Origin of the sequence: Streptomyces sp. NPDC005266 (genome assembly GCF_040607655.1) — a bacterium.
GTDB lineage: Bacteria > Actinomycetota > Actinomycetes > Streptomycetales > Streptomycetaceae > Streptomyces.
In genome coordinates this window covers 149,956-265,298 of record NZ_JBEXHC010000001.1, presented here as the reverse complement: position 1 = coordinate 265,298, position 115,343 = coordinate 149,956, and the positions used below count along the sequence as shown (strand labels likewise).

Here is a 115,343-nt window from a genome sequence, read left to right as displayed (position 1 = left end):
GCCATGACCCGGTATGTGGCGCAGGGGCGCACGACCGCCTCCGGCGGCGGGGTCACCGAGAGCATGCGTGCCCGGGTCGACCGGCAGGTCAAGGAGGTGCGCGAAGAGGCCCCGACCACGGTCCGGCGGCTCCTCGACGGCCTCCCCGAACTGCGGCAGCAGGCCCTGACCGGCCGCGACTCGGCGCTCGACGTCTTCACGTCGTACACCAAGGCCGTCCAGGCGCTGAACGGCATCGCCGACACCCTCGCCCGCAAGCTCCCGGCCGAGGCCGACTCCGGCGCCACCGCCGCGCTGGCCCCGCTCGGCCGCGGCTCCGAGGAGGCGTCGGCCACCCGCGGGCTGCTGCTCGCCGCGCTCGCCGCCGGCGGCAGCCAGCCCAAGCTGGTCTCGGCCGCCCAGCGGACCAATGTGCGCGAGCAGTCCGCGCTCGCCGACTTCCGGGCGCTCGCCCCGGCCTCGGTGCGCGACCGCTACGACCGCACCGTCAATGGCACCGAGGTCACCACGGCCGAGCGCTATATCGCCCGGCTCACCGACCAGGACCGGCTGGCGGGCAATGACCTCTACCTCGACGACGGCCGAGTCGAGTCGAATCTGAACGCCCGCATCGACCGGATGCGCGGCGTCGAGGCCGCGCTCGCCTCCTCCGAGCGGGCCCACCTCGCCCAGCTGCGTGACGACGATGTCACCGACCTCGAACTGCGCATCGCCCTCGTCGGCGGCGCGCTGCTCCTCGCCCTCGGCATCAGCGTCCACAGCGCCCGGTCGATGACCCAGCCGCTGGCCGCGCTGCGCCTCGGCACCCGCCGGGTCGCGGCCGATCCGGCGGCCGAGGAGCCGGTCGTCTACAAGGGGCGCGACGACGAGTTCGCGGACGCCGTACGGGCCGTCAACGAGCTGCACGCCGCGGTGGTGCGCGCCCAGGAGCGCGCCGGCAAGCTGGAAGCCGAGCGCACCCTGCTCGTCGGCGAACGGCAGCGGCTGGCCCTGGTGGCGGACGGGCTGCGTTCGGAGCGGGATGCCGTCGCCACCCGTCTGGACGGCCTGCGGGCCCGGGTGCACGGGAGCTTCGTCAACCTCGCGCTGCGCACCCTGGGCCTGATCGAGCGGCAGCTGACGATCATCGAGTCCATGGAGGAGGCGGAGCAGGACCCGGACCGCCTGGAGACGCTCTTCCAACTCGACCACCTGGCCACCGGGATGCGCCGCTACGGCGAGAACCTGCTGATCATCGCGGGCTCCGAGAACAAGGCCACCCACTCCGGCCCGGTGCCGCTGCTGGATGTGCTGCGCGCCTCGATCAGTGAGGTCGAGCGGTACAACCGGGTGCAGATCCAGTCGCTGCCGCCGCATGCCCAGGTCGCCGGGTACGCCGCGGACAGCATCAGCCATCTGGTCGCCGAACTGCTGGAGAACGCGACATCGTTCTCGCCGCCGGACGCGCAGGTCCAGATCTCCGGCTGGCTGCTGGAGAGCGGCGAGGTCATGCTCTCCGTCCAGGACGAGGGCATCGGCATGACGCCCGAGCGGCTCATGGAGCTCAACAACCGGCTCGCCGACCCGGTCCCGGAGTACTGCCAGGGCCCCCAGCCGGAGGACCCGCTGGGGCTCGGTCTGTACGTGGTGACCCGGCTCGCCGCGCGCCACGGCGTAAGGGTGCAGCTGCGCGAGCAGGAGCCGGGCGGGGTGGCGGCCGTCATCGTCCTCCCGACCAAGATCCTCCCGGCCGGTCCGCCCGGCGCCGGGCTGCCGCCGGCCCCGTCGGTGAGCGTGGGCGCGCCGGTCGGCACCGGCCGTCAGCCCACCTTCCCGGGCTCGGAGGCCGAGGCGAACTCCAACGCCCTCGCTGCCCGCGGCCGTTCGGCGGCCGTCGGCGCGGGGCAGGAGCGGACACCGTCGCAGCCGCCCGCCCAGAGCGTGCCCGAGCCCGCCGCCCGGACCCGGGCCCAGACCCCGGCCGAGGCAGCGCCGGCCACGGGCGCTGGCGGCGCGTACCCGATGGAGCCGACGCCGCCGCGCGGCCATCCGCACCCGGGAAACGGCGGCGAGGCGCCCATCTTGCCCAAGCGCTCCCCGAAGGCGGCGCCCGCCTGGCACGGCGGCGGCGTCGGCGCCCCGGCCCCGAAGGCCGCACCGGCCCAACCGGCCGAGCCCGCCGCGTCGGCCGTGCCCGCCCAGCCCGCCGGGCCCGGTGCCCCGGCCGGCGAGCGGACGATGGACGTGGGCGTCCAACAGGACGAGCACGAGCAGCGGTTCGACAGCCCGGGCGTACCTCCGGCCGGTACGCCCGCCCCGGACCCGTACGCCATCGGCCCCGATCAGCACACGCGGGCCGATGAGCGGCCGCGCACCGACAAGGGGCTGCCCAAGCGGACGCCGAAGAACGTGGCGATCCCCGAGCCCAGCCCGCAGGAGCGGACGGGCTCGCTGAACGCTGAGGAACTGCGGCGCAGGCTCGGCGGTTTTCAGCGCGGGGCCCGCGACGGACGCCGTGACGTCGAGGCGGAGATCGCCACGAGCGAGCGGCACGCAGGACACGCAGGACACACAGGTCAAGCAGGACACACAGGTCAAGCAGGTCAAACGGGGGCGCAGGACGAGGGTGGCACTGTTGAGGAGGCACGCAGGTGAATGCGCCCAGTAGTACCTATGGGTTGAGTTCCGAGGCCCGTAATCTGCACTGGTTGCTGTCGAACCTGGTCGAGGAGGTGCCGGGCGTTCGCTCGGTAACCGTCGTGTCATCCGACGGGCTGATGCTGCTGTCCTCCGACGCGCGGCACGCCGCTGCCGCCGCGCAAGCCGGTCCGGTGGGCCAGGACGGCCCCAAGGGCTCCAGCGCGGACCTCGCCACGATCGTCTCGGGGCTCGGCAGCCTGACGCTCGGCGCGTCGAAGCTGATGGACGCGGGCGGTGTCAAGCAGACGATGGTGGCGATGGACGAGGGCAGCCTGTTCGTCATGTCGATCAGCGACGGCTCATTGCTGGGCGTGCACGCCACCCCGGACTGCGACATGACCGTCGTCGCCTATCACATGGCGCTGTTCGTGGGCCGGGCCGGCCATGTGCTCACCCCCGAACTCCGCAGTGAACTGCGCAAATCGATGGAGGCTGCACGGTGACGGGGCTCGCTCGCCGGACCGACCGCAAACCCGGCCGCGTCCGTCCGTACTCACTCACCGGCGGCCGCACCCGCTCCGGCCATGTGCTTCTGGTGGAGACCTTCGTGGCGTCGCTGGAGTCCCCGGACGGACGGCTCGAGCTGGCCACCAGCGGGCTGAACGCCCGGATGCTGCCGGAGATCAGGGCGATCGTCGACGTGTGCCGCCGGATGCGCTCGGTGGCGGAGGTGTCCGCACTGCTGAAGATGCCGCTCGGGGTGGTCCGCGTGCTCCTCAGTGACCTGGCCGATCAGGGAAAGATTCGCGTCTACGGCACCGGGCGCTCCGGACAGCCGGATCGCGCGTTGCTCGAAAGGGTGCTTGGTGGACTTCGCAGGCTCTGAGTCGATGACGACGATGACCGTGACAGGGCCGGAAGCGTCGAAGGCGTCCGGCGCCGGAATACCCGGCGCCGACGAGGCGCTTCAGGGGTGGCAGACGGACCGTTCGCGCGCGCCGATCTCCACCAAGATCGTGGTCGCGGGCGGCTTCGGCGTCGGCAAGACGACCTTCGTCGGCTCGGTCTCGGAGATCACGCCGCTGCAGACCGAAGCGCTGATGACGCAGGCCAGCGAGGACATCGACGATCTGGACGCCACGCCGGACAAGCTGACCACGACCGTCGCGATGGACTTCGGCCGGATCACGCTGGAATCCGATCTGGTGCTGTATCTCTTCGGCACCCCCGGCCAGCAGCGGTTCTGGTTCATGTGGGACGACCTGATGCGCGGGGCGATCGGCGCGGTGGTGCTGGCCGACACCCGGCGCCTGGAGGACAGTTTCCCGGCGCTCGACTACTTCGAGAGCCTCGGGCTGCCGTATGTGGTGGCGGTGAACCACTTCGAGGGGACGCCGCGGTACGAGCCCGAGGACGTACGGGACGCGCTCTCCGTGGCCGCGAACGTACCCGTAGTCATCATGGACGCACGTCAGCGGATCACCGTGGTGGATGCGCTGCTGGCATTGGTGGGGCACGCCGTTGACCTCTCACCTGAGTGACGTAACCTCAGCTCCGCTCGCGGAATGGACCGATCCATTCCTCTTTTTCACCTGAGCTTGAGGGAGAGTCGACAAGCATGCGGAAGATACTCATCGTCGGGGCGGGGCAATCCGGCCTCCAGCTCGCCCTCGGCCTGCAGTCCCAGGGGTACGAGGTCACCCTGATGTCCAACCGGACGGCCGATGAGATCCGCGGTGGGCGCGTCATGTCCACCCAGTGCATGTTCCACACCGCGCTCCAGCACGAGCGCGACCTGAAGATCAACTTCTGGGAGGGGCAGGCACCGCGGATCGAGGGTCTCGGCGTCTCCGTCGCCGGGCCGCCGGCCCCCGATGGGCACCACGCCCGGGTGATCGACTGGGTCGGCAGGCTCGACGGCTACGCCCAGTCCGTCGACCAGCGGGTCAAGATGGCCGGCTGGATGGAGGCATTCGAACAGCGCGGCGGCCAGGTGGTCATCCATGGCGCGGCCGTCTCCGACCTGGACGTCTTCGCCGCCAAGTACGACCTGGTGCTGGTGGCCGCCGGCAAGGGCGAACTCGTCTCGCTCTTCGGCCGCGACGCCTCCCGCTCCCCGTACACCACCCCGCAGCGTGCGCTCGCGGTCGCCTATGTGCACGGCCTCGGCCCGCGCCCCGAGCACCCCGAGTTCGACGCGGTGCGCTGCAACCTGGTCCCCGGTGTCGGCGAGCTCTTCGTCATGCCGACCTTCACCAACACCGGACGCGCCGACATCCTCTTCTGGGAGGGCGTGCCGGGCGGTCCGGCCGACGCCTTCCAGGGAATCACCGACCCCTCCGAGCACCTGGCGCGCACGCTGGAGCTGATGGAGCGGTACCTGCCCTGGGAGTACGCGCGCGCCACCCAGGTGGAGCTGACGGACGCCGCGGGCACGCTGGCCGGACGCTACGCCCCGACCGTGCGCAAGCCCATCGGACGGCTGCCGAGCGGCGGTCTGGTCCTCGGCGTCGCCGATGTCGTGGTCGCCAACGACCCGGTCACCGGCCAGGGCTCGAACTCCGCGTCCAAGTGCGCCGCCTCGTACCTGAAGAGCATCGTCGAGCACGGCGACCGGCCGTTCGACGCGCACTGGATGCAGTCCACCTTCGACCGCTACTGGGAGACCGCCCAGCACGTCACCAAGTGGACGAACGCGATGCTGGCGCCGCCGCCGGAGCACATCGTGAACCTCCTCGGCGCGGCCATGAGCCTCCCCGCCGTGGCGAACCGCTTCGCCAACGGCTTCGACGACCCCTCCGACTTCGAGAACTTCTTCTACGAGCCGGAGAAGACCGCGGCCTACCTGGCGGAGCTCGGCGCCGCCCCGTCCGCCGGCTGACCGCTCACGGCCGGGCGCGGTTACCTGGCCGTGACGGCCGACCCCGGCCGCACCGCGCCCTGCAGCGGGTTGGAGGCGAGCGGGGAGAGCTTCACCCGCTGGCCGGGGCGCGGCGCCTGCACCACCTGGCCGTTGCCCGCGTACAGCGCCACATGGCTCGCGCCCCTGTAGTAGATCACCAGATCACCGGCGCGCAGCCGGCCGAGCGGCACTCTGGGCAGCCGGCGCCACTGCTCCTGGCTGGTGCGCGGAATGATCCGCCCGGCGTGCGCCCACGCCTGGGAGGTCAGGCCCGAGCAGTCGAAGGCGTTCGGCCCCTCGGCGCCCCAGACGTACGGCTTGCCGATCTGGTTGAGCGCGTAGCGCAGCGCCCGCTGGCCGGCCGACGCCGAGGACGTGGGGGTGCGTGGCGGGGTGCCGGTCGTCGGCTTGCCCGGACGGCCGGTCCCGCCGGTCCGGCCGGTCCCGCCGCGGCGGCCGGTGCCCCCAGTCCCGCCGCGGCGGCCGGTGCCCCGGCCGGGGCCGGCGGCCGGCGTGCGCGGGGCGGGCGGATCGGCGGCGTCCTGGGGCGCGCCGTTGGCCGAGCCGAGGGCCCCGGAGGCGACCAGCTCGCGCTGTGCCGTCTCGGTCTCCTCGCGTTCGCGCTCCGCCACCCGGGTGATCTCGCGGGCGGTCAGCGAGGCGAGGGTCTTCTCGATGGCCGCGAGGCGTTTCTTCACCTTGTCGTGCTGTTTCTTCTTCTTCGCCGTGAGGGACATCTGCCGGTCCAGCGCGGCGCGGGCCTTGGTGGCGACGGCGTCGGCCCGCCGCTCGCCCCTCGTCAGCCGTTCGATGACGGCCGCCTCGCGGCCCGCCGCCCGGTCGAGCTCGCGCACCTCGTCGGCGGCGTCCTCCGGATGGGGGGCGAGCAGCGTCAGCAGAAAGGTGTAGCCGGCGAGCGGGGTGTGGCCCTGGTACTGCTCCCGGGCCAGCCGCCCCGCGTCCTGCCGGCTGTCGGCCAGCCGGGTACGGGTGCGGGCGAGGGCCTCCGTGAGCTCCCTGGTCCTCGCGCGCTGCTCGCGCAGCTTCTCCTCCGTCGCGTTGTACGCCTCGGTCGCCTCCTCGGCCTTCCGGTACAGGGTCTTGAGCTGTGTCAGCAGCTCGGAGACGGAGCGCTCCTCGGGGCGGGTGGGGGCGGCGGCCGCCGTGGCCGCCGCGAGGGGCGTCACGAGCGCGGCGGCGGCGGTGATCACCGCCGCACAGACCGAGCCAACGATGCGTCCTGACACGAGCTCACCTCCGGCTTCCAGCACCTCTGTCGGTGCCAGCTCAGCAGGATCGTGGCATGACGGTCGTATCTTCAGGAGAACTATGGGCGAGTCGGACTATTACGGTCACCCGTCCGGTGGCGGCATCGTCGTCCGTCGCGCCGTCAGCTCGACTTGGACCACGGCCACTTCAGTCCGGTACGCGGCCTGCCCTCCGGGTCGTACTCATAGGCCCAGCCCCGGACCAGACCCAGCCGCTTCGAGGCCCCTGCCGGAACCCGGCGGTAGACATACACCGTCGGCGGCCCGCCCGCCTCGTCCTCCACCGGGATCTCGTACGTCTTCGGGGGCGCTCCGGTGGCGCCGACCAGCACCGGAAGGACCCGGCCGTCCAGCGGCCCGCCCACAAAGGGCGTCTCCTCGCTTCTCACCGTGCCAGTCTCACACCAGCGCTCACAGCAGATGCGACGCCTCACCCAGCACCGGCACCACGCGGCGCGCGAACGCGCCGACCGGGCCCTGCGCCGGCTCCACCGCCAGCGCCGCCCGGATCACCCGCGCCGCCTGGGGATCGCTCGACGCGGTGGCGGCCAGCAGGGCGACGAAGTGATCCACGAGCCAGTCGCGCAGCTCCCCGGCCGGCGGCTGCTTCCCCTCGTCCAGCCAGATCAACGACGCCGCCTCGACTGCCGTGATCCAGGTGCGCACCATCATCCGCAGCCGCGCACCCGGCTCCTTGACCGCCAGATGGAGCAGAATCTGCTCGGCCGCCGCGCGCCGCACCTCATCCACGATCGCGGTCGTGCGCGACGTCTCGACGACACTGCCGCTCTGCAGCAACGCGCTGAAACCCGCGTCGTGCTCGTCGACAAAGGCGAGATAGCGGTCCAGCACCCGGCTCAGCCGGGTGCTGAGCGGACCGCTGCGGGGCTCCTCGAAGCACTGCTCCAGCTCATCGGCGGCGCTGCGCAGCGCCGCCTCGTACAACTGCTGCTTACCGCCGGGGAAGTAGCGGTAGACGAGCGGTCGGGACGCGTCTGCGGCCGAGGCGACATCGTCCAGCGACACGTCCTCGGGCGCGCGGCGGGCGAAGAGGTCGAGCGCCGCGCCGATCAGTTCGGCGCGGCGTGCCTCGACGCTGAGCCTGCGGTAGGCCCCGCGGCGTGGCGCCGCACCCGGGGGCGCCACTTGCGCGGGGGCCGCTGCCGGGGGCGCCGGGGTGGTGCCGCTGCCTGTCGTCATGCCTGGCAGCGTAACCGCCCCCGGTAACGACTAGGCCAGCAGCCCGGAGCTCTTCCACAGCCGCCGGCCCAACCCCCGCATCACACCGACGTCATCGAGGAACTCGGTCAGCTTCCGGGCGCCGTTCTGCATCACCTCGCGCCGGTGGGCGCTCGCCCGCACTTGGGCCACGGCCGCGCGCCGGTCGAGCCCGACGTCCGTATACACCTGCGGATTGACGAACGCCTGCGAGAAGATCCGGGCGAACTCCCCCGAACCGACCCGGGTCAGCTCCGCCTCCCAGCGGGGCGCGCGCAGCATCTGGCGGCGCAGCTCCTCGCGTGCGTACCGCACATGGCGCGCCTCCTCCACGACATGGATCCGGGTCACCCCGCGCACCAGCGGCTGCACCCGGTCATCGGGGAAGGTCAGCCGCTGCATCCAGTCCAGGACCTCTTCGCCGAGGAGGGTCGCGGTGAACGAACCGGGTGTGGTGGAGAACGTCTTGAAGAACCGGCCCATATTGTGGTGCAGCCGGGAGACCGGATAGGCGGGCGTGCCGCCCTTGGCGATCAGCCGCGCGAACATCTTGGAGTGGCGGCACTCGTCCTCGATCTCGGTGAGCGCGTACCGCACATGGTTGCTCGTCGCGGACTTGTCGTAGATGTGCCGGGTGAGCAGCTGGATCAAGATGATCTCAAACCATATGCCCAGCGAGGCCAGCGCCGCGGCCTCGTGCCGGGAGAGCAGGATGCGCTGCTCCTCCGACATCCGCCGCCACATCGGGGTGTCGTACAAGGACACCAGCTCCGGCGGCCAGAACCACTTGCCGGGCTCGTAGGGCGCGTCCCAGTCCAGCTCGGTGTCGGGGTCGAAGGAGTGCTTGGCGGAGGACTGGAGGAGCCGCTCCGCCACCCGCTCACGGTCCTTGATCAGCCCGAGCGCGTCCCGGAGCGCGGAGGGTTCGGTCGTGGTCGTCATCGCTGAGGGCACCTCGCTGATGGCTCGGACGTAACGCCGGATCGATCGGTTACCGGCGGACACACCTTATGAGACTGCGTGTCAGCAAGCGCGTCAATCCCTCCGGAGGTGTTGTTGACCATTCGGTAACGGGCGTGTGAGCCTGCCGAGTACGCATCCGTTCACGGGGGAGCGAGGCGAAGGAGGCGTCGGTGTCGACGCAAGAGCTCTACGCGATGGATCCCGGGGACCCCATGTGGCAGGTGCCGGCCGACGGTGCCGCCCGATTCAGCTGGGAGTACGACGACAACCGTGCCCGGCTGCTCGCCCTCTACCAAAAGGGCAAGGACAAGCAGTGGGACGCGACCAAGCGGATCGACTGGGAGCTGGACGTCGACCCGTACGATCCGCTGGGCCAGCCGGACGAGGCGCTCGCCCTCTTCGGCACCAAGTACTGGGACCGGATGAGCGACCGCGACAAGGGCGAACTGCGGCACCACGTCGCCTCCTGGCAGTTCAGCCAGTTCCTCCACGGCGAACAGGGCGCGATGGTGTGCGCGGCCCGTATCGTCGAATCCGTACCCGACCTCGACGCGAAGTTCTACTCCGCCACCCAGACCATGGACGAGGCGCGCCACGCCGAGCTCTACGGCCGCTTTCTGCACGAAAAGATCGGGATGATGTACCCGATCAACGACAATCTGCAGGCACTGCTGGCCGACACCCTCCGCGACTCCCGCTGGGACATGGCCTATCTGGGCATGCAGGTGCTCATCGAGGGCCTCGCGCTCGCCGCCTTCGGCCTCATCCGCGACACCACCGACAAGCCACTGCCGCAGCAGATCCTCTCCTACGTCATGCAGGACGAGGCCCGGCACGTGGCCTTCGGCCGGATGGCGCTGCGCGACTACTACCGGCAGCTGACCGACAAGGAGCTGCGGGAGCGCGAGGAATTCGTCATCGAGGGCTGCTACTTGATGCGCGACCGGCTGCGCGGTGTCGAGGTGCTGGAGAACCTGGGCATTCCGAAGGCCGAGGCCGAGGAGTTCAGCGAGCGGTCGCCGTATCTGCACATGTTCCGCAAGCTGCTCTTCAGCCGGATCGTGCCCTGCGTCAAGGACATCGGCCTGTGGGGCGAGCGGCTCCAGCGGGCGTACGTCGACATGGGCGTGCTGGAGCTCGGCGACAGCAACCTCGACCTGCTGATGGCCCAGGACGAGGAGCTGGCCCAGCGGCTGGACGAGCAGCGCTTCGCGGCGGAGGAGGCGGCGCGGACGGGGGAGGTCGAGGAGGCGATCGCGCAGGGCGCGGTGGAAGGCTGAGGGCGGGCGGTCCGTGTCAACGGGCCGCCGCCCTGCATCAACGGGCCGCCGCCGTGTCAACGGGCCGCCGCCTGCGTCAACGGGCCGCCGCCTGCGTCAACGGGCCGCCGCCCGTGTCAAGGGACCGCCGCCCTGTGTCAACGGGCCGCCGCCCGCGTCACCGGCCCAGGCGTGTCAGCACCTCCTCCGCGAGCTCGTGCGTCGGCCGCTCGCCGTCCAGGAAGACGGTGTCGCTGGGCATCCGATCCACCGCGGCCGTGCAGGCCGGGATCCGCTCCTTGCCCCAGCGCCGCGCGGCCTCGTCGCGCTCGGGGTCGCCGGGCGCGACCACGCGGGCGTCGAGCCGGCGCTCCAGGACCTCGGGGGAGACCTTGAGGAAGAAGTGGCGCACGGTCACGCCCGCGCCCGCGAGCGCCCCGAAGATCTCGCCGAGGTAGTCGGGGTCGGCCACCGTCATCGGGGCCAGCACCGGCCGCCCGTACTCCTCGACCAGTCCGATGGCCATGGCCGCCGCCTGCCGCCGCCACAGCGGCAGATCCTGGAAGTTCCCGGTCGGTACCGGCACGATGTTCCGCAGGACATAGCCGATCTGCTCGGGGTCGTACACCAGCGCCTCGGGCCACCGTCGGCTCAGCTCGGCGGCCAGGGTGGTCTTCCCGCTTCCGAACGCGCCGTTCAGCCAGACGATCACGCGCCGCTCCCCGCCCTCGGCCGCCACCACCGGGGCCACCACCCGCGCTGCGGCGCGTGGTGCGGACGTGACCCACCAACACCCGCCCGTGACAGGGCTCTTGCTACCTTCGTGATCAGTGCCCCCGGGAGCGCCGGGGGGCCTCGGGGTGACCTCGGCCCGGTGGCATCGGCAGTTCGGGAACGGCCAAAGGGTGCTCTCCACGGCGGTGGGGGGCACCTCTTCGCGCCGCGGCCGGAGGATGATGGTGCTCGTGCGGATTCGAACGAGCACCATTGAGGAACTCCCCGTCCTCCAGGAGATAGAGCGCGCCGCCGGGCTGTGCTTCCGGGACATCGGGATGGACGAAGTCGCCGACGACGAGCCCCTGAGCCTGGAGGAGCTGTGCCACTACCAGCGGGAGGGACGGGCCTGGGTCGCGGTGGACGACACCGACCGGGCGATGGCGTACCTGATCACCGAACCCGTCGACGGGAATGTGCATATCGAGCAGGTCTCGGTCCACCCCGACAGCGCCCGGCGCGGGGTGGGACGGGCGCTGATCGAGCACACCGCGGCCCGGGCCGCCGCCGAGGGCGTACCGGCGCTGACCCTGACCACGTTCGTCGACGTGGCATGGAACGCGCCGTACTACGCCGCGCGCTGCGGCTTCCGGACGCTGACGGAGGCCGAGCTGACCCCGGGACTGCGGGCGATCCGCCGTAGCGAGGCCGGCCACGGCCTGGACCGCTGGCCACGGGTCTGTATGCGCCGGGAGGTGCGCTAGCGGCCGGTGGGGGTCCGGGCCCGTCCGGACCCGAGCCCGTCCGGACCCGGGCCCGTCCGGACCCGGGCCCGTCCGGACCCGGGCCCGTCCGGACCCGGGCCCGTCCGGACCCGGGCCCGTCCGGACCCGGGCCCGTCCGGATCCGGGCCCGGTCCACGGCGGTGGCCCGGACCCGGGCCGCGCAGGTGCCGGACCCGGGCCGCGCAGGTGCCGGACCCGGGCCGCGTAGGCGCCGGACCCGGGCCGCGTAGGCGCCGGACCTGGACCGCGTAGGCGCCGGACCTGGACGGCGCAGGCGCCCGGACCCGGACCACGGCGGTGGCCCGGACCTGGACGGCGCAGGCGCCCGGACCTGCACCGCGTTACGCGCCCGGACCTGGACCGCGCAGGCGCCGGAGCCGGACCGCGCAGGCGCCCGGACCCGGACGGCGAGGGCGCCCGGACCCGGACGGCGAGGGCACCCGGACCCGGACCACGGCGGTGGCCCGGACCTGGACCGCGCAGGTGCCGGAGCCGGACCGCGCAGGCGCCCGGACCTCGACCGCGTAGGCGCCCGGATCCGGACGGCGAGGGCGCCCGGACCCGGACCACGGCAGTGGCCCGGACCCGGGCCGCGTAGGCGCCGGGCCCGGGCCGCGTAGGCGCCGGGCCCGGGCCGCGTAGGCGCCGGACCTGGACCGCGAAGGCACCCGGACCCGGACCACGGCGGTGGCCCGGACCACGGCGGTGGCCCGGACCTGGACCGCGCAGGCGCCGGAGCCGGACCGCGCAGGCGCTCGGACCCGGGCCGTGTTACGTGCCGTGGACGGACCGCGTTACGCGCCGTGGACGGACCGCAGCCGCTCCGCCACCGTCTTGACCACGACCGGCACTTGATCGTTGAGGAAGAAGTGCCCGCCGGGGAAGACCTGGAGCTCGAACGCGCCCGTGGTGTGCTCCTGCCACGCACGCGCCTCATCGATGGTCGTCTTCGGATCGGCGTCCCCGGTCAGCACGGTGATCGGGCAGCTGACCCGCTCGCCGGGGACGCAGCGGTACGTCTCGATGGCGCTGTAGTCGCCGCGTATCGCGGGAAGAGCCATCCGCAGCAGCTCCTCGTCCTGGAACACCGCCCCGTTCGTCCCGTCCAGCAGCCGCAGCTCGCGCACCAGTCCGTCGTCGTCCCGCAGTCGCACGTTCTCGTCGCGGTGGGTGGACGGGCCGCGCCGCCCGGAGGCGAAGAGCACGGCGGGCGTCACCCCGAGGCCCTTCTCCAGCCGCAGCGCCACCTCGTACGCCAGCGTGGCGCCCATGCTGTGGCCGAAGAGCGCGAGTGGCTTGTCGAATAATCCGTCGATCTCCCGCAGCGCCTGGACCACGGCGTCGGCGAGCGTGTGCAGATGCTCCACACACGGCTCGCGGTAGCGGTCCTGCCGGCCCGGGTACTGCACCGCCCGCACCTCTACCGACGGCGTCAGGGCCTTCGACAGCGGGAGGAAGTAGCTGGCCGACCCTCCTGCGTAGGGGAAGCAGAGCAGCTGTATCTCACTGTCCGGCGCCTCCTGGTAGCGCCTGATCCAGGCGTCGGCGCCACGGGCGATACTCGTCATGGTGGAGGTGGATCCTTCCGCTCGGGGCACGTGCCAATGATCACCGCCTCCCTACCAGGAATCCCCTACGGTCCGGCTTGAACGGCGAAAACATCAGGTCGTGTGCACCCGGCGCGCAGATGAGACCCTGAAACCAGGGGACTCGTCTTCGGGAGTGGGTCCGATGGCAGTGAGCATGCACGTGGTCTGGAGCAAGGCCGAGCCGGGGCGCGTCATCTATGAGACGCACTCGATCGAAACGATCACCGACGGCGAGGGCGTCCACGCGACGGTTGACAGCCACACCTATGAGATCTCCCTCCGCAGCCGTGCCCAGGCGGAGTCCATCGCGGACGAGGAGGGGTACGAGTTGTTCCGGAAGGGCGAGGCGTGGGAGAGCCTCCCCGAGGAAGAGGGCGAGGAAGAAGGGGCGGAATGAGCGGGAGCAGCGCCCGGGTGGGAGGCTGCTCGTGCCCGAGGTCAGGATTTAGCCGTGAGTCAGCAGAAAGTCGACATTCCGCGCTTCCGTGCCCTCCGCGCCGCCGACCGTGACCGGCCGGGTGGCCGGCGCATAGCCGCTCGCGACCACCGTGTACTGCTCCCCGGCGAGGCCCTCGAACCCGAACCCCCCGTCCTCGCCCGTGACGCACTGCCCCACGACATCCCCGGACGCGTCCAGCAGTGAGACCCGGGCGTCCTCCAGCGGACGCCCGCCCCGAGCCCGTACGGTGCCCCGGACCTGGGAGGCGGGCCGCAGCTCCACCTCCACGCGGACCGGCTCACCGGCGGTGATCTCCACCTGGGTGGCGTGCGGACGGTGTCCGGCGGCGCTGAGGGTCAGCGTGTACGGGCCGGGGGCCAGCTCCGCCAGCGCGAACGCACCCTTCTCGTCGGCCGTCGCCGACCCCGCCACCTGCCCGTCGGGACCGGTCGCCGTCGCGGTCGCACCGGCCAGCGGCTCGCCGCCGCGGGCCCGTACGGAGCCGGTCAGACCACCGCCGACGCCGTCACCGCCGGACATCCGCAGATCGCACTCGACGGACGGGTCCGAGACCAGCAGGGTGGCGGCCTGCGGCTGGTGACCGGTGGCCGAGCCGATGAGGACGAGGCTCCCGGTGACGGGGGTGGTCACGCGGTAGCGGCCGTCGTCCCCGGTGACGACGCGCCCGAGCTGGCGGCCGCCGGCGTCGATCAGGGTGACGGCGGCGTCGGCGAGGGGGCTGTCACCGGGGCCGAGGACCCGGCCGTGGATGACGCTGCCGACGCCGTCGGCGGGCTCGGCTACGGTCGCGGCGACGCCCGCGGGCGCCGGCTCGGCGACGGCCGCGGTGGCAGGCTCGGCAACCGCCACGGCCTCCGACTCGCCGACCGCCTCGACCTCGACCTCGACCTCGACCTCGACCTCGACCTCGACCTCGACCTCGACCTCGGCATCGGCCTCGGCACTCGGCTCGGAGATGGCCGCGGGGGCCGCCGCGCCGAGCGCGGCGGGGCGCCGGGCGGGCAGGAAGAAGGCGATCAGCAGACCGGCGACGGCGGCGGCGCACGCCACCGCGAACGACATCCGGAACCCGTCCGTGTTCGGCAGCGCCAAACCGCCGAAGTCCGTGGTCCGGTGTGCCAGGATCACGCCCACCACCGCGCTGGAGGTGGACATGCCGATGGACCGCATCAGGGTGTTGAGCCCGTTCGCCGCGCCCGTCTCGCCGGCCGGAACGGCGCTGATGATCAGGGTCGGCATGGCCGAGTACGCGATGCCGACACCCACGCCGAGCGCGGTGGACAGGACCACGACCTGCCAGACGTGGTCCATCATCACGATGCCCGCGCCGTACGTCCCGCCGATCACGATGAGCCCGAGGATCAGCGAGACCTTGGGGCCGCGCGCGGCGTTGATGCGCGCCGACAGCGGCGAGACCAGCATCATCGCGATGCCCATCGGGGCGACGTACACCCCGGCCATGACCATCGACTGGCCGAGCCCGTAGCCGGTGGCCTCCGGCAGCTCCAGCAGCTGGGGGAGGATGAGCGACATCGCGTAGAAGGAGAAGCCGACCATGATCGAGGCGAGGTTGGTCAGCAGCACCTGCCGCCGCGCGGTGGTGCGCAGATCGACCAGCGGGTGGGCGGTGCGCAGCTCGACGAGGCCCCACAGGATCAGGATCACGGCGGCCGCGGCGAACAGCCCAAGGGTTGTGCCGCTCGTCCAGCCCCAGTCGCCGCCCTTGGTGATGGGCAGCAGCAGACAGACCAGACCGGCCGAGAGGCCGACGGCGCCGACGAGGTCGAAGCGGCTGGGGGTCCGTACGGACGACTCGGGCACGACGAGCAGGACCAGCGCCATCGCGATCACGCCGAGGCCCGCGGCTCCGTAGAACAGCACATGCCAGTTGGTGTGCTGAGCGACGAACGCGGCGGCCGGCAGCCCGAGCGCGGCGCCGATGCCCAGCGAGGAGCTCATCAGCGCCATCGCGGAGCCCAGCTTCTGCGGCGGCAGCTCGTCCCGCATCACGCTGATGCCGAGCGGAATGGCGCCCATTGCCCCGCCCTGAATGGCCCGGCCGATCACCATGACCACCAGCTGGGAGGTGACGGCGCAGGTCAGCGAGCCGATGACCAGCAGCGCCAGAGCGACCAACAGGATCCGGCGCTTACCGAACATATCGCCGAGCCGCCCCATGACCGGGGTCGAGACGGCACCGGCGAGCAGGGTGGCGGTGATCACCCAGGACGCGTTCGAGCTCGTGGTGTGCAGCAGCTGGGGCAGCTCGGTCACCAGCGGGACGACCAGCGTCTGCATCACCGAGACGGCGATGCCGCAGAACGCGAGGACGGCCACGAAGCCGCCACCGACCTTACGCGGAAGCGGCGAGCCGGACGGCGGCGCGGCGCTCAGTGGCTCGTCGACGCGGGCGGGGGCTGACTGGGACATGCGGTTGCCGCCTCCAAGCGGGTTTCCAGCGTGCTCAATTGGGTGTCATAGGCATTGGGGGGAGATGTGCATCCTACACATGATGTGTATCGTGCACATGTCCATTGATGAGCACGGGGGCGGCGAGGAGGAAACGTGCTGGAGCGACTGGAACGCGAGCTGATGCTGGTCGCCCGATGCCATGTGCTGGCCCCGCGCGAGCGGAAGGGGCAGGGCGCCGACGACCAGGCCGGTGGGGGCGGGCAGTGCGGCCCGGAACGCCTGGACCGCTCGGCGTATCTGCTCCTCTCCCGCCTGGACGCCGAGGGCGCGATGTCCATCGGCCAACTCGCGGACGCCTTCCAGCTGGACGTCTCCACCGTCAACCGCCAGACCGCCACCCTGCTCCGCGGCGGTCTCCTGGAGCGCATCCCCGACCCCGACGGCGGCCTGGCCCGCAAGCTCCGCGTCACCCCGCTGGGCACCGACCGCATGGCCGCCGAACGCGAATGCCGCCAGAGAGGCCTGGCCCGGCTCCTCGCGTCGTGGACACCGGAGGACGTGGCCCGCTTCGAGGAGGTCCTGACCCGCTTCAACCGCGAGGTGGAAACCCAGGACGCCCGCCCGTGGCCACGCGAGTCCGACGCGTAGGAATCCCCACCCGGATCCATGCGTTGTCGCTGACAAGGACTTCGGAGAAGATCCGGAGAAGACCCGGAGAAGATCCGGAGAAGACCCGGAGAAGACCCGGAGCAGACCGGAGAAGCCCCGGAGTAGACCGGAGAAGTCCCGGAGAAGCGCCGAAGAAGCGCCGAAGAAGCCCCGGAGAAGCCCCGGAGCAGACGGGGGAGAACCCCGAAAGAGACCGGAGGAGATCGACATGTCGACCCGTACCCCCCACCCCCCGACCACCGGCACCGGCGGGCACCGCGTGGACGTGGAGCGCGGCTCCCAGCACGTCACGGTGGCGATCGACGGCCGCGTGGTCGCCGAGTCGAACCGCCCGCTGCTCGTTCACGAGACCGGGCTGCCGGTCCGCTACTACCTCCCGCCCGAGGACGTCGATCTGACCGTCTTCGAGCCCACGGACACCCACACCACCTGCCCCTTCAAGGGCCAGGCGGCCTATTGGACGTACCGCGGCGCGGCGGGCGAAGGAGCCGAGCCCCGGCCGGATGTGGTGTGGGCCTACCCGGAGCCGATCGAGACGGTGGCGCAGATCAAGGACCATCTGTCGTTCTACGACGAGGTAGCGAAGATCACGGTAACGGGGTAACGCGACCACGAAGCAAGCCCAAGACCGGCGCAACGGTGCGCCGCCCGCAGAATCCGCCGAGCCGCCGCCGAGCCGCCGCCGAGCCGCCGACACACCATCACCCCACCGGCGGCCTTAACCCAACACCCCGCCAGGGAACGCCTGACGCGTGCACATCCACGCGTACTCCTGGCTGGGCGAAAAGGAGCTGTTCGATCGCGAAGCCCTCCGCCGCCTCCCGGACCGCCCCCGCCCGCCGGTCACGCCGGAGGACGAGGAGTACTACCGCACGCTCATCGACGCCTTCCGCCGCTCCGAGCTGCCCCCGCTGGAAACGGCGAACTGGCTCCTCAAAACACCAGGGCTGATCCGGGCCACCTTCGACGAACCCAAGGACGCGGCAGCCTGGCTCGGCCGTGAACTCACCGAACACGCCCCCGGCTTCCTCTCCCACCAAGAAGCGGACACCGCCCGCCTGTCCCGCCTGGTCACCACAGCCGCGGAAAGGCTGGCCCATGGCGGGGACGTCTCCTTCGGCTTCTACCTGGGCCGCACCTCCTTCCTCTCCCTGGCCCTGGTCACCTGCTCTCCCAACCACTGGTCCCCCGACCTCCCCTGCCCCCTTCACCGCCCTCAGCCAAAGCCCGGCTGACGCGACTCGCCCCGCGAACCACTCGACCGCCGGCCTCGGACGGCGCCGCCGATCGCCGTGGCGAGGAGAGCCCCGGCGAGCGCGAGCCCCGCATACCCGGCCCGCTCCGTCCGCGCCACGGTGCACTGCTCGGGGTAGCGGGAGTACTCGCCCTCCACCCGCTCCGCATGGGCGGAGACCACCGACCCGCACTCCAGGGAGAGGCTCTTCTCCAGCCCGCTCGGACGCTGGATCGTCTCGTGAAAGCTGGTCGGCAGCAGCAGCATCAACGCCGCCACAACGGCCAACAGAACCGTCAGTCCCACCCACACCAGATGCTCTTTCCCCGCGGGTTCTTTACGCGTGAGGTCCGCCATCACTTCCGGCGGCAACCGATGCTCACTCCCAAAGGACATGCTGAACCGAACCCCCCCGCTTTCTGGCATGGTCATGTCTGACCTGGGGAGCGTACCGGCCTTGACGAGATCGGCCGCCTGTACAGCCACCACCCGCGACCGCGCGAGCGGAGAACGAAGAGCCGCCTCAGCCTTCAGCGGCCTCCAGATCCTGGCCGATCCTCGCACGCATCGCGGCCGCCCGACCGTCTTCGTACCAGCCGGGCGTCAGCGGCGGCATGCGTGGCGGCCAGGAGATTGCCGTGCTCCAACTCGTACCAGCGCACCGCCTCGTCGTAGTCCGCGAGGGCTGGCGGCGTGACGCCGTCGGGTGGTGAATCGATCGAAACGGGCGGCTCCGCCGGGCTGACGCACGTCCGTGCGGCCTCGGAAGCGTGCAGATACCATCTCAATACGCGCAGCCGGGCCGCCTCGCGGGCCTCGGCTTGCTCCTCGTGCTGAGCTTGGTCGGCGGCGTAGGCCCGCAGAAGATCGTGGAACTCGAAGCGGTCGGGCGCGGTCTGTGTCAGCAGATGGGCGCCGACCAGGACGTGGAGTAAGTGCTGCGCCCGGCGGACTTCTCCGCCTCGCCCATGTACTGCAGCAGCCCCTCGCGGCGTTGCTCGATGAGCCGCAACGCGCCTTCCCAATCACCTCGGTCGAAGGCTTTCCGGCTGTCGCTGCCGGGCTCTTGGAAATGCTGTTGCCTCTCCAGTTTCCATGAATCCCGCCCGTTGTTGTCCCACACCCGCTCTTGAAAGTCGACCCGGTAGACGTCCCGTGACAGCCGTTCGCCCTGGGAGACATCGAGGGCAGGGACCTTGAGGCTAAGCATCCGGAATCTCCGACTTCGCCGCGCTCAGTGTATTTCCCGGGATGACGACGAGTCGTTCATCCATGGCGATGCGGACATCAGCAGGAAGGCGTGACCTGTATGTATCGGTGAGGTCCCGCCCGATCACCGCAATATCACCGTTATCGAGCTGCCAGATATCAGGGCAGTCGTTGTGGTCACCCGTGTTGCCGAGTTCACTCGGCGACTTCCCTAACCGGCGCGCAAACGATGCGGCGGGATCCGCATCCCATGAACGGGCCACTATTTCCTCCGGTTGTTGACTTACCGCCAGGCACGATTAGTCATACCATGGTTGCCGACTGTAAGGGCGTGCAGAGGTCTGACGCAATGACTTGGCGTCATGTCAGTGTCACGTGGCCGAGATTGTTCTTGGCGGATCGCGGCTTCCGTCTCACTTGAAGCGGCCGCAGGCAGCCAGCACTTCTGCCACACGAAGAGCTGGATGAGAGCGGCCCCCCTTCACCGCGCTGGTGAGGATCAGCGCGCGGAACTCGGGCCGATGGGCCTGCCCGTAACGGTCGATACGGCCGTTGCGCTGCTTGATACGGATCAGTGACCACGGCACGTCGTAATGGACGAGCTGATGGCACTGGCGGTGCAGGTTGACGCCCTCGGACGCCACATCGCCGGTGAGTAGGACGCGCACGGCGGTGTCCGCGAGACCAAAGTCCTCCACGCACTGCATCTGCTGCTCATCGGACAGACCGCCGTGCATGAGGCGCACGGCCTCGCTCGCCGCCTTGCCCCGGAAGCCGAGGGCGGCCGGGAGGACGGTACGCAGCCATCCCAGGGTCTGGACCCGCTCGGAGAAGACCACGACCCGGGTATCCGATCTCGGATCGACGCCGATCGCCTTGAGCTGGTCGACCAGGGCCGTGAACCGCGCGGAGTCGTCCTCCGTCATCGCGTCGGCGAGCTCGCTCAGGCGTTGCAGGGCGGCGAGCTCTGCGGCGGTGCAACGGACCGTGCGTGTCGACGTGCTTGCGCAGGTCGGGGCCTTCCACGTATTCCGTAGCCAGCCAGGGCCGTTCGGCCTCCGCGTCGGCGTCCAGGAACGCGGCGATGCGCGGGCCCCAGATGGTCTTGAGTATCTCGACTTCCTGGGCGAAGCGCAGCCGTGTCTCGGTGTCGACTGCGGATGGCTTGATCACTTTCACGGCAGCAGATTCACCGCCCGGGGACTCACCCAAATACACCTGACCCATGCCGCCGTGACCGATAAAGCCGAGCAACTCGAAGCCGTTGAGTTCGGCCGGGTCCTCGGGGCTGAGGGGAGTCCTGTGCACCGGCGTCCTCGTTGGGGAGCTGATGGGTGGCGGGGATGTGCTCTGAACAACGGCAGTGGACCCGCGTAGAGAGCGTCGGGCGGTTCTTGGGTCGGCACCGGGCTCGGTGAGGGATACGGCGGTCGGGGGACTGCGCTCCAGAGGGGTACAGGGGCTGCCCGGGGAGCACCGAGTCAGCGGATGAGCAGTGTGATGATCACCGGGATGGCTCCGGTGAGAAGTGTCAGCGTCATGGTGGCGATCGTCTGGTTGTTGATCACGCCGGTCGGGCTTCCGCTGACGCGACTGAACAACTCGAAAAGTCGCATGCTTTCGTCATCGACCTGGCCGGACGCGCTGGGCGGCTGTTGCGGCAGGGCGCGTTTGAGGCGGCGCAGCGACGCGATTCTCTTCTCCGTGACGGTAGCGGACAGGCGCCAGTGCGAATAAAGCCCGAACAGGGCGACCGAGACCATGAGGGTAATCGCCAGGCCCCATTTGATAACGGCGAACACCCGTTCTCCCGGTACATACCGGGAGATGTAGACGGCCGGTGCGAAGGCGATCGTGCCTCCCAGAGCGGCCCAGGCCGTCACTATCCGGTACCAGCGTGACAGACATTCGATCCCGGGCGTATTGGCCGGGGACATCCACCACAGTCTGATGTGCCCCCGCCGGGTGATGAGCCTGGAGAGGCGTGCCGCTCTGAGGATCCAGTAGAGACAGTTGGCGCCTGCGGCACCCGTGAGCGCCACGGCGATGTAGGAGGCCGGGCCGATGTACAGGTGGTCGGTCAATCGCTGGATGGTGGACAAGCCGAAGAGGGCGATGACCGCGATGACTGAGCCCAGCAGCATGTAACGTACCTGCCGCCGTTGAGGGTTGCCCCGATCAAGCCACGCGTGCAACTCGATGCGGCCTCTAATGGTCAGCATCTCGTCGATGCTCTGGGTGATCGCGTTGAAGAGGCGACAGCCGCTCCACTGGCACAGCACAACGACGAAGTTGACCGCGCAGTAGTAGGCCAGCCAGCCGAAATAGGGAATCATGCGCGAGGCCTGGGCCGGATCCAGAATCTGCCCGATGGCTGCGAGCAGGAGCGGCGAGACGTTCACCACGATGAAGGGGACGGCCCGCTTGAGGGACCATGTGTTGCGGGGGCCCGCGGTGCGAATACCGAACAGCCGCAGCATCGTCATCTGGGAAATATCGGAAGGATATCTGTCGCGGAGATCTCCAAGGGCGGGCACTGCTCGCTCCTCAGGTGTCGAGTCGGTCGCTGCCGCGTTGGCCTCGGCTCGGCGCCGGTCGGCCCGAAGGTGCCGGTTGCGCCGATCATGTGCCGGAACGGAGGGCCGGAGATGACTCCCAATTCCGGAATGATCCCTTCCTTCCGTGACACGCCCCCTCGAAGCACCTTCCCCCTAAATGAGCCGAATGCAAACGCCTTTGGGCGACGCACCGCGATTCCCGTAGAAGTCGTTACATGCTTGGGACGGCACCGGCCGACGACCGACGCCTTACGCCCCATCAGATGAGCCCTAGTCGATCGAGTCCTGCGTGATCCGCTTGGCGATCCGGGCCGCCGGACCGCCGTCCCTCGCGCCACTCGCGCCCTGGTCCTCCACGACCACCGCGACGGCGACCCGTTTGCCTCCTCCGCCCCGCCGGGCGTACGAGGTGGACCAGTTGGCCTCCACGCCGCCCGCGCCTCCACGCCGCCCGCGCCTCCACGCCGCCCGCGCCTCCGCGCGCGGTGGGGGACTTGCCGCCGAGCTCCGCGCCATCGACCCGGGTGGCGCTGCCGGTGCCCTTCGCGACGACGTCCGCCATCGCCGTGCGCAGCTGGGCGGCCGTCTCCGCCCGCGTCGCCGAACAGCCGGGCCTTGCCCGCACTGACGACCCGGGTCGTGGTGGGCTTCGCGCCGTCGTCCAGGTTGGCGTCGCCGTCCTTCACCTGGGAGACCAGAGCGCCGGGGTGAACTCCCGTCCCGCGATCTGTTCCGGCGCCATGAAGCCGGGCGTGCCCAGCCGCACATCCGGCCCGGTCAGGGCCGTGGCGTCCATCGCCCGGGCGATTCCGAAGTCGATGACCCGCGGCCCGTCGGAGGCCAGCAGCACATCGGACGGCTTCAGATCGCGATGAATCAACCCCGCCCGGTGGATCGACTCCAACGCCTCGGCCACCCCGGCCACCAGCTGCAACACCGTCGTCGACGGCAGCGGCCCATGCTCGGCCACGGCCGTGCTGAGAGCGGGCCCGGCGACGTACGCACTGGCGAGCCACGGGCGCGTGTTCGGCGGTGTCGCTGTCCAGGACGGGCGCGGTGTACGGCCCCTGAACCCGCCGCGCCACCTCGACCTCCTGTGCGAAGCGGCGTCGGAACTCGGCGTCCCGGGCGTGCTCGCCCCGGATCACCTTGACGGCCACGGGCTGGCCACCGCGGGTGTAGGCGAGATAGACGGCGCCCATACCCCCGACGCCCAGCCCTGCCGCGTACCCGGTACCCGCCGATCTCGGTGGGGTCGTCCCCACCCAACGCGTCCAACGCCCTGTTCCCGCTCGGCTTTGGCCCCATGGCTATGGAGTGCCGTGACGGCGCCTCATGTTAGTGGGGCGGTTCGTCGCCGAGAGCTAAGAGGCGGACGCCGGCGGGGGGCTGCGATTGGGGGCTCGGGCTGGGCGGCGCCAGCAGAAGAAAGCGCCGCCCTACTCCGTCAGCTGAGCGTCCGCAGCGCCGCCGCATCGTATGCGGCCAGCTCTCCGAACCGCCCCTCGAGCACCTTCGCCGCCCACTGCGGATCCTGGAGCAGCGCACGGCCCACGGCCACCATGTCGAACTCCTCGCGCTCCAAGCGGTCAAGGAGGTTGTCGATGTCCTTGACCTGGGCACCCTCGCCCTGGAAGCTGCGGATGAACTCGCCGTCCAGGCCGACCGACCCGACCGAGATGACCGGCTTGCCGGTGAGCTTCTTCGTCCAGCCGGCGAGGTTGAGGTCGGAGCCGTCGAACTCCGGGAGCCAGTAGCGGCGCGTCGAGGCGTGGAAGGCGTCGACACCGGCCGTGGCCAGCGGGGTCAGGATGGCCTCCAGCTCCTCCGGGGTGGTCGCGATCCTGGCGTCGTACGCCCCCATCTTCCACTGCGAGTAGCGGAAGATCACCGGGAACGACGGCGAGACCGCCGCACGCACCGCGGCCACGAGCTCCGCGGCGAACTTCGTACGGGCCACCGGGTCACCGCCGTAGGCGTCCGTGCGCTGGTTGGTCTTCGACCACAGGAACTGGTCGATGAGGTAGCCGTGGGCGCCGTGCAGCTCCACCCCGTCGAAGCCGATGCGCTCCGCGGCGGCCGCGGCCTCGGCGAACGCCCCTATCACCTCGTCCATGTCCTGCTGAGACATCGACTTGCCGGCGCCCTCGGTGCCGTCGATGACGCGAATGCCGGACGGGCCGATCGCCGGGGCGTCCGGGAACGGGGGCTTGCCGGCGTCGCGCACCATGCCGACGTGCCACAACTGCGGCACGATCGTCCCGCCCGCCGCGTGCACGGCCTCGGCGACCTTCGCCCAGCCCGCCAGCTGCTCCTCGCCGTGGAAGCGCGGGACCCGATCGCTCTCCCCGGCCGACTCATGACCGACGTACGTGCCTTCGGTGACGATCAAGCCGACGCCGGCGGCGGCGCGGCGCGCGTAGTACGACGCCACGTCCTCGCCCGGGATTCCGCCCGGGGAGAACTGCCGGGTCATGGGCGCCATCGCGATCCGGTTCGGAACGGTCAGGCCGTTCAGAGAGACCGGCCGGGACAGGATCTGAGCCGCACGGTCGGCGGAAACTGGGAGAGTCACTGAGGCTCCTCGCGAAACAGTTAAACATGACAACTATGTAGGTGCTCCACAGACTCAACCGGCCCCCGCCCCACCCCATTCCGTCCCCCGACTGTGATCCCGATACGTCAGGGGCGCGGCACCCATGAGCAGCGGCCGCTCGGCCCGGCGGCGCCGTGCAGGTGCAGGGCGAGGGCTGGTTCCGGGTCCCAGGGGGCGTCAGGTCGGCGGTGGACATACGCCAGGTGTCGCACCCATTCCCGCGATCCCATGCGCGGTGATCCGCAGACCTTCGACCTTCGCCGTCGAAGTCGCGCCGTAGTAGAGCGAAGCGACGCCTGCGGCGGCGAGTTCGCCAAGCAGACAGGATGAACGCGCTCTTCGGCCAGCCCCCTGTCCGCCCGCCCCTGGTGTTCACGGAAGAGGTAGCCGGGGGCGAGAGGTGGGCCGGCGACAGGTACGTGGCCGTGCAAGCGGTCAGAGCGCGCGGCACCGGCCCGGTGCCGGTGACGCGCAGACCAGCGGGCAGGACGGTGGTGGACAGGGGTGCGGTCCTTCGCCGCGTCCAGCAGCCGCCATTCGCGCAGCTCTCAGCGCTCGATCAGGCCTTGAACGGCGAGCGCGTCGAACCACCCAGGCCGCGCAGCCGCCCCCACACCTCGTACCTGCCGGCGCGGGACGAGGCTCCGGCCATCAGAGCGGTTCCGCCGGAAGACCAGCTCATCGGCCATCGGGCGCTGGGGCGAGCGCGTCGACGAGCTCCCGGTCCCGGTCCTCCCCGGCCTGCCCGGGGGCGGCCGTCGGCCCGTCCGTGCGCGGCAGTACCGCGTACAGCCCCGCCGCGACGGCGATCGTGGCCACCCAGCCCAGACCGTTCTCGCCGATCCAGGTGTCCGACAGCGGCCCGGAGAACCAGGACACCGAGGTCAGGCACAGGCCGAAGGCCAGCGCCGCGGCCCAGGCGGTCACGGCCTGCCAGGCGAAGCCGCCTCGGTACCAGTAGGCGCTGGTGCGCGTGGTGTCCATCAGCGCCCGGGCGTCGTAGGCCCGGCCGCGCAGCATGTCGACGCCGAAGACGCCGATCCAGGCCGAGAAGGAGACCGCCAGCAGCGTCAGGAAGGCGATGAACGAGCTGATGAAGCTGGTCGCGACCAGCATCAGCAGCGCCCCGCCGACCAGGCTGATCACCGCGTTCACGCTCACCGCCCAGGCGCGCGGCACCTTGACGCCCAGCGTCTGCGCGGTGAAGCCGGCCGAGTACATCGACAGGCTGTTGATCAGCAACATCCCCACCAGCGCGACGATCAGGTACGGCACCGCCAGCCAGGCCGGCAGCAGCTCACCGATGAACGACACCGGGTCGGAGGCGGACGCCAGGTCCGGCGTGCCAATGGCCATGACCCCACCCAGGATCACCATCGGCACGACGACGATGCCGGCGCCGCCGACGGTGTGCGCCACGATCCGTCGCCCGGACGCCGAGCGCGGCAGATAGCGGGTGAAGTCGGCCCCTGACGGCGCCCAGCTGATGCCCCCGGCCGCGATGGTTCCGATACCGGCGATCAGCGTCGCCGTGCTGCCGGCCGGCCGTGCGAGGACCGCGTGCCAGTCGGTGCTGTTGATCAGGTAGGCGATGACGAGGACGCTGAAGCCGCCGAAGAGGTAGGCCGACCACCGGTTGCACAGCAGCAGTGCCTTGCGGCCCATGCCGCTGACCGCGAAGGTGGCCCCCACGAAGAGCACCAGCGCCACCACGATCAGGGCGGTGCCGCTCTTGATCCCGAAGAGCAGGTTCAGGATGGTCAGCAGCGCGTACGCGCCCGTCACCGCGTTGATCGTCTCCCAGCCCCAACGGGCGCTCCAGGTGACCGCGCCGGGCAGCAGATTGCCGCGCTGCCCGAACACCGCACGCGACAGCGTCATCCCCGGGGAGCCGCCGCGCTTGCCCGCGATCGACAGCACGCCCACGATGCCGTACGACACCAGGGGCGCGCAGACGGCCGCCACCAGGACCTGCCAGATGTTCAGCCCGCCGGAGACGACCAGCCCGGCGCCCATGGTGAGCAACAGCACACTGATGTTCGCCGCCACCCACGTGGGGAAGAGCTCGCGAACGCGCCCGTGGCGCTCACCGTCCGGAACCGGCTCGATACCGCGGGTCTCGACGGCACCCACGTCAATGTCCCTGTCGAGGGCGTCGGGCGTGCCGGTGGCTATGGCCGTGGGGGAATCGGGCATGGGAGTGGCTCCGTGGGGGGCATGGGGAGCGGGGGAACCTCCCTAGCATCGGCGCTTGACACGAAAAACGCCAAACGCGCCTTAGGTCAGCCTTAGGACGGCTATCTCCCTGACGCGGCCGCCCGGGGGCGGTGGCCGATACCGACGGTAATGGCGATCGCCGCCCTTGCTGGAGTCACCGCCTCTGGGGCCTGTGAGCACAGTTGTGGTCACCGGACGAGCGCGGGACCCATCGCCGACTCGCCGTATGCGGGTTCGGCGCCAAACGCCAAGGACCCGACTCAGTTGGACTGAGTCCGGCCCTCTGTGTTTGGCACACGTGCAGGTCTGCGGCTTGATCCGCTGCTTCTGCTGTATGCCCCCGGCGGGGGACGCGGCAAATGGGGACATACCGATCCATTGGTGAGCGATGAGCTGGTGATCCAGACGGCCTTCCCAGTGCCGGTGACTCGGGCGCGCACGTAATCGATTGGCGTTCTGCCCGCACCACACGGAGCCGCCTCCGGTGGCTCGGCCGTGGCAGAGCCGCCGGGTGGTGAGAAGAACCGCACTGCTTCCGCCGTGCGTGTTGGGCACGCCCGGCAGCGCGCGACGAGGGCGCCGTCAGATCTTGATGACGGTGACGTGTCCGCCGCACAGTGCCGTGATGTTCTCGGGGTCGGAGGTGAGCACTGTGGTGGGCCCGGGGGCGGCGAGAACGGTGGCGCTGAGCATGGCGTCGATGGCGTACTTGTGCCCGTGCAGGCCGGTGTCGGCCATGAGAGCGGCGGCGTGGCGGGCGACGGCGTCGGTGACGGGCTCGACGACGACGCGGGACAGCGTCCACTCCAACGCCGGCCGGTTGATCCGGGGGTGGACGACTTCCACGAGAGTGGCGGTGCTGGTGATTACCCGCAGGTCGTCGGCGCGGGCCAGGGCGAGCCAGCCGGTGACCGTGCGGTCCCGCAGTACGGCCTTGGCGAGTCCCTCGCTGTCGAGGACCAGGGTGCCGCCGGGTACGGCAGCGGGTGATCGCGTCACGCCGCGTTCGCTCCGTCGGGTGTCTGCTGCCTACGGGCCTGCTGGAGTTGGTCCCGGAGCGCTTGGACCTCCTCGTCGGTGATCGGTCCGTGTTCGGCCTCGGCGACCGTGATGAGCTCGTTGAGGTTGTCGCGCTCGATCTGGCGGGCCACGGCCGCGGCGACGTAAGCGGACAGGCCGGACGGCCCGCTGCGAGCGCGAGCGGCTTCGGCGATGTCCCGTGGCATCGTGATCGAGTACTTCTGCGTGGGCTCGGACATGCTCCTTATGCTGCTACGCATACTCCACGCGATCCCGTGAGTTGTCAGGGTGCGAGGTCGGTCAGGAGATCGTCGAGGACGGTTTCCTCCTCGATGCGTACGTCGAGTTCGCTGAGGGCGGCCCGCAGGTCGGGGTCCCAAGGAGCGGTGGCAGGTGTGCCCGTCAGGGGTGGTGCCAGGGGGCTTCTGCTAGCGGCGGCGCGGTAGTCGGCGGTGGTGTAGCGCCAGGGGCGCCAGGGCACGCGCCGGAGCAAGGCGGCGGCGATGCGTATGCCGCCCCAGTCGAAGTCGCCGTGGTAGAGCAGCTTTGCCCGGCTGGAGTGCAGGTGGCGCAGGAGGGTGAGGGCGGCGGCCGAGGGCTGGCCCTGGAGACAGATCAGGGGTGGGCAGGCAGGGCCGTAGGTGTCGGCCGCGGTGGCGAGCACGGTCGGGTTCTCACAGACGTGCACCACCGGGGGCGTCGCACGGGGAGGGGTGCGGGTGAGCTGGCGCAGGGTGAGCACGGCGGGTTCCCCGGTGCCGGTGGCCCAGTCGAGCGCGGGTGTGCCGGGTAGGCCCAGGGTCAGGACGGTGGAGGACAGGGCGTCCTTGAGGAGGCCCGCGGAGGCCCATGCTTCGCGGCGCCACTCGGCTCCGGTGCCGTCGGGGAAGCCGGTCAGGGCGCGGATGCCGGAGTGGACGAGGGTGGCGAGCGGGGTGCCGTCGTCGAGGGCGTGGGCATCGCCGAGGGTGCGGGCGGCGAAGGCCGGGAGGGAGACGGCCGGATCCGTGGGCAGGCTCCGCAGCGCCGTCGCGGTGGAGGTGAGCAGGGCCCGGGCGGTCTCCGGGCCGCGGGCGAGGCGGCGGACGAGGCCGCTCATGCGTATGTGCTCGCCCCAGTCGGTCAGTTCGGGCCGCTCGGAGCACAAACCGGTGAGCGGGGTGTACGCGTCGTGCCAGGCGTCCGCCTCCCGCCGGCGTGCGTCGCTGAGGAGGGTGACGGGTCCGGTGAGAGCGACGACGGCGGCGGCGAGGCCGTCGGGGCTGACGCCGGAGCGGCGCAGGATGGTCTCGACGGCGTCGAGCCGGATGCTCAGCGAGCGCCCGCCGCCGGGGGCTCGGCCCAGCAGGCGCTCGGCGGCGGCCCGCTCGCCGTCGGTGGGCGCGGCCAGGATGACCGGGCCGGTGAGTGGCTCGGCGCGTTCCATGCGGCGGCGTATCCGGTCCAGCAGCCAGGCACAGCCCGGATCGCCGAGGAGACGGGTGAGGCGGTCGTGGTCGACGCGCCCGATGGGGGTGCCGGGTGCGCTCATGTGAGGGTCTTCCCTTTCCTCTCCACGGGCGGTCCTGGGTCACTTCTCAGGCCCACAGGGCGTCCTGGCCGGGTGCGGGGTTCTCGGTGGGGGTGGGCTCGGGTTCCCCGGGGGAGTGTGCCGGTGCGGGGACCGTCGCCATGCGGCGGTCGGGTTCGGGGGCCGGTGCCCGCTCGGCGCCGTCCCACTGCCAGCGGGTCACCAGGACCGCGTCGATGTCGTCGACGCGGGAGAGCTGCGCGATGGCGATGCCGGGTACTTGCGGGTAGCAGGCCCATTCACGCTCGCTGGTCATCACCACGTCCAGGTCGAAGGCGTGGAGCAGGCCCAGGCACTTGGCGCGGGAGTCGTCGTCGACGCCGGCGAAGGCTTCGTCCAGGGTGACCAGGCGCGGGGCGTGTGGAGCGGCGGTGGCGTAGTGAGCGGAGGCGGCGGCGAACAGGGGTACGGAGACGGCCAGGACGCGTTCGCCGCCGGAGGCGGGCCCGGTGGCGGGCACCCAGGCGTTGTGCTGGTGGCGTTCGATGCCGAATTCGTGCCAGGCGCGGTAGTCGAGCGCGATGGTGAGCACTTCGAGCCAGCTGCCTGTGGCGTTTTCGGCCTGCGCGCGGGCGATCTGGGCTTGCAGGAACTCGCCGACCGCCGCCCGGTCCTCGGCCGCCCAGGCGTCGGCGGACTGGCGCAGCCGTGCCCGCGCCTGTGCCAGTCCGGCCGGTGCCTTGCGGGAGGGCCGCCACATCAGACGCAGCTTCATGCCGGTGGAGGTGGGTCGCTGCTCAAGTTCGGTGTTCATGGCGTGTACCTGGCGCTCGGCGGTGTCGATCAGCTCCTGAAGGGTGCCGGCGACCTCGGTCAGCAGGTGGGTTTCCAGGATTTCGCGTTCGTGCGCCGACAGTATGCGGGTCAGCTCCTGGACCTCGGTGGCCAGGGCCCCGGCCAGTTCGGGCACGGCCCGCCCGTGGCCCTGGTAGACGAGGTCGACGATCATCCCGTCCTCGGTCATGCGCGCCGTGGCGCTGTGGCCGCCCCGGGAGAGGACGTCCTGGAGCTTCTTGTACTCCTCGCTGAGCCGCTTCTGCACGCGTTCCCAGGCGCCCTCGGAGTCGTCCGTGCCGGACAGTGCCGACTCGATCGCCCGGGCGAGCGCGATCGCCGGGGTGGCGGCCCAGGATCCGCCGTCCAGCGGCGGTACGTGAGCCTCGGGCAGGGCGACGGTCAGCAGGCCGGTGGCCGCGAACCGCTGGAGCGCGGCGATGGCCTCGGCGCGCGTGGCCGCCGCTTCATGGACGTCCTTGTCCAGCTGCTCGATACGGCCCTCGGCGCGGCCGGCGCGGCGGTCCGCGGCGGAGTACTCGTGACGGGCCTGCTTCTGGTCCCGCTCGCACGTGGCGAGGGCACCCGCGGTTTCGGCCAGACGGCGCTCCAGCTCGGCGACGGCCGCGCCGACGGTCGAGCGGAGAGTGGTGTGGTGTTCGTCCGCGGCGGCGGCGAGCCGGGCCGCCTCGGCCATACGCTGGTCGAGTTCGGCCACCCGTTCCCCGGTCCGGCCGGTTTCCGCCTGCTCGTCGGCGACAGTGCGTCGCGCCTCGGCCCGGTCGCGCAGGGCCGGCCACAGGGCGGCGAGGGCGGCCGTGTGGTCGGCCAGGGCCTGGCGGACGGCCGTGAGGGCCGGTCGGTCGGCGGGCAGGTTCACGGCGTCGGCCGTCTCGGTGAGTGCGGTGGCCGCTTCGGCCTCGCGGCGGGCCGCCTCGGTGAGTTCGGCCGCGCGTTCCTCCTGGCGGGCGCGGGCCCGGTGGGCGGCGTCCGCCGCCGCGGCGGCCACCGCGTGGGCGTGTCGCAGGGGGGCGTCGTCGGGGACGGCGGCCAGTTCGGCGTCCAGGGTGCGCCGACGCGCGGCCACCGTGGCGCGTTCGGCTTCACGGCGTGCCGTGCTGGCGGCCAGGGCGTCCAGTTCGCCGCGCAGGGTGGTGATCCGGGCGCGGCGTGCTTCCTCGCGGGCGCCTTCGCCCACGTACACGGCCGCTTCCTTCGACCAGCCGCCGGTCAGCGCGCCGATGCGGAAGTGACCGTCCGCCGCCACCCACGTGCCCGGTGCACCGGTATCCCCGAGACCGATGGCCGCCAGGAGAGCGGACACGGCCGGTTCACCGACCTGCGTGGCCCGGGGATCGCCGTGGTCGACGGCGGGCCGCAGCGCGTCGGCGAGCACCGAGCCGGCCGGCGACGCGTGCGAAGGCGGCGACGCGTGCGAAGGCAGCGACGCATGCGAAGGCAGCGGGGACAGCAGCACGTCGTGGCCGCTCGCCTCCAGCATGGTGCCGTCCGGGCACACCCACGCGTCCAGGAGCCCGGACGCCTCCAGCGCGGCCTCCAGCCCCGCCCGTTCGTCCGGAGCGACGTGGTCGTGGAAGTCGACCAGCCTCCACAGAGGCGCTCCGGGAGTCCGGTCGCGCAGGCCCGGGGTACGGGTGCGGGGTGCCTCCGGTCCGTGCTGGCCACCGGCCTCCAGCTCCGCCAGCTCCCTCCTCGCCGCCGTGCGCCGCTCGGCCAGTTCGGCCAGCCGCTGGCCGAGTGCGGCGGCCCGGTCGGCCAGGTCCGCGGCCTGCCCGCGGTGGGCTGCCGCGGTCTGCTCCCGGGCGGGGCTGGGTCCGTGCAGATGCGTGCCCCAGTCGTGCAGAGCGTCCAGGAGCCCCGTCGGGTCGGGAAGGTCCAGTTCCGTGCACCGGTCGAGGTGGGCGCGTACGGCACCCACCAGGTCTTGGCCTGCCTGTGTGGCGGACGCCTCCGCCTGGGCCTGGCGTTCGGCGGTGTGGGCGGCCTCGGTCTGGGCCTCGTCCAGGCGGCGGGCGGCGGCCCGCCGTTCGCTGGCGGCCTGTTCGGCCCCCGCGGCCAGCTCCTCCACGTGGTCGAGGGTGCGCCTCCGGCGTGCCACCGACTCCTCGGCCGCGTGGCGCAGTTCGGCCTCCGGGACCGCGTCGTGGGGCCCCAGCACGTCGTCGAGCCGGGCCGCTCGGGCCGTCTCCCGTGTCTGGCTCAGCGTGCTCTCGACCCGCTGCTCGGCCGCTGCCAGCCGTCCTTCGGCGCCCGTCAGGCGGCCGAGGGCGCGGGAGTTCGCCTGGGCGGCCTGGCCCCGGTCCGCCTCCGCTCGGGCCCGCTCGCCGTCGGTGCGCCGCGCATCGGCCGCCGCCTGCTCCAGTTCCCGGGCGCTGCGCATCTCCGGACCCGCGCGCAGCGCGGCGTCCTGGGCCGTCAGCCGCACGGCCGTCTCCTCCAGCTGGGCGATCCGCTCCGCGGCCTCCGCCCGTTGCCGCTCGGCCTCCTCCCGCTCGGTCCGCGCCTGGGACAGGTCACGGTGCAGCTGTTCGTAGCGGGCGTGTTCGCTGCGCGGCAGCCGGGCCCGTCGGCGGGTGGCCACGCGGGCGTAGCGGCGGTAGTGGTCGAGGAAGGCGGAAGCGGCTCGTTCGGCCTCACCGGCCGCTCGCAGTTCCTCCTTCTCCTCGTCCAGGGAGCGGAACGCTTCGGCCACATCGGCGATCACCGCCTGGTCCATGGGCGGCAGCGCCTCGGTCAGCGCGCGGGACAGCGCCGTCTCATTGGGGCGCTTGGACAGCTGCGGCTGGCGCAGCTGGATGAGCAGGTCGACCAGGGCGGCGTAGCGCCGCTCGCCGAGCCCGAACAGCGCCTCGTCGACCGCCCTGCGGTACGCCTTCGCCTGGTCGTGGACCATGCCGCGGCCGGCGACGGCCTCGGCCAGGCGATCCCGCGACAGCGCGGTGCCGGTGGCGTCGAGCAGGGTCAGCTCCTCGCCGACGCGCTGGTCGGTCACCGCGTACCAGTGGCGGGCGATGCCGCGGCCCGTTACCGCTTTCAGCCCGCACAGCAGCGTGCGGAAATGTGCCTGGCCCGAGTCCTGGCCACGGCGGCCGAATTCGATCCAGGTGTAGCCGAGCCGCTCCGGGTGCGGGTGCCGGCCGCCGAGCAGCAGGTTCCACTCCATGCGCTTGCCCGGGTCGGCGTCGGGTTCCACCCGGCGGGCGGACAGGTCGCCGTCCAGGAGGAAGGGCAGGGTCAGGGCGAGCACCTTGGACTTGCCGGTGCCGTTGTTGCCGCGCAGCAGCAGGCGGCCGTCACGGAACCAGAACTCCTCCGTGTCGTAGTGGAAGAGGTCGACCAGGCCGATGCGCAGCGGCTGCCACCGGCCGGGTGTCGGGTCGGGCAGGGCGGTCACGACTGCGGTGCCTTTCGCTTGGGGGCGCTGGGTGTGCGAGGAGCACGGGGTGTGCGGGCGGAAGCCTGTCCCGGTTCCGTCACGACGGTCTCGCCGACCGCGTACCGCGCGAGCGCGGGCAGCGGGACGATGCCCTTCGGGGTGGTGGCGACCAGACCGAGCGCGGTGAGCCTCTCCAGCGCCTGGCCGACCAGCTCCGCCTCCGCGCCGGGCTGCTTGGCGCTCTTCGACCAGAACGCACCGTGTTCGGCGGCCAGCTCCTGAACCTTGCGTTCGAGGTCGGCGCGGCTCACCTCGCCGTCCCTGGCCGCCAGGTGTTCGGCGAGCAGCAGGGTGACGTGCCCGTGCGTGCCCTGCTCCGGCATCCGTACGTCGGTCAGATCGTCGTGCGGGTCGACCATGGCGATGCCCTCGGCCCGCACCTCGGGAACCAGGCCGGTCAGTTCCGTGATGCGGGCGGTGAGGAAGGCTCGCTGGCGGGTCAGGTAGACGAGTTCCTCGTCGGTCAGCTCCTCGTAGTAGAGCACCGGGTCGTCCAGCAGCCTCCGGGTCAGCCGCTGGCGGATCGCGCGGAAACGGAGCTCGTCGCTGTCCAGCGCGCTCTCGGCGGTCAGCTCGGCCAGCCGGTCCTCGAAGTCCTCGGTGATGATCGTCGACGGGCCCCGGCGGGCGGCCAGCAGCCCGGCCAGGACGCGCCGCTGCACGTCGTACAGCACGTCGCCGCTACCGCTGACGTATGCCTCCTCCTCGCCGGCCACCCGCCGCAGCACCCCATAGCGCAGCAGCAGCCGCACCACCGCCGCCAGATCCAGGCGTTCGTCGCGGCGCTCCATGGTGAACTCCACCCCGGCGGCGGCCAGGTGGGGATCGGCGGCGTCCAGCACCACCTGCTCGGCCAGGCGGCCCAGGGCGATCTGCGCCTCACCCCGCTCCAGCGCGGCCAGCGCCAGACACAGCAGCACATACCGGCGGCGCGTGAACGCGGCGCGGCCACGAGACGCCTCGCGCGCCGGATGGGTGGGATCGGCCAAGGTGCCGGGCGTCCGGGCCAGCCGGGCGGCCTCCGCGTCCACCCGCAGCGACCAGCCGGTGTTGCGGTCGAACCAGTCGCGCAGCTCCGAGGCGTGCTGCCGCACCAGCCGGAACTCGTCCGCGTGCGGGCCCCGCGCCAGCAACAGCGGCTCCTTCAACAGGGTCCGGGCCGCCTTGTGCACCTCGGCCGTCCGCCGGCCGTCCAGCACCTCGCCCAGGGGCGTGGTCATGGCTCCCCCTCAATCGTCTCGGCCGGTGTGTGGCTGTCCCGCGCGGCCGGGCCGGGTGAGGTCGGTGATCTCGATCAGGTGGTCGGGGCCGCGGAAGGTCCCGCCCGGCGTACGGATCTCGGCCGTCGTCCCGTCGGCGATGGCCGTCAGCCGGATCTCCATCGAGCCGTCGTTGCTGGTCGCCACCGTGTTCGTCATACCCGGTCGCCACGTGGCCAGGGCATCGCCGAGCAGCTGCAAGAACAGCCCGAAGGCCACCGGGTCCAGTTCTCCCACCGCGGACAACCGTATGGTGTCGTCCGTCGCGAGCCGGGCACGGGCGGCGGCGATCTCCTCCGCCTGCCTGGCGGCGATCTCGGCGAGCCGGTGTCGCTGCTCGGAGCGGTCCCGCACCCGGCGGGCCCGCCCGCGGCGTTCGTAGCTGCCGGTACGGCGCAGTTGCGGGCTGATCCGCAGCGGCTCGGCCTCGGCCCACGACGTGGACGCGGGCACCGGGCGGACCGTACGCTCGGCCAGCGTATCGGCGTCCACGGTCAGATGACGCGCGGAGTACAGACCGAAGGCGGCGCGCCACAGCCGGTGCCGCGCCTCGTCGTCCGGGGCCTCGGCGAACCAGCGGGCCAGGCTACGGAAGTCGGCGGACCGGTCCGAACGCCCGGCCCGCCGCTCGTTCAACTGCCTGACCACCGCGAGGAGTTGCGGGATCGCCCCGAGGGCCCGCCCGCGCAGCAGCCGGGCCTGCGACTCACGGCCGTCCGCGGAGACGAACCAGGCGGTGAGCCCCGACCACTTCGCCGCCCACCGCTCATACGCCTGCTCCTCGGCGCTTTCGGCGTCCTCGGGCGCGGCGTCGGCCGCCTCACGGGCCGCCGCCAGCCGCAGCAGCACACCGGCCCGCCCGCCCTGCTCCAGCTCGCCGATGAGCACCGCGATCCGCCCGCCCAGCGTGATCAGGTCCTGGATGAACCGCTCCAGGTACTGGATCAGCCGGTCCTTGTAGGCGAGGAACACCTCGACCTCCACACCGTGCAGATCCATGGTGCGCTGCAGCGACCCCATGAACGCCCGCGCGTTCTCCGCCAGCGCCTCGAACCGGCCCGTCAGCGCCGACAGCGCCAGATGCGCCTTCGCCGCGTCCGGCCCGCCCTCCTCCCGCTCAGCCGCGATCACCAGAAGGGCCCGCAGCTGCGTGACGATGTCGTGCAGCGCCACCGCCTGCAGCGCACCGCGCCGCCCCAGCGCCTCGTCGTACACCGACAACGCCTGCTCGGCGGCCTCCCCGGCCTGCGTGAGCTGGTAGATGAACCGCTTGCGGTAGAAGTCCTCGACCGCGGTGACCCGGGAGGTGTCCGGATCCGCCCGCAGATTGCCCCACTCCACGAGGCTGTCCAGAGCCTTCACCACCGCGTCCGGATCCGTCGGCCGGTGCTCCGGCGGCAGCGCGGCGTGCACGTCCTCGGGCCGCAGATGCACCGCGAACCGCTCCTTCGCCGCGAGGAACGCACACATCACCTGACGGTACAAAGCCGCGTTCGGCACGGTCAGATGGATGAACGGCGCGTGCTCGCTGCCGCGCGGACCGGAAGCTGGTGACGTCATCGTCCCGGCATTCTCCCCGACACGTACACCAGGGCGGAAATCCCCGCCGCAGGGATTGACAGGATGGGCCGCGGGGGTTGACAGGATGGCCTGCCGCTTACGCGTCACACTCCGCATGCGCAGAGCGACCGGTCGCTTGCAGACCACACTGACCTCCCACCGAGAGCACGGTGACACGACGTTCCGCCTCGGCAGCCGGCGCCACCGCCAGGAACATCGCCGGCCACGAAGAAAACCGTACGGCGCACCACTGACAGACCCGGCGGACGCAGCACGACCGCCGCCACGTGCGGGAGGGGAGGGCGCGGCTCGCGCGCGGTCGGATCCTGATAACGGTGACCCGGCTGCCGCACAGCGCGGCGAGGTGATCAGCAGCACGGCCACTCGACGGTTCCCGGACATCTATGTGGCGGGCTGGTGGTCGTCATCCCCGGCACGGACTGACGCTGGTTCGTGGCCCGCATTGCCGCAGCGTGATGTCAGCTGATCGGTCTAATCTCCCCTGCGTACTCATGTCATGCGCCGCTTCACGCGATGGCGCCACCGCGCGTATCCCTTCCTTGACGTCGGCCGACGACGATATGCGGCGAGATCCGAACGTCTCGCCGCATATCGTCGTCGTCCCGGTGAATCGAGTGGGCACGTAGACGATCGGCGCTTCGGGCGCTGCGCACGGAGCCGCCCGTACGCCCACTGGGCGGGGGTGCGCTTGAATGACCGCATGGCTGTGGTCATGGATGAGGAGACAGTGCACGCGTTCGCCGACGACACCGAGGTCACCGAGGGGCGGACGCTGCTCGCCGACGGCGCGGTGATCGAGGCGGAGAGTGAGCCGCGCGGCGTCAGCGGCTTGGTGCGGGACGGCTCGGGCGCCGCCTGCGGCGTATGGGTGCAGGTCGTAGGGCGGGAACTGACGGCGGAATGCGACGGTCCGTGTGCCCTGGCCTCAGGACGCTTGTGCCGACATGCCGTCGCACTCGCCCTGCACGCCGTCGAACGGCGCTTGCCCTGGCACACCCCGCCCACCGCCCGCCGCACGTCCGGCGAAGCCCTGCACGCGCTCACCGCCGTGGAGAAGGCCACCGTTCTGGACCGGCTGCTGGACGCTCGGCCCGAACTGCGCACGGAGGCCGACAAGATGGCCGTACGACTGCTCGCTCCGCGTGAACGCACCGAACTGAACGCCCTTCAGGAGGGGACGGCGGCCGATGTCGAGCAGGCCCTGCGCGCCCTGGCCACCGACAGTCTGACCACCGGCTACCGCCCCGGCTTCGGGTACACCGACGTATACGAGGCGGCGAGCCACCTGATCGAGCCGGTCATCGAACAGCACGAGGCCGATGTCCGCCGCCGGCTGGCGCTGGGCATGCCCGACGCGGCCGAGGCCGTGGCCCTCGGCGTACTCGACGGCCTGGACGCCTGCGAAGGCGACTACGACGGCGACGAGGTGCTGTGCTACGCCGGGGAGAACCTCGCCGAGATCTACGGGTACCAAATCCGTGAACTGATGCGCACCGCGGGCCGGGCCATGGAGTAGGCCCGCCACCGTGCCGATGTGAGGCAGCCGGGAACACCTGCGACCCCGGGCTGAGCTTCAGGAGGGGATATCAGGTTGTCGCGGTAGCCGCGCTGAGGGAACCCGGCGGCACCACGCCCTGCGAGCGCGCTCACGGGTCCTGCTGGTGGGCAGCGCGAATCTCGCTGAATCCGGGGCAAGAAGGAAGCCGGAAGCCGGGGTGCTCGTCATCGGCGGCAGCGCTCCGCACAGGGCCGCCGAACGCATCCGGCGAATGAGGCGCCGGGGTGGGAGGCCAAGCCTGCCGAAGTCGTCAGCTCGCGCCCCTGGCTCGCCTAGGCTGGCGGAGCATCAAGAGCACAACCACGGCAGAGCGGAAGTACCATGCGCGGCCTCACTGAGGCGAACCTCAAAATGCTGGCCGGCTCCCGTTCCTACGAGCGCGGGGTCGGCTACCTGGACGCGGTGTCCGGGGTTGAGGTCGGTGACGGCTGGGTCACCGCGAGTGTCCACGGCACGGAGCGGTACGAGGTGGAGTTGGCGCTGGACGGACCCGGCGGGCTGTCCGGTGAGTGTGACTGCCCGTACGGCATGGAGGGCAACTTCTGCAAGCATCTGGTCGCCCTCGGCCTGACGGTGCTCGCACAGCGGGAGAGCCTGCCGCGGCAGCGGAAGGCGGCCCGGGACCGTGCGCAGGACCTTGACGGGTGGCTGTCCGGTCTGGCCAAAGACGAGTTGCTCACATTGGTGCGGGAACAGGTCGGCGAGGACCGGCAGTTGCGGCGCCGTCTGGAGCTTCGGGCCGCGAGTGCCCGCGGCGATCTCGCCGCGGTCCGGGCCCGTATCCGCGATCTGCTGGATATCTCACCGTTCGCGCAGTACGGGTATGTCGAGTACGCCGATGCCCGCGCCTACGCCGACCAGGCCGGGCAGGCGGTGTCCGCGATCGGCGCGCTCACCGGTTCGGGCCGGGCCGACGACGCGATCACCCTGGCGCGGGAGGCGATGCGGCTGCTGGCCGACGCGGTGGAGAGCGTCGACGACTCCGACGGCCGGCTCGGGCAGGTCGGCACAGACCTCGCCGACGCTCACCTCGAAGCGTGCCGCGCGGCACGCCCCGACCCCGAGGAGCTCGCGCGCTGGCTGGTCGGCCATGCGCTCGGCGACGTGGACGACGGCCTCACGGACATCGACCCGCTCGACTACGAGGAAATCCTCGGCGAAGAGGGGATGGCCGTCCTGCGGAAGTCGGCGGTCGAGGCGTGGCGGGGCAACCGCCGCGGCTGGGCGGAGAAATACCTGATGGAGCGTCTGGCCAAGGCGGGAGGGGATGTCGACGCGGTGATCGCCGTGCATGCGGCCGACCTCTCACCGAACGGTCACACGCACCTGGTCATCGCCCACGAGCTGGACACCGCCCAGCGCCCCGACGAGGCCCTGCGCTGGGCGGAACGCGGAATTCAGGACGCCCGCGACCTCGCCGACGTCGACACCGCCCTCGTCGACTACCTCTGTGACCGCTACGCGCAGGCGGATCGGCTGCCCGATGTCGTCGCCCTGCGCCGCGACCACTTCGGCGCCCGCCGCACCCTGCTCGCGTACCAGCAACTGCGAGCAGCCGCCGGGGCCGCGGACTGCTGGCCGGCCGAGCGTGAGGGAGCGCTGGCTCTGCTGCGTGCCGACGCAGAGCAGCGACAGCACTCCCGGTACGGCGGCCCGGCCCTGATCGACGCCCTGCTCGATGACAAGGACACCGACGCGGCCTGGCAAGCCGCCACCGAGACCGGCGCCCACGACCAACAGTGGCTCACGCTCGCCGACCAGGCCCGTGCCGCCCGCCCCGCCGACGCGCTCGGCGTCTACCGGCGCCTGGCCGAACCCCTCACGAAGCAGACGGGCAACGCGATCTACGAGCAGCTCACCAGCCTGCTGCTGAGCATCCGCGACTGCCACCGCCGCCTGGGTACACAGGACGAGTTCACCACGTACCTCACCGCCCTGCGCGCCGACCAGAAGCGCAAACGCAACCTGATGCGGCTCCTCGACCAGCACGGCCTGTGAACCCACGACCGGCGCCCGAAAGCCGAGCCTGTACGACGGAGCCTGGGACGTCCGAGGGCCGGTTGGGAATCGTCGTATGGCATGGGCCGAGTGCTGTAGTGAAGCGCTTCTCGCAGGCTCGAGTGCCCGGCGGGGGACGCGGCAAATGGGGAAGAACCGAGCCATTGATGGGCGGTGAGCTGGTGATCCAGACGGTCGTCCCGGTGCCGGTGACTCGGGCGCGCACGTAACCGACCGGCGCTCCGACCGCGCGGGGAGCCGCCTCCGACGGCTTCCGTGCCACCACTGCGGCTCAGCCGTGGGGGGCAACCCTCTCACCTATGGGTGTGGTCCTGGATACAGTGGGTAGCCACAGCGTGCTCGACCACCTGACCGGAGGCAGACATGGCCCGCGCCTGGGAGGCTGACCCGTCCGCGTTATTCGAGCGGCGGCTGGGGAAGTCGGCCGAAGAGCTCGGGAACTCCGACGGCAACGACGAGTGTCCGGACATCTGGCAGCTCGACAACGGTGATGTGGCTGTGATCGGCCGGGATCTGACAGCCGTCTACAGCCCCCGCCTGCCGCAGGGCGTGAACCTCGCTCCGGACGAGCGGCTGGTCGTCATCCCGGGGAACATGCTCAGCGCGGCAAAGAAGGACATCCCCGATGCTTGACCTCCTCGCCCCCGATCTCGTTCCCGAGCAGGGCGATCGGCTCACCCGCACCGCCTACAAGGAGGACTTCCGGCAACGGGAGGACGCGGTCCGTGACGGGAGTTCCTGGAAGCTGGAGCGCCGACAGCACTTCGAGGAGCAGGGCAGTCCGAGCCGGGACGCCCTGCGTCGGGGTGACTGGGAGGAGGCGCTTCGGCTCCTCGCCGACCGGCGCGACACCTTGGCCGCGACCGCTCAGGAGGACGAGCGCAGAGGGTATGCCTTTCACCGTGTGCGGGTGGTCGAGAGGCCACTGACGCCGTATGTGCAGTGGGAACTCCACTCCCAGCGACAGCGTGCGGAATACGGGCAGCGGATCAGGGTTGTTCCCGCCGCGCAGGTGGCCGCCTCGGAGGACACCGGCCCGACGCCGGGTACTGGTTGTCCTGGACAACGCGGCCACTGTCGGCCAGGTCAGGCCGTTGCTACCGGGGAGCGCGCACAGCCTGGTGCTGGTCACCAGCCGCAGCCGCCTGTCCGGCCTTGCCGTCCGGGACGGGGCCCGCAGGCTCACGCTTGGCGTGCTGCCGGAGCCGGAGGCGGTTGCGCTGCTGCGCGTCGTCACCGCGGGATACCGGCCGGTCGATGACGAACGGCAACTCGCCGAATTGGCCCGGCTGTGCGCACGACTTCCGCTCGCTCTGCGGATAGCCGCGGAACGCGCCGCCAGTCACTTCCACCTACGGCTGGACGACCTGATCGCCGAACTACGCGACGAATCGGCCCTCTGGGACGCTCTGAGCACTGGCGACGACGAGGAAGCCGAAGCCGTCCGTTCCGTCTTCGCGTGGTCCTATCGCGCCCTGTCCGAGCAAGCCGCCCGTTTGTTCCGCCTGCTGGGCCTACACCCCGGACCCGAGTTCGGGCTGCAGGCCGCCGCGGCCCTGGCAGGGTCGGCCAGCACCAGTCGATCCCGGCAGCTGCTGGACTCTCTGGTCGGCGCACACCTCCTGGAACAGACCGCCCCGGACCGCTACCAGTTCCATGACCTTCTGCGTGCCTACGCCATCGACCAAGCCCAGCACGAAGAGCCGCCAGCCGAGCGGGAGGCAGCGCTGCGACGCGTGCTGGAGTGGTACCTGCACACCGCCGATGCCGCGCAGAGCTGGATCAACCCCGCCGAGGACCGCGTGCCCCTCACGCCCGCCTCGGACGACATCAGCCCGCTGACCTTCTCCGAGTACGACGCTGCCGTGGACTGGGCGGAACGGGAGCACGACAACCTCCTCCAGGCCGTACGCACGGCGGCCGACGCCGGGCATGACCGACTGGCGTGGCAGTTGGCCACAGTCCTGTGGAACGCGCAGTTCCCTTCCGTCTCAGGCACAAGCTGGCCGTGCGTGGGCCGCATCGGGCTGGAGGCAGCCGAACGGCTAGGAGAACGCGCCGCACAAGGCGCACTCCACACCTACCTCGGAATGGCCTACACCCGCCTCAACCGCCAGACCGAGAGCCGCGAATCCCACGAGAACGCGCTGATGATCCGGCGCGACCTGGGCGACCGTCTTGGCGAAGCACGCTCACTCAACCTGATCGGGCTGAACCATCTCCGCGGCAGACGACTCGACTCCGCTGCCCGCTACTTCGAGCAGGCCATCTCCGCCTTCCAGGAGCAGGATGCCGCCCACTGGGCCGCCACTGCGCTGTCCAACCTCGCGACCACCCACTACCGCGCCGGGCGGCTTCCGGAGGCGGCAACCGTCATCGACCAGGCCCTTGCAGCGCACCGGACCCTCGGCGATCATCGTGGCGAGGGCAACATCCTGCGCGTGCTGAGCGACGTCCAGCGTGAGCAGGGCGATATCGAGGCATCCCTGGCCACGGCCCAGGCCGCCCTCGATATCGCCCTCAGCCTCCGTAACCTGCGTCTGGAGGGCTTCTGGCTGCTGACCCTCGGCGATGCCCAGCAGGCGAAGTGCCAGTACGCCGAGGCCCTGACCTCCTACCAGCGCTCCGCCACACTCCACCGACGCCTCGCCGACCGCAGTCGAGAGGCGCTGGCCTGGCAGGGCGTCGGCGAGGTCTACCGCCGGCTCGGGCGTCATGCCGAGGCGGCCGACTTCCACCGCCAGGCTGCCTCGACGCACCGCGATCTCGGTGATGAGTGGCACCAAGCCCTGGCCCTCGATGGCCTGGCCTCGGCCGTACTCGGCGAAAGCCCGGAGGAGGCCCACCGGCACTGGGCAGAGGCGCTGAGGTTCCTCGCCGCTTTCGATGACCCTCGCGCGGTAGCGGTGCGCGAAAGCATCGACCGCCGGCTGACAGAAATAAGCTGAAGCAGCGGCCAAGGCGGAGGCCGATCCTGTGCGGTTCAGGACGGGGGACCGGCGCTGAGTTGGAGCTCAGCCCAGACAGTCTTGCCGCACGGGTGCCGGGGATCGACACCCCAATGCGTTGCCAAAGATTCGACGAGAAGAAGACCTCGCCCATGCTCGTCGCAGGCATCCGGAGGCGTGACAGAGACCGGACGCGGAAGCCGCTCGCCCCGGCAGTCGGCGACTTCGATACGCAAGATGGCAGGCCCAGCCCCCGGCCTCGTCAGGACGAGAGCCAGCAGGAAGTCCCGGCCGGGTACACGACCGTGCTGGACGGCATTCGCGGCGAGTTCGGCAACGAGCAGCGCGGCGGTGTGCGTGGACTGGTTGTTGTGGTCCCAGCCCCAGTCGGCGAGTTGCTGCACGGCGAGCCGACGGGCCAAGCGCGCCCCGCGCCGGGTGGGGCTGAGGCGCTGACTGAAGCGGTGGGTGCCCTGGACGAGTTGCTGAGAGTGAATTTCCTGCGACATGTCACAGAGCGTGGCCGGAGGCTCCTACGCTGACCAGGAAGACAGCCAGTACACAGCGTGCTGGTACCGGCACGTTCGGCTGACTGTCAGGGGCGGCGGGCGTGACCATACGGGCGCACGACATGGGGTGGTGACTCGGGTGACGGATACAGATATCGGCCCGGACGGGGAACGGCGTCCTGATCCTCGGGACGACACGGAAAGCGCGGCGGACCTCAACAGAGCCGTGGGCAAGCAGGTCAAACTGCTCCGTGAGCGGTCGGGCTGGACTCAGAAGGAGCTCGGCAACCGACTCGGCTACAGCGAGGATCAGATCGCGTCGCTGGAGCGCGGGCGCCGAACGCCGCAGCCGGAGTTCCTGGATGCCGCGGACGACCTTCTCGGCGCGGAGGGCTTGTTGAGGGTCACGAAGGAGGACATCGCGCAGGCGAAAGCGAAGGCGCGGGTTCGCCACCCGGCATGGTTCAGGGACTATGCACGCTTGGAGAAGGAGGCCGTTGAGATCAACTTCTACAACGGCCATGACATCCCAGGTCTCTTCCAGACCGAACGACGCGCACGGGCCCTGTACGAGATGCGAAAGCCGTTGCTGGACGAGGAGACGATCGAGCAGCGAGTGGCCTCCCGAATCGACCGACAGAAGATCCTGACTCGCTGGCCGCCTCCCATGGCGACCGCAGTGGTGGAGGAGGCAGTGCTTCGGCGGCCACTCGGTGGCTGGGAGGTGCACAAGGAGCAGCTGGATCAGTTGTTCCGCCTGGGGCGGCTGCGCAACGTCGAACTTCAGGTGATGCCGCTGGAGCGCACAGAGCACGCCGGCATGGGCGGGTCCTTCATCTTGCTGACCCCCAAGGGGAAACCGCAGGTCGGATACACGGAGATCCAGAACCATGCGCGACTGGCGACGGATGCCGAAGAGGTCCGTATCCTGGCCGCACGCTACGGCACCATCAGGGCCCAGGCGCTCACGCCACGTGAGTCCCTGGAACTGATCGAGAGGATGCAGACACAACGATGAGCACTGAGGATTCCGCGCCACTCAACTGGTTCAAGAGCAGCTACAGCGGCAACGAGGGCGGCGAATGCCTGGAGGTCGCCACCACCCCCGACGCTGTGCACGTGCGGGACTCCAAGGAGCCAACGAGGCCCCAACTCGTTTTCGCCCAGAAGAGCTGGGCAACGTTCGTGGCCTTCGCGACACGCCCTTGACGTACGAGGCGGGGATACAGCCAAGCGCCCAGTATCCCCGTGCCTGCCGCCGGGAGAGCCCAGCACCGTCGCGATGGCAGGAACGATCCCCTCGACCCAGTCGATCGCATCCGTGACATCGGCGTCCGAGATCTCGCGTCGGCCCGAGAGATCGCCGTCCAACAAATCCGCGTCGTGGCGATGGGCGGCGTGGGACCTGCGCCGCATGAGAAGAACTCCTGCCTTATGCCTCCGCGCACGGCTCCGGAGGGGCTTGGCTCTTCGGACAGTACCGCAGGTCCGAGGCTCACAGGCGACGGATCGAGCGGAACCTGTCCACGGACGGTCCACAGCCCTGGGTGCTCGTCGGCGCGGCCGGTTGCACCTCCGTGCTCTCCGACTGACTCTGCGGGCAAAGTGATGGACCACCGCCAGTCCATCAGGCTTCCGTGTTCGGCTGGGTCACCCTTCAACTGAGCTCTCGCATGTTCGCCCTGACATGTGATGGGCACTCAACTCGTGTGCTACGTCACAGGCGTTGCTACGATACGGGCGTCGGGTAGGTACAGGGTGGCTATCACGCGTGGGGACGCTGGCTCCGGATCTCCGGTACGGGTGCAGAAGCGGTCGCCTCGTCAAGGCGCAGTTACAGGAAGCCGGGGGGCTAATCGGGTCGCGGTGTCGCTCTCCTCTGCGGTGCGCCTGCGTCCGAACCTGTGCGGCAGAAAGCCCGCCCTACCTGCTACTGAGATGGCGAGGGGGCACGGTGGCTGGGCAGGGCGCACAGCTCCCGTCCACGGGCACGCAGATTTTCGTGGATGGAGAGCTAGTTACGGTGGTGATGGCGACACCAACTGCTACAGGTGCCGACCTCGTTATCCGCAAACCTGACGGCTCTCTTACGGATGCGGCACTCACTGCCGCAGAGCTGCAAGCCTCCTTGGTTCCTGTCAACGATGCCGGGGGCGACCCTGACAAGGCGCTCAGTGGCATGTGGGGCCGCTGGATGCAGCACGCAGTGCCGCGGATCCGCTCCGCAGTGCTTGCAACCCGCCCGCTGAAGCCGTTCGCCCACCAGGACGAGGCGGTGTTCAGCCACATGTTGGCCCAACCTCGCCTGCGTTTCTTGCTCGCTGACGAGCCAGGCACCGGCAAAACCATCATGACTGGGATGTACATCGCTGAAGGTACCCGTCGCGGCCTTATCCCTGGGCGCACGATCATCATCGTCCCAGCTCACCTGGTCGAGAAATGGCGCCGTGATCTGCGCCGCTACTTCGCGATTGAGGCTGGCCGGCTCACCCCCGAGATTGCGAGGGATCCCCGCGACCTCGATCCTCGGGTGCGCGTTTGGGTGGTGAGCATTGACCTGTACACGCACAACCACGATGTGCGTCGCAAGGTCTCCGGCGGACGCGCCTCGTGGTCGCTCACGGTGTTCGACGAGGCGCACCGGCTTACGCCTACGTCCCAGTACCTCGGCGCAGGAAGGGAGGTTGCGCGGCGCACTCACCACTTGCTCTTGCTCACTGCAACGCCCCACCGCGGGAAAGAGCACTTCTTCCGTGGACTGTTGAACCTACTCGACTCCACCCTTTACCCCTGGGATCCGCGGCAGACCGATTACGACACCGCCTTGAGACCCAGCACGCTCTCCTTTCTGCGGCGCATGAAGGAGGACCTTAGGGATCTTGAGGGTAACAAGCTCTTCCCGCACCGATACGCGGAGACCATCTCCGTCGATCTAAACCCTCATGAGCTGACTGCCTACAGGGCGGTGATGGATTACGTCGACATTCATTACGGCGACAATGCGACTCTGGCTCGATCCATTTACGGAAAGCGGGCAGCTTCCGCGTTGCTGGCGGCAGCCACCACAATCCGTCGGCGGCAGGAGGCGCTGCGTGGTCCTGCCGCGGCGCGAATGGGTGGACTCATACCTGATGAGTTTGCTGATGGTAGTGGCGCATACAACCTGGCGGTTGAGGACGAGGACGCCTGGAGCCGGGCCGAGGACACCCTTATCGGGGCCCGCACCAAAGACAAGGCCGAAGAGCTTTCAGCCATTGATGGTGTACTGGCCGCCATTGCTGCAGCCGAGACCGCCGGGCCTTCCACAAAGTGGCAGTGTGCTCAAAAGGTCCTCGCACGGCATGACATCCGGCCAGGCGAGGGTCAACTACTGGTGTTCACCGAGTTCGCTGATACTGCCCGTTGGCTCGCACAGCTCTTCGCCAAGCAGGGGTTTTCCGTTGCCACCCTGGAGGGTGCGGTGGGACACGATGACCGCGATACGCTCCAGCAGCGGTTCCTCGCAGGCGATTTTCAGGTGTTGGTGTCTACCGATGCTGGTGGCGAGGGAATCGACTTGCAGTCGGCTCACGTGATGATCAATTGGGATATCCCTTGGTCGCTTGTCCGGCTCGAACAACGGATGGGACGGCTACACCGTATCGGGCAGACCGAGGCCGTCCACATCTACCACTTGGTCGCTCCCGAGACGCGCGAGGGCCGTGTCCAGGAGGTTATGTTGACCAACCTGGAGCGAGCTGGTGATGCGCTCGGCGGGCGCATATTCGATCTACTGGATGCCGTAGCCGAACGGGCGTGCTTCGACTACACGAAGGCACTTGTTGAGGCTCAGTCCAGCGCCACCCCACTAGTGCTCGTTCCTAAGACCGACGAGCTAATCGCCTCAGCTCGTGAACTGGTAGCCGACGAGGACCGGTTGCAAACGCCAGCGAATACGGAAGCGGCGATGGAGCGGTTTCGTGCTGACAGGCTCGAAGCCATCAACCCTGTTATCGTCGATGCGTTCTTGGACCAACTTGCGCGCTCGGAAGGTTGGCAGGTCTCTCCTGGGCCGGCCCGGGGGCTCCGATGGGTTCGATCGCGTCGGCATCTTCCAGAGGCCCTCGGAGCGGGGCACCAACAACTTTTCGCTGCTGACGGTGCATCAGTAAGGGGCGCCATCAATGACGGTGCCACCGACCTAGACGATGTCGTGGTTCTTGGGCCCACGGAAGAGCCGTTCGTTGACCTCGTAGAACTGGCGCTGCGATCCGGCGAAACCGACTTGGCGCGCGGTACCCAGCTCATCGACACCGCTTCGCTGACTGGATACACGTTGTTGCTCTACGACGCTGAAGTCGAGGTTCACGATGGCCTGAGGCGCGTCCGGCACAAGACCCCGCTGCTCGTGCGTTATTCCGGCGCTGGTGCGTTCGGCGCGGGGTGGGAGTCACTGATGAACCTGCGCACGGCGGCTGGCTCTCCGGGGACAGTTCCGACGTTGGCGCCAGCGATGCGCACAGAGGGCATGGAGGAGGCCCAGCGGCTACTTGCTGAGGAAGTTGCCCGGCACGTGAGAGAGCGCGAGGTGTGGGTCGGCAAGGCCCGGGAGCAGCTGGATCAGGTTGAGTACCGCTACATCGAGGAGCTAGAGGAACTGTCGATCGAAGTCCGTCGCGAGCGGATGACGCTGTTCGATCAGGTCAAACGCGACAGACTGCACCAACTAAGCCAGATGGAGAAGGTCAATCCGACCGCACCGCGGCTAATCGGCTGGGTGCATGTCGTTGGTGGTGCCCGTGTCACGGAGCTCGGGCACGATCCTGACAGCGAGGCAATCGCAGTCGCCACTGTGCTCGCCGAGTTGGAACGGCTCGACTTTATCGTTGACGACAGACAAACCGCGAAGGTCGGTTATGACCTGTTCGCTCGGCATAAGTATCGCGGAGAACAACGCCTTATAGAGGTCAAGGGCTTCGCCGAGAATCTTCGGGCTGTATGGCTTGAACAGCATGAGTGGGCTCAAGCGCAACAACGCAGCAACGACTACTGGCTATACGTTGTCGAGAATTGCGCGTCTGTGCCCACGGTCGTTGTTCGTGCTCAAGACCCGGCCGGCAAGCTGGCGCATGGCCCCCGGCGTATTGAACGGTTCCAAATCAAGCTTGCGGAGTTGAGGAAGCTCATGGGAGACAGCAAGTGACGAATCATCACCAGTCGACTGCGGCCGATGCCCCATCAAGCGCTACACACGACGTGACATCCCGAATGATTGACCGCTGGTTCCCATGTGCGGCCGTGGATGAAGCGGTGACAACGCCGGCCGGATCGGGCTTGAGTGAAAAGGCCCTATTCACCTGGTTCGCATCACGACCGATCGCTCAAGCCCGTGCTGCCGTCCTGACTGCACTCCTGCCTAACAAGAAAGACTTGCATGAGGTGGTCTGCGACGCAGTAACCGCGGGAGATACAAAAACTTTTGAATACCTCGCAGCGCAGATTCGCGAAGACTACCCGCAGGCCCCCCCGGTTGTTCTTGACATGTTCTCCGGGCGAGGGATTATCCCCCTCGAAGCGTCGCGCCTTGGTTTCACCACGGCCGCGATTGACCTCAGTTCGGTAGCTACGCTAGCCACCAAATTGCTCACTGTCTATCCCATGCTTGATTGGAGTGAAGAACCTAGCCTGCCCTTCGAATCAGAGCAGGTGCATGACTCGGAAGCAAATGAACCCCAACTTTTCCAGGGGGAGGAATCAGAGGATCCTCGGCTAGTCTCAGATGTTCGATCTCTCCTCTTCGAAGTTGGCAAGAGGGCGGCCGAAGCAGTAAAGGATCTCTACCCGAAGAGCCCTGATGGTAGCGTTCCCTGGGGCTACTTGTGGGCAGTTTCTATTCCGTGCGATAACTGCGGCGTACGATTTCCGCTGGTTGGTTCTATGGCTCTCCGTCATCCGTACAAATTCACAAGTGATGAGGGGCAAGCGTTTCGACTAGTGCAAGACGGTGATCGCTGGCGTGCAGAGGTACATGATGGGTTGCCGGAAGAGCACCCCACCTTTTCCTCGGCCACCGGGCGCCGAGGGAAGAGTGCGCGCTGCCCGAACCGGGGGTGCGGTCATCTACACACACTGGACTCAGTCAAAGCAAAAGGATTTGCTGGCCAGTATCAGGATGAGCTGTTGGCCGCTGCTGATCTTGTGCAGGTTCCAGCTCCTACCAAGCGGAATCCCAATCGGACAGTTGAGCGGAAGGTTTTCCGTAATCTCACCCCTGCTGACCGTGAAGCTATTGCCCGAGTTGACGAGACGGCGGCACGCCTATCGGCGGTGGGGGGAATTAGTGCAATACCGGACGAATACATACCGGAGGGTAACGCAAGCCAGATTGACGCTTCTGGGTACGGGTTTAATACTTTCGCATCTCTGATGGTCAAGCGGCAAGCCATCTATACAGCCGAACTCGTAAAGGCTATTCGTTCTTGCCACGCTGATATGATAGGCGTCGGTATTTCATCATCCTACGCACTTGCCCTGGCCTCATATGCGTCGGGCAACCTCGTGCGCAAGCTACGCCGGTCCGGCCGCGGTTGTCGAGTAAACAAGCACGGGAAGCCTGATGGTAGCAAGCAGAACCGTCTCGACGCCCACGATATTTTCGCCAATGAAAGCGGCATCACGTTCGCCTTTGATAGCTTCGAAACCGGACCAGCGGCGGGACCAGGAACTTGGGGATCTGTTTCCAAGAGCGGTCTCGTCCCGTTGACCAAACATGTTCGAGGAATCCCTAGCTTTGCCGTTCCTGCTCGTGTGCGGAGGGGTTCCGCCTTGGCGCTTCCGTATAGAGATGGCAGCGTGGACACCGTAGTCACCGATCCGCCGTACTACGAGATGATTGCCTACAGTGATGTCTCGGACTACTTTTATGTTTGGCTTCGGCGAGTTCTATTCGACCTGGACCCAGATCTATTCGCTGAGGGAAGTCTGCAGAACAAGACTGACGAGGTAATTCACAAACCGAGCACGGTCAAGACTGAGCACCGGACACGTGAATTCTATGAGCAAAGCCTTTCAAAGGCATTTAGCGAAGCGAAGCGAGTGCTCAAGCCGGACGGTCACCTCGTCGTCGTTTTCGGGCATTCTGACCCTGACGCTTGGCTTCGCCTGCTGTCCGCCCTACATGCGGCTGGCTTCGTCGTCACAAGCTCGTGGCCTAGCCGCACCGAGTCCAGCAATACCGGAGTGGCCAGCATCAAGGTCACAGTGACGATTGGGTGCCAAGTTGCGGCGCCAGTGCGACCAGTTGCGACTGCGGCAGAGGTTGACCGGGAGGTCACCGAGGCGGTCAAGGCGGCGTGCCGGGAATGGGATCGCGACGGGTTGGCACTCACGGACCAACTCATGGCGGCCTACGGCCCAGCGATGGGTATCTACGGCCGCTACAGCAAGGTTCTCAAGCCTGACGGCGCCCACGCTCAACTTGACCGTTACCTTAACCTCGCCCGCACTGCCGTCCGTGATGCCACCGCGCTCAAGCTTGATGAACTTCCTTTGGAGACCTTCGATGCACCGACGAGATTTGCCGTGTTCTGGCAGCGTCTTTATGGGCGCACCGACGTGCCGAAGGGAGAAGCGCGTTTCCTTGCCCAGGCCGACAATCTCCGCCTCGAAGAGTTGCGCGGCTCGCTGCTGACGGAAAGCAAAAGCGGATTCAGGCTGCGACTTGACTCGCCCAGCACTGTCTCACCTCGCTTGTCAACATTTGAGGTGGTCCGCGCCATGGCTGCCGCTTGGGGGGAGGGTGGCACAGAGCCCGTGGCGGCGGTGATGGCGCAAGCCGATAGGCAGCCAAACGACGCGCACTTGTGGGCGGTTGTTAGCGAGATCAACGCTCAACTCCCAGCAAGTGACGTTGTGGCCAAGGCCTTGACAGCCATCCACCGTAACGCCGGCACTATCGGCAACCTTGTTCATCGTGTCTCCGAACACGCCAAGGTGGAAAACGCCCAGCTCGTCATCACCGACTTCCCGGAGGCCAATTAATCATGAGTGCCCGGACCAACACTAAGCACTGGGCGGACGTACTTACTCTCCGTCCCGAGGTCCGCGCCTCTGATGGCTCGGTCGGCGAGTTGCAGATGTCGCTACACAAGGCGGTCTACCAGACTGTCGATGTGCCCTACCGCAAGGTGGATTACTACGTCGATATCACGCAACCGACCCCTAACCTGATCGGTTTCTTCGGCCAGGTGGCGCGTCGGCTTGGCACGGACGACGACACCACCGCATTGTTCCATCTCGATCAGGGGATGGGCGGGGGTAAGTCGCACGCTCTCGTCGGACTGCACCACATGGCGAACAAGCCTGCAGAGTTCTTTAGCACTGAGTTTGGTCGGCTCATCAAGGAAGAGGCCGAGTACGCCGGGGCCGCGGTTGACCTTGCTGGTTCTCGCGTCATTACGTTGACGGCCGACTACTTCTCCCCTGGGAGGCCCAGTGAGACCTTCGGGCCGGCCATCAACCTGTTTGAACGGTTCATCTACGCCCTTGTCGGCGGTGACCTGGATCGGTATCACAGTTACGTAGCCATGGGCCCTAATAAGGCGACCATTCAGCGGGCACTCACTGATGCTGGATGTCCAGTGCTTATCCTGCTCGACGAGCTGATGGATTATGTTCTGGCGTTGTCTGACGCACAGTACGTAGCGACCATGCCAGGGGAAAAAACATTCTTGAATTCCCTCATGGATGCCTGCGACGACGTGCCGCGCGTGGCGTTCGTTGTCGTAATGATTCGTTCCGAACTGGACGAGCGTGGATATCCTTTTCAAGCCGAGGACTTTCGCGATTATGTCGCTCAGCGCCTGGTAAGGAATGGCACTACAGTTGCAGTGACCGAGGCGCAGGATTTTGCCTCCATCATTCGCCGACGACTTTTCGAAGTCCCGGCCGCCCGTAACCTGCCTACGGAATCGCTCGCTTCGGAGTTCATCCGATGCGCCGAAGGTGCCTGGTGCGAATCGGTGTTTGACAAGCTCGGCGCTAATCGGGGGACTGCTGGCCTTAAAGACCGAATTGCCGGCAGTTATCCGTTCCACCCCGAGCTCATGCGACTGGTGCGGGATGAATGGGCTCAGGTACAGGGCTTTCAAAGGGTCCGGTCGACAGTGGCCATCTTCGCTCGTACAGCGCTGCACTGGGTGACTGAGCACAAGGCAGGACGTTGGGCGCCGGCTCTTATCGGTGTAGGTGACATTCCACTCACCGTTGCCCTTGAGCAATTGCTATCGTCGGGCTTGCTTCTCGGTAACGACCGAGCGGTTCAGGGGTATCGAGCCGTGGCTGGCACAGACGTCACGAGTACTGACGGCACGGGCGGACGTGCGGTAAATGTGGACGCCGTGCTAGCGGGAAATGGCGTCAGTCTCGGTCAGCCGGAGCCAGCGGTCCGAATGGCTACTGTCCTGTTCTGCTACTCGCTTGTCGGCCGCGCTCAGGGCCGGCGAGGTGCCACGAAGGCCGAGTTGCTCGCTGCTGTGTTCGAGCCCTCGGCTTCGGGTGCGCCAACGTTTACCGCTGCCGAGGAAGTTTTTAACGCTCTTACTGGGGATGAAGGGTTGGGAGCCCTCGAGGTCACCACTCCGCCCAATGCGCCGGCCCGGTTCTATCTATCTATCAAGCAGACGCTCCGCATGTACTTCACTGCCGCTATGGCCCTAGTGAAGCCAGAAGAGCGCGACGATCTGGTCTGGGAGTACGCGCAGAAACTGACGAGTAAAGGGCCTTTTGAGGAGGTCGTGCATGTTGAGCGACCATCCGCCGAGAACGCAGACCTGGAAGCGATTTTTGACGGCGTTGACTCGAATTCGAATCGCCTAGTAGTTCTTGATCCTCGCCGTTGGACGCTTCTCAACGGCCGCGACACTGCTAGTCGTGCCGATATCGAAGCGCTGTTGGGACTTGGTCCGAAGGCCTTGCGTGTGGACAATGCCGCGAGCTGCGTTGTGGCTTGCGTCAACACCCAACGCCGCGATGTCGCGCGGAAGCGCGCTGGCGAAGTCCTCGCATGGAAATATGTCCTGAGGCAAATCGACGACGCCGATGATGAGCTCGCCGACGCCCGCACGAAGCTGAGTGAAGTCGAAGGGAAGCTAAGGCAAGACGTGGCTAAGGCGTTCCAACATTATTCTTACTTGCTGCGCGCTGGAAGTCTAACGATCGAGTTCAAACGTTTCGACGATGACAGTCGTAGTTCTCTGCGCGGCGAAAATGTTTGGGCGCAATTGGTCTCTAATGGGCGTGCGACCGTGGCTGGTGGCCTTGCTGCAGATTACTTGGCTGCGCTACTTGAGGGGTTTGATCGAGATCTGACCCTTCGTGAGGTCGTGCAGGCATTTTACAAGAATCCAGGTTTCCCTCTGGTGCCATCGACTGACGAAATTCGTCGGGTAATATTTGACCTCGTCACGGACGGTTGGGAGCTGGTTGACGCCGACGGGAACCATCTAGACGTCTCCTCGCCGGGCCAGATACCAATTAACTCGATCAACCAGACTCTACGTAGGCGTGCCCCCGAGCCGCCTCCATCCGGGACGCAGGGGGAGCAGGTTTCTCCGACGCCGGACACCGGGAGTACGGCTGGCAGCACTTCAGGCCACTTCAGCGCGAAGCAGTCGGCTTTGCCCGCTGCCTCTGAAAGGCCAGTTGTCTCAGCGGCGACGAGTGATCCGAAGGTCTATAAGCGTTACACGGTGGCACTGGCCAACCGTAGTATTACTTCGGCGGCAGGCCGCGAGCAGGTATGGCAACTGTTGCGAGAATTGGCTAAGACTCTCGACCCGGCTAACCCCGCGAGCCCTGATCATCAACTGATCAACATGCAGCTAACGCTGACCACGCTCGATGGAGATCAAGGCGCTCTTGTGGAGAAATCGGAACAGATTGGCGCCAGGGTGAGCATCGAAGATGATGATTTCTGATCTATCGCAGCGGGCTCCGCGGCGCCTGTACGGCGTGGTCGCGTAGCGCCCAAACGATCCACGTCCGTATCTTGGATATGGCAAGGCCCCCTCCTCGTGCGGTGAATTCCAGGGGTCGTCGCAACACGTGATCACTGACGTGTGCCGGCGAGAAGTTTAGACAGACGCTCGGCTGGGGTCCCCCAGTCGAGCGTCTTGCGTGGGCGGCTGTTGAGTTCGGCGGCGGCTGTGTCCAGGTCCTCACGGCTGTAGCGAGACAGGTCGGTGCCCTTGGGGAAGTACTGCCTGAGCAGGCCGTTCGTGTTCTCGTTTGAGCCGCGCTGCCAGGGGCTGCCGGGGTTGCATAAGTAGACCGGCATGTTGGTGGCGGTGGAGAAGTTGTGGTGGCCTGCCATCTCGTTGCCTTGGTCCCAGGTCAGTGACCGCCGCAGGTGAACCGCCCCGGGTTCGGTAGAGATCTCAGATTGTGGTTGTGACCTGGGGTTTCGTGGATTCCATGTAGTGGTTGGCCTCGTACTCGACGGGCGGAACGTGGCCTATCTCACCGTGGAGGCGCCGGTGGTTGTACCAGTCGATCCACTCGGCGGTGGCCAACTCGACCTGGGAGAGCGACTTCCAGGGACGCTGGGGCTTGATCAACTCGGTTTTGTACAGGCCGATCGTCGATTCCATCAGGGCGTTGTCATACGCATCTCCGACTGATCCAATACTCGCCGCGATGCCGTCGAGGTGTTCGGCGAGCTTGAACGATGTGTACTGGCTGCCGGCATCGGAGTGGTGGATCAGCTGCTCGGGAGTGTGCGGGCGGTCCTCGCGGTCGCGCTGCCACAGGGCCATCTCCGGTGCGTCCAGGACGAGTTGGGTCTCTTTGGAGGTGGATGCGGACCAGCCGACGATGCGCCGGGAGAAGGCGTCCACGACGAAGGCGACGTAGACGATCCCGCTCCAGGTGGCGACGTGCGTGAAGTCGGCGACCCAGCAGCGGTTGGGGGCACTGGCGACGAAGTCGCGGTCGAGGAGGTCCGGGGCCCGCCCGGCGGCCGGATCGGTGATCGTCATGATCACCTTCCTGCCGCGGACGGCGCCGGTGATGCCGAGTTCGCGCATGAGGCGCTCGACGGTGCAGCGGGCCACGGCATGCCCCTGCCGGTTCAGCTCGCGCCAGATCTTCCGGGCCCCGTAGACACGGTAGTTGGACGTGTAGACCTCTTGGATCCGCTCTTTGAGTTCCTCATCGCGCACGGAACGGGCGGAGGGGGAGCCGAGGCGTTTCTTGTGGGCGTAGTACGTGGAAGGGGCGATCTTGCAGTCGTGCTCGGTGAGCGTCCTGCAGATCGGCTCGACGCCGCCGAAGCGGTCCCGGTGCTCGTCGATGAACGCTACGAGCGTGTGTGTGGCCGGTCGAGCTCGGCCGCGAAGAAACTAGCCGCGGCCTTCAGGATCTCGTTGGCGCGCTTGAGTTCGGCGTTCTCCTTCTTCAACGCCTTGAGCTGGGCGGACTCCTCCGTCGTCGTCCCCGGACGCGTCCCCGCGTCGATCTCCTGCTGCTTCACCCAGTTCCGCAGCGTCTCGCGGGAGCAAATGTCGAGCTTCTCTGCCACCGCCTGCAAGGCGGCCGTCTCGGTCGGATAGTCGTCGCGCACCTCGGCGACCATGCGCACCGCACGACGGCGGAGCTCAAGCGGGTAACGGGAAGGTCGTGCCATGACTCGATCCTTTCATGAAATCGAGTCTCCATTCGAGCCGGGGCGGTTCATCGGCCGGTGCAAGAGGTTGACCGCCGTGTCGTGGTCAACCCTCGGCAGGCGCGTGAGTTGCTGACGGCGGTGACGTACGTGGGCGGTTACGAGCGGGCCAGTGGCCGACGGCTGCGGGCGTTCTTCGGCGTCCTGTACTACGCGGCTGCGCGCCCCGGTGAGGCGCTGGGCCTGCGGTCGTCGGATTGTGTGCTCCCCGAGAAGGGGTGGGGCCGTATCGAGCTCCAGGAGACACGTCCGACGGCAGGGAAGGCGTGGACCGATTCCGGCGAGGTGCACGACCGGCGGGGCCTGAAGCAGCGCGACGATGGCGAGGCGCGTCTCGTGCCTATCCCGCCGCCGCTGGTCCGGCTGCTCCGGGAACACCTGGAGGAGTTTGGGACGGGGGACGATGGGCTGCTGTTCAACAGCGAGCGGGGCAACGTCGTAGCGGCGTCGTCGTACTCCCGCGTCTGGAAGGCGACGCGGGAACTGACCCTCCTACCCGGACAGGTCTCCTCGGTGCTGGCTGCTCGCCCGTACGACCTGCGACACGCTGGCGTCTCACAGTGGCTCAACTCCGGCGTCCCTGCTCCAGAGGTTGCTTCGCGGGCTGGCCACTCGGTGGAGGTGCTGCTCAAGATCTATGCCAAATGCATCGACGGCCAAGAGGCCGAGATGAACGATCGGATTATGAAGGGCCTCGGTGAGGAATTATAGCGAGGACTAACGTCATCTGATCGAGCCGAGCCCCGGAGAGATCCGGGGCTCGGCCGCGTGTTGCTCCCCTCTCAGAGCTGCTGCCTTGACCGTGCCGTATAATGCGTGGGTCCTGGGGGGTGAGGATCGTGGCGCGTGGCACGGTGAAGTGGTACAACGTCGAAAAGGGATTCGGGTTCATTGCGGTAGACAATGGAGCCGATGTCTTTGTGCACCACAGTGCGATCGATATGGATGGCCGCCGGGAACTTGAAGAAGGCCAAAGGGTTGAGTTTGAGATTTCGCAGTCAGATAAGGGGCCTCAGGTTGATGAGGTAAAGGTCGAGACTGGACCTGAACCAGACGCCCCTGGGGAATCTGAGGAAGTGCTCGGTATCGAGCTTCTGGACGGCGAGCTGAAGATCGTCTTAGTTCAGCCGGATGGTAGCGTCAAATTTGTTGACTCGCCTGGTCAGTTGCACAACCTGCTCTACGTCGCCTCGCTGGAGGCCGCGGGGTGGAAGTCTCTGATACAGGAGCTCGAAGAGCTCATTAACTCCCCTACTACCTCTGAGCAGGATCTTCAGAAATTCTTCGAGAAGAATCCAGAGTTTCTTACTGGCGATGCATACGAAGAGGCGCATCCTCACGTTGTGCTCCAGAGGGAGAATGATGGGCCGCTCATTCCTGACTTTGCTCTCAAGCCGAGGAATTCTGCCGCGCTCTGCGATTTGCTTGAACTTAAATTGCCTAAGGCGAAATTATTGAGAGTGAGCAAGAATCGTGTGCGCCTTACGTCTGCAATTATGGAGGCGTGTGCACAGTTGAGGGAGTATCAGTCGTACTTCGAAGACGTTGCCAAGAGGGCGGCTGTTGAGAAGGTCTACGGACTTCGATTCTTCAGGCCTAGGATGATGGTCTTGATAGGGAAGCGCAGTGAGTATTCTGCGACCGACCTCAGGAATGCGGAAACGGATGTCTCGAATCTTGACATCGTTACCTATGATGACGTTCTTGAGCGGGCTCGAGCTCGATTTCGGCGGCGCTAGGTCACGGCTGCATGCGAGTCCCCGAGGAGCCCTGTCGGGCCTGCGTGTGTCGACACGCAGGCCACCCAGGTAGGGGAGTAGGGGAGTAGGGGGTGGGCTCTGCGGCTTGCGGAGCTCACTCCGTGGTTGCCCAAAGTGGCCCCTGGTCTGCGGAAGGTTCATCAAGATCATTACGTGGTCATTACGTGATCACTGGCATGGGGCTGCCTTCGGTGGCATTCGGCCGCACACACGCGAAGACCCCGCACTCAGCGTCGTGGCTGATGGCGGGGTCTGCTGACACCTTTTGCGAGGTGCCCCCGGCAGGATTCGAACCTGCGCACACGGCTCCGGAGGCCGTTGCTCTATCCCCTGAGCTACGGGGGCGGTGTCGCTGTTGTTTGCGGCGACGGGTAGAACCCTACCAGCTCGATCAGGGTGGTCATGAACGCTTATCGAGAGCCCACCGCCGGCGAGGGGAGCAGGGGAGCGGAGGGGCGTATACCGCATGTGGAGGTGGCCGTGCAGGGGTCTGGGGGAAAGGTCCCCCGCACGTGGCGGAAGTGGGCAAAACCCGGACGCGGCCCGGGCTGCGCGCCTACTCTTCAGGATGTGCCTGGCGTGTCCGGCCGGGTCCTTGTCGTCGACGACAACAAGGTCATCCGGCAGCTGATCAGGGTCAACCTCGAGCTGGAGGGCTTCGAGGTCGTGACCGCGGCCGATGGTGCCGAGTGCCTGGAGATCGTTCACCAGGTGCGGCCCGATGTGATCACTCTCGATGTCGTGATGCCCAGACTGGATGGGCTGCATACGGCATCCCGATTGCGTGCTGATCCTCATACGTGTCATGTGCCCGTCGCGATCATCAGTGCGTGTACGCAGTACGAGGTAGACAGCGCGAAGGCTCTGGGAGTCGATGCCTTCCTGGCGAAGCCCTTCGAGCCTGCCGAGCTGGTGAAACTCGTATGGCGGCTGATGAGGCGAGGGGCTGCCGGGGCGGCGGCGCCCGGTGATGCGGAGCCGGTGGTGGGGCCCACCGGCTAGCGCGGGTGGGCCCTGGGGGTCCCGCGTTGGCTGGTGGGGCCCGCCTCCCTCTGATGCGAGCGCGTCCGGTGAATCAGAGCCGGTGCGATCACGCTTCCGGTGTGGTGCCCGTGAGCGGGCTTCCGGTGTGGTGCCCGTGGGGGGTGAGCGCTTCCAGGGCTCTGGGCCGCGTGCCCCCGGCCCGCGCCCGGCCGCCGCGCTCCCGCGTCGTGCCGTCCGAAGGGCGAAACCGGTTCGCGGAGTCACCCCTCCTCTCCCATACGCTTGTCCCGTGACTCCCGCCCAGCTTTCCCGCACTGTGCTGCATACCGTGCGTCGTGCCGTTGAGGACGACGAGCTGTGTGTCGACGTGCCGGAGCGGGTTGTCGTGCGGACGCCGCCGCGGCCTGGGTGTGGGGATTACGCGACCAATGTGGCGTTGCGGCTTGCCCAGGGGCAGGGGAAGCAGGGAGGCGGCAACGGTGCCGCGCTGCGGATCGCGGAGATTCTGCGGCGGCGGCTGGTCCGTGCGCCCGGGATTGCCCGCGTCGACATCGCCGCTCCCGGGTTCCTCAACATCACCCTCGAGGCCACCTCCCACGCCCAGCTCGTACGGACCGTCCTCTCCCAGGGCCCGGAGTACGGGAGGGGGGAGGGGCTCGCGGGGGTACGGGTTTCCATGGGGCGCCCCGATGAGGTTCGTGGGGCGCTTGTCGCGCATGTGGTGCGGGGGCTTGTGCTCGCCTGCGGGGGAGAGGTTGTCGACCTTTCCTGCGGGGGAGAGGTGGTCGACTCCTGCCAGGGAGAGGTGGTCGACTCCTGCGGGGGAGAGGTGGTCGACGGGGCTCCGCCCGCCGTGCGGGCCGCCGGAATCTCCGGCCGTGACCTCCTCACCGCCCTCGGGTCCGATGCCGCCCGCTGGGCGCTGCTGCGGCCCGCCGGCCATGATCTCCCCGATCTCGATCCCGGGCGTCTGCTTTCCCAGCGGGAGTCCAACCCGCTCTTCCGGGTGCGGTACGCCCATGCCCGGGCCCGGGCGCTCGGCAGGAGCGCGGGTCGGCTCGGCGTACGGGCCGAGGTCGTATCCCCCGGCCTCGGCGTAGGGGCCGAGGCCGGGGGATACGACGGGGGATACGACCATCCCGCCGAGGTGGGTCTGCTCGCCCTTCTCGGCGACTTTCCGCGGACGGTCGAGGCCGCCGCCCGCCACCGTGCCCCCGATCGCGTCGCCCGCCACCTCGAGGCGACCGCCGACGCCTTCTTCCGCTTCCATGACGCGTGTCCGCCCCTCCCGCGCGGCGAGCAGAAACCCTTGGCCGTTCACCGCTCCCGGCTGGCCCTTGCCGAGGCCGCCGGGACGGTGCTCGCCAATGGCCTTCACCTGCTCGGCATCAGCGCCCCCGATCATCTGTAAGACGCCGCAGGACGTGAGAGAGACAGCATGAGCCGTTCCGCCCACCCCGCCGGGCCCCGCCACGCCGATGTGCTTCCCGAGGGGCACTACGCCGCGCCGCCCGCCGATCTCAATGAGCTCGACCCGCGGGTCTGGTCCCGTACGGTCTCCCGGGATGCCGAGGGCGTCGCCACCGTGGGAGGGATCGACGTCAAGACGCTCGCCGAGGAGTTCGGGACGCCCGGGTACTTCCTCGACGAGGAGGACTTCCGGGCCCGCTGCCGCGCCTGGCGCGAGGCGTTCGGGGATGACGCCGATGTGTTCTACGCCGGGAAGGCGTTCCTCTCCCGGGCCGTCGTGCGCTGGCTGCACGAGGAGGGGCTCAACCTCGACGTCTGCTCCAGCGGCGAGCTGGCCACCGCCCTGGCCGCCGGGATGCCGGCCGAGCGCATCGCGCTGCACGGGAACAACAAGTCCGCCCAGGAGATCGAGCGGGCCGTCGAGGCGGGGGTCGGGCGGATCGTGCTCGACTCGTTCCAGGAGATCGCGCGGGTCGCGCACACCGCGCAGCGGCTCGGGAAGCGCCAGCGGGTGCAGATCCGGGTCACCGTCGGCGTCGAGGCGCATACGCACGAGTTCATCGCGACCGCGCACGAGGACCAGAAGTTCGGGATTCCGCTCGCGGGCGGGCTGGCCGCCGAGGCCGTCCGCCGGGCCCTCAAGCTCGACGGGCTGGAGCTTGTCGGCATCCATTCGCACATCGGGTCGCAGATCTTCGACACCTCCGGTTTCGAGGTGGCCGCCCACCGCGTGGTGGGGCTGCTGAAGGAGGTCCGGGACGAGCACGCGGTGGAGCTGCCCGAGATCGACCTCGGCGGTGGCCTCGGCATCGCGTACACCTCGGACGACGACCCCAGTGAGCCGGACGACATCGCCAAGGCGCTGCGCGAGATCGTCCACCGCGAGTGCGACGCGGCCGGGCTCGCCGTGCCGCGGCTGTCGGTCGAGCCGGGGCGGGCGATCGTCGGGCCGACCGCGTTCACGCTGTACGAGGTGGGGACGGTCAAGAAGCTGCCGGGGCTGCGGACGTACGTGAGCGTCGACGGGGGGATGTCCGACAACATCCGCACCGCGCTCTACGACGCGGAGTACTCGGTGGCGCTGGTCTCCCGCTCCTCCACCGCCGAGCCGATGCTCTCCCGCGTCGTCGGCAAGCACTGTGAATCCGGCGACATCGTCGTACGGGACGCCTTCCTCCCCGCCGACCTGGCGCCCGGCGATCTGATCGCCGTGCCGGCCACCGGCGCGTACTGCCGCTCGATGGCGAGCAATTACAACCACGCGCTCCGTCCGCCCGTCGTAGCCGTACGGGACGGACAGGCGCGCGAGATCGTCCGCCGGGAGACGGAAGAAGATCTCCTGCGGCTCGATGTCGGTTAGCGAGAAATAAATCTCGGATACTGGACCTGGGATAGGAATTTCCGTCCAGTGCATGAGACTGGTGCACCACCACGATGGATGAGAAGTGAGGTTGGATGATGCGTACGCGTCCGCTGAAAGTGGCGCTGCTGGGCTGTGGAGTGGTCGGCTCAGAGGTGGCGCGCATCATGACGACGCACGCGGACGACCTCACGGCACGCATCGGCGCCCCGGTCGAGCTGGCCGGGATCGCCGTGCGGCGGCCGGGCCGGGTCCGCGAGGGGGTACCGGCCGAGCTGGTGACCACTGACGCGACGGCCCTGGTCAAACGCGGGGACATCGATGTGGTCGTCGAGGTCATCGGCGGGATCGAGCCCGCCCGCACCCTCATCACCACCGCCTTCGAGCACGGCGCCAGCGTGGTGTCCGCGAACAAGGCGCTGGTCGCCCAGGACGGCGCGGCGCTGCACGCCGGCGCCCAGGAGCGCGGCGCGGACCTGTACTACGAGGCGGCCGTCGCGGGCGCGATTCCGCTGGTGCGGCCGTTGCGAGAATCGCTCGCGGGCGACAAGGTCAACCGCGTCCTCGGCATCGTCAACGGCACGACCAACTTCATCCTCGACCGGATGGACGGAAGCGGCGCCGGCTACAGCGAGGCGCTCGACGAGGCCACGGCCCTCGGATACGCCGAGGCCGACCCGACCGCCGATGTCGAGGGCTTCGACGCCGCCGCCAAGGCCGCGATCCTCGCGGGGATCGCCTTCCACACCCGGGTCACCCTCGACGATGTGCACCGTGAGGGCATCACCGAGGTGACCGCCGCCGATATCGCCTCCGCCAAGCGCATGGGCTGCACCGTCAAGCTGCTCGCGATCTGCGAGCGGGCCGCCGACGGCCGGTCCGTCACCGCGCGGGTGCATCCGGCGATGATCCCGCTGACCCACCCCCTCGCCTCCGTGCACGAGGCGTACAACGCGGTCTTCGTGGAGGCCGAGGCCGCCGGTCAGCTGATGTTCTACGGGCCGGGGGCCGGCGGCTCGCCGACCGCCTCGGCGGTCCTCGGTGATCTCGTCGCCGCCTGCCGCAACAAGCTGGCGGGCACCACAGGACCGGGGGAATCGGCGTACAGTCGGCTTCCGGTGAGCCCCATGGGCGATGTGATCACGCGCTACCACATCAGTCTGGACGTCGCCGACAAGCCGGGCGTTCTCGCTCAGGTCGCGACAATCTTCTCCGAGCACGGAGTGTCCATCGATACGGTCCGCCAGCAGGGTAAGGACGGCGAGGCTTCCCTCGTCGTCGTGACCCATCGCGCGAGCGACGCCGCCCTGTCGGCGACCGTCGAGGCGCTCCGCCGGCTCGACACCGTCCGCGATGTCGCCAGCATCATGCGGGTCGAGGGCGAGTGACCGCAGTGGAGAGCGGGTGGAGCGACGTGCCCAGCGGGCGTACCGCGCATCAGCGGGGCCGGGAGTAGCAGGGGAGTAAAGGAAATCATGAACGCAATCGCCGACGCCGGGCCCCGAATGTCCGGCACCCGTCAGTGGCAAGGCTGGCGGGGGATCATCGAGGAATACCGCGACCGCCTGCCGGTCAGCGGGACGACCCCCGTCGTCACTCTGCGCGAGGGCGGCACCCCGCTGGTCCCCGCCCAGGTGCTCTCCGACCGCACGGGCTGCGAGGTCCACCTCAAGGTCGAGGGTGCCAACCCCACCGGGTCCTTCAAGGACCGGGGCATGACGATGGCCATCAGCGCGGCCAAGGAGGCCGGCGCCAAGGCCGTCATCTGCGCCTCCACCGGCAACACCTCGGCCTCGGCGGCGGCGTACGCCGTACGGGCCGGGATGGTCTGCGCGGTGCTGGTGCCGCAGGGCAAGATCGCGTTGGGCAAGATGGGCCAGGCCCTCGTCCACGGCGCGAAGATCCTTCAGGTGGACGGCAACTTCGACGACTGTCTGACGCTGGCGCGCGGGCTGTCCGAGAAGTACCCGGTGGCGCTGGTCAATTCGGTGAACCCGGCCCGTATCGAGGGGCAGAAGACCGCGGCCTTCGAGATCGTCGACATGCTCGGCGACGCGCCGGACATCCATGTGCTGCCGGTCGGCAACGCGGGCAACATCACCGCCTACTGGAAGGGCTACCGGGAGTACGCGGCGCCCTTCGAGGGCGAGGCGGCGCGCGCCTCCCGCACGCCCCGGATGTGGGGGTTCCAGGCGTCCGGCGCGGCCCCGATCGTGCGCGGTGAGCCGGTGAAGGATCCGAGCACCATCGCGACCGCGATCCGCATCGGCAACCCCGCATCCTGGGCCTTCGCCGAGCAGGCGCGGGACGATTCGGGCGGCCTCATCGACGAGGTGACCGACCGTCAGATCCTCGCCGCCTACCGGCTGCTCGCCTCCCAGGAGGGCGTCTTCGTGGAGCCGGCCTCCGCGGCGAGCGTGGCGGGTCTGCTGAAGGCCGCCGAGCAGGGTCTGGTCGACCCGGGCCAGCGCATCGTGTGCACGGTGACCGGAAACGGGCTCAAGGACCCGGACTGGGCGGTGGCGGGCGCGCCGCAGCCGGTCGTCGTCCCGGTGGACGCGGACGCGGCGGCCGTACGGCTCGGCCTGGTCTGACGGCTCCGGCGGGCCGGGGTCCCCGAATCCCGGCCCGCGGGCAGGCCGGAGAGCCAGGCCCGCGGGCAGGCCCGAGAGCCAGGCCAGAGAGCCAGGCCAGAGAGCCAGCCCGGGGCCCGCCTCCGGAGCCCGGTTCGGGCCCGAGGCGTGGCCCCTCCCGGGTGATCTCCTCTTAAAGATCCACTCAAGTGGTGACAGAGAAGCACGAGATCGATGAGGGCGCGCGCAACGCTCCAGTAGAGTGGTCGTGGACGACGGCAGGGAGCGCGACACGCATCGTGCGCCTCCCGTGCGCCCTATGTCGCCACAGAACCTTCCTTCGATAGGCTGTACTGAATCCGCCCCGACGCAGAGCGCTCACCTCTGCGCGGCGTCGCCGTACTTCGCGTGCGCGTCTCTCGCGGTGTTCCGTACCTCTTCGAGCAATCTCACGTCACACAAGGAGAGTCATCGAGCGATGGCCGGTCCAGCGTTCCGCGCCGCCGCCGTCCGAGTGCGCGTCCCCGCCTCGAGCGCCAATCTCGGTCCCGGCTTCGATGCCCTCGGCCTCGCCCTGGGGCTCTATGACGACGTGGTCGTCCGGGTGGCCGACTCCGGTCTCCATGTGGACATCGCGGGCGAAGGCGCCGAGACCCTCCCGCGCGATGAGAGCCATCTGCTCGTACGGTCCCTGCGCACCGCGTTCGACCTGCTGGGCGGGCAGCCGCGCGGCCTTGAGGTGGTCTGCGCCAACCGCATTCCGCACGGCCGGGGCCTGGGTTCGTCGTCCGCGGCCATCTGCGCCGGGATCGTCGCCGCGCGCGCCGTGACGATAGGCGGCGCCGAGAGGCTCGACGACGAGGCGCTGCTGGAGCTGGCCACCGAGATCGAGGGCCACCCCGACAATGTCGCCGCCTGTCTGCTCGGCGGCTTCACCCTCGCCTGGACGGACGCGGGAGCCGCCCGGGCGATCAGAATGGACCCAGCCGATTCCATCGTTCCGGTGGTCTTCGTGCCCGGGAAGCCCGTGCTGACGGAGGCCGCCCGCGGACTGCTGCCGCGCACCGTGCCGCATGTGGACGCGGCGGTCAACGCGGGACGGGCGGCCCTGCTCGTGGAGGCCCTGACCAGGCGTCCCGAGCTGCTGTTCGCGGCGACGGAGGACCGGCTGCACCAGGAATACCGGGCTCCGGCGATGCCCGAGAGCGTGGCCCTGGTGAACCGACTGCGCGCGGACGGCGTCCCCGCGGTCATCTCCGGCGCGGGGCCGACGGTGCTCGCGCTGGTCGAGGACGGTGCGGCCGACAAGGTCGCACGACTGGCGGGTGAGGGGTGGGCCGCCAACCGGCTGGCTCTCGACGCCGGGGGGGCGAGCGTCCTGCCGCTCACCTGACACAGCGGCCGGGGGCGGGCCCCGGGCCTGGGAAATTCGATGTGCCGGTCTTGGAGAGGGGGAATGTTTGTTGGATCCGGTAGTGTTAACCTCAAGTCTGCACGTGCAGCCTCTTGGATGTATTCGGAGGCGCAGTGCTCAGTGTCCCCATCCGGGACCACCCTTCTTCCGGGAGCCTCCCCCACTGCCTGAGCAGCCTGCCTGAGCAGTAGCGAGCACGCTCCGGAATCGGCGTGGCGGATCCCAGTGAGCCTCCCGTCCCGCCGGAACCAAGAAATTTCTCTCCGCCGTACCCGGCGGACCACCGCCCCGGCCCGGTCCGCACGAGAAGGACCACAGCCGGACAGCACAACCGGTCGCCGAGCCAGACAGGCCGACGCCCGCTCCAGGGAAGGACCCTTCGTGAGCGACACCACCGATCTGATGGGCGTGAACGCCTCCGGCACCTCCGACAGCGGTGTCGGCAACGCCGACGCGCCCGCTACGGACGCTCCCGCCGCGCCTGCCACCGGTGCTGCCACTGGCACTGCCCCGCGGCGACGCCGCTCGGGCACCGGCCTTGACGCCATGGTCCTGGCCGAGCTGCAGCAGCTCGCCTCGAGCCTTGGCATCAAGGGCACCGCGCGGATGCGCAAAGGCCAGCTGATCGAGGTCATCAAGGAGAAGCAGGCCGCGGGCTCCAGCGGAGCCCAGGGCACCGAGGCCGCCCCGTCCGCAGCGGAGGGGGCGACCAAGCCGAAGCGCCGAGCCACATCCAAGGCCCGTACGGGCGAGGGCGGCGGCGACGCCGCCGCGGACAAGGCCAATGGCGCCGGCAAGGCGGCGGACGCCGAGAAGGCCGACAAGGCCGACAAGGCCGTCGCGCAGCAGCAGATTGACATCCCGGGCCAGCCCGGTGAACCCGCCGCCGACGAGCAGCCGGCCGGTGAGCGCCGACGCCGTCGGGCGACCTCGCCGACAGCCACCCCCGCCGAGTCCGGTGGCACGGCCACCGCCGTCGAGACCAAGACGGAGACCCGGGCCGACGTGGCCGGCTCCGCCAGGTCGGAGACCAAGGCCGACGCGAAGGCCGAGGCCGCCGTGGAGACCGCCGAGGGCAAGGGCGCCAAGGGCGGCGACCGCCAGGAGCGCGGCCAGAAGGGCGACCGCCGGGAGCGCGGCCAGCGTGACCGCGGTGACCGCGGTGACCGCGGTGACCGCCGCGGCGGCAAGGGCGACGACGGCCAGCAGGGCGGCGGTCGCCAGCAGCGCGACGGGCGCGGCCAGGGCCAGCAGCGCGCCGAGGAGGCCGACGACGACTTCGAGGGCGGGCGCCGTGGACGCCGCGGCCGCTACCGCGACCGCCGTGGCCGCCGTGGCCGCGAGGACTTCGGCAATGAGCCGCAGGTCGCCGAGGACGATGTCCTGATCCCGGTCGCGGGCATCCTCGACATCCTCGACAACTACGCGTTCATCCGGACCTCCGGCTACCTGCCGGGCCCGAACGATGTGTACGTCTCGCTCGCGCAGGTCCGTAAGAACGGTCTGCGCAAGGGTGACCATGTCACCGGTGCGGTCCGCCAGCCGCGCGAGGGGGAGCGCCGCGAGAAGTTCAACGCGCTGGTCCGCCTCGACTCGGTCAACGGCATGGCGCCCGAAACCGGGCGCGGGCGGCCGGAGTTCGGCAAGCTGACGCCGCTTTACCCGCAGGACCGGCTGCGTCTGGAGACTGAGGCCGGCGGCCTCACGACCCGGATCATCGACCTGGTCGCGCCGATCGGCAAGGGCCAGCGCGGTCTGATCGTGGCCCCGCCGAAGACCGGTAAGACCATGATCATGCAGGCGGTCGCCAACGCGATCACCCGCAACAGCCCCGAGTGCCATCTGATGGTCGTCCTCGTCGACGAGCGTCCGGAAGAGGTCACCGACATGCAGCGGTCGGTCAAGGGCGAGGTCATCTCCTCGACCTTCGACCGTCCGGCCGAGGACCACACCACCGTCGCCGAGCTGGCGATCGAGCGGGCCAAGCGCCTGGTCGAGCTGGGTCATGACGTGGTCGTGCTGCTGGACTCGATCACCCGTCTGGGCCGCGCCTACAACCTGGCGGCGCCCGCCTCCGGCCGCATCCTGTCCGGTGGTGTCGACTCGACCGCGCTCTACCCGCCGAAGAAGTTCTTCGGTGCGGCGCGCAACATCGAGGACGGCGGCTCGCTGACCATCCTGGCCACCGCGCTGGTCGAGACCGGCTCGCGGATGGACGAGGTGATCTTCGAGGAGTTCAAGGGCACCGGCAACATGGAGCTCAAGCTCGACCGGAAGCTCGCGGACAAGCGCATCTTCCCGGCGGTGGACGTCGACCCGTCGAGCACCCGTAAGGAAGAGATCCTGCTGGCTCCCGAGGAGCTGAGCATCGTCTGGAAGCTGCGCCGGGTGCTGCACGCGCTCGACTCGCAGCAGGCGATCGAGCTGCTGCTGGACAAGATGAAGCAGACGAAGTCGAACGCCGAGTTCCTGATGCAGATCGCCAAGACCACGCCCACTCCGGGCAACGGCGACTGAATCGGACACGTTCCGTAGCCGAAGGGCCTCCCCGCCGTGGTGGGGAGGCCCTTCGGCATGAAATCGGCATGAGATCTGAACCACAGCGGCCGGATCCGTCACGGACCGGCCGCTGTGCCGTTATCGCGCGCGAAAGTGCTGGTCAGAGCATTAAGGGGGACGAAGGGGACGAACGGCACTGTGGCAGCCCCACAACAAAACCCGACGAACTCGGTGTGCAACCCTGGCGCACGGCCTTCCATCTGTCAGGTCGAGACAACCACGTCGCGCCTGACCGTGACGGCAGGGGGTATCCGGGCACAGACGAGGACTGAGGAGCACATGGCTGAGGACAGCAACATAACGCCGGGCCGCCACCGCGCCCGTGGCGCCGCCACCGGCGGCCGACGCCGCAAGGGGCCCAGCACGCGCCGCAGGGCCGCGCACTATGTGGTGTGGACGCTGGCCGCGGTGGTGGTGCTCGGCGGAGCCGGCCTCGGCTATCTCTACTTCAAGCTCAACGGCAATCTGACCGGCGTCGACGTCAACGCCGCCCTCGGCCCCGACCGCCCCAAGAACGTCGACAACGGCTCGATGGACATCCTCGTCCTCGGCTCCGACTCCCGCGCCGGCAAGAACGCCAAGTACGGCAAGGACGAGGGCACCTCCCGCTCCGACACGGCGATGATCGTCCATGTCTACAAGGGCCACAAGAAGGCCAGCGTGGTCAGCATCCCGCGGGACACCCTCGTCAAGCGCCCCTCCTGCGCCAAGGGCGGCCAGAAGTCCCCCGCCGTGCGGGAGGCCATGTTCAACAGCGCCTACGAAGTCGGCGGCCCGGCCTGCACCGTGAAGACCATCGAGTCCATGACGGGCATACGCATGGACCACTTCCTCGAGGTCGACTTCTCCGGCTTCAAGCAGCTCATCAACGACCTCGGTGGCGTCAACATCACCACCACCTCGCCGATCCACGACCCGAAGAGCCACCTCGACCTGGAGGCGGGCCCGCACACCCTCGACGGCGAGCAGGCCCTCGGCCTGGTGCGGACCCGGCATGGTGTCGGGGACGGCAGCGACCTGGGCCGGATCAAGCTCCAGCAGGCGTTCGTCAAGGCGCTCCTCGAGCAGATCAAGCACGTCGACCTGTTCGGCAACCCGCAGAAGCTGTACAACCTGGCGGACACCTCCACCAAGGCGCTCACCACCGACTCCGACCTGGCCTCGGTGAACAAGCTGAAGGGCTTCGCCGAGAGCCTCAAGGGCATCGGTCCGGGCAACATGAAGATGACGACGCTGCCCGTGCGGTACGACCCCGAGAACCCGGCCCGGGTGCTGCCCATGGAGCGCAAGGCCCATCTGATGTGGACGGCGCTCCGCCACGACCAGACCATCCCGGCCTCGGCCACCAAGGGCTCGGCGGGCGACGCCACCGACGCGGGGAAGGTCGTCAAGTAGGGCCCCGGGGGTCCGGGGAAAGCAGGGCCCCGGGGGCCCGGGCAAAGTAGGGCCCCGGGGGCCCGGGGAATAACCGGGCCCCACCCCCGGTTTTGGGGGATGCGGCCAGTGCTGGCAAACTGGACCGTCGGTCCCGGTTCACGACAGGCAACCCGCCCGTCGACCCGGTGCCCTCCCGAACCTAGGAGATTCCCTTGAAGCGCGACATCCACCCGGAGTACGTCGAGACGCAGGTCAGCTGCACCTGCGGCGCGTCCTTCACCACCCGCAGCACCGTGAGCGGCGGCGCCATCCGCGCCGACATCTGCTCCGAGTGCCACCCGTTCTACACGGGTAAGCAGAAGATCCTCGACACCGGTGGCCGTGTGGCGCGGTTCGAGGCCCGCTTCGGCAAGTCCGCCGGGTCCGCCAAGAAGTAGCGACCCGCACGGCGCCGGTCTTCGGTCGCCCCTTTCCTGGGGCGACCGGACCGGCGTTTTGTCGTCACCGGCCCTACCGGATCCACCCCCGCAGCATCCACGAAGACCACCCAGGGAGCCCCCGATGTTCGAGGCGGTCGAGGAACTGATCGGCGAACACGCCGACCTCGAGAAGCGGCTCGCCGACCCCGCGGTCCACGCCGACCAGCGCGAGGCGAAGCGGCTCAGCAAGCGCTACGCCGAGCTGACCCCGATCATCGGCGCCTACCGCTCGTGGAAGCAGACCGGGGACGACCTGGAGACCGCCCAGGAGCTGGCCCAGGACGATCCCGACTTCGCGGACGAGGTCAAGGAGCTGGAGCTGCGGCGCGAGGCGCTGACCGACCGGCTCCGCCTGCTGCTCGTCCCGCGCGACCCGAGCGACGACAAGGACGTGATCCTGGAGGTCAAGGCGGGCGAGGGCGGCGAGGAGTCGGCCCTGTTCGCGGGCGACCTGCTGCGGATGTATCTGCGGTACGCCGAGCGGATCGGCTGGAAGACCGAGATCATCGACGCCAATGAGTCCGACCTCGGCGGCTACAAGGACGTGCAGGTCGCGGTCAAGGCCAGGGGCACGATCGAGCCCGGCCAGGGCGTCTGGGCCCGGCTGAAGTACGAGGGCGGGGTGCACCGCGTGCAGCGTGTGCCCGCCACCGAGTCGCAGGGCCGTATCCACACCTCCGCTGCCGGTGTGCTGGTCACGCCGGAAGCCGAGGAGGTCGAGGTGGAGATCGGCCCCAACGATCTGCGGATCGACGTCTACCGCTCCTCGGGCCCCGGCGGCCAGTCGGTCAACACCACCGACTCCGCGGTGCGCATCACCCACCTGCCCACGGGCATCGTCGTCTCCTGCCAGAACGAGAAGAGCCAGCTCCAGAACAAGGAGCAGGCGCTGCGCATCCTGCGCTCGCGGCTGCTGGCCGCGGCCCAGGAGGAGGCCGAGCGGGAGGCGTCGGACGCCCGCCGCAGCCAGGTCCGCACCGTTGACCGGTCCGAGCGGATCCGTACGTACAACTTCCCGGAAAACCGCATCTCGGACCACCGGGTCGGCTTCAAGGCGTACAACTTGGACCAGGTGCTCGACGGCGAACTCGACCCGGTCATCCAGGCGTGCGTCGACGCCGACGCGGCCGCCAAGCTCGCGGCCGCGCAGTAAGCACGCGCCAGGAAAGCTGACGTGCCCTTGTCCGGACCGGCTGGAGGAATTCAGTGAATGTGCTGCTCGCCGAGGTGGCCCAGGCCACTCAGCGGCTGGCCGACGCGGGCGTGCCCTCTCCGCGCTTCGACGCGGAGGAGCTCGCCGCCTTTGTGCACGGCGTCAAGCGGGGAGAGCTGCACGGCGTCGCCGACGCCGACTTCGACGCCCGCTACTGGGAGGCGGTCGCCCGCCGCGAGGCCCGCGAGCCCCTGCAGCACATCACCGGCCGTGCCTTCTTCCGCTATCTGGAGCTCCAGGTCGGACCGGGGGTCTTCGTGCCCCGGCCGGAGACCGAGTCGGTGGTGGGCTGGGCCATAGACGCGGTCCGCGCCATGGATGTCGTCGAACCGCTCATCGTCGATCTGTGCACCGGCTCCGGGGCCATCGCCCTGGCCCTCGCGCAGGAGGTGCCGCGCTCCCGGGTGCACGCGGTGGAGCTGGACGAGGGCGCCCTGCGCTGGGCCCGCAAGAACGTCGAGGGGTCCCGCGTCGTTCTTCAGCACGGAGACGCGTTGACGGCGCTGCCGGAGCTCGACGGGCAGGTGGACCTCGTCATCAGCAACCCGCCGTACATCCCGCTGACCGAGTGGGAGTACGTCGCGCCGGAGGCCCGCGACCACGACCCCCAGCTCGCGCTCTTCTCCGGTGAGGACGGCCTCGATGTGATCCGCGGCCTTGAGCGCACCGCCCACCGGCTGCTGCGCCCGGGGGGCGTGGTGGTCATCGAACACGCAGACACCCAGGGCGGCCAGGTGCCGTGGATCTTCACGGAGGAGCGTGGCTGGGCGGACGCCGCCGACCACCCCGACCTGAACAAACGGCCCCGGTTCGCCACCGCGCGGAAGGCCATGCCGTGACGGCGGCACCGCACCACACATTGGCCACGTACGAGGAGGTCCGTTAAATGGCACGGCGATACGACTGCGGGGACGCGACCGACCGCAAGACCGGCCTGCGCGAGGCCGCCTCCGCCGTCCGCCGCGGCGAACTGGTCGTGCTGCCCACCGACACTGTCTACGGGATCGGTGCGGACGCCTTCAACGCCGAGGCGGTCGGCGACCTGCTGGAGGCCAAGGGCCGCGGCCGGAACATGCCGACCCCTGTCCTCGTCGGCTCCCCGAACACTCTGCACGGCCTGGTCACCGACTTCTCCGAGCAGGCGTGGGAGCTCGTCGACGCCTTCTGGCCGGGCGCGCTCACCCTCGTCACCCGCCACCAGCCGTCGCTCACCTGGGACCTCGGGGAGACCCGGGGCACCGTCGCGGTGCGGATGCCGCTGCACCCGGTCGCGATCGAGCTGCTGACGGACTTCGGCCCGATGGCGGTCTCCAGCGCCAACCTCACCGGACACCCGTCCCCGCAGGACTGCGACGCCGCTCAGGACATGCTCGGCGACTCCGTCTCGGTCTACCTCGACGGCGGGCCGACCCCCGCCGCCGTACCGTCCTCCATCGTCGACGTCACCGGCAAGGTGCCGGTGCTGCTCCGCGCGGGCGCGCTCACCGCCGAGCAGCTCCGCGAGGTCGTACCCGACCTCGAGGTGGCCAATTGACAGCCCCTGAGACGGGGCGTGGCATAGCGGAACACCGGGCGAAGAACGCCGAGATCTCCTTCCGCATCCTCCACGTCAGCACCGGGAACGTCTGCCGCTCGCCGATCACCGAGCGGCTGACCCGGCATGCCCTCACCCACCGCCTCGGAAACGCCCGCACCAGCGGTCTGATCGTGGAGAGCGCCGGCACCTGGGGCCATGAGGGCGCCCCCATGGAGGCGCACGCCGCGACCGTCCTGACCGACCTCGGCGCCGACCCGGCCGGCTTCATCGGCCGTGAGCTGCTGGACGAGCACGTCATCCGCGCCGACCTCGTGCTGACCGCGACGCGTGACCACCGCGCCCAGGTCATCTCGATGGGCCACTCGGCGGGACTGCGCACCTTCACCCTCAAGGAGTTCACCCGGCTGGTACGGGCCATAGACCCCGCGACGCTGCCCGATCCGGAGGAGGCGGGCGGCGTGGTCGAGCGCGCCCGCGCCCTGGTGCGGGCGGCGGCCGCGCTGCGCGGCTGGCTCCTGGCGCCCAACGAGGAGGCGGACGAGGTGCACGACCCGTACGGGGCGCCCATCACCTTCTTCCGCTCCATCGGGGACGAGATCAACCAGGCTCTGGACCCGGTCGTGACGGCGCTGACGGGGGTCCCCGCCCCGGCGTAGCCCCGGCGTGGCCCCGGCGTGTCCCCCTGGTGACCCCGAGCCCCGGCAGGGATCCCACGGCGCGCGGAGACGGCGTCCCGGGCCTACCTTGGGGGTGACAAACCCGATGACCTGACCCCTCCCAAGGCTGTGAGCATGCCATGGCCGTCATCCCCTGGGGCCCCGATTTCGACGCGCTCGCCCGTCAGGACCCCGAGCTCGCGGGCATCATCCTGAGCGAGGCCGAGCGCGTCTCCAGCGGGCTCCAGCTGATCGCCGCGGAGAACTTCACCTCGCCGGCCGTGCTGGCGGCGCTGGCCTCGCCGCTGGCCAACAAGTACGCCGAGGGCTATCCCGGCGCCCGCCACCACGGCGGCTGCGAGCTGGTGGACATCGCCGAGCGGGTGGCCATGGACCGGGCGAAGGCCCTGTTCGGCGCCGAGCACGCCAATGTGCAGCCGCACTCGGGCTCTTCGGCGGTGCTCGCCGCGTACGCCGCGCTGCTGCGGCCCGGCGACACCGTGCTGGCGATGGCGCTGCCGCACGGCGGCCATCTCACCCATGGCTCCCGGTCCAACTTCTCCGGCCGCTGGTTCGAGTTCATCGGCTACGGCGTCGATCCGGCCACCGGACTGATCGACTACGACGAGGTGCTGGGTCTGGCGCGCGCGCACCGGCCCAAGGCGATCGTGTGCGGTTCGATCTCCTACCCCCGCCATCTCGACTACGCCACCTTCCGCGCCATCGCGGACGAGGTGAACGCCTCCCTCATCGCCGACGCCGCACACCCCATCGGCCTGGTGGCAGGGAAGGCCGCGCCGAACCCGGTGCCGTACGCCGACGTGGTGTGCGCGACCACGCACAAGGTGCTGCGGGGACCGCGCGGCGGGATGCTGCTGTGCGGCGCGGAGCTCGCCGAACGGATCGACCGGGCGGTGTTCCCGTTCACCCAGGGCGGTGCCCAGATGAACTCGGTCGCCGCCAAGGCCGTCGCCTTCGCCGAAGCCGCGGTGCCCGCCTTCACCGCCTACGCCCAGCGGGTGGTCGCCAACGGCCGGGCGCTCGCCGACGCCCTGGCCCAGGAGGGGCTGGCGGTCGTCACCGGGGGCACCGACACCCACATGGTCACCGCGGACGTCACCCCGCTGGGCCTGGACGCACCGACCGCCCGCGCCCGCTGCGCCGCCGCCGGGATCGTGCTCGACATCTGCGCGCTGGCCTCCGCCACCGAGCCGGGCGGCTGCGTCAAGGGGCTGCGGCTGGGCACCGCGGCCGTGACGACGCAGGGGATGGGGGAGGGCGAGATGGCGCGGATCGGCGCGCTGATCGCCATCGCGCTGCGCGAGGAGGAGACGGCGCCACGGATGCGGGGCGTGCGCGCGGAGGTCAAGGAGCTGGCGGCCGGTTTTCCCCCGTATCCGGCATAGCGGGGCGGGTGAGGATTCGGCACCGCTTTGGTGAGGACCCGGGCCTCCCGAGGACATCGCAGGTGCGAGGAGGCGTCTGTGGGGCACCCCACGCCGCCCCCGTCCCGGGCACATCGGGAACCGGAGCAGGCTAGGGTGAGGTCTTCTAGGGTGTGGCCCTGATCTGCCCTCGCGATCTTCTGGGGAATAGGTGCGTGAATACCTACTGACTCTGTGCATCACGGCCGCGGTGACCTATCTGCTGACCGGGCCCGTGCGGAAGTTCGCGGTCGCGGCCGGCGCGATGCCGGAGATCCGTGCCCGTGATGTGCACCGTGAGCCCACACCGCGACTCGGTGGCATCGCGATGTTCGGCGGGTTGTGCGCCGGACTGCTGGTCGCCGCGCACCTCAGCAACCTCAAGGACGTCTTCGAGCTCTCCAACGAGCCGCGGGCGCTGCTGTCCGGTGCCGGGCTGATCTGGCTGCTCGGGGTGCTGGACGACAAGTGGGGCGTGGACGCGCTGATCAAGCTCGGCGGCCAGATGATCGCCGCGGGTGTCATGGTGCTGCAGGGTCTGACCATCCTGTGGCTGCCGGTGCCCGGTGTGGGACCGGTCTCCCTCACGCCCTGGCAGGGCACGCTGCTCACGGTCGCCCTGGTCGTGATCACCATCAACGCGGTCAACTTCGTCGACGGTCTGGACGGTCTGGCGTCGGGCATGGTGTGCATCGCCGCCGCCGCGTTCTTCATGTACGCGTACCGCATCTGGTACGGCTACGGCCTGGAGGCCGCCGCCCCCGCGACCCTGTTCGCCGCCATCCTCATGGGCATGTGCGTGGGCTTCCTGCCGCACAACATCCACCCGGCGCGGATCTTCATGGGCGACTCGGGCTCGATGCTCATCGGGCTGGTGCTCGCGGCGGGCGCCATCTCCATCACCGGCCAGGTGGACCCGGACGCGATGAAGCTGTTCTTCCACGGGTCCAAGACCGCCGCGGTGCACGCCACCGTCCCGGTCTACATCCCGCTGCTGCTGCCGCTCACCGTCATCGCGGTGCCCTTCGCCGATCTGGTGCTGGCCATCGTCCGGCGCACCTGGCGGGGCCAGTCGCCGTTCGCGGCGGACCGCGGCCATCTGCACCACCGGCTGCTGGAGATCGGCCACTCGCACAGCCGGGCCGTCATGATCATGTACTTCTGGTCGGCGCTGATCGCCTTCGGCGCGGTGGCGTACTCGGTGAACACCGCCGGCGTGTGGTTCATCCTCGCGATCGTCGCGCTCAGCGCGGTGGGCCTGGTGCTGTTGCTGCTGCCCCGCTTCACTCCGCGGGTGCCGATCTGGGCGGAGGCGTTCGTACCGCCGCGCTACCGGCGGCGCGGCGGGCGGGCCGGTGCGGTGGCCGAGCGGATCGCGGAGCCGGAGGTGCCCGGGCAGCCCGCCCCGGAGACCATCGCACCCGAGGTGATGACGCCGCCGCCCGGGCTGAACGGGGCCACCGCGATCGGCGACCGGTCCGGCCTCGCCCACCGGCGGAGGATCGGAACCTCCCGATAACCACGTGTCCGGTCACGCTCAAGGAGTCAACTCCCTACACGTTCCATAACTCTTGTGTGTGACGTCGAGCACACAAGACGGGTAAAGACCTCATCAAATAGTTTGTGATACCGTTCACTAAACCCGGTGCACAGGCTGAGGGGCCGTAGCTGCGACGGCCACCGTCGCGTGGTTTCCCTCATTCCCGGGGATACGCTCGTCCACGACGAATCGTTGCTTCCGACACTTGCCGGAGAAACCCTTCATGCAGTCCAACGACGCCAGAACGCTGCTGAGTTGCGCAGTGCCCACCGCCGTGGTCGGGGTGGTCGCCGTCGCTGTCAGTTCTGTGCTCGCCGGTGGAAAGGGTGCGATCGGGGCCGCTTTCGGGGCGATTCTGGTGGCCGCACTCATGGCGGTCGACCTGATCATCCTGGAGCGCACCGCCAAGCATCTGCCGCAGCTGTTCCAGATGATGGGGCTCGCGCTCTACATGGTGCAGTTCCTGCTGGTCGCCGTGGTGCTGGCCGTCTTCAAGGACACCACCCTGTTCAACACCAGGGCATTCGCCTTCTCTCTGCTGGCCGCGACGCTGACGTGGATCGCCGCGCAGACCCGCGCCCATATGAAGGCCAAGATCCTTTATGTGCAGCCGGAAGCCGAGGACGAACGTAAGCCCGAGGGGGCGAAGAAGGGTACGCCCGCCGGGTCTCCGTCGTGATCAGTAGGGCCGGTATAAGGGGACATCCGCTCACCTGCTATCGTCCGGTGCCATCTGAGGCACAGCAGGCGCAGGTAGCTGAACCCCCGGGTTCCACGGGATGGAATCGGCGGCCCAGGCAGCTGATGCCCTACCCGACCCTCGGCCACGCGCCGACGATTCACGCCCATATCCGTATGACCAGTCCAGTGCCGCTCCGTGGCCGTGCGCCGCGCCGACACAACGAGGTTGCCGTACCCATGCGCCACGCTGAAGGAGCTCGCGGTGAGTCCTGACCAGACGCTCGCCTTCGAGACCGATTGCCACATCTTCAACGGGTGCGGCTTTCCGGCCCCGGGGCTCCATTCGTTCACGTTCGAGCCGATCGCCACGATCGGCGGCTTCGAGATCAACAAGCCAATCCTCCTGGCTCTCCTGGGCTCCGTGGTCGTCGTGGTCTTCTTCTGGGCCGCCTTCGGGAAGGCCAAGGTCGTCCCCGGAAAGCTGCAGCTGGTCGGCGAGGCGGGCTACGACTTCGTACGCCGCGGCATCGTCTACGAGGCGCTGGGCAAGAAGGAGGGCGACAAGTACGTCCCCCTCATGGTCTCGCTGTTCTTCTTCGTGTGGATCATGAACCTGTGGTCGGTCGTACCGCTGGCCCAGTTCCCGGCGACGTCGATCATCGCCTTCCCCGCGGGGCTCGCCGCGGTCGTCTACGTCCTGTGGGTGAGCCTCACCTTCAAGAAGCACGGCTTTGTCGGCGGCTGGAAGAACATCACCGGCTACGACAAGTCGCTCGGCCCGGTGCTGCCGCTGGTGATGTTCCTGGAGACGTTGTCCAACCTCCTCATCCGGCCGTTCACCCACGCCGTCCGGCTCTTCGCGAACATGTTCGCGGGCCACGTCCTGTTGCTGATCTTCACGATCGCCAGCTGGTACCTGCTGAACGGCGTCGGCATCGCGTACGCCAGCGTCTCGTTCGTGATGGTCATCCTGCTGACCATGTTCGAGCTGTTCATCCAGGCCCTTCAGGCCTACGTCTTCGTCCTGCTGGCCTGCGCCTACATCCAGGGCGCTCTCGCCGAGCACCACTGACAAGCCAGCCAGCCCAGACCCCAATGTGTCCGGTGGCCAACCCCCGCCGGTCCGTGAAAGAGAAGGAAGAAACGGCATGTCCGCTCTCCAGACCCTCGCCGCAGACGCTGTCCAGATCAAGGGCAACCTCGGCTCGATCGGCTACGGCCTCGCGGCCATCGGCCCCGGCGTCGGCGTCGGCATCATCTTCGGTAACGGCACCCAGGCGCTCGCCCGCCAGCCCGAGGCGGCCGGTCTGATCCGCGCCAACCAGATCCTCGGCTTCGTCCTCTGTGAGGCGCTGGCCCTGATCGGTCTGGTCATGCCGTTCGTCTACCCCTACAAGTGACGTCGGCGTAGCGCGAGTCGTTTTCGACGAAAGGCAATGATGTGAAAGCCCTGACACAGCTGGCGGCCGAGGAGCAGAACCCCCTCCTCCCCGAGTGGCCGGAAGTTGTCATCGGCCTCATCGCCTTCGCCATCGTTTTCTTCTTCTTCGCCAAGAAGCTCCTCCCGAACATCAACCGTGTTCTGGAGGAGCGTCGCAAGGCGATCGAAGGCGGCATGGAGAAGGCCGAGGCCACCCAGGCCGAGGCCCAGCAGGTCCTCGAGGACTACCGCGCCCAGCTCGCCGACGCCCGTCACGAGGCCGCGCGACTGCGCCAGGAGGCGCAGGAGCAGGGTGCCGCACTGATCGCCGAGATGCGTGCGGAAGGCCAGCGGCAGCGTGAGGAGATCATCGCCGCCGGTCACGCCCAGATCGAGGCCGACCGGAAGCAGGCCGCTCAGGCGCTGCGCCAGGACGTGGGCAAGCTCGCCACCGACCTGGCCGGCAAGCTGGTCGGCGAGTCCCTTGAGGACGTCGCCCGGCAGAGCCGCACCATCGACCGGTTCCTCGACGAGCTCGAGGCCAAGGCGGCCGACGGCTCGAAGGCCGAGGCCGGCCGATGATCGGAGCGAGCCGGGAGGCACTGGCAGCCGCGCGTGAGCGCCTCGACGCCCTGACGGACAACACCTCCGTCGACGCGACGAAGCTCGCCGAAGAGCTGGCCGCCGTCACCGCGCTGCTCGACCGCGAGGTCTCGCTGCGCCGGGTCCTCACCGACCCGGCGCAGCCCGGCGAGGCCAAGGCCGAGCTGGCCGGGCGTCTGCTGCGCGGGCAGGTCGGCGGCGAGACCATCGACCTGGTCTCCGGCATGGTCCGCTCCCGCTGGTCGCGCTCGCGCGACCTCGTGGACGCGATCGAGGAGCTGGCGGACACCGCGGACCTGGTGGCGGCCCTGCGGGCCGGCACTCTGGACGATGTCGAGGACGAGCTGTTCCGGTTCGGCCGGATCGTCTCCTCCTCGACCGAGCTGCGCGCCGCGCTGACCGACCGGGCCGCGAGGTCGGCGGCCAAGGCCGCGCTGGTGCGCGAGCTGCTGGGCGGCCGGGCCGACGCGGTGACCGTGCGGCTCGTCGTGCGCCTTGTGACACATCCGCGGGGACGTAGCCTGGAGGCGGGGCTCGACGCCCTCACCAAGCTCGCCGCGGCGCGCCGGGACCGTATGGTCGCGGTCGTGACCTCGGCGGTGCCGCTCAGTGACCAGCAGAAGCAGCGTCTCGGCGCGGCACTGGCGAAGCTGTACGGCCGCAAGATGCACCTCAACCTCGATGTGGACCCCGAGGTCCTCGGCGGGGTCATGGTGCGCATCGGCGACGAGGTCATCAACGGGACCGTCGCGGATCGCCTCGACGAGGCGGCCCGGCGAATCGCCGGCTGACCAGCCACCAACTCAACAAGCATACAAGCGGCCCGAGTTGGGCCGTAGTCAGACACTTCGGGCCCAACAAGGAGAGCAGGGAACCCAGATGGCGGAGCTCACGATCCGGCCGGAGGAGATCCGGGACGCACTGGAGAACTTTGTCCAGGCGTACAAGCCGGACGCGGCCTCGCGCGAGGAGGTCGGTACGGTCAGCGTTGCCGGCGACGGCATCGCGAAGGTCGAGGGTCTTCCCTCGGCCATGGCGAACGAGCTGCTGAAGTTCGAGGACGGCACCCTCGGCCTCGCCCTCAACCTCGAGGAGCGCGAGATTGGTGCCGTTGTCCTCGGTGAGTTCAGCGGCATCGAGGAGGGCCAGCCGGTGCAGCGCACCGGTGAGGTTCTTTCGGTCGCCGTCGGCGAGGGCTACCTCGGCCGCGTCGTCGACCCGCTGGGCACCCCGATCGACGGCCTCGGCGAGATCGAGACCGAGGGGCGGCGCGCCCTCGAGCTGCAGGCCCCCACGGTCATGCAGCGCAAGTCGGTGCACGAGCCGATGGAGACCGGCTACAAGGCCGTCGACGCGATGACCCCGATCGGCCGCGGCCAGCGCCAGCTGATCATCGGCGACCGCCAGACCGGCAAGACCGCGCTGTGCGTCGACACGATCATCAACCAGCGTGACAACTGGCGCTCCGGCGACCCGAAGAAGCAGGTCCGCTGCATCTACGTCGCCATCGGTCAGAAGGGCTCCACCATCGCCGGCGTGCGCGCCGCGCTGGAGGAGGCCGGCGCCCTGGAGTACACGACGATCGTCGCTTCCCCGGCGTCCGACCCGGCGGGCTTCAAGTACCTGGCCCCCTACACCGGCTCGGCCATCGGTCAGCACTGGATGTACCAGGGCAAGCACGTCCTGATCGTCTTCGACGACCTGTCCAAGCAGGCCGACGCCTACCGCGCCGTCTCCCTGCTGCTGCGCCGTCCGCCGGGCCGTGAGGCATACCCGGGCGACGTCTTCTACCTGCACTCCCGGCTGCTGGAGCGCTGCGCCAAGCTCTCCGAGGAGATGGGTGCCGGCTCGATGACCGGTCTGCCGATCGTCGAGACCAAGGCCAACGACGTCTCGGCGTTCATTCCGACCAACGTCATCTCCATCACCGACGGCCAGTGCTTCCTGGAGTCCGACCTGTTCAACGCCGGTCAGCGCCCGGCGCTGAACGTCGGCATCTCGGTCTCCCGAGTCGGTGGCTCCGCCCAGCACAAGGCCATGCGCCAGGTGTCCGGCCGGCTCCGGGTGGACCTCGCCCAGTACCGCGAGCTCGAGGCGTTCGCCGCCTTCGGCTCCGACCTGGACGCGGCCTCCAAGGCATCGCTGGAGCGCGGTGCGCGCATGGTCGAGCTGCTGAAGCAGCCGCAGTACAACCCGTACTCCACCGAGGACGAGATCGTCTCGATCTGGGCGGGCACCAACGGCAAGCTGGACGACGTCCCGGTCGAGGACATCAGCCGCTTCGAGCGCGAGCTGCTCGACTACCTCCACCGTGAGCACAAGGGGCTGCTGACCAGCATCGTCGAGGGCGGCAAGATGTCCGACGACACCATCCAGGCCCTCGGCGAGGCCGTTGACAGCTTCAAGCGGCAGTTCGAGACCTCGGACGGCAAGCTGCTGGGCGAGGGCTGAGCATGGGTGCCCAGCTCCGGGTCTACAAGAGGCGGATCAAGTCCATCTCTGCGACCAAGAAGATCACCAAGGCGATGGAGATGATCGCCGCCTCGCGCGTCGTCAAGGCGCAGCGCCGGGTGGCCGCGTCGACTCCGTACGCCAGTGAGCTCACCCGGGCGGTGGGCGCGGTTGCCACCGGCTCCACCACCCAGCACCCGCTCACCACCGAGGCGGAGAACCCGACGCGGGCCGCGCTGCTGCTCATCACGAGCGACCGCGGTCTGGCCGGCGGCTACTCCTCCAACGTCATCAAGGCGGCCGAGCAGCTCACCGAGCGGCTTGTCGCGCAGGGCAAGGAGGTCGACGCCTACATCGTCGGCCGCAAGGGCGTGGCCTACTACGGCTTCCGTGAGCGCAAGGTCACGGAGTCGTGGTCCGGCTTCACCGACAACCCGACCTACGCGGACGCCAAGAAGGTGGCCGGCCCGCTGATCGAGGCGGTCCTCAAGGACACGGCCGACGGCGGCGTGGACGAGCTCCACATCGTGGCCACCGAGTTCGTCTCGATGCTGACGCAGACGCCGAAGACCGACCGGCTGCTGCCGCTCAGCCTCACAGAGACACCAGCGGCTGAGGCTGACGCCGCGGGGTCGGCGGACGAGCAGGCGAAGAAGGGCGAAATCCTTCCCCTCTTCGAGTTCGAGCCGTCGGCGGAGGAGGTGCTCGACGCGCTGCTGCCGCGGTACGTCGAGTCCCGTATCTACAACGCCCTGCTCCAGGCCGCTGCCTCCAAGCACGCGGCCACCCGGCGGGCGATGAAGTCGGCGACCGACAACGCCGAAGAGCTCATCAAGTCGCTCACGCGACTTGCCAATGCGGCCCGCCAGGCCGACATCACCCAGGAAATCAGCGAGATCGTCGGTGGCGCGAGCGCTCTGGCCGACGCCTCTGCGGGGAGTGACTGACAACTATGACCACCACTGTTGAGCCGACCGCTCCTGGCGGCGTGGCCACCGGCCGCGTCTCGCGGGTCATCGGCCCGGTCGTCGACGTGGAGTTCCCCGTCGACGCGATGCCGGACATCTACAACGCACTGACCGTCGAGGTCTCCGACCCCGCCCGGGCGGGTGAGAAGAAGACCCTGACCCTCGAGGTCGCGCAGCACCTCGGCGAGGGCCTGGTCCGCGCCATCTCCATGGAGCCCACCGACGGCCTGGTCCGCCAGGCCGCGGTGACCAACACCGGCGACGGCATCACCGTGCCCGTCGGCGATGTCACCAAGGGCCGGGTGTTCAACACCCTCGGCAAGATCCTCAACGAGCCCGAGGCCGAGTCCGAGGTCACCGAGCGCTGGCCCATCCACCGCAAGGCGCCGGCGTTCGACCAGCTCGAGTCCAAGACCGAGATGTTCGAGACCGGTCTGAAGGTCGTCGACCTGCTGACCCCGTACGTCAAGGGCGGCAAGATCGGTCTGTTCGGCGGCGCGGGCGTCGGCAAGACCGTCCTCATCCAGGAAATGATCATGCGTGTGGCCAAGCTGCACGAGGGCGTTTCCGTGTTCGCCGGCGTCGGCGAGCGCACCCGTGAGGGCAACGACCTGATCGAGGAGATGGCCGAGTCCGGCGTACTCCCGCAGACCGCGCTGGTCTTCGGCCAGATGGACGAGCCCCCGGGCACCCGTCTGCGCGTGGCCCTGGCCGGTCTGACCATGGCGGAGTACTTCCGCGATGTGCAGAAGCAGGACGTGCTGTTCTTCATCGACAACATCTTCCGCTTCACCCAGGCCGGTTCCGAGGTCTCGACCCTGCTCGGCCGCATGCCCTCCGCGGTGGGCTACCAGCCGAACCTGGCCGACGAGATGGGCATCCTGCAGGAGCGCATCACCTCGACCCGTGGTCACTCGATCACCTCGATGCAGGCGATCTACGTCCCCGCGGACGACCTGACCGACCCGGCCCCGGCGACCACCTTCGCGCACCTCGACGCGACCACGGTGCTCTCCCGGCCGATCTCGGAGAAGGGCATCTACCCGGCGGTGGACCCGCTGGACTCGACGTCCCGGATCCTGGACCCGCGCTACATCTCGCAGCAGCACTACGACTGCGCCATGCGCGTCAAGTCGATCCTGCAGAAGTACAAGGATCTCCAGGACATCATCAACATCCTGGGCATCGACGAGCTCGGCGAGGAGGACAAGCTCACCGTCTTCCGCGCCCGCCGTATCGAGCGCTTCCTGTCGCAGAACACCCACGCGGCGAAGCAGTTCACCGGTCTCGACGGATCGGACGTTCCGCTGGACGAGTCCATCGCCGCGTTCAACGCGATCGCCGACGGTGAGTTCGACCACTTCCCGGAGCAGGCGTTCTTCATGTGCGGTGGTCTGGACGACCTGAAGAAGAAGGCCAAGGAGCTGGGCGTCTCCTGAGCCCCGTAGCTCTGGAGAGGGGTGGGCCCGGTCCCACCCCTCTCCGCACGCCCGTTATTCTTTGACGAAAGCCCTGTCGTACCCGACAGGTGGAGACCCGAGGAGCCACGTTGGCTGCTGAGCTGCACGTCGAGATGGTCGCGGCGGACCGTAGTGTCTGGTCCGGCACGGCCACCTTGGTGATCGCGCGCACCACATCGGGTGACATCGGCGTCATGCCCGGCCACCAGCCGCTGCTCGGTGTGCTGGAGTCCGGCCCGGTGACCATCCGTACGAGCGGTGGCGGAACGGTCGTCGCCGCGGTGCACGGCGGCTTCATCTCGTTCTCGGACGACAAGCTCTCGCTGCTCGCCGAGGTGGCGGAGCTGTCCGACGAGATCGATGTCAAGCGCGCGGAGCGGGCGTTGGAGCGGGCCAAGGCGGAGGCGGACGCCGCCGCCGAGCGGCGCGCCGATGTCCGGCTGCGTGCGGTGGCGGGAGCGCACTGAGCCTGTCACGTACGGTCGAAACCCTCAGCCGCGGACCTCGCTGGAGCTCTCTTCAGCGATCCGCGGCTGAGGCGATGCAGGTGCGGTTTTTCCGGATGACGCGAGGAGGTCGGTGAAGATGGTCCTCGCTCTGCTTGTGAGCGGCGTGGTCGTCGCGCTGGTGGTGGTGGGACTCTTCGTCTTCGGTCTCCGCCGGCGGCTGATCCAGCGGTCCGGCGGAACCTTTGACTGTTCGCTGCGGTGGGGCGCGCCCGGACCGGAGTCCGAGCCGGAGCCCAGCGGCAAGGGGTGGGTGTACGGGGTCGCCCGTTACAACGGTGACCGGATCGAGTGGTTCCGGGTCTTCTCCTACGCGCCGAGGCCCCGCCGTGTCCTGGAGCGCTCACAGATCGAGGTGCTGGAGCGGCGTACGCCCAAGGGCGAGGAGGAGCTCGCGCTGCTCTCCGACGCGGTCGTCCTCGCGTGCCGGCACAGCGGCACCCGGCTGGAGCTCGCGATGAGCGAGGACGCCCTCACCGGATTTCTGGCCTGGCTGGAGGCGGCGCCTCCCGGTCAGCGCGTCAACGTCGCGTAGGGCCCGCGCAGGGCCCTCTCACAGGGCCGTCTCCTCCATGGGGCGGCCGTCCGCTACACCCCCAGCTCCTGGGCCAGCACCGCCGCCTGGACCCTGCTGCGCAGCTCCAGTTTGCCCAGCAGCCGGCTGACGTGGGTCTTCACGGTCGCTTCCGCCATCGACAGCCGTACCGCGATCTGAGCGTTCGACAGCCCCTGGCCGAGACAGCCGAGCACCTCCCGCTCGCGCGGGGTGAGCGTGGCCAGCACCGACGGATCGGCCGCGGCCCCGTCGTGCGCACGGCCGCGGGGCCGGGCGAACTCCGCGATCAGCCTCCGGGTCACCGCCGGGGCGATCAGCCCCTCACCGCGAGCCACGGTGCGCACCGCGTCGATCAGGCCCACCGCGTCGCTGTCCTTGAGCAGAAAGCCGGCCGCCCCGGCGCGCAGCGCCCCGAAGACGTACTCGTCGAGGTCGAAGGTGGTCAGCACCAGCACGTCGGCCAGCTGCTCGTCGACCACCTGACGGGTGGCCGCGACCCCGTCCAGGCGCGGCATCTGCACATCCATGAGCACCAGATCGGGGCGGAGCGAGCGGGCCAGGTCCACCGCCTGCCGGCCGTCCTCGGCCTCGCCGACCACCTCGATGTCGGGGGCCGACCCCAGAATGAGCACGAGCCCCGAGCGCACCGATGCCTGGTCCTCGGCGACGAGCACCCGGATCGGATTCGGTGCGGCGGCGGATGGCTGGGTCACGGCGGCTCCAGGTCGAATGAGCGGTGTCGGGGCGCGGTCATGGCTGAGGTGCTGCGCCCCCGTCCCCGAGCGGCAGCGCGGCCCGGACCCGCCACACCGTGCCCGAGGGGCCGGTGACCGGGCCCGCGTCGAGGGTGCCGCCGAGCAGGCTCACCCGCTCGCGCATCCCGATCAGGCCGGTGCCGGAGCCGGGCGCCCGGGGGACGGGGCCCTCGTCGTACGGGCTGATGACGCCGACCTCCAGCGGGCCGCCCGGGACCTGGGCCAGCGTCACGTCCACCCGGCCGGGCGCGGCATGCTTGAGCGCGTTGGTCAGCGACTCCTGGACGATGCGGTACGCGGCGAGCTCGACCGGGGCGGGCAGCGGGGCGGCGTCGGCGGGCCGTTCGTCGCACAGCACGAACTCCTGGCCGTCACCGGGTGCGGTGGTGGTGCGCGTCTGCTCCAGCAGGGTGTCCAGCGCGTCCAGGGTGGGCGCGGCGGCCGGTGCGTCCTCGTTCCCGGCGTCCCGCAGCAGCCCGATCAGACGGCGCATCTCGGCCAGGCCCCGGACGCTGTTCTCCCGGATCACCCCGAGCGCCCGATCGGTCCCGGCGGGGTCGCCCAGGGAGAGCGCGGCCGTGGAGTGGATCGCGATGGCCGAGAGATGGTTGGCCACCAGGTCATGGAGTTCGCGCGCCATCCGGGCGCGCTCGGCGGTGACCGCTTCCCGGCGGTCCAGCTCGGCCAGCAGCGCCGTCTGCTCGGCGCGCAGCCGCTCGGTGGCCGCCGTGTCCCGATGGCCGCGGATGATCCATCCGGTCCAGGCGGGCGTCAGCACGACGAGTCCGAAGGCCACGCCGATCAGCAGGGATACGGCCGTACGGAAGATCACCACCGGTACGACGGTGGCCACGACCGTCAGATGGACGGTGGCCTGCGGAATGAGGCGGGCCGCCCGGTATGTCCCGTACACCACGGCCGCGTACAGCACATCGGTGAACATCAGCACGGTCGCGATCAGCGAGCCGCTCGCCTGGTCGGCGGCGAGCGCGGCCGTGGCCAGCGGCAGCGCGACCCCGGGTGCGGTTCTGCGCAGCAGCTCGGCGCCCGCCATCACGGTGAGCGGCACCAGCGGCAGAGCGTCCGGCAGGCCGGGGAACCAGTCGTTGCTGACCAGCCCGAGCGCCCACAGCACCACCCCGCCGAGCAGCCCGCCGAGGCTGATCAGCACATCGTCGCGGTGCGGGCGTGGTGGGAGGCGTGGACGCGACGGCATGGCCCCATCCCACCACGCGGCCCGCGCCGGGCGGATCCGCTCCCGGGTGCGCGCGGAGGGGGCCCGCGTACATCGAAGGATGCAGTCCGGTCTCATCGCCGCCGACGACGCGACGGCGCGTGCCGCACGCGACGGTGAGGGGGAGCGAAGGGAGCGATCCGTGATTGTCGCGCTGATCATTGCCTGTGAGGTCGGCTTCTGGGTGCTGCTGGCCGCCGGGCTGGCCCTGCGGTATCCGGCGCGGAAGCCGAAGGCGAGTGTCGTGGTGCTGTTGTGCGAGCCGCTGCTGGAGCTGGTGCTGCTGGTCGTGACCGCGATCGATCTCAAGCACGGGGCCGAGCCGGACTGGAAGCACGGGCTCGCCGCCGTCTACATCGGCTTCTCGGTCGCCCTGGGCCATCAGACGATCAGTTGGGTGGACGCGCGGGTGGCCCACCGGTTCTTCGGCGGGCCGCCGCCGGTCAGGCCGCCGAAGTACGGCATGGCGCGGGCGGCGCACGAGTGGAAGACCGCCGCCCGGTGGGTGCTGGCGGCGGTCATCGCGATGGCGCTGCTGCAGGGGGCGATCTGGTATGTCGGGGAGGACGGGGAGGTCGGCTCGTTGCGGGCTTGGCAGACGAAGATGCTCTTCGCCATCGGCGTCAACGTGGTCATCGCCCTGAGCTACACGCTGTGGCCGAAGCGGGAGCGGGCCGGTTCAGCGGTGCGGTAGGCCGCCGAAGGGCCGGGGCCCGGGACGCTGTCCCCGGCCCCGGCCCTTCGGCGTCGCGTGGCCTCAGCGGTTCTCGCCGGGCACCCACAGTACGTCCCCGACCTCCTTGTTGGCCGAACGGGCCAGGATGAACAGCAGGTCGGAAAGCCGGTTGAGATAGGTGGCGGTGAGCGGGTTCATGGAGTCCGCGAACTCGCCCAGCGCCGCCCAGGTGGAGCGCTCGGCGCGGCGTACCACCGTGCACGCCTGGTGCAGCAGGGCGGCGCCGGGGGTGCCGCCGGGGAGGATGAAGCTGCGCAGCTTGTCGAGATCCGCCAGGAAGCGGTCGCAGTCCGCCTCTAGCTTGTCGACATAGCTCTGTTCGACGCGCAGCGGCGGATGCGCGGGGTTCTCGACCACCGGGGTGGACAGATCCGCGCCCACGTCGAACAGATCGTTCTGGACCCGGCGCAGGACCTCGGTGATCTCGGCGGGCAGCCCGCCCAGCGCGATGGCCACCCCGATCGCGGCGTTCGCCTCGTTCGCGTCGGCATACGCGGCGATCCGGGGATCGGTCTTGGCGGTGCGGCTCATGTCCCCGAGGGCGGTGGTGCCGGTGTCCCCGGTACGCGTATAGATGCGGGTGAGATTGACCATGAGGCCGAGCCTACGCGCCGGGCCTACGCGCCGGCCTGCCGGAAGAGCCGGGCGCCGACGGTGACCGCCACGACCGCCAGACCGGTGGCGACCAGCGAGGCGAGCGCGATCTTCCCGTCCCCGTACTCGCCGACGAACGCGGCCCGTACGCCGTCCACGAGATAGCGGAACGGGACGAAGTGCGAGGCGACATCGAGCCAGTGGGGCCCGAGCGACATCGGCAGGAGGATGCCGGAGAGCAGCATCGCGGGCATGGTGACGGAGTTGATGACCGGCGCGAACTCCTGCGGGGTGGCCGCTCGCATCGCCAGCGCGTAGGAGAGTGAGGCGAGCGAGACGGTGAGCACGCCGACGAAGACGAAGCCGATCGCCACGCCGAGCACGGGCGCACGCAGGCCCATGGCGACGGCGACGACGACCACGACCACCGACTGCAGCAGCAACTGGACGACGTCCTTGAGCACCCGGCCCATGAGCAGCGCCAGCCGGCTGACCGGGGTGACCCGCATCCGCTCGACGACACCCGTGCGCTTCTCCAGGACAAGGCCTATCCCCGCGAACGAGGCGCTGAAGATGCCGAGTTGCATGAGGATGCCGGGGACGATGGTCTGCCAGGAGCTGCCCTCGCCGCCCAGCGGCAGATCCGTGAGCAGCGGGCCGAAGAGGGTCAGGAAGAGCAGCGGCTGGACGAGCCCGAAGATCATGGCCGGCTTGGAGCGCAGCGTCTGCCGGGCGTAGCGGCCGAAGATCAGGGCGGTGTCCGAGATGACATACGGCATGAGGACCCTTTCCGGGGTCAGACGGCGAGCGGGGCGGTGTCGCGCGGGGCGGCGCGGCGCCCGGTGACGGCGATGAAGGTGTCCTGCAAGGTCGCGTCCGGCGAGCCGCCGTACTCGGCCTTGAGCGCGGCGGAGGTGCCCTCGGCGACCACTTCGCCCCGGTCGACGATGACGAGCCGGTCGGAGAGGGCGTCCGCCTCGTCGAGGTAGTGGGTGGTCAGAAAGACCGTCATGCCGTGCTCGGAGCGCAGCCGGCGGATCAGCTCCCACAGCTCGGCGCGGCTGCCGGGGTCGAGCCCGGTGGTCGGCTCGTCCAGGAAGAGGATCTCGGGCCGGTGGGTCAGGCCGAGGGCGATGTCCAGCCGTCGGCGCTGTCCGCCGGAGAGCGCGGCGCACGGCCGGTCCAGCAGCTCGGTGAGGTCCAGTTCCCCGGCCAGCTCCTCGGCGCGGGCAAGGGCCTCGACCCTGGTCAGCCGGTAGAGCCGCCCCTGGGTGACCAGCTCCTCCCGGACGGGGACGGCCGGGTCGACCCCGCTGGACTGGGCCACGTAACCGATCTTGCGCCGTACCCCCGCCGGGTCGCGGGCGAGGTCGCGTCCGGCCACGGTGGCGGTGCCGCCGGTGGGTGGGAGCAGCGTGGTGAGCATGCGCAGCGTGGTGGTCTTGCCCGCGCCATTGGGCCCCAGGAAGCCCAGGATCTCCCCTCGTTCGACGGTCAGGTCGATGCCGCGCACGGCCTCCACCGGACCGCGCTTGGTCTCAAAGGTGCGGGCGAGCCCGCTCGTCGTGATGACTGCCATGACCCCAGAAAAGCAGAGCAACCCCAAAAGTGCAATGTCCCCAAAATTTCATTGGACCCACCGAAGTTACGATGTGAGGTATGGCAGAGGGACTCAGGGAGCGGAAGAAGCGGCAGACCAGGCAGCACATCTCGGATGTGGCGACCGGGCTGTTCCTGGAGCGCGGCTTCGAGGCGGTCACCATCGCCGAGATCGCCGAGGCGGCCGAGGTGTCCGTCAACACGGTCTACAACTACTTCCCGGCCAAGGAGGATCTCTTCTTCGACCGGCAGGAGGAGATGGTCGGCCGGCTGCCGCGGGTCATCGCGGAGCGCCCGCCGGGGAAGTCCGCGGCCGAGGCCGTCCTGTGCGAGCTGCGCACCTCCATCGAGGAGGGGCGATATGAGGCGCTCAACCCCGAGTTCGCCAGGTTCATGGCGGTCATCCAGAACTCCCAGGCCCTGACCGTCCGGGTCATGACCATGCACGAGCTGACCTGTCGCGCCGTCGCCGACACCCTGAGCGGGGAGACCGGCGCCGCGCCCGACGACCCCGAGCCGGTGCTGATCGCCAGCCAGCTCTCCTGGGTGAACAGCGTGACGTTCAACAGCGTGCAGCGGCTCGTCGCGGCCGGCGGCGACCCCGTGGACGTGGCACGGCAGGTGCTCCAGAGGCTGGAGGTGGTCAAGTCACTGCTGGGAGAGCGAACGCTCAATTATGCGGTGAAGAACACACCGTGACGCGCCTTGTGGGGGCTGCCGGGAGGGGTGAACGGGCGTTAAGGTCCGGCACATCAACGTCTCGCCATTTCGAAGGGTGTGTGTCGTGGCCAAGAAGCTCGCGGTCATCGGAGCCGGACTCATGGGGTCCGGTATCGCGCAGGTGTCGGCCCAGGCGGGCTGGGACGTCATCCTGCGCGATGTGACCGACGATGCGCTGCGGCGCGGCACGGACGGAATCCGGGCCTCGTACGAGAAGTTCGTGGCCAAGGGCAAGCTGGCGGCGGAGGACGCCGAGCGGGCGCTGAAGCGCATCGCCACCACCACCGACCTCGACGCCGTCGCCGACGCGGATGTCGTGGTGGAGGCCGTCTTCGAGAAGATCGAGGTCAAGCGGGAGATCTTCCGTACCCTCGACGGGCTGGTGAAGGACGACGCGATCCTCGCCTCCAACACCTCCGCGATCCCGATCACCAAGATCGCGTCGGCCACCCAGCGTCCCGAGAAGGTCGTCGGCACGCACTTCTTCTCGCCCGTCCCGATGATGCAGCTGTGCGAGCTCGTCCGCGGCTACAAGACCAGCGATGAAACGCTGGCCGCGGCCCGGGAGTTCGCGGAGGGCATCGGCAAGACCTGTATCGTCGTCAACCGCGACGTCGCGGGCTTCGTCACCACCCGGCTCATCTCGGCACTCGTCGTGGAGGCGACGAAGCTGTACGAGTCCGGGGTCGCCACCGCCGAGGACATCGACACCGCCTGCAGGCTGGGCTTCGGCCATGCGATGGGGCCCCTCGCGACGGCGGACCTGACCGGCGTGGACATCCTGCTGCACGCCACCGACAACATCTACACCGAGTCTCAGGACGAGAAGTTCGCGCCGCCGGAGATCATGCGTCGAATGGTCGACGCGGGTGACATCGGCCGCAAGAGCGGCACGGGCTTCTACCGCTACTGAGGGCTCCGGCGCCGCGCCAGGCCCACAAGCTCACCCTCGCGGGTGAATTCGGTATCGGTTCGCTTACAAGCGGCAACTTCGCCGCGTGAGAGACAGTCAGTTCTGTAGACAGAATGGCGCATTGACGACACCGACGCACCGCAGGGGAGCGCATATGCACATCAAGGGCGACCACGCCGAGCTGGTCGTCGGGGGCCGACTGGACGTCCGAAGCGCGGCGGACGCCCGTACGGCCCTGCACACCGCCGTCGACGCCGGCGGCGGGGATCTCGTACTCGACCTCACCGAGCTCGACTCCTGGGACGCCACCGGACTCGGGGTGATCATGGGGGCGCACCGCCGGGCGGGCCGGGCCGGCCGGCGGCTCGTACTGCGCGGAGTGCCACCGCAGATGCAGCGGCTGCTGGTGGCCACCCGGCTGCACCGCATCCTGGCCATCGAAGGCGGGCTCGAAGCGGAGTCACTGCCCCGGGTCTGAGCCCGTACCTCCCTGGGGACCGGAGCAGGACACCGGGGTGGCGCGCCCCCGCCCGGGGGCAGTGGATACTGTGTCGAGATCTGGAGTCCGGTGCGCGGCCGGACATATCCCTACGGCGGCACCGGACCGGAAGCGCGGAGAGGCCGGGGAGCCATACAGCACGCCACGCACCTGGGGGGTCAAGGGCCATGGAGCAGCAGGACCGGGGACCGGAGGAGTACGGTCACGACGACGCGAGCCCTCGTCCCGCCGATGAGGCATCCGGGTCGCGGTCCTCGCAGCCGCCGCGGCCCGCGCTGGATCCGCTCGCGCCCCCCGACGGTGATCCGCGGTCCGGGCCCGCCCGCACCGCCCGGATCGTCGCCGGTGACCATCTCCTGACGATCAACCCCGTCGACGGCAGCGAGATAGAACCCTGCCCGCCCGGGGAGCGCCCCGCCCGGCCCGAGCGCCACGGCCCCGAAGAGCGCGCCGAACTGCGCCGCGCCGCCGCCGCGCCCCGCCCGTCCGGCACCGTCGTGCCCGAGCTGCCCATGCTGGAGCGCGACGAGGACCGGGAGCGGCTGGCCCGACTGCTCGCCCGCGGCCGCTCGGTACGGGTCACCGGGCCCTCCGGCGCGGGGCGCAGCGTACTGCTGGAGGCCGTCGCCGCCGACTGCGAGCGGCTCGCGCCCGACGGCGTCGTACGGCTCTCCGGCTACCACCGCACCCCCACCGACCTCCTCCACGACCTGTACGCCGCCGTCTTTGACGCACCGCTCCACCGGCCCGACCGGGCCGAACTGCTGGAGGCGGTCCAGGAGATCGGCGCGGTCGTCGTCCTCGACGACCTCGAGTTCGGCGGCACCGCGCTCGACGAGTTCCTCGACGCCACCCCCGAATGCGCCTTCCTGATCTCCGCCACCCCCGACGTCCCGGCGCCCTCCGCCGACTCCCACCTCGAAGAGGTCTTCCTCTCCGGCCTCTCCCGCACGGCCGGTCTGGAACTGCTGGAGCGGGCCGTACGGCGCCCCCTGACGGAGGACGAGGCGAGCTGGGCCGCGGATCTGTCGTTCGAATCCGAGGGCCTGCCGCTGCGCTTCGTCCAGGCGGGCGCGCTGCTGCGGCAGCGGGACGCGCTACGCGAGGACGCCACCGGCCCCACCGGCGAGGTGCCGCTGCCCTCGCTCGCCGAGGCGGCCGCCCCCGCCGCGCTGCTCGCCCGGCGGCTGGGCGAAGCGGCCCGCGGCGCCCTGCGGTTCGCGGTCGCGCTCGGCGGCGAATGCCCGCACCAGGCCCATCTGCCCGCACTCGCCGGGGACACCCACGCGGACGCGGCGCTCGGCGAGCTGCTCGGCTGCGGCCTCGTCACCGCCGTCGGCTCGCACTACCGGCTGGCGGCCGGAGTGGCGGCGCACCTCGCGGAGGAGGGCTACGGGGACGAGAGCGCCGGGCGCGCCCACGCCGTCGCCCAGCACTACGTCTGGTGGGCCGGCCACCCCTCGGTGGCCCCCGAGCGCGTGGTCGCCGAGGCCGACGCGATCCTCGCCGCGATGACCGCCCTCGTCGCCGGCCGTGAGGCCGCCCACGCCGACACCGCCGTGCTCCTCGCCCGCGCCGCCGCGCCCGCCTTCGCCGCCGGACTCCACTGGGGCGCGTGGGAGCGGGCCGTACGCCACGGGCAGGAGGCGGCGCGGCTGGCCGGACAGGTCGCCGACGAGGCGTACTTCCACCACGAACTGGGCGTCCTCGCCTTGTGCACCGGCAATCTGGACCGGGCCCGCGCCGAGCTCGAGGCATCCATCGGACTGCGCGGCGTCCTCGCCGACAAGCGCGGCACGGTCGCGGGCCGACGCGCCCTCGCCCTCGTCTCCGACCGCGCGGCCGGCCCGGCCATGTCGGGTGCGTTCGGGGTGAGCGGCGGCGGCCGTACGGCGGCGGGGGAGGAGCCCCCGGCCGCGCGGCGCGATGAGCGGGCTTCGGGGCCGGGCGTCGTGCCGGGCGCCACGGAGACGACGCTCGTCACCTCGAGGGTGGAGAGCACGACCCCGATACCCGGCCTCGGCACGGCGCTCGCCGGCCCGAGCGCCCCTTCGGGCGCCCCCACCGGCGCCGGCGCCCTCGGGCAGGGGCCGAAGAGCCCGCGCGGACTGTCGCTGAAGTCGCTCACGTCGCTGAGCGGTGCCCGGCGCAACGCGGTGGCGGCGGCCGCCGGCGCGCTTCTGGTGGCCGTCCTCGGCACCGTGGTGACCCTCGGCGTCACCTCGGGCGACGACCCCGGCGGCCCCTCCTCCGACAAGGTCAAGCCCGGCCAGTCGACCTCCCGGCAGGAGGACGACAAGGGCCTGACCGCCGACGATCCGACGAGCGGCCCCAGCGACGCCCCCCAACCGGGCCTCAGCGGCGTCCCGCGGTCGTCCACCTCCCCGACGACCCCGAACACCGGCGCCCCCAGCGGCTCGAAGAGCCCGGACGACCCGACGTCGACGAGCAGCGGCCCGGCGACGTCGGACAAGCCGTCGCCGTCCACGACCAAGCCGCCGTCTTCGCCCGGTACGCCGACGTCCCGTCCGCCGAAGCCGACCGGGAAGCCGACCCCGACGCCGAAGCCCCCCACCACGCCCCCGACGACGCCGCCCACCACCACGCCCACGAGCGGCACCTCCACCACGGCCAGCGCTCCCGCCACGGATACGGCTTCCGCCTCCACGACGGTGGTCTCGACGTAGCACTCGGCACTCGCGTCCCACGGAAGGCGGCTGACCAGCCCTCCGCCTTGGCGGCGGGGAGCTGGACGGCGAGGTCCGGCGACGCGAATCCGGCCGCGCCGCCCGGCGCACCTCACCGGCCCTGGGGAAACTGTTGCGCGGGGCGCGCGTGCCTACGGCGGCAGGACAACGGCGCGGTCGCGTACCGCGCGGCGCGGGACGCGGTCGCCGATCGGGGTCCGCGAGGGTCACCCTGCCGCGCCCGGGTGGCGGGGCGCGCTGGACGGCGAGGTCCGCCGGTGCGAAACCGGCCGCGCCCGTCGGGGCCGGGCCGGGGCGCCGGTACGCGGGTGCGCGTGTCCGCGCGTGGGGCCGTCTCCTGCGGAATCGCGCGCAGCGCGGTGGCCGGGGCGCGCGTGTCCGCGCGTGGGGCCGTCGCAACGCGGGGGCCCGCACGTCGCGGTCGCCGACCCGGGTCCGCCCGGGTCACCCTTCCCGCCACGGCGGGGCGGGGCGGGGGGAAGCCGATGCGCGGGGCGTGCATGCCCGATGTTGGTGGGACGGCCGTGCATGTCGGGCAGCGACGGCGCGGCTCGCGTGGGCGGATGCGCCGGGCCTTTTCCCGCCCCGCCCCGGCGGCGGACCGGCGTGAGTGATTCGCGCCGGGGTCGGGTGGGTCCAGGTGGCGGGATGTGGTCGTCCGGTGGCGCGGCCGGGGCGCCGCACTACGGCGGGGCTAGACGCAGCGGGGCGCCGCGCCTCCGCCCGCTCCGCGGGGCGCCGCGCCTCCGCCCGCTCGGCGGGGGGCGACGCAGTGTGGGGGTGCCGGGCCGTTGGGCCTGGCCCGGGGCGCGGAGACCGGTGGCCCGGCCGGGGTCGTCAGAAGAGGCGCCGGGGTCGTTAGAAGAGGCGGAGCTTGTCGTCCTCGATGCCCCGCAGCGCGTCGTAGTCCAGGACCACACACCCGATGCCCCGGTCGGTGGCCAGCACCCGGGCCTGGGGCTTGATTTCCTGGGCCGCGAAGATGCCCTTCACCGGAGCGAGGCGCGGGTCCCGGTTGAGGAGCTCCAGATAGCGCGTGAGCTGCTCGACGCCGTCGATTTCGCCGCGCCGCTTGATCTCGACGGCGACCGTCGCCCCGTCCGCGTCCCGGCAGAGAATGTCCACGGGGCCAATGGCAGTGGGGTATTCACGCCGAATAAGCGTCCAGCCATCGCCAAGTGTCTCGATACGATCGGCGAGCAGCTCCTGCAGGTGGGCCTCGACGCCGTCCTTGATCAGTCCGGGGTCGACGCCGAGTTCGTGGGAGGAGTCGTGGAGGACCTCCTCCATGGTGATGATGAGCTTCTCGCCCGCCTTGTTCACGACCGTCCACACATCGTCATCGCCTTCTTTGAGCGTGCACGGCGGAGACATCCAGTTGAGGGGTTTGTAGGCCCTGTCGTCCGCGTGGATGGACACGCTTCCGTCGGCTTTGACGAGGATCAGGCGGGGTGCCGAGGGGAGGTGGGCCGTGAGGCGGCCGGCGTAGTCCACGGAGCACCGGGCGATGACGAGACGCATGGTCGGCAACGCTACTCGACCACCGCCGCTCCACGCGATTCGTCCGGCGATGGGCCCCTCCGGCGGTGGCTGGTTGTGTGCCCACTCTCCTGGTGCGGGCACAGTGGCCGAATTACCGTTGAAGCGGGCGGTCGCCGGACGGGTACGCTGCGTCGCCGTCTGCCCTTCCCATCCCTGAGACCCGCTCCTGGGGTCGCGAGAGGAGAACCCATGTCGCTCGACGTCTCACCGGCCCTGCTCGAACAGGCCGAGCGAGGCGAGGTCGACGAAGCCGACTTCGTCGACTGCGTCAGGAACTCCCTACCCTACGCATGGGAGATGATCAGCTCGCTGGTGGCCCAGCTGAAGGTGGACGGCGGCGAGTTCGCCGACAACCAGACGCCGCCGCCGGACGAGCAGGCACGCGGGCAACTTCTGCGTGCGCTGGCGAGTGACGCGATACGCGGTGCGCTGCAGCGCCACTTCGGGGTGCGGCTGGCCTTCCAGAACTGCCACCGGGTCGCGGTCTTCCCGCTGGACGCGTCGGCGGACGAACGCCTGGCCCGCTTCACCTCGGTCCGGGGACAGCTGCTGAACCAGTCACCCGAACTCCGCGACTGCTGACGCGGTGTCCGCTGCCGCTCCCCCAGCGGGAGGTGTATCAGTGCAGGAGCGGCAGCACCTCACCCCCGAGTCGGCGCACATTCTCCTCCGTGGCCGCGAGATCGCCCGACCCCTCGACCAGCAGCGCGAACCGGCTGATGCCGGTGCGCTCGGCGGTCGCCGCGAGCCGGTCGGCGCACAGCCGGGGCGGCCCCACGGGGTGCAGTTCGCACAGCAGCTCCACGTACGCGACCGGGTCACGCATCAGGCGCTGCCGCCCGTCGACTGTCACATGGGCGCCGAGGCCCTGCCGTAACCAGCCGGGCATCGCCTTGGTGAGGGTCTCCGCGGCCATGGGCCGCGCGTCCGCGATCTGCACCACTCCGGCCGAGACGTGCTCCGCCGCCACCGCCGCGACCTCGTCGGGTGAACGGCCCGCCGCGAGCGCGGACTTCCGCCACAGGCCGACCGCCTCCGCCTTCTCCTCGTCCCCGCAGTGCATACCGAGCAGCATGGGCAGCCCCCGCTCGGCGGCGAGCCGGACGCTGCCGGGGGAGGTGCAGGCGACGATCACCGGTGGGGTGCTTCCGGCCCGCCCGCCGAGGGTGTCCTCGGAGCGCGGGACGACCGGGACCTCACGGAAGGCGAACCGCTCTCCGTCCGCCCCCACCCGGGGCTCGCGGAGCCAGCGCAGCAGCAGATCGAGCGACTCGGGGAAGCCGTGCTCGTATGCCCGCAGGCCCGCGCCGAAGACCTCCAGATCCACCCAGGGCCCGCCTCGGCCGACCCCCAGCGTGAACCGGCCGCCGGAGACGAGATGGAGCAGTGCGGCCTGCTCACCCAGGGCGACGGGATGCGCGGTCGGCAGTACGCTCACCGCCGTACCCACGCCTATGGAACGGGTACGGCCGAGCAGGAGCGCGGCGAGCGTGACCGCGGACGGGCAGACGCCGTAGGGCACGAAGTGGTGTTCGGCGAGCCAGACCGCGTCCAGCCCGGCCTCCTCGGAGAGTTCGGCGGACCGCACCGCCCGGTGCAGTGCTTCCTCCTGTCCCTGGCCGGGGAATTGGGCGGCCAGGATGAAAGCCCCCACATCCATCGCCATCTGCCTCCTTGTCACGGCTCATTCGCCGGCTCGTGGGCACCCCTCCTCGGAGGCATTAACGTCTGACACGTGCCATAGGCACGGCCTGGCAAGAAGTTTTCATGATGATCACAGCGTGCTTGTGGAAGACGGCTTTCCGGGTCCGTGACCCTAACGCGTACGCTGGTCACAGCCAGTAGCCCCCAGCTTTGTCGAGGTGCCCCGTGTCTCCACGCCGAAACCGCCCACGAGGCGGCGAAAAGCCCGTCGGCCACGACGGCGCTGACCGCTATGGGCTGGAGACCACTCAGAGCTGGCAGGGCGAGGAGTGGGTGGTGCGCCAGGTGGGCGGCGGGTCCGCCGCCAAGCACTACCGTTGCCCCGGCTGCGACCAGGAGATCCCGCCGGGCTTGCCGCATGTGGTCGCCTGGCAGCAGCACACGGGCGCGGACGACCGCCGCCACTGGCACAAGGCGTGCTGGAACGCACGGGACCGCCGGAGCGCCAAGCTCCAGCGGTCCCGTAGCGCGCCGCGGTACTGATCGCTGCCAGACGCTAGACGTCGCGCTTCTCGAGCAGCGCGTAGGCCGCGACGAACGCCGCCAAGGTGACCCCGGACAGCGCCATCAGCTGCGGCCCGCCGGTCCCCACCGCCTCGTCGACCTGGAAGAGCGCGGCCAGCGCGAACGGGGAGGAGTACTTCTGCATCGTCGTGCCCAGGTCCGCCAGGCTGTCCGACATCATCAGGAAGCCCGGGAGGATCGCGGGCAGCAGCACCACACCCAGCATGGTGGTGATCGCACCGGCGGAGTGCCGCAGCATGGAGCCGACCGCGAGGGACAGCAGCCCGAGCAGCGAGACATACAGCCCGACCCCGAGGGTCGCGCCCATCATCTGGCTGTCCGTCGGCTCCATGATGCCCGCCCCGCTGTGCATTCCCGTGGTGGCGAAGGCCACGAGGGCGAGCGTGACGGTCGTGGTGACGAACGAGACCGTGAAGAAGACGAGCGCCTTGGCGGTGAGGACCCGCGAGCGGGCCGGCGAGGCGGTGAAGGTGGTGCGGATCATCCCGGTGCCGTACTCGGAGGAGATCACCAGCACGCCGAGCGTGACGATGCACAGCTGGCCGAGCAGGGTGCCCATGAACCCGGGGAGGGAGGTGGTGGGGATGATGGTGTAGTCGGTGTCGCTGGTGGTCGCCGACACCAGCAGCCCGACCCCGATCACCACGGCGACCATGACGCCCAGCGTCCACATCGTCGAGCGCACCGACTTGATCTTGGTCCACTCGGAGGCGATGGCGTTCCCGAGATGGGTGCGCCGGATCGGGATCGGCGAGGTGTACGCGCCCATGGAGGCGTACGGCTGGGACAAGGCCCCGGCCGCGGGGTGCGGCGGTGCCTGATGGGGCGCCTGCGGAGGACCCTGCGGCGGGACGGGCGCCTGGGAGTGCTGCTGGTAGGGGGTCGTCATCGGGCGTCCTCGCTGTCGCGCTTGGTGAGATCGGCGGGGGCGGGAGCGGCGGGCGGCTGGGGCGCCGCGGCCGGGGCCTGAGTCGCGGGGGCGGCCGGAGCGGCCGGGGGAGCGGCGGGCGGCGTCGCCGGTGCGGCCGGGGGAGCGGCGGGCGGCGTCGCCGGTGCGGCCGGGGCGCCCTGCGGCGCGGGCGGGGCGCTGCCCTGCGGCGCGGCCGGCGGCTCGGCGTACCCGGGCAGCACGGTCCCCGGCGGATGGCCCACGGGGCCCGCGGGCTGTCCCGGGATCGCCGGGCCGTATCCGTACGGTCCGCCCGGTCCGCCCGGTCCGCCCTGCGGTCCCATCCGGGGGACGGGGACCGGCTGCTGCAGCCCGGCCCGCTGATCGGCGGTGGAGCGGTAGTCGACCGCGCCCTGCGTCATCCGCATGTAGGCCTCTTCGAGTGACGCCTGGTGCGGGGAGAGCTCCCACAGCCGGACGTCCGCCCCATGCGCCAGATCGCTGATGCGCGGCAACGGCAGCCCGGTCACCCGCAGGGCGCCGTCCTGCTCCGGCAGCACCTGGCCACCCGCCTCGCTCAGCGCGGCGGTCAGCTTCTCGCGCTGGCCGGGGTCGCCCTCGGGGGTGCGGACGCGTGCGAAGTCCGCCGAGTTGTAGGAGATGAAGTCCCGGACGCTCATGTCGGCGAGCAGCTGGCCGCGCCCGATCACGATCAGATGGTCGGCGGTGAGCGCCATCTCGCTCATCAGGTGGCTGGAGACGAAGACGGTGCGGCCTTCGGAGGCCAGCTGCTTCATCAGGTTACGGACCCACAGGATGCCCTCGGGGTCCAGGCCGTTGACGGGCTCGTCGAAGAGCAGCACCTGCGGATCGCCGAGCAGCGCCGCCGCGATGCCCAGGCGCTGCCCCATGCCGAGCGAGAACCCCTTGGACCGCTTGCCGGCGACGTTCTGCAGCCCTACCACGCCCAGCACCTCGTCGACCCGGCGGGCCGGAATGCCGGACAGTTGGGCGAGGCAGAGCAGATGCTGCCGCGCGCTGCGCCCGCCGTGCACGGCCTTGGCGTCGAGGAGCGCGCCCACCTGGCGCGGGGCGTTGGGCAGCTTGCGGAAGGGGTAGCCACCGACCGTGACATGGCCGGCCGTGGGCTCGTCGAGCCCCAGGATCATGCGCATCGTCGTCGACTTGCCGGATCCGTTGGGCCCCAGAAAGCCGGTCACGGCGCCCGGCCGCACCTGGAACGACAGGTTGTACACGGCCGTCTTTGCGCCGTAGCGCTTTGTCAGGCCGACTGCCTCGATCATTTCCCGCCCCTCGCGCAATGTTCGGGGCGCTGGCCCCCGGTGAGACTTAGGAGCTTAACGGGGCGTTGACGGTTCCCTTACCGGAGGCCCGAGAGCAACTCGTAACCACGGGGCTCCGCGGGCCAGGTGGTCTCGTCCTCCAGATAGCGCAGGAACGCGGGCTGCGGCAGCGCCCAGCCCTCGTCCTGGAAGACCTGGGTGGCCTCCTTCCGGATCGTCGGGTCGGCGCTCGCCCGGGTGACCCAGGTGTGCGGGTCCGGGCCGAGGAGGGTGCGCAGCCGCGAGGAGGCGGCGAGCAGCCCGGCCAACAGCGCGCTCTGGTCGCCGCCGCCGGGGAGCGGGGTCGCGGTCGTGCCGGGGGACAGCAGCACTCCGCACACTCCGACGTAGAGATATCCGCCGCCGAGCCGCTCACCGGACGGCAAGGTCATCGGGAAGTCCGCGCCGGGCAGCAGGGCGCGCCGGTAGTTGGGGTGCTCGGTGGCGTCCACGGCCCGCAACTGGTCCGCGTCCAGCCAGCTGACGACGAGCGGGGTGCGGGTGGCCGGGGCCGTGTGGGGGGCGGAGGCGACGTATCCGTACCGTCCGATGTGCGCGGAGCAGCCGACCGCGATGCCCTCCACCTCCACCGGGATCATGGGGACGACGGCCGGGCGGTCCGGGCGGGTCAGCTTGTGGTGAAGCTGGGCGGGCGAGGCGTTGGAGCCGACCGCGATGACGGGATGGCGCTCCCCGGTGGACGCCTCGCCGAGCCGCGCCAGCAGGGCGTCGAGGGGTTCGCGGGACGGCCCGCCGGCGGGCCAGGTGCCGAGGCGGCCGCCCGGGGCGGGCTCCAGGTCCCACAGTTCGCCGCCGATGAGCAGGGTGGGCACGGTGACCGGGCGGCCGGGGTAGGTGAGGGGCCGGAGGGCGGGCACGTCGGCGAACCCGAGGGCGGAGAGGCTGCGGTCCACGGTGGTGATCTTCCCCCACCCCGCGTCTTCCCGAAACCAGGGGCTCCGTCCGCCCGGACCCCGACTGGGCTACGCGTCGCGGCGCTTCAGCAGCAGATAGCCGGCCGTCAACGCCACGGCAACCCACAGTGCCATGATCCCGAAGCCGCCCCACGGGCCGTAGGGCGGCGGATCCTCCGGGGTGACCACGCGCATGATCTTCTGGCCCGCCTGGTCCGGGAGGTAGGCGCCGAACCGACGCGTCACCGACACATTGGCGAGGATGTTGGAGACCAGGAAGAAGAACGGCATCAGCACGCCCAGCGACAGCATCGGGCCGCGCAGCATCGTGGCGACGGCCATGGAGAAGACGGTGATGAGGGTCATGTAGAGCCCTCCGCCGACGACCGCGCGCAGCACGCCCGGGTCGCCCGGCGACGCGCCGTACCGGCCCAGCATCAGCTGGCCGGTGGCGAAGGCGGCGCAGCTGGTCGCCATCCCCACGACCAGCGCGACCAGCGTCGCCACCGTGATCTTGCACAAGAGGAGGACGCCGCGGCGCGGAACAGCGGCCAGCGAGGTGCGGATCATTCCGGTGCTGTACTCCCCGGAGACCGCCAGCACGCCGAAGACGATCATCGCGAGCTGGCCGAGACCGGCGCCGGCGAAGCTGACGAAGGTCGGGTCGAACGCGCGTTTGTCCTGGGCCGACAGGGTGGCGTAGTCATGCCGGACCAGTGCGCTGATCAGCGCCCCGATCGCCACCGTGACCGCCATGGCCACGCCCAGCGCCCACAGGGTCGAGCGCACCGAGCGGATCTTGGTCCACTCCGAGCGCAGCACCCGCGTCACCACGGCCATTCTCAGGCCCCCTTCGCAACGGGTTCGGCGGCGTCCGGGCGCGCCTCGTACTCCACCGCACCCGCCGTGAGCCGCATGAACGCCTCCTCCAAGGACGCCTGCTGGCGGCTCAGCTCATGCAGGACGAGCCCCTGCCCCGCGAGCAGCTCGCCGAGGCGCGCGGGATCCGCGCCGTCCACCTCCACGCAGCCGTCGGAACCGGGCACCGCGGGGAAGCCGCCCGCGGTGAGGATGGGGCGCAGCCGCTCCTGTTCGGGCGAGCGCAGTCGCACATACGACCGTGAGTGCCGGGTGATGAAGTCGGCCATCGAGGTGTCGGCCAGCAGCCGTCCCTGCCCGATGACCACCAGATGGTCGGCGGTCAGCGCCATTTCGCTCATCAGATGGCTGGAGACGAAGACGGTACGGCCCTCAGCCGCCAGGTCGCGCATCAGATGGCGGATCCAGTGGATGCCCTCGGGGTCCAGGCCGTTGACCGGCTCGTCGAACATCAGGATCCGCGGATCGCCCAGCAGCGCCGCCGCGATCCCCAGCCGCTGACTCATGCCGAGCGAGAAGCCCTTGGAGCGCCTGCGGGCGACGGAGCCGAGCCCGACCATGTCCAGCACCTCGCGCACCCGGGCGCGCGGCAGGCCGTTGCTCTGCGCGAGGCACAGCAGATGGTGGTACGCGCTGCGGCCGCCGTGCACGGCCTTGGCGTCGAGCAGGGCGCCGACATGGGTCAGCGGGTTGGTGAGCTGCCGGTAGTGCTTGCCGTCGATGCGGACCCGGCCGGCCGAGGGGTGGTCGAGGCCGAGCACGATCCGCATGGTGGTGGACTTGCCCGCGCCGTTCGGGCCCAGGAAGCCGGTGACGACACCGGGCCGGACGGTGAAGGAGAGGTCGTCCACGGCCGGCGTGTCGCCATAGCGCTTGGTCAGCCCCTCGATCTCAATCATGCGGCCACGCTAAGCGCGGGCCACGCCCCCCGCCACCGGGCCGCCGCCCCGCGAGGGAAGGGCCGGGCGCCATCGAGCCTCGGCAGGCTTGGGTCTACCGGCCGGGGGCACCTCCCAGCGGTAACGACGCCCTCAGCTGCTCGCCGGCATCAGGCGCGTCAACGAGCTTGGCGCCGTCGTGGGCCCGGACCGCCGGGGGTGAGGCCGTGTCCTGGGGGAGAACCGTCTCAAGCGGCCGGGGGCACCTCCCAGCGGTAGCTGGGGGAGAACCGCCTCAAGAAAGAAACGCGCGCGCCCCGCGCCGCTTACCGCGGCACGGGGCACCGTACGCTACGTCGTGACCGAGTGTCACCGGGTCTGCTGGGCCGGGACGCCGCGGGAGACCGCCTCGTCCTCGCCCGGGGTGCCGGCCGCGGCCACCGCCGCGCCGGTCAGCGTCGCCAGCATCTCGCGGACGTTGGTCAGCTGGGCGTTGATGGAGTCGCGGCGGTTGGTGAGCGCCGCCAGCTCGCGCTCGGACTCGCTGCGGATCCGGTCCGCCTTGGCGTTCGCGTCGGCCACGATGTCCTCGGCCTGGCGCTGCGCGGTCTCCACCGTCTGGCGGGCCCGGCGCTCGGCGTCCGTGCGCAGCTTCTCGGCCTCCAGGCGCAGCTGCTCCGCGCGGTGCTCGATCTCCGCGAGCCGCTTCTCGGCCTTGGCCTGGCGGGAGGCGAGGTCGCGCTCGGACTGCTCGCGCCGCTTGGCCAGGTTCGTCTCGAAGTCGGCGGCGGCCTGCGCGGCCTTGGCGCGGGTCTCCTCGAAGAGGGTGTCCGCCTCCTCGCGCTTGGACTGCGCGTCCTTCTGCGCCTCCTGGCGCAGCGTGGCGGCCTCGCTCTTCGCCTTCTCGACGATATGCGCGCCCTCGTCCTCGGCCTTCGCCTTGCGCTCGGCGGCGAACGACTCGGCGTCGTTGCGCACCTGCTGGGCGGCCGACTCGGCGAGCTCGCGGTGCTGCTCGGCGGCCCGGCGGGCCTCCTCGCGCAGGTCCTTTGCCTCCTCCTCGGCGAGACGGAGGATCTTCTCGACCCGGGCGCCGAGCCCAGCGTAGGACGGCTCCGAATCGTTGATCTGGGCCTGAGCGTTCTGCGTTTCGAGGTGCAGCTCCTCGATGCGCTTTTCCAGAGAGGTGATACGGGCCAGTGCACTGTCACGGTCGGCGACGAGCTTGGTAATGCGGTCGTCCACCTGACCGCGGTCGTACCCACGCCGCACGAGCTCGAAGCCGAAGGGAGAGGAAGTGTCGCTCATGGGGTTCCTGTCGAAAGAGACCGGTGAGGTGATAGAGGGAATCCTAGGGGGCCAAGCGGCGTGTCATCGAGTCAACGTCTGTTTGATCTGGATATTGTCCAGCCTTTTGAGTGGCAGTAAGACGGAGACCTCGTCACTCGTCGGGATGATACGGACACGACACAGTGAGTGTCGCTAGCCGTCGGACCGTTTTCCACTCGACCTCGTGGCACCCGCACCCGCCGTCGTCTTGACTCCGCCATTCTCCTTGCCGCCCGCGCCGCCCGACGCGGGGGTCTCGAAGGACTCCAACGCCTCCAGCACGTCCTGGACACGGGAGATCTCCGCGTTGATGTCCTCGCGGCGCCGCTTGAGCAACTCCAGCTCGCGCTTGCCCTCGTCGACGATCTCCTTCGCCTCGGCCGTGGCCTCGGACCGGACGCGCTCCGCGTCCCGCGCCGCGGCGTTCTTCTTCTGCTCGGCCTCCTTCAGCAGGCCCTCGGCCTTCTTCACCGCCGCGATCCGGACCCGGCTCGCCTCGCTGTTCGCCTCCGCGACCAGCGACTCGGCCTTCTCCTCGGCCTTCATCAGCTGTGCCGTGGCGGCCGCGACGAGCTTGTCCACCCGCTCGCCCGTGGCCTTCATCTGCTCGGCCGACTCGCGGCGGGCCCGCTCGTGCAGCTCCTCGACCTCGGCCTCGGTCCGCGTCCGCAGCTCCTCGGCGCGCTCCCGGATGGCGGTCGCGTCGCCGCGCGCCTCGCCGAGCATGGTGTCCGAGTCCGTACGGGCCTTCTCCACCATGGCATTGGCCTCGGCCGTGGCCTCGGCGATCAGCCGCTCCGCCTCCTGGCGGGCCGCCCCCACCATGGTGTCCGCCTGCTCCTCGGCCGCGGTCGCCGCACGCAGCGCGGCCTCCTGCGCCTCGGCGGTGAGCCGCTCGGCCTCCGCCGAGGACTCGCGGACCAGCCGGTCCGCCTGCTCCGCGGCGTCCGAGCGGCGCTTGTTGGCGTCCTCGCGCGCCCGGTCGACCAGCCGGTCGGCGTCCGCCTGTGCCTCGTTGCGGACGCGCTCCGCCTCGGCGGCCGCCTCGGTGGCGACCCGCTCCGCCTCCGCGCGGGTGCGCGCCGCGTGCTGCTGTGCCGAGCCGACGGTCTCCGACGCCTCGGTGCGCAGCCGCTCCGCCTCCGCGGAGGCCTCCGCGTGCAGCCGCTCCGCCTCGTTCCTGGCCTCGGTGACCAGCCGATCGGCCTGCTCGGCCGCCTCCGAGCGGATGGTGTTCGCGTCCGCGCGGGCCTGGGCCCGGGTGCGCGCCGCGTCCCGCTCCGCGGTTGCCCGGGCGTCGGACGCCTCCGTACGCAGCGCCTGCGCCCGTGCGGTGGCCTCGGCGACCAGCCGCTGGGCCTCCTCCGTCGCGCCGGCCACCAGCGTGTCGGCCTGCTCCGCCGCCTCCGCGCGGCTCCTGTTGGCCGACCGACGCGCCTCGTCGAGCGTCTCGTTGGCCTCCGCGTGCAGCCGCTCGGCCTCGTGCGTGGCCTCGGTGACCAGCCGGTCGGCCTGCTCGGCCGCCTCGGCACGGCGCCGGTTGGCGTCCTCGCGGGCCTGCGCGCCCATCCGGTCCGACTCGGCGATCGCCTCCGAAACCGTGCGCTCCGCGAGCGACTTGGCGGCCTCGGTCTCCTCCCGGACCTCGCGCCGCAGCCGCGACGCGTCCTCCGAGGCCCGCTCCCGCTCCGCGTACGCGTCCGCGCGGACCCGGTCGGCCTCCTCCTGCGCCTCGTGGCGGGTGCGCTCCGCCGCGTGCTCGGCGGCCGTACGCAGCCCCGCGATCTCCGCCTCGGCCTGCTCGTGCAGCCCCGCGACCGAGTCCCGCACCTGCTGTGCGGTCTGCTCGGCGGCCGCCACCAGATCGGCCGAGCGCCGCTCCGCCTCCTCGACCAGCCGCTGCGCCTCGGTCTGCGCCTCGGTGACCCGGGTCCGGGCGGCGGCCAGCAGCTCCTCGCTCTGCTCGCGCGCCGCCGTCCGCTCCGCCTGCGCCTCCTCGCGCGCGTCGGTCAGCAGCTCCTCGGCCTCGCGGCGGCGGCGGGCCGCCTCCTCCTGGGCGGCCGCGAGGGCCTCCGCGGCCTCGGTGCCGATCCGCTCGGCGGCGCTCGCCGCTTCCGCCCGCACCCGGTCGGCCGTCTCCTGGGCCTCCGAACGCAGCCGCTCGGCCTCGGCCGCAGCCTCGCCGCGCAGCCGTACGGCCACCGACTCGCCCTCGGCCCGCGCGTTGGACGCGTCCGCCGCGGCCTCGTCGCGCAGCCGGTCGGCCTCCTCCTCGGCCTGCTGGCGCAGCGCGTTCAGCCGCTCCGCGGACTCCGCGCGCTGCCGCTCGATCTCCTCGCCGGTCTCCCGGCGCAGCCGCTCGACCTCGGCGCGGGCGTCCCGCAGCGCCTGGTCGGCGGAGGCGAGCCGCTGCTCGGCCTCCTGATGCAGCCGGTTCAGCTCGGACTCGGCCTCGGCGCGGCGGTCCTCGGCGGCCCGCTCGGCCTCCTCGCGCAGTTCCTCGGCCGCGCGGGCCGCCTCCGACTTGACCCGCTCGGCCTGCTCATCGGCCGAGGACACCAGCTCCTCGGCCTCGCCGCGGGCCCGCTTCAGCAGCTCGTCGGCCTGCCGGCGCAGCGCGTTCGCCCGCTCGATCGCCTCGGTGCGGACCCGCTCGCTCTCGGTGGTCGCGCCCGAGCGGGTCTCCTCCGCGTCGGCCTTCGCCTTCGTCAGCAGGTTCTCGGCGGTGTTGGCCGCCTCCTCGATCTGCTGGACGGCCTCGCGGCGCGCCTCGGCGCGGATCCGCTCACCCTCGGCCACCGCCTCGGACCGCAGCTGCTCGGCCTCGCCGCGTTGCCGGCGCGCCTCCTCCTGCAGCTCGACGGTCTTGGCGCGGTACTCCTTGGTGTCGTCCTTCGCCGAGCCCTTCAGCTGCTCGGCGGCGTCATGCGCCTCCGCCCGCAGCCGGTCCGCCTCGGCCTCGGCCTCGCGCCGGATCCGCTCCGCCTCTTCGGCCGCCGCCTTGGTGGTGGCCTGCGCCTTCTCCGACGCCCGGGTCAGCACCTCCTCGGCGCTCCGGGCCGCCTTGGCCAGCTGGGCCGCCGAGTCCTCGGCCACCCTGGCCCGTGCGTCGTCGCCCGCCTCGGCGAGCAGCCGCTCGGACTCGGCGCGGGCGTCGTCCCGCAGCTGCTCGGCCTCGGCCCGCAGCGCCTCGGCCTCCTTGGTGGCCTCGCCGACCAGCCGGGCGACCTCCGCCTTGGCCGTACGGGTGCGCTGCTCGTTGTCCGACTCGGCGGCCGAAAGCCGCTTGGCCGCCGCGTCCTTGGCCTCGGCCAGCACCTTCTCGGCCTCGGCGCGCGCCTCGCGCAGCGCCGCCTCGGCCTCCTGCATCCGCTGCTCGGCGGCGCGGGTCTGCTCGGCGGCCGTACGGCGGGCCTCGTCCGCCTCGTTCGCCGTGCTGGTGCGCAGCTGCTCTGCGTGGGCGGTGGCCTCCTGGGCCTGCGAGCCCGCCGCGTTGAGCAGCCGTTCGGCGTCGGTACGGGCCCGGCGCAGAATCGCGTCGGCCTCGGCGCGGGCGGCCTCCGCCTCGGAGCCGAGCCGCTGACGGGCCTGCTCGGTCAGGCGCTGTGCCTCGGCGCGGGCCGCGGACAGGGCCTGCTCGGCCTCCGCCCGGGACTCGTCCAGCAGCCGGCGGGCCTGCGCCTCGGTACGGGCCCGCAGTTGCTCGGCCCAGGCCACGTTCTCGTTGACATGCGACTCGACGGTGGCGCGGCGCTCGCCGAGCTCCTGGTCGAGCCGCTGACGCCGGGCGACGGCCTCGGCGTGCAGCTCGGCTTCGAGCCGGGCCTGCTGCTCGGCCTGCTCCTGGAGCAGCCGCTGGGTCTGGGCCCGGGTCTCACGCAGTTCGCGCTCGGCGTTGGCGCGCAGCTGATCCGCCTGGAGCTGCGCGTCCCGCAGCAACTGCTCTGCCTGATAGCCGATATTGGCGCTGTCGTAGGCAGGGCGGCTCGCCAGATTGCGGCGCGCCTCATGCAGCTTGGCGCGCAGCACCTCGACTTGGTAGCCGAGGTCGTCGGCGTGCTGGACGGCCTTCTCCCGCTCGGTCTTCAGCCGCTCCATCTCGGCCTCGAACTTCGAGAGGTGGTCGTCAGGCTCGTAGCGGTCGTAGCCCCGCACTGCGCGGTCCCATCCGTCCCCTGGTCGCGGTGGCGGCCGGCTCCGTACCTCGCGGTCTCCCGGTGGTCCCTTGTGGTCCCGGGATTCCTTGGCGGTTCCCTTGCGGTACCGACCTGGCGAGGTGCGTGCCGGGTCGGACCGGAGCTGGCCCTTCCGAAGAAATGGTGTCAGATCATCGGCAATGCCTGGGCCGGGCCCCGGACCCCGATCCCTTCCCGATTCCCGTACCCCGGCCGAGGGTGCACTCTACCGGCCGGGGGAGGGGTAGGTCAGTGGTCCGCTTCAGTGATCCCCCTCCGTGGGGTCCGCGGCCGTGACAAGTTCGGTCAGCACACCATGGCAGTCCTTGGGGTGCAAGAAGGTGATCCGGGAATCCATGGAGCCACGGCGGGGCTGCTCGTACAGGACCCGGACGCCCTTGTCGCGGATGGCCTCGGAGTCGGCGTCGACGTCGGCGGTGCCGAAGGCGATGTGGTGCACGCCCTCGCCGTTCTTGGCCAGCCACTTGCCGACCGCCGAGTCCTCCCGGGTCGGCTCCAGGAGCTGCAGGTACGAGGCTCCTCCGTCGGAGGTCTCGTTGATCTTGAGCATGGCCTCCCGGACGCCCTGCTCTTCGTTGATCTCGGAGTGGAACACCTCGAAGCCGTAGGTGGCACGGTAGAACTCGACAGTCTTGTCGAGGTCGAAACAGGCGATTCCGATGTGGTCGATTCGCGTCAGCATGGGGATAGTGCACCGCCACTCACGTGGTTACGCAACGTGCGCGCGATCACACCGATGAGGCGGTGACCGTACGGGGTACTCGTCAGTACATTGACGATAACCCTCGTTAACTTCCTTCGTCTCGTGAAGGGACGCACCAATGACTCGTACGACATCTGTGATTGTGGCGGGCGCCAGGACGCCCATGGGACGGCTGCTCGGCAGCCTGCGCTCGTTCTCCGGCGCCGACCTCGGCGGGATCGCGATCAAGGCCGCACTGGACCGGGCCGGGATCGCCGGTGACCAGGTGCAGTACGTGATCATGGGGCAGGTGCTGCAGGCCGGCGCCGGCCAGATCCCCGCCCGGCAGGCCGCCGTCAAGGCAGGCATCCCCATGAGTGTGCCCGCGCTCACGGTCAACAAGGTCTGTCTCTCCGGGCTGGACGCCATCGCCCTCGCCGACCAGCTGATCCGCGCGGGTGAGTTCGACATCGTGGTCGCGGGCGGCCAGGAGTCCATGACCAACGCCCCCCACCTCCTTCCCAAGTCCCGCGAGGGCCACAAGTACGGCGCCATCGAGATGCTCGACGCGATGGCCCACGACGGGCTCACCGACGCCTTCGAGAACGTCGCCATGGGCGAGTCCACCGAGCACCACAACACCCGGCTGGGCATCCAGCGCCCCGAGCAGGACGAGATCGCCGCCCTCTCCCACCAGCGGGCCGCCGCCGCCCAGAAGAACGGCCTGTTCGACGCCGAGATCACCCCGGTCGAGATCCCGCAGCGCAAGGCCGAGCCGGTCGTCTTCGCCAAGGACGAGGGCATCCGCGGCGAGACCACCGTCGAATCCCTGGCCAAGCTGCGCCCCGCGTTCTCCAAGGACGGCACGATCACGGCCGGTACGGCGTCGCAGATCTCCGACGGCGCCGCCGCCGTCGTCGTCATGAGCAAGGCGAAGGCCGAGGAACTGGGCCTGGAGTGGATCGCCGAGATCGGCGCCCACGGGAATGTGGCCGGGCCCGACAACTCCCTGCAGTCCCAGCCGTCCAACGCGATCACGCATGCGCTGGGGAAGGAGGGGCTGAGCGTGCGCGATCTTGACCTCATCGAAATCAATGAGGCGTTTGCGGCGGTCGCGGTGCAGTCAATGAAGGATCTGGGAGTTTCCCACGAAAAGGTGAACGTGAATGGCGGCGCGATTGCCCTCGGACATCCCATCGGGATGTCCGGTGCGCGGATCGTGCTGCATTTGGCGCTGGAGCTGCGGCGGCGGGGCGGCGGCCTGGGCGCCGCGGCGCTGTGCGGCGGGGGCGGGCAGGGGGATGCGCTGATCCTCCGTGTGCCGGGCAGGTAGCCGGTTGCCGGTGATCGGTTCCCGGTAGTCGGTTTTCATCTGTACGAGCGTTGAGGAGCGCGGCGCCCATGACTGCGGCACCCATGACTGATGTGCCCACCCTGGTGGAGCAGGCCCGGCAGGGGCGGCCGCGTGCGGTCGCCCGGCTCATCTCGCTGATCGAGGGCGATTCGCCCCAGCTGCGCGAGGTGATGGCCGCGCTCGCCCCGCTGGCCGGGGGCGCGTACGTGGTCGGGGTGACCGGGTCGCCGGGGGTCGGCAAGTCCACGTCGACCTCCGCGCTCGTCTCCGCCTACCGGAGGGCCGGGAAGCGGGTGGGGGTCCTCGCGGTGGACCCCTCCTCGCCCTTCTCCGGCGGGGCGCTTCTCGGTGACCGCGTACGGATGTCCGAGCACGCGTCGGACCCCGGCGTCTACATCCGCTCCATGGCCACGCGCGGGCACCTGGGCGGGCTGGCCTGGGCCGCCCCCCAGGCCATCCGGGTGCTGGACGCGGCCGGCTGCGATGTGGTGATCGTGGAGACGGTGGGCGTCGGTCAGTCCGAGGTCGAGATCGCCGCGCAGGCCGATACGAGCGTGGTGCTGCTCGCACCGGGCATGGGCGACGGGATCCAGGCGGCCAAGGCCGGGATTCTGGAGATCGGCGATGTGTACGTGGTCAACAAGGCCGACCGGGAGGGGGCCGACGCCACGGCCCGGGAGCTCAACCACATGCTCGGGCTGGGCGAGGCACGGTCGCCGGGGGACTGGCGGCCGCCCATCGTCAAGACAGTGGCGGCGCGGGGCGAGGGGATCGAGGAGGTCGTCGAGGCCCTGGAGAAGCACCGGGCGTGGATGGAGGAGCACGGGGTGCTGGCGGAGCGCCGCGGGCGCCGGGCGGCGGGGGAGGTCGAGACGATAGCGGTCACGGCGCTGCGGGCGCGGATCGGCGACCTGCACGGGGACCGCCGGCTCGGGGTGCTGGCCGAGCGGGTGGTGGCGGGGGAGCTGGACCCGTATGCGGCGGCGGACGAGCTGGTGGCGGGGGTGACGGAGGGGGCGTAGCGGGCCCGCGGAGCCCGTTCCGGGCGGTGCCCGTTCCTGGCGGTGCCCGCCCCTGGGGGTGGCCGTTCCTGGTGGGGCCTGTTCCTGGGGGTGGCCGTTCCTGGTGGGGCCTGTTCCTGGGGGTGGCCGTTCCTGGTGGGGCCTGTTCCTGGGGGTGGCCGTTCCTGGTGGGGCCCGTTCCTGGGGCCTGTTCCTGGCGGTGGCCGTTCCTGGTGGGGCCTGTTCCTGGCGGTGGCCGTTCCTGGCGGTGGCCGTTCCTGGTGGGGCCTGTTCCTGGCGGTGGCCGTTCCTGGTGGGGCCCGTTCCTGGGGGGCCCGCCCCTGGTGGGGCCCGTTCCTGGTGGGGCCCGCCCCTGGCGGTGGCCGTTCCTGGCGGGGCCCGCCTCAGGCGGTGACCGTTCCTGGTGCGGTGATCAGTCCTCGTCGTGGTCCTCGGCCTTGCCGTCCTCGGACGGGGCCTGGGTGACCTTGCCGGTGTGCGGGTTGACGTCCAGGTCGTGCGCCTTGTGGTCCCTGACGACCTCGACCTCCCACACGGACGCGCGGTCGTCGTCCACGTTCACGGAGGTCACCGCGCCCCGCGACGCGGCCTTCTCGGCCGCTTGGGAGGCGCTCACCTCGGCGTTCCTCAGGGGGCGCGGGCGCTCGACGACGCCCGCAGCCGCGACGATGGCGGGGCCGGGCTCGGCCTCGCCATCGCGCGGGATGTGGCCGTGCGGCACCGGCGGCACCCTCGCCGTGCGTGAGGCACCCGGGGGCGGCGCCCTGTTCGAGATGCGGCTGCCGCTAGACCCGGCCGCGCTGAGCGCGCAGATGGTCGGCCACGGGCACCAGTGACGCGTAGAGCGCCTCGCGGTCGGCCGGGGGGAGCAGATCGATGAAGTGCCTGCGCACGGACGCGACATGGTGGGGCGCGACCTTGCGCATGGTGTCCCAGCCGTGCTCGGTGAGGACGGCGTAGAGCCCGCGCCGGTCGGATTCGCAGTTCTCGCGGCGGACCAGGCCGGCGTTCTCCATCCGGGTGATCTGGTGGGAGAGACGGCTCTTGGACTGCAGGGTCGCGGAGGCGAGGTCGCTCATCCGCATCCGGTGGTCGTCCGACTCCGAGAGGTTGACCAGGATCTCGTAGTCGTTCATGGTCAGGCCGAACGGCTGCAGGTCCTTTTCGAGCTGGTAGGTCAGCAGCCGGCTGACGTCCAGATGGGTGCGCCAGGCGCGCTGTTCCTCATCGCTGAGCCAGGGCGTGCCGTTCTCGGTCTCCATGGGATGTATTCTACCTATAGAAGTTGAATTCCGAACCAATGGATGTATCGGGCTAGAGGTCACCTGTTCGACGTTACACTCCGCACGCTCGCGCTCACGAACCGGTACCCCCTGTTGCGCCAACCTCCCGCTCGGCCATGACGTCCTCCGTCGACTGGAGCAGCACGGTCCCGGCGCCCACGAACTCGAACTGATGCTCCTCGCCCGAGGTGCCCCCGATCCCGGTCCGCGCCCGTATCCCGCCGAGGAAGCCGCGCAGATACGCATGGTCGTAGTGGTGGCAGGGGGAGGGACAGTCGGCCCAGCCGACAAGAGCCTGCGGATCCACCCGGATCGGCGGCTCCATGAAGACCACGGGGCCGTTGGACGCGGCCACGAACGTGCCCGTGCCGATGAGCGTGAGAAAGCCCGGGACGATCGACTGCTTGAGGGAGAGCGACGGCTGGAAGGCGAGGAGATTGCCCGAGCGGATGGTCAGGTTGCCGTCGTCGAGGTCATAGGAGTTGACGTCGAAGGCGCGGTCCGCGAGCACCATCTTGCCCTGGCCCTCGGCGACCACCCAGTCCGCGGCATGCAGTGGGGAGTGGAAGCTGCCCGCGATGAGATGGTCGAGCCGGCCGAGCCCTATGCCCTGGAAGTCGATCTTCCCGTAGTAGGCGACCATCTTCCCCTTCTGCAGGAACCACTGGCCGTTGAGGTCCACGCTGAAGGCATACGGATTGATGTTGTCATTGGCCGGGAGCGTGTAGGCGTCATGGACCACCGGGCCGTTCACAGCTTCTCCTCCGATGCCTGGACATAGACCATGCCGGTGCCGGACAGCTCCAGTTGGAACGCCTCCCCCGAGCCCCGGCCCACCATTTCGCGCCAGCCGATCGCCGTCGAGAGCTTATTGCGAACATCACCCCGGTGGGCGACATACGCCTGCGGATCGACATGGACCGGATGCCCCGGGTGTATGGGCAGCTCCACCACGCCGCCGTGCGCCATGACCGCCGCGGAGCCGTGTCCCTCCAGGGTCGTGGTGAACAGCCCCTGGCCGGTGATCTGGCCGCGCACCAGGCCCATCACCCCGCCCTGCGAACCCATGAACATCGTTCCCTGGCGCAGCGATCCGTCGAAGGCCAGCAGCCGGTCCGACTCGACGTAGAGCGTGTCGCCGATCAGGTCGATCACCTGCACATGGTGGCCGCCGTGCCCGAACATCACCGTGCCCTGGCCCTCGACGGTCATCAGCGGCGTCGCCTCATTGGCGACCCGGCGCCCGATCATCCCCATCACGCCGCCCTGCCCTCCGGTGATGCTGGGCGTGAACCGCACGTCCCCGCGGTACGCGAGCATCGCACCGCGCTGGCTGAAGAGCGTCCGGCCGGGCACCACCTCGGCCTGCACCATCCGGGAGGTGAGGGTCGTGAACGGCATCAGAGCTCGCCCCCGATCGTGTTGCGCTCGCTCGGCTGTATGTAGACCAGGCCATCGCCCTCGAATCGGATCTGGAAGGACTCGCCGCCGCTCTCACCTATCAGCGCGCGGAAGTTCACCCCCGACTGGAAGTGCTGTTGGAGATTGCCGGTGTGGGCGATGTACGCGCCCGGGTCGACCTGGAGCGGCGTCTGCGGTGTGACGCGCAGCACGATCGCCGTGCCGTCGGAGAGGATCGCCGCCTGGCCGGTGCCCTCGACAGTCGTGGTGAACAGGCCGTTGCCCTGTGCGGTGCCGCGCAGTCCGGTGAAGGAGGTGCCGGTGCGCAGCGCGGCGTCCGTGCACAGCAGATTGCTGGCCTCCACGTACAGCTTCTCGCCGTGCAGCGACACCAGGTTGATCTCGCTCGCCCGGTCGGCGAAGTAGCACGTGCCGTGCCCCTTCACCTCCATGACCGCCATGTGCTCACCGGTGAGCCGGCGGGTCACCATCCCGCGCAGCCCCTCCCCGCCGCCGGTTTTCTTCTTGAACGTCATCTCCCCCTCGTACGCGACCATCGCGCCGTTCCTGGCCTTCACCAAGTCGC

Annotated in this window: 97 protein-coding genes, 1 tRNA gene and 8 pseudogenes (2 of these 106 only partly in view); 59 read left to right on the top strand and 47 right to left on the bottom strand. The window is 69.9% G+C overall.

From position 1 onward, the window contains the following. The 5 genes from ABZU99_RS01180 to ABZU99_RS01160 form a co-directional block, all read left to right on the top strand. Window positions 1-2,634 carry the 3' portion of a nitrate- and nitrite sensing domain-containing protein gene (locus tag ABZU99_RS01180; RefSeq protein WP_356044260.1) on the top strand. The gene continues 153 nt to the left of window position 1, outside the view, so only the last 2,634 of its 2,787 coding nucleotides appear in the window; the start codon falls outside the window, past its left edge; it ends in the stop codon at window positions 2,632-2,634. Further along, window positions 2,631-3,122, top strand: a complete 492-nt coding sequence (locus tag ABZU99_RS01175; protein ID WP_355946904.1) for a roadblock/LC7 domain-containing protein — start codon at window positions 2,631-2,633, stop codon at window positions 3,120-3,122. The genes ABZU99_RS01180 and ABZU99_RS01175 overlap by 4 nt, the downstream gene beginning before the upstream one ends. After that, on the top strand, window positions 3,119-3,505 hold the full coding sequence (locus ABZU99_RS01170; protein ID WP_356044263.1) for a DUF742 domain-containing protein: 387 nt from the start codon (window positions 3,119-3,121) through the stop codon (window positions 3,503-3,505). Before ABZU99_RS01175 ends, ABZU99_RS01170 begins: the two co-directional genes overlap by 4 nt. A gap of 13 nt (window positions 3,506-3,518) precedes the next feature. Further along, entirely contained in the window at window positions 3,519-4,160 is a 642-nt protein-coding gene (locus ABZU99_RS01165; RefSeq protein ID WP_355947007.1) for an ATP/GTP-binding protein, read from the top strand. A gap of 77 nt (window positions 4,161-4,237) precedes the next feature. Continuing rightward, window positions 4,238-5,500 carry a styrene monooxygenase/indole monooxygenase family protein gene (locus tag ABZU99_RS01160; protein ID WP_355946909.1) on the top strand — a complete coding sequence of 421 codons (1,263 nt, stop codon included), beginning with the start codon at window positions 4,238-4,240 and terminating at the stop codon, window positions 5,498-5,500. Window positions 5,501-5,520: 20 nt separating this feature from the next. Here the strand turns inward: ABZU99_RS01160 and ABZU99_RS01155 are convergent, their stop codons facing one another. The 4 genes from ABZU99_RS01155 to ABZU99_RS01140 form a co-directional block, all read right to left on the bottom strand. Beyond that, window positions 5,521-6,768 carry a C40 family peptidase gene (locus ABZU99_RS01155; RefSeq protein ID WP_356044266.1) on the bottom strand — a complete coding sequence of 416 codons (1,248 nt, stop codon included), beginning with the start codon at window positions 6,766-6,768 and terminating at the stop codon, window positions 5,521-5,523. Between the two features lie 143 nt (window positions 6,769-6,911). Next, the gene (locus ABZU99_RS01150) at window positions 6,912-7,178 is read right to left on the bottom strand and encodes a hypothetical protein (RefSeq protein ID WP_355946914.1); all 267 of its coding nucleotides are present in this window, start codon (window positions 7,176-7,178) and stop codon (window positions 6,912-6,914) included. Window positions 7,179-7,200: 22 nt separating this feature from the next. After that, on the bottom strand, window positions 7,201-7,989 hold the full coding sequence (locus ABZU99_RS01145) for a TetR/AcrR family transcriptional regulator (RefSeq protein WP_356044269.1): 789 nt from the start codon (window positions 7,987-7,989) through the stop codon (window positions 7,201-7,203). 30 nt (window positions 7,990-8,019) lie between these two features. Further along, a complete protein-coding gene (locus ABZU99_RS01140) occupies window positions 8,020-8,949 on the bottom strand; it encodes a diiron oxygenase (RefSeq protein WP_355946920.1) in 930 nt (309 codons plus the stop codon). Between the two features lie 191 nt (window positions 8,950-9,140). Here ABZU99_RS01140 and ABZU99_RS01135 point away from each other — a divergent pair, with 191 nt between their 5' ends. Then, entirely contained in the window at window positions 9,141-10,250 is a 1,110-nt protein-coding gene (locus tag ABZU99_RS01135) for a ferritin-like domain-containing protein (protein ID WP_356044271.1), read from the top strand. Window positions 10,251-10,407: 157 nt separating this feature from the next. Here ABZU99_RS01135 and ABZU99_RS01130 read toward each other — a convergent pair whose 3' ends face one another. Further along, a complete protein-coding gene (locus ABZU99_RS01130; protein ID WP_355947010.1) occupies window positions 10,408-10,941 on the bottom strand; it encodes an AAA family ATPase in 534 nt (177 codons plus the stop codon). Between the two features lie 244 nt (window positions 10,942-11,185). Here ABZU99_RS01130 and ABZU99_RS01125 point away from each other — a divergent pair, with 244 nt between their 5' ends. After that, window positions 11,186-11,707: a GNAT family N-acetyltransferase gene (locus ABZU99_RS01125; protein ID WP_356227651.1), complete on the top strand. Its 522-nt coding sequence runs from the start codon at window positions 11,186-11,188 to the stop codon at window positions 11,705-11,707. 815 nt (window positions 11,708-12,522) lie between these two features. Here the strand turns inward: ABZU99_RS01125 and ABZU99_RS01120 are convergent. Further along, window positions 12,523-13,296, bottom strand: coding sequence for an alpha/beta fold hydrolase (locus tag ABZU99_RS01120; RefSeq protein WP_356044274.1), 774 nt, complete (start codon window positions 13,294-13,296; stop codon window positions 12,523-12,525). Window positions 13,297-13,459: 163 nt separating this feature from the next. Between ABZU99_RS01120 and ABZU99_RS01115 the strand changes: the two genes are divergently transcribed. Beyond that, window positions 13,460-13,714, top strand: a complete 255-nt coding sequence (locus tag ABZU99_RS01115) for a hypothetical protein (protein WP_355946931.1) — start codon at window positions 13,460-13,462, stop codon at window positions 13,712-13,714. Between the two features lie 48 nt (window positions 13,715-13,762). Here the strand turns inward: ABZU99_RS01115 and ABZU99_RS01110 are convergent, their stop codons facing one another. Beyond that, a complete protein-coding gene (locus tag ABZU99_RS01110; protein ID WP_356227648.1) occupies window positions 13,763-16,207 on the bottom strand; it encodes an MFS transporter in 2,445 nt (814 codons plus the stop codon). A 138-nt stretch (window positions 16,208-16,345) separates the two neighbouring features. Between ABZU99_RS01110 and ABZU99_RS01105 the strand changes: the two genes are divergently transcribed. From ABZU99_RS01105 to ABZU99_RS01095, 3 genes are all read left to right on the top strand, one after another. Then, a complete protein-coding gene (locus ABZU99_RS01105; protein ID WP_356044526.1) occupies window positions 16,346-16,837 on the top strand; it encodes a MarR family transcriptional regulator in 492 nt (163 codons plus the stop codon). Between the two features lie 229 nt (window positions 16,838-17,066). Continuing rightward, window positions 17,067-17,462, top strand: coding sequence for a DUF427 domain-containing protein (locus tag ABZU99_RS01100; RefSeq protein ID WP_355946935.1), 396 nt, complete (start codon window positions 17,067-17,069; stop codon window positions 17,460-17,462). Window positions 17,463-17,610: 148 nt separating this feature from the next. Next, a complete protein-coding gene (locus ABZU99_RS01095) occupies window positions 17,611-18,093 on the top strand; it encodes a hypothetical protein (RefSeq protein WP_355946937.1) in 483 nt (160 codons plus the stop codon). Here ABZU99_RS01095 and ABZU99_RS01090 read toward each other — a convergent pair. The 16 genes and pseudogenes from ABZU99_RS01090 to ABZU99_RS01015 all read right to left on the bottom strand — a co-directional run bounded on the left by ABZU99_RS01090 (window position 18,075) and on the right by ABZU99_RS01015 (window position 36,312). Beyond that, complete coding sequence (locus ABZU99_RS01090) at window positions 18,075-18,398, bottom strand: hypothetical protein (RefSeq protein WP_355946939.1); 324 nt, start codon at window positions 18,396-18,398, stop codon at window positions 18,075-18,077. The two genes, ABZU99_RS01095 and ABZU99_RS01090, sit on opposite strands and share 19 nt — an antisense overlap. A gap of 595 nt (window positions 18,399-18,993) precedes the next feature. After that, entirely contained in the window at window positions 18,994-19,302 is a 309-nt protein-coding gene (locus ABZU99_RS01085; protein WP_355946943.1) for a DUF6879 family protein, read from the bottom strand. Next, window positions 19,295-19,564: a hypothetical protein gene (locus ABZU99_RS01080; protein ID WP_355946945.1), complete on the bottom strand. Its 270-nt coding sequence runs from the start codon at window positions 19,562-19,564 to the stop codon at window positions 19,295-19,297. Before ABZU99_RS01080 ends, ABZU99_RS01085 begins: the two co-directional genes overlap by 8 nt. Window positions 19,565-19,789: 225 nt before the next feature. Continuing rightward, window positions 19,790-20,275 (bottom strand): annotated as a pseudogene (locus tag ABZU99_RS01075) (C-terminal helicase domain-containing protein); the annotation flags it as partial. Window positions 20,276-20,300: 25 nt separating this feature from the next. Continuing rightward, window positions 20,301-20,609, bottom strand: a pseudogene (locus ABZU99_RS01070) (protein kinase); the annotation flags it as partial. 173 nt (window positions 20,610-20,782) lie between these two features. Beyond that, a complete protein-coding gene (locus ABZU99_RS01065) occupies window positions 20,783-21,787 on the bottom strand; it encodes a hypothetical protein (RefSeq protein ID WP_356044282.1) in 1,005 nt (334 codons plus the stop codon). Window positions 21,788-22,129: 342 nt separating this feature from the next. Beyond that, complete coding sequence (locus tag ABZU99_RS01060; protein ID WP_355946949.1) at window positions 22,130-22,288, bottom strand: hypothetical protein; 159 nt, start codon at window positions 22,286-22,288, stop codon at window positions 22,130-22,132. A gap of 271 nt (window positions 22,289-22,559) precedes the next feature. Beyond that, a pseudogene (locus ABZU99_RS01055) lies at window positions 22,560-23,167 on the bottom strand (serine/threonine-protein kinase); the annotation flags it as partial. 139 nt (window positions 23,168-23,306) lie between these two features. Next, complete coding sequence (locus ABZU99_RS01050) at window positions 23,307-24,434, bottom strand: NADH:flavin oxidoreductase (RefSeq protein WP_355946951.1); 1,128 nt, start codon at window positions 24,432-24,434, stop codon at window positions 23,307-23,309. Between the two features lie 699 nt (window positions 24,435-25,133). Further along, a complete protein-coding gene (locus ABZU99_RS01045) occupies window positions 25,134-26,651 on the bottom strand; it encodes a cytosine permease (protein ID WP_356044285.1) in 1,518 nt (505 codons plus the stop codon). Between the two features lie 603 nt (window positions 26,652-27,254). Then, on the bottom strand, window positions 27,255-27,671 hold the full coding sequence (locus ABZU99_RS01040; RefSeq protein WP_356044288.1) for a DNA-binding protein: 417 nt from the start codon (window positions 27,669-27,671) through the stop codon (window positions 27,255-27,257). Next, on the bottom strand, window positions 27,668-27,931 hold the full coding sequence (locus ABZU99_RS01035; RefSeq protein WP_355946953.1) for a CopG family transcriptional regulator: 264 nt from the start codon (window positions 27,929-27,931) through the stop codon (window positions 27,668-27,670). The genes ABZU99_RS01040 and ABZU99_RS01035 overlap by 4 nt, the downstream gene beginning before the upstream one ends. Window positions 27,932-27,975: 44 nt before the next feature. Further along, window positions 27,976-29,223: a TIGR02679 family protein gene (locus ABZU99_RS01030; RefSeq protein ID WP_356044291.1), complete on the bottom strand. Its 1,248-nt coding sequence runs from the start codon at window positions 29,221-29,223 to the stop codon at window positions 27,976-27,978. Window positions 29,224-29,269: 46 nt separating this feature from the next. Then, the gene (locus ABZU99_RS01025; protein WP_356044294.1) at window positions 29,270-33,451 is read right to left on the bottom strand and encodes a TIGR02680 family protein; all 4,182 of its coding nucleotides are present in this window, start codon (window positions 33,449-33,451) and stop codon (window positions 29,270-29,272) included. After that, on the bottom strand, window positions 33,448-34,713 hold the full coding sequence (locus tag ABZU99_RS01020; RefSeq protein ID WP_356044297.1) for a TIGR02678 family protein: 1,266 nt from the start codon (window positions 34,711-34,713) through the stop codon (window positions 33,448-33,450). Before ABZU99_RS01020 ends, ABZU99_RS01025 begins: the two co-directional genes overlap by 4 nt. Window positions 34,714-34,722: 9 nt before the next feature. After that, window positions 34,723-36,312: a TIGR02677 family protein gene (locus ABZU99_RS01015; RefSeq protein ID WP_356044299.1), complete on the bottom strand. Its 1,590-nt coding sequence runs from the start codon at window positions 36,310-36,312 to the stop codon at window positions 34,723-34,725. Window positions 36,313-37,045: 733 nt separating this feature from the next. Here ABZU99_RS01015 and ABZU99_RS01010 point away from each other — a divergent pair. The 5 genes and pseudogenes from ABZU99_RS01010 (at window position 37,046) to ABZU99_RS00990 (ending at window position 42,858) form a co-directional block, all read left to right on the top strand. Then, on the top strand, window positions 37,046-37,849 hold the full coding sequence (locus ABZU99_RS01010; protein ID WP_355946963.1) for a hypothetical protein: 804 nt from the start codon (window positions 37,046-37,048) through the stop codon (window positions 37,847-37,849). Window positions 37,850-38,212: 363 nt separating this feature from the next. After that, window positions 38,213-39,889 carry a hypothetical protein gene (locus ABZU99_RS01005; RefSeq protein WP_355946966.1) on the top strand — a complete coding sequence of 559 codons (1,677 nt, stop codon included), beginning with the start codon at window positions 38,213-38,215 and terminating at the stop codon, window positions 39,887-39,889. Window positions 39,890-40,273: 384 nt separating this feature from the next. After that, the gene (locus ABZU99_RS01000; protein ID WP_356044302.1) at window positions 40,274-40,543 is read left to right on the top strand and encodes a hypothetical protein; all 270 of its coding nucleotides are present in this window, start codon (window positions 40,274-40,276) and stop codon (window positions 40,541-40,543) included. Beyond that, window positions 40,536-40,874 (top strand): annotated as a pseudogene (locus ABZU99_RS00995) (DUF6879 family protein); the annotation flags it as partial. The gene ABZU99_RS01000 and the pseudogene ABZU99_RS00995, both read left to right, overlap by 8 nt. A 130-nt stretch (window positions 40,875-41,004) precedes the next feature. Next, window positions 41,005-42,858: a tetratricopeptide repeat protein gene (locus tag ABZU99_RS00990; protein ID WP_356044305.1), complete on the top strand. Its 1,854-nt coding sequence runs from the start codon at window positions 41,005-41,007 to the stop codon at window positions 42,856-42,858. 35 nt (window positions 42,859-42,893) lie between these two features. Here ABZU99_RS00990 and ABZU99_RS00985 read toward each other — a convergent pair whose 3' ends face one another. Continuing rightward, window positions 42,894-43,367 carry an ATP-binding protein gene (locus ABZU99_RS00985; protein WP_356044308.1) on the bottom strand — a complete coding sequence of 158 codons (474 nt, stop codon included), beginning with the start codon at window positions 43,365-43,367 and terminating at the stop codon, window positions 42,894-42,896. Window positions 43,368-43,506: 139 nt separating this feature from the next. Between ABZU99_RS00985 and ABZU99_RS00980 the strand changes: the two genes are divergently transcribed. The 5 genes from ABZU99_RS00980 to ABZU99_RS00960 all read left to right on the top strand — a co-directional run bounded on the left by ABZU99_RS00980 (window position 43,507) and on the right by ABZU99_RS00960 (window position 54,322). Continuing rightward, window positions 43,507-44,385 carry a helix-turn-helix transcriptional regulator gene (locus tag ABZU99_RS00980; RefSeq protein WP_356044311.1) on the top strand — a complete coding sequence of 293 codons (879 nt, stop codon included), beginning with the start codon at window positions 43,507-43,509 and terminating at the stop codon, window positions 44,383-44,385. Next, window positions 44,382-44,576, top strand: a complete 195-nt coding sequence (locus ABZU99_RS00975) for a DUF397 domain-containing protein (protein WP_356044313.1) — start codon at window positions 44,382-44,384, stop codon at window positions 44,574-44,576. Before ABZU99_RS00980 ends, ABZU99_RS00975 begins: the two co-directional genes overlap by 4 nt. Window positions 44,577-45,561: 985 nt before the next feature. Next, a complete protein-coding gene (locus ABZU99_RS00970) occupies window positions 45,562-48,549 on the top strand; it encodes a helicase-related protein (protein ID WP_356044316.1) in 2,988 nt (995 codons plus the stop codon). Between the two features lie 95 nt (window positions 48,550-48,644). Then, a complete protein-coding gene (locus ABZU99_RS00965; protein ID WP_356044319.1) occupies window positions 48,645-51,386 on the top strand; it encodes a hypothetical protein in 2,742 nt (913 codons plus the stop codon). Between the two features lie 2 nt (window positions 51,387-51,388). After that, window positions 51,389-54,322, top strand: coding sequence for a DUF499 domain-containing protein (locus ABZU99_RS00960; RefSeq protein WP_356044321.1), 2,934 nt, complete (start codon window positions 51,389-51,391; stop codon window positions 54,320-54,322). A gap of 131 nt (window positions 54,323-54,453) precedes the next feature. Here the strand turns inward: ABZU99_RS00960 and ABZU99_RS00955 are convergent. Beyond that, window positions 54,454-54,753: pseudogene (locus ABZU99_RS00955) on the bottom strand (IS30 family transposase); the annotation flags it as partial. A 28-nt stretch (window positions 54,754-54,781) separates the two neighbouring features. After that, a protein-coding gene (locus ABZU99_RS00950; protein WP_356044324.1) for an IS3 family transposase occupies window positions 54,782-56,028 on the bottom strand; the annotation gives its coding sequence in 2 pieces (ribosomal slippage) (window positions 54,782-55,746 and window positions 55,746-56,028; 1,248 coding nt in all). A 57-nt stretch (window positions 56,029-56,085) separates the two neighbouring features. On the opposite strand from ABZU99_RS00950, the pseudogene ABZU99_RS00945 reads away from it, so the two are divergent. The 3 genes and pseudogenes from ABZU99_RS00945 to ABZU99_RS00935 form a co-directional block, all read left to right on the top strand. Further along, window positions 56,086-56,778 (top strand): annotated as a pseudogene (locus ABZU99_RS00945) (tyrosine-type recombinase/integrase); the annotation flags it as partial. Between the two features lie 128 nt (window positions 56,779-56,906). Further along, window positions 56,907-57,101, top strand: a pseudogene (locus tag ABZU99_RS00940) (cold-shock protein); the annotation flags it as partial. A gap of 42 nt (window positions 57,102-57,143) precedes the next feature. Further along, a complete protein-coding gene (locus ABZU99_RS00935; RefSeq protein WP_356044529.1) occupies window positions 57,144-57,806 on the top strand; it encodes a Shedu anti-phage system protein SduA domain-containing protein in 663 nt (220 codons plus the stop codon). Between the two features lie 294 nt (window positions 57,807-58,100). On the opposite strand, the gene ABZU99_RS00930 is transcribed toward ABZU99_RS00935, so the two are convergent. Beyond that, window positions 58,101-58,172: transfer RNA gene (locus ABZU99_RS00930), tRNA-Arg, on the bottom strand. 225 nt (window positions 58,173-58,397) lie between these two features. On the opposite strand from ABZU99_RS00930, the gene ABZU99_RS00925 reads away from it, so the two are divergent. From ABZU99_RS00925 to ABZU99_RS00805, 25 genes are all read left to right on the top strand, one after another. After that, window positions 58,398-58,829 carry a response regulator gene (locus tag ABZU99_RS00925; RefSeq protein ID WP_356044326.1) on the top strand — a complete coding sequence of 144 codons (432 nt, stop codon included), beginning with the start codon at window positions 58,398-58,400 and terminating at the stop codon, window positions 58,827-58,829. Window positions 58,830-59,100: 271 nt separating this feature from the next. Continuing rightward, window positions 59,101-60,222: an ArgS-related anticodon-binding protein NrtL gene (gene nrtL / locus ABZU99_RS00920; RefSeq protein ID WP_355951032.1), complete on the top strand. Its 1,122-nt coding sequence runs from the start codon at window positions 59,101-59,103 to the stop codon at window positions 60,220-60,222. 27 nt (window positions 60,223-60,249) lie between these two features. Then, window positions 60,250-61,641 (top strand): diaminopimelate decarboxylase, encoded by a 1,392-nt coding sequence (lysA, locus tag ABZU99_RS00915; protein WP_355951035.1) that lies wholly within the window; start codon window positions 60,250-60,252, stop codon window positions 61,639-61,641. A gap of 95 nt (window positions 61,642-61,736) precedes the next feature. Next, window positions 61,737-63,029, top strand: a complete 1,293-nt coding sequence (locus tag ABZU99_RS00910; RefSeq protein WP_355951038.1) for a homoserine dehydrogenase — start codon at window positions 61,737-61,739, stop codon at window positions 63,027-63,029. Between the two features lie 117 nt (window positions 63,030-63,146). Continuing rightward, the gene (gene thrC / locus ABZU99_RS00905; protein WP_355951234.1) at window positions 63,147-64,235 is read left to right on the top strand and encodes a threonine synthase; all 1,089 of its coding nucleotides are present in this window, start codon (window positions 63,147-63,149) and stop codon (window positions 64,233-64,235) included. Between the two features lie 457 nt (window positions 64,236-64,692). Continuing rightward, window positions 64,693-65,607, top strand: coding sequence for a homoserine kinase (gene thrB / locus ABZU99_RS00900; RefSeq protein ID WP_355951041.1), 915 nt, complete (start codon window positions 64,693-64,695; stop codon window positions 65,605-65,607). A 402-nt stretch (window positions 65,608-66,009) separates the two neighbouring features. Then, entirely contained in the window at window positions 66,010-68,145 is a 2,136-nt protein-coding gene (gene rho / locus ABZU99_RS00895) for a transcription termination factor Rho (protein ID WP_356044331.1), read from the top strand. 321 nt (window positions 68,146-68,466) lie between these two features. Beyond that, the gene (locus tag ABZU99_RS00890; protein WP_355951047.1) at window positions 68,467-69,582 is read left to right on the top strand and encodes an LCP family protein; all 1,116 of its coding nucleotides are present in this window, start codon (window positions 68,467-68,469) and stop codon (window positions 69,580-69,582) included. 194 nt (window positions 69,583-69,776) lie between these two features. After that, the gene (gene rpmE / locus ABZU99_RS00885; protein ID WP_355951049.1) at window positions 69,777-70,001 is read left to right on the top strand and encodes a 50S ribosomal protein L31; all 225 of its coding nucleotides are present in this window, start codon (window positions 69,777-69,779) and stop codon (window positions 69,999-70,001) included. 124 nt (window positions 70,002-70,125) lie between these two features. Continuing rightward, window positions 70,126-71,196: a peptide chain release factor 1 gene (gene prfA, locus ABZU99_RS00880; protein ID WP_355951052.1), complete on the top strand. Its 1,071-nt coding sequence runs from the start codon at window positions 70,126-70,128 to the stop codon at window positions 71,194-71,196. 53 nt (window positions 71,197-71,249) lie between these two features. Then, the gene (gene prmC, locus ABZU99_RS00875; protein WP_355951055.1) at window positions 71,250-72,095 is read left to right on the top strand and encodes a peptide chain release factor N(5)-glutamine methyltransferase; all 846 of its coding nucleotides are present in this window, start codon (window positions 71,250-71,252) and stop codon (window positions 72,093-72,095) included. A 47-nt stretch (window positions 72,096-72,142) separates the two neighbouring features. Next, complete coding sequence (locus ABZU99_RS00870; protein WP_355951058.1) at window positions 72,143-72,790, top strand: L-threonylcarbamoyladenylate synthase; 648 nt, start codon at window positions 72,143-72,145, stop codon at window positions 72,788-72,790. Beyond that, window positions 72,787-73,449 carry a protein-tyrosine-phosphatase gene (locus ABZU99_RS00865; RefSeq protein ID WP_355951061.1) on the top strand — a complete coding sequence of 221 codons (663 nt, stop codon included), beginning with the start codon at window positions 72,787-72,789 and terminating at the stop codon, window positions 73,447-73,449. Before ABZU99_RS00870 ends, ABZU99_RS00865 begins: the two co-directional genes overlap by 4 nt. A 140-nt stretch (window positions 73,450-73,589) precedes the next feature. After that, entirely contained in the window at window positions 73,590-74,855 is a 1,266-nt protein-coding gene (gene glyA / locus ABZU99_RS00860) for a serine hydroxymethyltransferase (protein WP_355951064.1), read from the top strand. Window positions 74,856-75,045: 190 nt separating this feature from the next. Further along, a complete protein-coding gene (locus tag ABZU99_RS00855) occupies window positions 75,046-76,392 on the top strand; it encodes an MraY family glycosyltransferase (RefSeq protein ID WP_356044337.1) in 1,347 nt (448 codons plus the stop codon). Between the two features lie 244 nt (window positions 76,393-76,636). After that, window positions 76,637-77,092, top strand: coding sequence for a hypothetical protein (locus tag ABZU99_RS00850; protein WP_355951070.1), 456 nt, complete (start codon window positions 76,637-76,639; stop codon window positions 77,090-77,092). Between the two features lie 264 nt (window positions 77,093-77,356). Beyond that, window positions 77,357-78,166, top strand: a complete 810-nt coding sequence (gene atpB, locus ABZU99_RS00845; RefSeq protein WP_355951073.1) for a F0F1 ATP synthase subunit A — start codon at window positions 77,357-77,359, stop codon at window positions 78,164-78,166. A 76-nt stretch (window positions 78,167-78,242) separates the two neighbouring features. Continuing rightward, on the top strand, window positions 78,243-78,494 hold the full coding sequence (locus ABZU99_RS00840; protein ID WP_351509907.1) for a F0F1 ATP synthase subunit C: 252 nt from the start codon (window positions 78,243-78,245) through the stop codon (window positions 78,492-78,494). 41 nt (window positions 78,495-78,535) lie between these two features. Further along, the gene (locus tag ABZU99_RS00835) at window positions 78,536-79,096 is read left to right on the top strand and encodes a F0F1 ATP synthase subunit B (protein ID WP_355951077.1); all 561 of its coding nucleotides are present in this window, start codon (window positions 78,536-78,538) and stop codon (window positions 79,094-79,096) included. Continuing rightward, entirely contained in the window at window positions 79,093-79,908 is an 816-nt protein-coding gene (locus ABZU99_RS00830) for a F0F1 ATP synthase subunit delta (protein WP_355951079.1), read from the top strand. The genes ABZU99_RS00835 and ABZU99_RS00830 overlap by 4 nt, the downstream gene beginning before the upstream one ends. An 88-nt stretch (window positions 79,909-79,996) precedes the next feature. Next, window positions 79,997-81,568 (top strand): F0F1 ATP synthase subunit alpha, encoded by a 1,572-nt coding sequence (atpA, locus tag ABZU99_RS00825; RefSeq protein ID WP_355951082.1) that lies wholly within the window; start codon window positions 79,997-79,999, stop codon window positions 81,566-81,568. A gap of 2 nt (window positions 81,569-81,570) precedes the next feature. Then, entirely contained in the window at window positions 81,571-82,515 is a 945-nt protein-coding gene (locus ABZU99_RS00820) for a F0F1 ATP synthase subunit gamma (RefSeq protein ID WP_355951085.1), read from the top strand. A 5-nt stretch (window positions 82,516-82,520) separates the two neighbouring features. Beyond that, window positions 82,521-83,975: a F0F1 ATP synthase subunit beta gene (gene atpD, locus ABZU99_RS00815; RefSeq protein ID WP_355951088.1), complete on the top strand. Its 1,455-nt coding sequence runs from the start codon at window positions 82,521-82,523 to the stop codon at window positions 83,973-83,975. 110 nt (window positions 83,976-84,085) lie between these two features. Further along, complete coding sequence (locus tag ABZU99_RS00810; RefSeq protein ID WP_355951091.1) at window positions 84,086-84,463, top strand: F0F1 ATP synthase subunit epsilon; 378 nt, start codon at window positions 84,086-84,088, stop codon at window positions 84,461-84,463. Window positions 84,464-84,581: 118 nt separating this feature from the next. Continuing rightward, window positions 84,582-85,037: a DUF2550 domain-containing protein gene (locus tag ABZU99_RS00805; RefSeq protein WP_355951094.1), complete on the top strand. Its 456-nt coding sequence runs from the start codon at window positions 84,582-84,584 to the stop codon at window positions 85,035-85,037. Between the two features lie 53 nt (window positions 85,038-85,090). Here the strand turns inward: ABZU99_RS00805 and ABZU99_RS00800 are convergent, their stop codons facing one another. Together ABZU99_RS00800 and ABZU99_RS00795 are read right to left on the bottom strand one after the other, a co-directional pair. Beyond that, entirely contained in the window at window positions 85,091-85,771 is a 681-nt protein-coding gene (locus ABZU99_RS00800) for a response regulator transcription factor (RefSeq protein ID WP_355951096.1), read from the bottom strand. Between the two features lie 37 nt (window positions 85,772-85,808). Further along, entirely contained in the window at window positions 85,809-87,029 is a 1,221-nt protein-coding gene (locus ABZU99_RS00795) for a histidine kinase (RefSeq protein WP_356044345.1), read from the bottom strand. 160 nt (window positions 87,030-87,189) lie between these two features. On the opposite strand from ABZU99_RS00795, the gene ABZU99_RS00790 reads away from it, so the two are divergent. Continuing rightward, complete coding sequence (locus ABZU99_RS00790) at window positions 87,190-87,741, top strand: hypothetical protein (RefSeq protein ID WP_356044348.1); 552 nt, start codon at window positions 87,190-87,192, stop codon at window positions 87,739-87,741. Between the two features lie 63 nt (window positions 87,742-87,804). On the opposite strand, the gene ABZU99_RS00785 is transcribed toward ABZU99_RS00790, so the two are convergent. From ABZU99_RS00785 to ABZU99_RS00775, 3 genes are read right to left on the bottom strand one after another with little or no spacing between them, the layout of a single operon-like run. Continuing rightward, the gene (locus ABZU99_RS00785; protein WP_355951101.1) at window positions 87,805-88,377 is read right to left on the bottom strand and encodes a cob(I)yrinic acid a,c-diamide adenosyltransferase; all 573 of its coding nucleotides are present in this window, start codon (window positions 88,375-88,377) and stop codon (window positions 87,805-87,807) included. A gap of 23 nt (window positions 88,378-88,400) precedes the next feature. Continuing rightward, on the bottom strand, window positions 88,401-89,156 hold the full coding sequence (locus ABZU99_RS00780; RefSeq protein ID WP_355951103.1) for an ABC transporter permease: 756 nt from the start codon (window positions 89,154-89,156) through the stop codon (window positions 88,401-88,403). Between the two features lie 17 nt (window positions 89,157-89,173). Beyond that, window positions 89,174-89,956, bottom strand: coding sequence for an ATP-binding cassette domain-containing protein (locus tag ABZU99_RS00775; protein ID WP_356044352.1), 783 nt, complete (start codon window positions 89,954-89,956; stop codon window positions 89,174-89,176). An 80-nt stretch (window positions 89,957-90,036) separates the two neighbouring features. On the opposite strand from ABZU99_RS00775, the gene ABZU99_RS00770 reads away from it, so the two are divergent. From ABZU99_RS00770 to ABZU99_RS00755, 4 genes are all read left to right on the top strand, one after another. After that, the gene (locus ABZU99_RS00770; protein WP_356044355.1) at window positions 90,037-90,675 is read left to right on the top strand and encodes a TetR family transcriptional regulator; all 639 of its coding nucleotides are present in this window, start codon (window positions 90,037-90,039) and stop codon (window positions 90,673-90,675) included. 85 nt (window positions 90,676-90,760) lie between these two features. Continuing rightward, on the top strand, window positions 90,761-91,609 hold the full coding sequence (locus ABZU99_RS00765; RefSeq protein ID WP_355951111.1) for a 3-hydroxyacyl-CoA dehydrogenase family protein: 849 nt from the start codon (window positions 90,761-90,763) through the stop codon (window positions 91,607-91,609). A gap of 154 nt (window positions 91,610-91,763) precedes the next feature. Continuing rightward, the gene (locus tag ABZU99_RS00760) at window positions 91,764-92,087 is read left to right on the top strand and encodes an STAS domain-containing protein (RefSeq protein WP_355951240.1); all 324 of its coding nucleotides are present in this window, start codon (window positions 91,764-91,766) and stop codon (window positions 92,085-92,087) included. 188 nt (window positions 92,088-92,275) lie between these two features. Next, window positions 92,276-94,795 (top strand): ATP-binding protein, encoded by a 2,520-nt coding sequence (locus ABZU99_RS00755; protein ID WP_356044358.1) that lies wholly within the window; start codon window positions 92,276-92,278, stop codon window positions 94,793-94,795. An 879-nt stretch (window positions 94,796-95,674) separates the two neighbouring features. Here ABZU99_RS00755 and nucS read toward each other — a convergent pair. Next, the gene (nucS, locus tag ABZU99_RS00750; protein WP_355951116.1) at window positions 95,675-96,337 is read right to left on the bottom strand and encodes an endonuclease NucS; all 663 of its coding nucleotides are present in this window, start codon (window positions 96,335-96,337) and stop codon (window positions 95,675-95,677) included. Between the two features lie 210 nt (window positions 96,338-96,547). Between nucS and ABZU99_RS00745 the strand changes: the two genes are divergently transcribed. Continuing rightward, a complete protein-coding gene (locus ABZU99_RS00745) occupies window positions 96,548-96,940 on the top strand; it encodes an SCO5389 family protein (RefSeq protein WP_355951118.1) in 393 nt (130 codons plus the stop codon). Window positions 96,941-96,977: 37 nt separating this feature from the next. Here the strand turns inward: ABZU99_RS00745 and ABZU99_RS00740 are convergent, their stop codons facing one another. Beyond that, window positions 96,978-98,018, bottom strand: coding sequence for an LLM class flavin-dependent oxidoreductase (locus ABZU99_RS00740; protein ID WP_356044361.1), 1,041 nt, complete (start codon window positions 98,016-98,018; stop codon window positions 96,978-96,980). Window positions 98,019-98,227: 209 nt separating this feature from the next. Between ABZU99_RS00740 and ABZU99_RS00735 the strand changes: the two genes are divergently transcribed. Then, a complete protein-coding gene (locus ABZU99_RS00735) occupies window positions 98,228-98,545 on the top strand; it encodes an ATP/GTP-binding protein (RefSeq protein WP_355951121.1) in 318 nt (105 codons plus the stop codon). A 13-nt stretch (window positions 98,546-98,558) separates the two neighbouring features. On the opposite strand, the gene ABZU99_RS00730 is transcribed toward ABZU99_RS00735, so the two are convergent. The 8 genes from ABZU99_RS00730 to mce form a co-directional block, all read right to left on the bottom strand. Beyond that, a complete protein-coding gene (locus ABZU99_RS00730; protein ID WP_355951124.1) occupies window positions 98,559-99,476 on the bottom strand; it encodes an ABC transporter permease in 918 nt (305 codons plus the stop codon). Beyond that, window positions 99,473-100,780: an ATP-binding cassette domain-containing protein gene (locus tag ABZU99_RS00725; protein WP_355951127.1), complete on the bottom strand. Its 1,308-nt coding sequence runs from the start codon at window positions 100,778-100,780 to the stop codon at window positions 99,473-99,475. Before ABZU99_RS00725 ends, ABZU99_RS00730 begins: the two co-directional genes overlap by 4 nt. Before the next feature lie 77 nt (window positions 100,781-100,857). Beyond that, entirely contained in the window at window positions 100,858-101,733 is an 876-nt protein-coding gene (locus ABZU99_RS00720) for a hypothetical protein (protein ID WP_356044366.1), read from the bottom strand. 69 nt (window positions 101,734-101,802) lie between these two features. Further along, entirely contained in the window at window positions 101,803-102,573 is a 771-nt protein-coding gene (locus ABZU99_RS00715) for an ABC transporter permease (RefSeq protein ID WP_355951133.1), read from the bottom strand. Window positions 102,574-102,575: 2 nt separating this feature from the next. Continuing rightward, window positions 102,576-103,511, bottom strand: a complete 936-nt coding sequence (locus ABZU99_RS00710; RefSeq protein WP_356044369.1) for an ABC transporter ATP-binding protein — start codon at window positions 103,509-103,511, stop codon at window positions 102,576-102,578. Window positions 103,512-103,859: 348 nt separating this feature from the next. Continuing rightward, window positions 103,860-104,798: a cellulose-binding protein gene (locus tag ABZU99_RS00705; protein ID WP_355951139.1), complete on the bottom strand. Its 939-nt coding sequence runs from the start codon at window positions 104,796-104,798 to the stop codon at window positions 103,860-103,862. Between the two features lie 174 nt (window positions 104,799-104,972). Next, window positions 104,973-108,974: a polarized growth protein Scy gene (gene scy, locus ABZU99_RS00700; protein WP_356044371.1), complete on the bottom strand. Its 4,002-nt coding sequence runs from the start codon at window positions 108,972-108,974 to the stop codon at window positions 104,973-104,975. 282 nt (window positions 108,975-109,256) lie between these two features. Then, window positions 109,257-109,697, bottom strand: a complete 441-nt coding sequence (gene mce, locus ABZU99_RS00695) for a methylmalonyl-CoA epimerase (RefSeq protein ID WP_355951145.1) — start codon at window positions 109,695-109,697, stop codon at window positions 109,257-109,259. A gap of 157 nt (window positions 109,698-109,854) precedes the next feature. Between mce and ABZU99_RS00690 the strand changes: the two genes are divergently transcribed. Then, complete coding sequence (locus ABZU99_RS00690) at window positions 109,855-111,030, top strand: acetyl-CoA C-acetyltransferase (protein WP_355951245.1); 1,176 nt, start codon at window positions 109,855-109,857, stop codon at window positions 111,028-111,030. An 83-nt stretch (window positions 111,031-111,113) separates the two neighbouring features. Further along, window positions 111,114-112,073: a methylmalonyl Co-A mutase-associated GTPase MeaB gene (gene meaB, locus ABZU99_RS00685; RefSeq protein ID WP_355951248.1), complete on the top strand. Its 960-nt coding sequence runs from the start codon at window positions 111,114-111,116 to the stop codon at window positions 112,071-112,073. A gap of 412 nt (window positions 112,074-112,485) precedes the next feature. Here meaB and ABZU99_RS00680 read toward each other — a convergent pair whose 3' ends face one another. After that, a complete protein-coding gene (locus tag ABZU99_RS00680) occupies window positions 112,486-112,689 on the bottom strand; it encodes a PepSY domain-containing protein (protein WP_356227642.1) in 204 nt (67 codons plus the stop codon). 27 nt (window positions 112,690-112,716) lie between these two features. Between ABZU99_RS00680 and ABZU99_RS00675 the strand changes: the two are divergent. Beyond that, window positions 112,717-112,909, top strand: a pseudogene (locus tag ABZU99_RS00675) (ATP-binding protein); the annotation flags it as partial. On the opposite strand, the gene ABZU99_RS00670 reads toward ABZU99_RS00675, so the two are convergent. The 4 genes from ABZU99_RS00670 to ABZU99_RS00655 all read right to left on the bottom strand — a co-directional run. Continuing rightward, complete coding sequence (locus ABZU99_RS00670; RefSeq protein WP_355951151.1) at window positions 112,859-113,335, bottom strand: MarR family transcriptional regulator; 477 nt, start codon at window positions 113,333-113,335, stop codon at window positions 112,859-112,861. The pseudogene ABZU99_RS00675 and the gene ABZU99_RS00670 sit on opposite strands and share 51 nt — an antisense overlap. A gap of 94 nt (window positions 113,336-113,429) precedes the next feature. Next, a complete protein-coding gene (locus tag ABZU99_RS00665) occupies window positions 113,430-114,110 on the bottom strand; it encodes an AIM24 family protein (RefSeq protein ID WP_355951154.1) in 681 nt (226 codons plus the stop codon). Next, entirely contained in the window at window positions 114,107-114,757 is a 651-nt protein-coding gene (locus tag ABZU99_RS00660) for an AIM24 family protein (protein ID WP_355951156.1), read from the bottom strand. The genes ABZU99_RS00665 and ABZU99_RS00660 overlap by 4 nt, the downstream gene beginning before the upstream one ends. After that, on the bottom strand, window positions 114,757-115,343 hold the 3' portion of the coding sequence (locus ABZU99_RS00655) for an AIM24 family protein (RefSeq protein WP_355951159.1). 52 nt of this gene lie beyond the right edge of the window; only the last 587 of its 639 coding nucleotides appear in the window; its start codon lies off the right edge, out of view; it ends in the stop codon at window positions 114,757-114,759. Before ABZU99_RS00655 ends, ABZU99_RS00660 begins: the two co-directional genes overlap by 1 nt.

What these genes read in the sequence shown, in the direction of transcription:
- ABZU99_RS00660 (WP_355951156.1), bottom strand. Translation starts at nt 114,757, where the DNA reads ATGCCGTTCACGACCCTCACCTCCCGGATGGTGCAGGCCGAGGTGGTG.
- atpD (WP_355951088.1), top strand. Translation starts at nt 82,521, where the DNA reads ATGACCACCACTGTTGAGCCGACCGCTCCTGGCGGCGTGGCCACCGGC.
- nucS (WP_355951116.1), bottom strand. Translation starts at nt 96,337, where the DNA reads ATGCGTCTCGTCATCGCCCGGTGCTCCGTGGACTACGCCGGCCGCCTC.
- ABZU99_RS00705 (WP_355951139.1), bottom strand. Translation starts at nt 104,798, where the DNA reads ATGAGCGACACTTCCTCTCCCTTCGGCTTCGAGCTCGTGCGGCGTGGG.
- ABZU99_RS00970 (WP_356044316.1), top strand. Translation starts at nt 45,562, where the DNA reads ATGCAGCACGCAGTGCCGCGGATCCGCTCCGCAGTGCTTGCAACCCGC.
- ABZU99_RS01085 (WP_355946943.1), bottom strand. Translation starts at nt 19,302, where the DNA reads ATGCTTAGCCTCAAGGTCCCTGCCCTCGATGTCTCCCAGGGCGAACGG.
- ABZU99_RS01120 (WP_356044274.1), bottom strand. Translation starts at nt 13,296, where the DNA reads ATGACGAGTATCGCCCGTGGCGCCGACGCCTGGATCAGGCGCTACCAG.
- ABZU99_RS01005 (WP_355946966.1), top strand. Translation starts at nt 38,213, where the DNA reads ATGCGCGGCCTCACTGAGGCGAACCTCAAAATGCTGGCCGGCTCCCGT.
- ABZU99_RS01140 (WP_355946920.1), bottom strand. Translation starts at nt 8,949, where the DNA reads ATGACGACCACGACCGAACCCTCCGCGCTCCGGGACGCGCTCGGGCTG.
- ABZU99_RS01020 (WP_356044297.1), bottom strand. Translation starts at nt 34,713, where the DNA reads ATGACCACGCCCCTGGGCGAGGTGCTGGACGGCCGGCGGACGGCCGAG.
- mce (WP_355951145.1), bottom strand. Translation starts at nt 109,697, where the DNA reads ATGCTGACGCGAATCGACCACATCGGAATCGCCTGTTTCGACCTCGAC.
- ABZU99_RS00975 (WP_356044313.1), top strand. Translation starts at nt 44,382, where the DNA reads ATGAGCACTGAGGATTCCGCGCCACTCAACTGGTTCAAGAGCAGCTAC.
- ABZU99_RS00840 (WP_351509907.1), top strand. Translation starts at nt 78,243, where the DNA reads ATGTCCGCTCTCCAGACCCTCGCCGCAGACGCTGTCCAGATCAAGGGC.
- thrC (WP_355951234.1), top strand. Translation starts at nt 63,147, where the DNA reads ATGTCCGGCACCCGTCAGTGGCAAGGCTGGCGGGGGATCATCGAGGAA.
- ABZU99_RS00710 (WP_356044369.1), bottom strand. Translation starts at nt 103,511, where the DNA reads ATGATTGAGATCGAGGGGCTGACCAAGCGCTATGGCGACACGCCGGCC.
- ABZU99_RS00775 (WP_356044352.1), bottom strand. Translation starts at nt 89,956, where the DNA reads ATGGCAGTCATCACGACGAGCGGGCTCGCCCGCACCTTTGAGACCAAG.
- ABZU99_RS01045 (WP_356044285.1), bottom strand. Translation starts at nt 26,651, where the DNA reads ATGCCCGATTCCCCCACGGCCATAGCCACCGGCACGCCCGACGCCCTC.
- ABZU99_RS01010 (WP_355946963.1), top strand. Translation starts at nt 37,046, where the DNA reads ATGGATGAGGAGACAGTGCACGCGTTCGCCGACGACACCGAGGTCACC.
- lysA (WP_355951035.1), top strand. Translation starts at nt 60,250, where the DNA reads ATGAGCCGTTCCGCCCACCCCGCCGGGCCCCGCCACGCCGATGTGCTT.
- ABZU99_RS00870 (WP_355951058.1), top strand. Translation starts at nt 72,143, where the DNA reads ATGGCACGGCGATACGACTGCGGGGACGCGACCGACCGCAAGACCGGC.
- ABZU99_RS01065 (WP_356044282.1), bottom strand. Translation starts at nt 21,787, where the DNA reads ATGACGATGCTGCGGCTGTTCGGTATTCGCACCGCGGGCCCCCGCAAC.
- ABZU99_RS01030 (WP_356044291.1), bottom strand. Translation starts at nt 29,223, where the DNA reads ATGAGCGCACCCGGCACCCCCATCGGGCGCGTCGACCACGACCGCCTC.
- ABZU99_RS00755 (WP_356044358.1), top strand. Translation starts at nt 92,276, where the DNA reads ATGGAGCAGCAGGACCGGGGACCGGAGGAGTACGGTCACGACGACGCG.
- ABZU99_RS00780 (WP_355951103.1), bottom strand. Translation starts at nt 89,156, where the DNA reads ATGCCGTATGTCATCTCGGACACCGCCCTGATCTTCGGCCGCTACGCC.
- ABZU99_RS00820 (WP_355951085.1), top strand. Translation starts at nt 81,571, where the DNA reads ATGGGTGCCCAGCTCCGGGTCTACAAGAGGCGGATCAAGTCCATCTCT.
- ABZU99_RS01015 (WP_356044299.1), bottom strand. Translation starts at nt 36,312, where the DNA reads ATGACGTCACCAGCTTCCGGTCCGCGCGGCAGCGAGCACGCGCCGTTC.
- prfA (WP_355951052.1), top strand. Translation starts at nt 70,126, where the DNA reads ATGTTCGAGGCGGTCGAGGAACTGATCGGCGAACACGCCGACCTCGAG.
- ABZU99_RS00760 (WP_355951240.1), top strand. Translation starts at nt 91,764, where the DNA reads ATGCACATCAAGGGCGACCACGCCGAGCTGGTCGTCGGGGGCCGACTG.
- meaB (WP_355951248.1), top strand. Translation starts at nt 111,114, where the DNA reads ATGACTGATGTGCCCACCCTGGTGGAGCAGGCCCGGCAGGGGCGGCCG.
- ABZU99_RS00745 (WP_355951118.1), top strand. Translation starts at nt 96,548, where the DNA reads ATGTCGCTCGACGTCTCACCGGCCCTGCTCGAACAGGCCGAGCGAGGC.
- ABZU99_RS00910 (WP_355951038.1), top strand. Translation starts at nt 61,737, where the DNA reads ATGATGCGTACGCGTCCGCTGAAAGTGGCGCTGCTGGGCTGTGGAGTG.
- ABZU99_RS00830 (WP_355951079.1), top strand. Translation starts at nt 79,093, where the DNA reads ATGATCGGAGCGAGCCGGGAGGCACTGGCAGCCGCGCGTGAGCGCCTC.
- ABZU99_RS01110 (WP_356227648.1), bottom strand. Translation starts at nt 16,207, where the DNA reads ATGTCCCAGTCAGCCCCCGCCCGCGTCGACGAGCCACTGAGCGCCGCG.
- glyA (WP_355951064.1), top strand. Translation starts at nt 73,590, where the DNA reads ATGGCCGTCATCCCCTGGGGCCCCGATTTCGACGCGCTCGCCCGTCAG.
- ABZU99_RS00730 (WP_355951124.1), bottom strand. Translation starts at nt 99,476, where the DNA reads ATGACGACCCCCTACCAGCAGCACTCCCAGGCGCCCGTCCCGCCGCAG.
- ABZU99_RS00985 (WP_356044308.1), bottom strand. Translation starts at nt 43,367, where the DNA reads ATGTCGCAGGAAATTCACTCTCAGCAACTCGTCCAGGGCACCCACCGC.
- ABZU99_RS01000 (WP_356044302.1), top strand. Translation starts at nt 40,274, where the DNA reads ATGGCCCGCGCCTGGGAGGCTGACCCGTCCGCGTTATTCGAGCGGCGG.
- ABZU99_RS01115 (WP_355946931.1), top strand. Translation starts at nt 13,460, where the DNA reads ATGGCAGTGAGCATGCACGTGGTCTGGAGCAAGGCCGAGCCGGGGCGC.
- ABZU99_RS00960 (WP_356044321.1), top strand. Translation starts at nt 51,389, where the DNA reads ATGAGTGCCCGGACCAACACTAAGCACTGGGCGGACGTACTTACTCTC.
- ABZU99_RS00805 (WP_355951094.1), top strand. Translation starts at nt 84,582, where the DNA reads ATGGTCCTCGCTCTGCTTGTGAGCGGCGTGGTCGTCGCGCTGGTGGTG.
- ABZU99_RS01100 (WP_355946935.1), top strand. Translation starts at nt 17,067, where the DNA reads ATGTCGACCCGTACCCCCCACCCCCCGACCACCGGCACCGGCGGGCAC.
- ABZU99_RS00770 (WP_356044355.1), top strand. Translation starts at nt 90,037, where the DNA reads ATGGCAGAGGGACTCAGGGAGCGGAAGAAGCGGCAGACCAGGCAGCAC.
- ABZU99_RS00890 (WP_355951047.1), top strand. Translation starts at nt 68,467, where the DNA reads ATGGCTGAGGACAGCAACATAACGCCGGGCCGCCACCGCGCCCGTGGC.
- ABZU99_RS00740 (WP_356044361.1), bottom strand. Translation starts at nt 98,018, where the DNA reads ATGGATGTGGGGGCTTTCATCCTGGCCGCCCAATTCCCCGGCCAGGGA.
- ABZU99_RS00670 (WP_355951151.1), bottom strand. Translation starts at nt 113,335, where the DNA reads ATGGAGACCGAGAACGGCACGCCCTGGCTCAGCGATGAGGAACAGCGC.
- ABZU99_RS01125 (WP_356227651.1), top strand. Translation starts at nt 11,186, where the DNA reads ATGGTGCTCGTGCGGATTCGAACGAGCACCATTGAGGAACTCCCCGTC.
- ABZU99_RS00785 (WP_355951101.1), bottom strand. Translation starts at nt 88,377, where the DNA reads ATGGTCAATCTCACCCGCATCTATACGCGTACCGGGGACACCGGCACC.
- thrB (WP_355951041.1), top strand. Translation starts at nt 64,693, where the DNA reads ATGGCCGGTCCAGCGTTCCGCGCCGCCGCCGTCCGAGTGCGCGTCCCC.
- ABZU99_RS01145 (WP_356044269.1), bottom strand. Translation starts at nt 7,989, where the DNA reads ATGACGACAGGCAGCGGCACCACCCCGGCGCCCCCGGCAGCGGCCCCC.
- ABZU99_RS01035 (WP_355946953.1), bottom strand. Translation starts at nt 27,931, where the DNA reads ATGTCCGAGCCCACGCAGAAGTACTCGATCACGATGCCACGGGACATC.
- ABZU99_RS00795 (WP_356044345.1), bottom strand. Translation starts at nt 87,029, where the DNA reads ATGCCGTCGCGTCCACGCCTCCCACCACGCCCGCACCGCGACGATGTG.
- ABZU99_RS00850 (WP_355951070.1), top strand. Translation starts at nt 76,637, where the DNA reads ATGCAGTCCAACGACGCCAGAACGCTGCTGAGTTGCGCAGTGCCCACC.
- ABZU99_RS01160 (WP_355946909.1), top strand. Translation starts at nt 4,238, where the DNA reads ATGCGGAAGATACTCATCGTCGGGGCGGGGCAATCCGGCCTCCAGCTC.
- ABZU99_RS01165 (WP_355947007.1), top strand. Translation starts at nt 3,519, where the DNA reads ATGACCGTGACAGGGCCGGAAGCGTCGAAGGCGTCCGGCGCCGGAATA.
- ABZU99_RS00715 (WP_355951133.1), bottom strand. Translation starts at nt 102,573, where the DNA reads ATGGCCGTGGTGACGCGGGTGCTGCGCTCGGAGTGGACCAAGATCCGC.
- atpA (WP_355951082.1), top strand. Translation starts at nt 79,997, where the DNA reads ATGGCGGAGCTCACGATCCGGCCGGAGGAGATCCGGGACGCACTGGAG.
- ABZU99_RS00725 (WP_355951127.1), bottom strand. Translation starts at nt 100,780, where the DNA reads ATGATCGAGGCAGTCGGCCTGACAAAGCGCTACGGCGCAAAGACGGCC.